This is a genomic window from Bdellovibrio bacteriovorus (assembly GCF_001592745.1).
GTDB classification, from domain to species: domain Bacteria; phylum Bdellovibrionota; class Bdellovibrionia; order Bdellovibrionales; family Bdellovibrionaceae; genus Bdellovibrio; species Bdellovibrio bacteriovorus_B.
Map to the genome: position 1 here is coordinate 1118601 of NZ_LUKD01000001.1, position 112954 is coordinate 1231554.

The following is a 112954-nucleotide window of genomic DNA, read 5'->3' on the forward strand; positions in this document are numbered from 1 at the left end:
CTGCGGTTGTCAAAGCCCCTTCGTGCATGCTGTTGGTTTCGCTCATATTGCGAGTGCGAGCGGGAACCACCATCTCGACTTGCGTGTCAGAAAGGCGAGAAATTCTTAAACCCATGCCGGCTGAAAAAGGTCTCACGATATCCAGCGCATAACTCAAAGCAGCATGCGAAGCCTTCGGGGAAACCTCTTCCAAAAGAGCGGCAAGGTCCGCCGCGCTCATACGAATGCCACGACTTTCCAACTGAGATTTCAATTCGTCTTTGGCAGTTTGCAACTGCTGACGCAGGTTCTGCTCCAGCTCAATCCCCTTTGACATTAAGATTGTCAGCCATTGTTGGTTCATGAGATATCCTCTCTGCACGGTTGTTGAAAAAAACGGAATATCATGCTCGGATAAGGATGTCAGTTTTATCACACTGAGTAAATGGAGAGAGGACTCTAGGAATGAAGAAAATTGTTAGCCTCATTGTTTTTCTTGTGGCGTTGGTTTGGACTTGGAATGTAATTCACACTTCTGAAGCTGTGGGTTTTGAGACGCACTCCGGCATCCAGTTGAAATTAGCTGAACTTATCGGCAACACGCTAACAACGAAGAAGCCTCAGGCTAAGGACCTTTCTATCATGCGCCTTTGGACAGAATCTTTGGGTGATAACAAAGTTCGCGCTGTGTTCGCTTACAAATTCATTGAGCCTTCTGAAGAGGGCGAAGAGCTTGAACAAATCATCGAAGGCGAAGCTGTTCTTCACCGTGAGCCTTCCGAAGACGCCAACACAGACAAATGGGTTCTTCAATCCGTAAAAACGACAAATGACATCGTGGTGTTCACTGAAGGCACGACTTTAACTCCAGGTGAAGCTCCAGAAACAGAAGAAGCAGCTCCAACGGCAACTCCAGCGGCGACAGCGGCTCCTCAAGAAGCGACACACTAGAAATGCCCATTCCTACACAATTCATCCAGATTGATGAAGAGGGTTTTGGACTCAGCCGAGACATTCGCATCCAAGACCCATTGGTAGGACAAGAACTTCTGCAAAATCTAAAAATTCATGAAGGTGGAACCCTGCTTTCCACCATCGGTGAAACTCCCGTCATCGTCGAAGCTTTCGACGAGCCTTACGTCGCATCACAAGTTCACTTGAAAGAAGGCGTTTGGGAAATCTCTCTTCCCTACGGCGTTCACTATTCATTTCAATTAGAATCTTTGTCGCTGGATGAGTGGGATCGTTTTCACGGTTATACTTCGAACAACATTCCTTTTGTTTTTTCTCGCAAAGCTCAAGCCAGTTTCTTTAATTTGCTCGATGAATACGGCGACGATTTCATCGAGTTCCAAGGTAAGACTTACGACATTCCAAACTATTGGCCCTCGAACGAAAATGTCGAAAAAGAAACTTATTGGAGCAGCATCTACAAAGAAGAAGCCAACCCCGGATGGAATTTGGGTGAGCCGGCAGAAGCTTTGAAAGACATGATTCCTCGACTGAAAATCGCGCGCTCCCGCGTTTTGGTTTTAGGTTGTGGAGAAGGTCACGACGCCGCTTTATTCGCGGCCGCAGGACACTTTGTGACGGCTGTCGATATTTCTCCCGAAGCTATTGAAAGAGCCAAGAAAAATTACGGCCATCTTTCGAACTTAACCTTCGTTGAAGCCGATCTATTTAAACTTCCTCGCGAATACGACCAAGCCTTTGACATCGTTTTCGAACACACGTGCTACTGCGCCATCAACCCGGCAAAACGCCAGGAACTCGTCAAAGTTTGGAATCGCGTTCTAGTCAGCGGAGGCCACCTGATGGGCGTCTTTTTCACTTTCGAAAAACGCCAAGGCCCACCCTACGGCGGAACCGAATGGGAACTGCGCCAACGCCTAAAATCCCACTATCAGCCCATCTTCTGGGGCCGCTGGCAAAAATCCATTCCCCGACGCCAAGGCAAAGAACTCTTCATCTACACCAAGAAAAACTAAAAGGTGCCTGCTTCTTTTTTGTACTTCACCGCAGCACAAAGTGATGCGTTGAAGTACAAAAAAGAACCTGGCACCTTTGGGTCGGAGGATCTCATGCACATAGAATTCACCCAAGCCGATGAAAGCCACATCGACCACCTTGTCGAACTCGTCAACTCCGCTTACCGCGGTGATAGCTCCAAAGAAGGTTGGACGACCGAAGCGGATCTTCTTGATGGCCAACGCGTTGATGCCGAAGGGATCCGTGAGCTGATCAACAAAGAGGATTCCATCATACTCATCGCCGAAGACGACGACACAGGCGACCTTTTGGGCTGTGTGCATTTAGAAAGACAAAATACGAAATGTTATTTGGGGATGTTAACCGTCGATCCGTCATTGCAAAGTAAGGGAATTGGCAAGATGTTGTTAGACGAATCAGAAGCACTTGCACAATTCTGGGATTGCACTAGCATCTATATGACGGTGATTACGGTACGTTCTGAATTGATTGCCTGGTACGTGAAGCATGGCTTCCGCGATACCAAGGAAAAAAAGCCGTTTCCTTACGGTGACGAACGCTTCGGGATCCCGAAAGTTCAAGGGCTGGAGTTCACAGTTCTTGAAAAGAAAATCTAAAAAAAGAAGCAGGGGCTTTTTTTGGGGGACATATGATGCAGGGATGGATCCTGGCATTGGCAGTGCTACTAGGCACTTCGGCATACGCATATGAAATTCCGAGCGACAGCGACGTGATGACTCACTTCGGGGATTGCAAGGCAGAGTTTCTTCCTTCTAACTTTTCTATCTTTGTTTGGAATATCAAAAAAGCGGAGTCCAAAGCTCGCTGGGCCATGGATTTTGAGCGATTCGCTCCCAAATCCGACGTCGTTCTTATTCAAGAAGCGATGCTCGATACCTTTGTGACGTCTATTGCTCTTCGCCAAAAAAACTTTTGCTGGGATTTCGCCACCAGCTTTATCGACAATGACCCAACAGGCGTTATGAACGGCTCTCCAATCACGGCATTGAAAACACATTTCTTGCGCAGCCCCGGGCGTGAACCGATCGCACGCACTCCTAAAATGACGTTGATTGCCGAATTCGCCATCGCCAACAGCCGTGAAACTTTGATGGTCGCAAATATTCACGCACTAAATTTCGTTCAGGACAAAAACAACCGCGCCCAGATTCAGGCTGTCGCGGACTTCTTGAAAAAACATAAAGGCCCCATCATTTTTGCTGGAGACTTCAATAGCTGGAACGGCAACCGCACCAGTGCCTTAAATGAGATTCTGTCTCCATTGGGACTTAAGAAAATTCCTTTAGATAACGATGATCGTGGTATGAAGCTGGATCACATCTTCGTTCGCGGGCTCTTAACTCACTCTTCCACTCTTCATCCTGATATCAAAAGCTCCGATCACGCCCCGATCACGGCCGCATTCCGCCTTAAATAGGGCTTTTGCGCCAGATCAGCCATCTTAAGACCAGCTCCCAGAGCGGGTAAGATTCATTTTTCGTATAATAACATATTGTCTATGTATTAAAATTTTTCTCGTTTTAGGCGCATAGTCTCCTTTGAAAAGGAGGCCACTATGTTTTCAAAACTAATCATGTCAGCACTTTTGGGATTGTGTGCTTCCGCGACGGCTTTGGCTGACCAAATGGGTCCTAACGGAGACAAATTCTATGAAGAGGCTGCTCATTTTGAGCACGCTTGCCGTACTGAACCCTGTGAAGGTCCTTACAGCCGCGTCCTCGTTTACGATCAAAAAGCAAAACTCACAAAAATTTCAGCTGAAACTCGCGAGACTTTGAAAAAGGTGGCCGTGGATCAGGCGCAAGTCTGGGGCGACACTATTCTCGAGGGAGATTATTACGCTTCCGGGCGTACTCGCTTGGATCAAGTCATGGCCTTCTATAAGGGTCAAGAGCTTATCGGCTACAAAATCCAGTACTCTGAAAAAGCCTGGTACACTGGAGATTGCGAATTCGACGGCTCACGCGCTTCGTTGAAAGGCTGCCAAGAAGGTCGCATCGTTGAGGGAAGCTATGTTTCCTCTGACGCTCAGACTTACTTCAGCGACGAAGAACGTTACGCTGAGTTTTCTTTTGTCCAAGACTAGTCTATAGTGTCGCCAACATGGCGATAGCAATCGAAACTGAAAATCTAAAACGCGTCTATCAAACTTATCAAAAGCCCGAAGGATTTCTAAATTCCCTTCGCGGCTTTGTGAATCGTAAGCACATTGATCGTGTAGCCCTTGATAGCACTTCTATTCAAATTGAATCTGGTCAAATTGTGGGTCTTGTAGGCGCTAATGGCGCTGGCAAAACAACTCTTTTAAAGATGCTCTCAGGGCTGGTAACGCCAACGAGTGGTGACGCTAAAGTTTTGGGTTTCCGACCGTGGGAACGTAAAAACGAGTTTCTTCGTCAGATCAGCATTCTTTTAGGTCAGAAAAATCAGTTGTGGTGGGATATTTCTCCCGCTGATTCCTATGCACTCCTGGCGCGCATTTATGATTTGGATTTAGTAAAAGCCCGCAAACGCGTTGAGCACCTGGCTGATATGCTTCAGTGTTCGCACGTTCTGCACACCCAATTACGCCGCTTAAGCTTAGGCGAGCGCATGAAAATGGAAATTATCGGTGCGCTTTTACATGAACCCCAAGTTCTATTTCTGGATGAGCCCACCATTGGCCTTGATATCGTCGCCCAAGAAACCATTCGCGAATTCTTGGATGAGTACGTTAAAGAAAAAAGCCCCACCGTCATTCTGACCAGCCACTATATGGATGACATTGCCAAGCTTGCCGACAAGCTTCTTCTGATTAGTAAAGGGCACATCGTCTATCAGGGAACTGTTCCTGATTTCGTGGCAAAATCAAATAGTGAATTAGCTGAAAATGAAGAGGTCGATTTTGAAGATGTCATCCGCCGTTTTTTGGAAACGGAATCTCGCGTTCGCTAAATTGGCGATCGTCACAAATCTTGAATATCGCCTGAACTATTTCGTCGATGCGATTTTGCAACCGACGATCACCACAGGCATCGAGATGCTTTTGTGGCACGCGGTCTTTGTCGGTGCTGGCACAGCCGAAGTTGCCGGATTCACCCGCGACTATTATCTTTCTTATGCTCTCTGGGGCGCTTTCTTTGCGCGCATTTGCACGAGCTGGATGTATGAATACCGAATGATTCAAGAAATCGACACGGGCACCATCAACAGCCTGCTGGTTCGACCCATGAGTTTCTACGAGTATTATTTTTCGCAGTTGATGGGATACAAATTCGTCACGACACTTGTCTCGATGCTGATCCCACTTAGTGTCGTTATGATTTTTAAATTACCGACACAGCTTTCAAGACTTCCCATGGCCTTTGCTTTAGAGTTTTACTATCTCATCCTGGTTCACTCGATCAGCTTTGTGGTTGCTTCCATCGCTTTTTATTTCAATAAGGTCTATTCCCTAACTGGAGCAAAGAATTTAGCTCTGTGGCTTTTCACCGGAGAACTTTTTCCTTTGGATCTGATGTCAGAACCATTCAGAACTTGGGCCATCGCTCTTCCATTCAGCGCCGGAGTCTATGTTCCTGTCGGATATATCACGGGTCGACTTGAAATAGCGACAGTATGGCAGTCATTTGTCTCCGTCACTATCGGCATTGTCGTCGTAAATTTAATTGGCATGGCGATGTGGCGTAAGGGAATCAAAACTTATGCGGGAACAGGTGCTTAATGAAGAACATTAAAAAGTATCTTCTTTTGTACTTCGCTCTTTTTAGGACCAGCTTCATTGCCGATCTTGAATATCGTGTGAACTTCCTGACTCGAATCATGACAGATATTTTCTGGTATGCGGCTCAGATTATAACATTTGAAGTTTTATTCCATCACACCCCCCGTATTGGTGACTGGAACTTAGAACAGATGCGTGTCTTTCTGGGAATTGTATTTGTGGTCGACGGACTTTATATGATCATCCTTTCGGAAAACTTAGATCAATTTTCCGAAAAAGTCCGCAAAGGTGATTTGGATCTGCTTTTAGCTAAGCCTGTGAACTCGCAGTTCATGCTGAGTCTGCAAAAAGCATCAACTGCAATGATTGGAAATCTGGGGCTGGGCCTGGCTTGGTTCATCTACAGTCTTTTGCAACTTTCTGAATTTAATTGGTTTCGACTGTTGTGGCTCTTAATTTTGATTCCTTGTGGACTGGTCGCTCTGTACGCCATGAGATTTTTTATGGCTTCAACCGCCGTGATCTTTGCACGCTCAGAAAATTTGCAGTTCATTTGGTATCAGATTTACAAGCTTGGGATGCGCCCCGATTCGATTTATGTTCCTTGGTTTAAATGGGTTCTATTAACCGCGCTTCCCGTCGGCGTGATCGCAAGTGTTCCTGCTCGCGCCCTCTTAGAACCACCGCAACTGGAACTGTTTGCTTGGGTCGTCGTTCTTGCGGGTCTTTTAATTTATCTTTCAAACAAATTTTGGAAATTTGCCTTGCGTTTTTATTCCAGCGCAAGCTCTTAAGGAGGGTTATCTATGATTAAAATTTACGGTTCTCCGATGTCTAGCGCGGGTCGCTGTTATTGGATGCTTGAAGAGTTGGGTGTTCCCTACGAGGTGATGCCTTTGAACATGAGTGAAAAAGAGCAAAAGTCTGAAGCTTTCCTTAAGATCAACCCGAATGGAAAGATTCCAGCGATCGTCGATGGGGACTTCACACTTTGGGAATCCATGGCTATCACCAACTATCTGGCAAAAAAATTCGAAAGCCCGTTAGCCGCGAAAAACTTGCAGGAAGAGTCTTTGATTCAACAGTGGAGCTTATGGGGTCTTGTCGATTTTCAGGAACCTGCTGTTAGCTGGATGATCCAGGAAATCTTTGTTCCCGCTGAACACCGCAATCATCAAATCATTGAGAATGCGAAGAAGGCCTTGCCAAGAGTTTTAGGTGTTCTAAACCGCGGCCTTGAAGGAAAAACGTATCTCGTAGGAAACCGCTTTACCGTTGCCGACGTCAATGTGGGCGCGGTCACGAATATCTTGTTAGGACTTAAGTATGACCTCACAGCTTATCCAAATGTGCAAAAGTGGATGAGCGAATTCCAGCAACGCCCTGCCTTCAAAAAAATTGCGGAAATGCGCCATTTCCCTAAGTAAAACCTCAAAAATACTCAATTACATCGGCGCATTGGCCGATGTAATTGGAGATGATTCTACTCGTCTTTATTCAAGCCCTTCTTTTGTCTAGCTTTTCGCACGCTCAAGAGTGTGATCGCGAAGCTGTGCGCGAGCAGATGAAATTCATCGTTCAGAATTACACTTACCGAGACGTCTCTCGTCTCGTTGATATGACGAAGAAAGATCTTCAAGCCTGCAATATCAACAACCGGAACATGGGTGTTTCAGATAACTTCCTAGAGTCACTTAAAACGACTTCCATTCGCGGTGAGATGTCGCGCATAAAAGATGACATCAAAAATTTCTCTGAAAACGGCCGCGTCGAAATGTTTGAAACCGAGTATCGCCTGTATGCAAAACGCGTCGGCCTGAGCCAAGCAGAAACGGACGCCTTTTTAAAACGGTACAAAGAAGAAGGTATTAAATCGGCGGCACGCGAACGAAAGACCTGCACGGGCGTCGACATGAGCAAAGAAATGGGACCTGTGCGAAATCAAGACTCTATTGGTTGGTGTTATGCATTTGCTGGCGCGGATCTAGTCTCATACAGACTTAAAAAGAAAATCTCTGCCGCAGATATGGCGGTCACCTATAACGACGGTATTATCAGTGATATTCAGAAAACTTTTGGATCAACGGCTGAAAAATTTCAGGGTGGTTTCACCGCTTCAGCCATCGATAACGCCGTCCAAAAAGGTTTTTGCTTAGAGAAGGACTTCCCCAGCGAAGACAACTCACGTTCGAACTTGAAGAACACGCTTAAAGAAATTGATTCTTTGGGAAGACAAAAGCTGGGCATCGCTGGAGCGGATTGCGTGCAACTTCACCAAGCTTCACGAGTTCTGTTCCCCAACGTAAAGATAGGTGACCTGCAAAAAGTTCTAAGTGAGAGTTCGTCGCGCAATTTCATTGATAACTTGGCCGACAAAACCTGCAATCCGCGCATCAAAGCAAATTTAGAGACTGAAAACAATATGTATCTCTTCGACAAGAAAGCGATGATTCGCGATCTTGATGAACAGCTGAATAAAAGTAATCCTGTGGCTTTAGGTTACGACGCTTCCAACCTTATGGATCGCCGGGACACTGAAAAAACGCAGATGCATGCCAGTGTGATCGTGGGTCGTCGCTTTAATGAAAAATCCGGACAATGCGAATATCTTCTTAGAAACTCATGGGGCCGAGGTTGCAGCTATGATCCTGCGTATGAGTGTAAAGAAGGCAACATCTGGATTCCTAAAAACGATATTATGCAAAGAGGAAAGTTCTTAGACTATGTTAAGTAGTATCTTATTTATTCTTATCAGTTCTTCTTTCGCACAGTCCGAGCTTCGGTGCGTGGATGGCAGTTTTCGTTCAACAACGAACGGCATCGTCTCAACAACCAAAGCTCACTACTGTTTTAACTCGGATAAAAATCAGCTTTATTCCAAAGAGTGTAAAGATCTAAAGTGCACCACCGCTTTCAATGATCGAAAATTTTTTAAGTTTTCTGAACTCCACGATGAAAACAGCAACCCGGCATTCAATCTCTGTCGCAAGCTTGACGGCAAGCCTGAGCTTCTGGAGTTCAAGGTCGGCAATGAATGGTTTGCGCTCGATCGCTGTCAATTCAAAGACGGAAGCTTTGTAAGCACTTCCGAGCTGTTGAAATTCTATCTTCAAAAGAAACGCTAGCTAAGCGCTAGCTTTTCAAATGCATTAACTTTGTTCTTTATTACATCAATGGATTTTTGCCAGAACTCGGGACGACGAATGTCTTCGCCTAAATGCTTCTGCACTAAATCTTCCGCTGTCATTCGGCCGGTATCGCGCAAAATCTCGACGTATTTTTTCATAAAGTCTTTACCCAGCTCTTTACGACGAGCATAGATGCTCATCGCAAATAAGTAACCAAACGTATACGGGTAGTTATAAAAACTAGTTCCGGCCATAGCGAAATGCAGTTTTGTCGCCCAGAACATCTTGTCATTCGAAGTCAATGTCGGTCCGTACCACTTCGTCCATGCTTCGTCCGTCAATTGCGAAAGCTCATCGGCGTTTAGTGAACGCTTCAAACGCTGTTCATAGAAGTTCTTTTCAAATTCAAAACGCGCTGGAATATTGATTAGGAAACTTGTCGCTCCCTCCACTTCTCCCCACGCGAATTCGATCTTTTCTTCTTTGCTTTGAGCTTCTTCAATCAGAACATCGTGCAAAACTGTTTCTGCAAAAATGCTGGCCGTTTCTGCTAACGTCATAGGGTAACCCGTTTGTGATCTTGGCAAATCACGCATGGCCCAAGAGTGGAAGGCATGGCCCAATTCGTGCGCTAATGTAGAAACATCGCTGTTTGATCCCATGTACGTCATAAATACACGCGGCTCGCGACGTTTTGCAAATCCTGTGCAGTAAGCTCCATTGCGTTTGTTCGGAAGAACTCGGCCCTCAATCCAACGATTGTCGGCCATCATCTTCACAAAATCCCCCATCTGCGGATCAATCTGCGCAAAGGAATCTTGAATCAGCTGCAAAGCCTCTTCGTAGGAACGCTCTTTCTTGCCACCAGAAACCGGACTTTGCGCTAAAAGATCCCAAGGATCTAAAGCTTTCTTCCCCATCATTTTTGCCATCATCAAAGGAGCTTTGCGAGTCTCGCTGAGATTGTTATGACAAGCGGTCATCAAAGCATCCAAAGTTTTTCTTTCGATACGATTGTTGTGCAATGACGTATCGAGGAAATGCACAGGTTTAGAATAAGATCTTTTCTTATTCACTTCATGACGCCAACCCGCCAATGAATTCAAAATGAAAGCCGCAGAATGCTTATGTTCGGCCCACCCGTTTTGGATACTTTGCCACGCTACCCTACGAGTATTTTCGTCGACGTTTCTAGTCAACGAACTGGCATGAGCCAAGCCCACTGTTTCCGTCTTATCGGCCCACTGAAGGTGACAGCGCATAGAACCGCTAAGCTTCGTGTAAAGCTCGCCCCAGGATCTTAAACCCGGGTTAGATACGGCTTCTAGCAATGCTTCTTCTGAGTCCGCTAAAAGCGTGTCTGCATTTTTTCTTTCATTTTTCCAGTAAAATTCTGCCGGCTTCAGTTCAGGATGCGCCAACACCTGACTTAAGAAATTTTCCGAACATCGTTTTAAGAAGTTATTCACCGGGATCGTAGATTGCCAGAAACGCGAATTCATAGACTGAAGCTCTGAATACTTCCCTTGAGCGACGTCATCCGCAGAGTTGACGGAGAGCGTGCAATTCAGATAAGTGCCCATGTTCATCGAAAGGACGATGGCAGCGTCTCGTTCCAAAAGAATTTTCTGAACCTGCTCACACGTTGATGAAGCAGGATCCGCGTTGGAGTCTAAGGCCTTTGTTAGTGCGTTTTGCACTGATTTGACAAGGTCCTCAAGCAAAGAAACTTTGTTAGCAAAGTTAGCAAACTCCGTTTGAAACTCCGGAGACGTGCACGACGGGTACTCTGATTCGATATTCCAAGCCATTTTTTCCATAGGAAGAAATAGTATCTCAAGGCGTTAAAAAAGAAAACGCCGAAGATATTTCTTCGGCGTCATGGTGATACTTTGAACTAACTCTAACGCTTCTCGATGTCGTCTTTGGCTCGAATCAATTTTGCGCCCACGTCATTCAACAGACGACTTAGTTCGGGAGAAAGCTTTTTGCCCATCATTGTTAACTGCAAAGCCTCCCCTTCGAAGAAAGGTCCGATCTTTTTATCATCCGACCAATCTTCTTCAAATTCGGATTCGAACTTGCGGATTTCTGCGGTGTCATAAATCTGAGCTCCAAATTCGCGGAAGCTTCCTTGCAATGTATCTGGATTCAGATTGGACGAACCAACCAAAAGAACTTTCCCATCAACCGAGGTGATTTTACGATGATTTTCCTGGTGGTACTCTTGTTTCGTGCCGTTAGGAAAGTGGGCCTCAATTCCCAGGGTACGACGTGCACGAACTTCGATACCATGATCCATCAGTTGACCTAGGAACAATGTATTCGGCAAGCCTCCCATCTTAAAGTTCCCATTGTGGTCGGCCACAATACGGATTTTTAAAGATGGCACTTGAGCTTTACGCTTCATCAAAGCGTCATTGATATATTTGTCATAGATGAATAGATGCTCCATATAAATGTGGCTTTGGGCGTTTGCGATCATGTCGATAAGCATGTTGCGCGTATCTTTGATTTTTCCGTCCACATTAGCTTCCGCCAAACGAACATATTGATTTCCCACTGCAGGAAACGCAGTTCGTTTTAGTTTAAACCAAGAAAGAATCTTTTCTCGTTGAGGCAGATAAGCCTCGTTCGAAAAGCCCTGTTCTTTAAAGAAGAACCATTTTCTTTCTTTAGGATCTAAGGTCAAAGCCGCTTCCACATCATCATAATATGCAGCTTGCACCATAGCGGCAGCGGGCCCCTTTACGTACAAGGCGTTGTCGAAGTAATATCCGCCACTGTGATCCGTCCAATTCTTTGAACCAAAGTAAGCCTGTGGCGCATCTGATTCCGCATCGATAACAATGACCTTGCTGTGATCAATTTTTGATTCATAGTAAGTGTTGCGTTTTTCCAAGGATTTGAATGTTTCTTCTGTTTTAGGAACAAAGTTTGTCAAACCAAAAGGTATTCCGGGCGGATGTCTTTGGATATTTGCTTGAAGCAAAATAACCGAACCTTTTAAAGCCGGCTCTTGCGCGCGATCTTTAATATACTTAAAGATCGGCATCATCTCATCCTTCATATTATAGTTCGTCGCATAGTCGTGCATGATCAGAACTTTGAAATTGGGATTGGCTTTTTTCTTTTCGATAGTTTGATCTAAAAGAAACTTGGAAAGTGTTCCTCCCATCGTCCCACCGAAAAGGAAAATATTAATAAAAACCGACTCTTTCGACGAGATGATCATGTCGCGAATCTTTGCAAACATCGGATCCTTGAATGAAGGATGCCCTTCATCCTCATTCGATAGAGGCATTTTCATATAAGGCTGGTTAAAATCCAGTTTTCCGCCGGCAAAGATAACCCGATCGTTGAACCATTGAATACGTTCAGGTGAGGTTTCATTATGACTGACGATTTCGACAACGTTTCCTGCAATAAGACCCGTTGATGAAAGGACATAGTCATCCATTTCGGGGAATATCTTGCGAAGATCCTCTGTCAACTCTGTGCTTTGTAAAGACAATGCCGTCTGACTTTTTGTCGCCAGCATTTCTAGCATGGTGCGTGCCTTCGCCTGCGCAGATTTATCCTTTTTAAGTGGATGCTCAGAATAATCACGCAGAAGCTGCATGCGGTACTGAAGCAATGACTGCAGAACACGGTTTTCATTGCTTAAATTCTTTTTAACAAATTTCCAATAAACCAAAGGCAGCAACAAGGATTCTGGAACTTGAGCCTCATAGGCCTTCACAAAAGCACGGGCATTTGTTTGTTCAGCCTTAGGAAGTTTTTGAATCTCCTTTAAAAGAGTTTCGGGTCGGCGACACGCTTCAGCCGAATAGAGAACATCGAAATTCTTCTTATAAAACTCGACAGCAGCCAAGCGTTCTTTCAAAGAGACATTTTGAGCCTGCGCTTGCCAGCCTAGAAGAAATGCTAAAGAGACGATGACAGTTTTTTTCATAGAGCACTTCCTTTAAGAACAGATTCAAGATTCAGGAATCGACTGAGCGGCTTTTCACATTTTTTAAGCAACTGGCGTTTTGCATTGGAAAGGGCCGCATCCTGACTCTGGGATGAAGAATCCTGGTTGTGAGAATTGTACTCGACAAGGTCCACAGAACTTTTAGAAAGATCGATTTCCTTCTTTTCCATATCGTAAACAATTTTTTTGAGCGTAAAGCTGACAAATTCAGAATACTTTTTCTTTGGCTCAATCATAAATGTCGCCGTTGGGATGGATTTTCCCGCAGCGTCTGACTTATCTGGCATCAGTTCGTAACGGCCCTCGCTGGAGGTCGCTAACAGCCCTGGATAAACCTCTAAATACTCATCCGTCGGAATGATATTTTTCAGGTTGAAGTTCTTATAAAGATCCACCGTATAGAAGACGGGAACGCCGTTCCCGCCCCCTTTGGCCGTCGCAATAAAGTTTTCGCATTGCACAGGCTTATTTAAAGCTTCATTCACTCGATAATAACGGCGATATCGCACATAACCCTTTACGCCCTTTTTCATCGGATTCGGGATTCCCGGTTTCATATCCAGAATCTCAATATAAAGAGTTACGATTCCGCCGATATAGTCAGCGTCTTTTTTAACAGGAATATACACCGAGTTGTTATACATTGATCCGGTGACAGAGGACTTTTCTAAAGTCTCCCACTTCCGACTCAAACTTCCGGTATCGCTTAAGCGAAAAGGCTGATTGCTTGAAAGCTCGGGACCGTAGTCGTCTTTACGATAGGGTTCAGGAACAAACGTAAGATCAATTTGCAGTCCCGTATTCACGATCTTATAAAACTTCATCGTCTTTACGAAGTTTTCGATCATCGACTCTTTCAGGTTCCCCACAACAATCTTAGCCAGCGCTTGCTCTGAAACATCCGCCGAAAGACTTTCGGTCAAGGCTTGTTCCAAAGCTTTTCTAGCCGTCTTAGATAAATAATTCTTATCGCCGTTTGTGTAAAAATCAATTTTCAGCGGATGACGATAAGCTTGTGTCGGCGAATCTCCACCGAAGATTTCTGCGGCCGCTGCAACCCCGGCGTCGGAAGTAAGAGATTTTGTCGCTGCTGGCTCCCGCTTCTCTTTATGAGTACATTGTAGACACAAGAAAGAGGCTCCCGCTAGAAGAGCCCATCGCAAATTATTTCTCATAAACGCATCCTATAGGTTCTGGAATTTTTCAAATTCAGCGTATGATTGATCCGTCGCCTTTAGTAACAAAGACAAAGAGAACGGAAGATCTTTGAAGTAACGTTTTCCGCCGTAGTACATGATAACCGGCTCAAAGACAGGGTTGTTGCCCACTGCGAGCTGGGCGACGTTGTCAGGACTGATCGTGTAGCGTCGAACCATCTCTTCCAATGGCCATTTCACGTCAGCATAAACGACATAGGCAATTTCCGAGCAGACAATACGTTCATGGGTCGCGACGTCGAAATTGAAATCATATTCTTTTCCGATTTGCGCCACCGCTTGCAGAATGGCTTTGCGGCGATAATCGTCTGACATTTTTCGTTTATCGCGAATCACCAAGAAATCATCAATGTTTAAGAAATGCTCCAGAGTGTTGATTTCAACCCCCGGACGTAAAGCTTCAACGATGCGATGACCAGAGCGAATCTTATTCTGAATATTCTTTGGAATTTGATCCCAGACCTGCAATTCACGAAGTTGTTGTTCCGTTCCCAGCCAAATCGCCACGTGACCATAATGTCCCGGAATCATCTTGTCAGTAAGTCGAAACGGGGTTTTTTCCATCAGAATGTCCAAAGGCTTCATCTCTGCCACTAAGGCCTCTTTTTCTGAGGATGGCATGTTGTAAAGATAACCTTTCCGCGTTTCCACTAAGCCAACCATATTGCCAAAACCCATGCTGACTCCGTAAGAGACGGCGCGCACGCCGCGCTTTCCACGAAGAGTCAGTCGGTTCCATAAATTCACAATCGAATCTTTGAAGCTGGAACTGGTTTGTCCGTTTTTAACCGCCAAGTACCAGATGCTTGATTGACTTAAACCGTATAAGAAACTTTCTTCCGAACTTGTTTCGATTCCTTTTGATCGGCGCCAAGCCATGACTTCGTCTACAAACTGAATGGCTTTTTCGACCTGCGTGCGACGTGTGGGAGAAGAATAAGAATCCGCAATCTGCTGAAGAGCGCGTCGCTCATTTGTATCATAGTTCAGAACGTAACGAAGAGCGGAGTTATCATTATAAGGCTGGATCGCAACCAGATAGTTATCTAACAAAAGCAAAGCCGCCGACAGCGCCATTTGAATGCGGAAGAACTGCTGTTCACCTAATTTGTCTGTGGGATCAATTTCAGTTACGGTATAAGTGACAGACTGTCCCTCGTGCGGTCCACGATAAGGACCAGGGCGAGTTTTTGTTTGTGACGAAGTGCCTTTGTATGCGTTTAGCTTCACGCGGTTTTCGCCTAAGAAGAGTTCACCTTCTTTGATCGCCAAATCCATGAGCTTCTTGCGGATCTCAAGATACTTACGACCTTTTTCTCGCAACCACTCGCCTTCTTCACGTGTCAGCGCAACATCAGATTTTTCATTGAGTTTTTTTGCTTCTGCAAATTTCAAAGCTTCTGCGCGAAAGTCCAAAGACTCTGCAACCAGAACTTGAAAATCATAATATTTAGGATCAACGAAGTATTGAGCCGAAGCTGGCGCTCTATTCGATGATTGAAATGAAGAGCACGAGGCCAGAATCAATGAGAATGCCGTAAGAGCAACGACCAATCGACGCATGAAATATTCCTCCATACGTCAAATTTAAATCTTTCTCGGATACATTCCGATGGGAACTTGTTACCCAACACTCTTTCTAGACGTGGGTCTCAGTGCGAAAAGTCACCGTTTTCCGCGTCCACTTAGTTGCTAGTGAAGGCCCAAAACACTTCTTCGGATTCGTTGAACTCTTTAACCAAAAATTTCGGGATTTTTTCTCCCTTAAAAGCAATATGAAAGATTTGAGTTTGAAGAATGTTTTCGGTGTTAACAAGTTGTAAATTTGGATTATGGCCACCGCGCACTTGAATCAAAATTTGTTTCGACGCCTTTGGAACCGTTTTGTAGTGCTTGATCGCCTGTGGTGACGGCGTGGCGCTGTCATCAGATCCTTGAAAGTATGTCACAGGCGACAACAAAGGATAGCGTTCTGCTTTGTAAGTGGACTTTGTCCCGGCACGAAGTTGACGACAGTGGGCTTGCGACTCCGTATCCACAACCGGCGTAAGAACTCCATTCTTATAAGCGTCGGCGGTGCTAGTGTTTGGCAGAGCCAATCCAAGTTCCTGACAGGCAATCATAAAATATGGAATATCATTAGAGATAAAAAGCACATGCGGAGTGTAATTGATAGGCTCAAACATCGAGACCATTTCTTTGATGAACTCTTGATATTTTTTTTCGTCGGTAAAACCCAAAAAACGTTCTTTGATTTTGTTCAACCCATCGTCATACATCATCTGAGTGCGTGCGTAATTTGAAAGCCAGATCGCGGGAACACCGTATTGCGTATGAACTTGATCTAATTTCTGAAGAATCTCCGCCGGTAAAGTTCCCAGCATACGTTGCAAAAGTTTGCGGCGATGAGGCGCATCCCACAATCCCGATTCGCCATCAAAGACGACACCTTCTAAAATAGTCGCGCGGGTCGCTTGCGGAAAAAGCGAAGAATAAATGGTTGCCGGAACTGTGCCATAAGAAATGCCGTAAACGGTCCACTTCGAAATTCCCAAGTGCTGGCGAATTCTTTCGGCATCGCGCGCGACATTTTCAGAAGAATAGAATTCAGGATTTAGATATTGCGCTAAAGTCGCAGGACGAGAACAGCCGATTCCTCGCTGTTCCATAATCAAAACATTGTATGGCATCGCTTGACGGAAAAGCCCCCAGTGAGCCGTTGAGCCCGGGCCACCTGTGAAATACAAAAGCGTTTCTTTGCTAGAGTCGTAAACTCCACCGACAAAATAAGAATAAATGTCAGTCGTACCTAAAGAAGGATTGGAATAATCAAAAGGAACGGTGACGTAGATTCCTTTTTCATGGGCTATCAAGTTAGCGTAAGTCTTTTGACAAAGAGTACGACCGGATTCGTAGTTCGCAGGAGTTGGCAGAGTCAAAGCCGCTTGCGCAGAAAAACCGAAAAATAAGAGCGCTAAAAGAATCGTTGTTTTCATGAAGAGCTTTTTAAGTGAAAAAGCCCTATTTCCCAAGGAAAGGCCCTGAAATTAGAAATTTTCTAAAATTTGGTGCCCCTAAGAAGGAAGGCGGGATCACGGTTTTGCTGTAAGCCGGATTCTGTCCCAATCACCAGGTCCCATAATTTGTCCCGATAATCGTAGATGATCATTCCTCTGGGAGTGCTATTACTAACACCCTCAAGCGATCTTACCCGAAAGCTACGGACTGGCCGTCCTACTAATGCTTCCCTATTTGATCTTGCTCCGCGCAGAGTTTGGCTGTTTTCACTCCAGCGACTCCCCAGAAGGCTCCCGTTCCCGCCTTTAGGATCATAGTCCTGGATATTCTTTCTGTTCCACTGTTCCTGACATTACTGTCGAGGGGCGTTACCCCTTGCGCTGCCATTTGGAGTCCGGACTTTCCTCTCTAATTTCAAGAATTTAGAGTATTATTAGAGCGATCATCCGCAAAACCGAAGGGGATTTCTAACACCCCCCAGCAAAAAGCGCAAGAGGGTTTTCATCGCCCCTATTTTATTTTAATTTCTAAGCATCGTTTACAAAAGGACTTTACCATGAAGATCGCTGTATCTCTATTCGCATTCGCTTTGACTCTAGCTCTTACATCTCCGTCTTTGGCGGAAGAAGGCCATGGTGGCGGCGGTCACGGTGGATTGGCTGAAAAAATGAATGCCTTGTTCCCACCAAAACAACCAGTTCCTGCGAAACGAGAAGTTCCAGCGACTCCACAAATCGCTTCACCTGCTTATTTCTCTGAAGTGAAAGCGGATAAAGCGGCTTTGCAATGGAAAGCTGTTGAAGGCGCTTCTGAATACCACGTGCAATTGGCCACAGATCCTAACTTTAAATGGTTGGTCGCTAACGAATACCACGTTAAAGGCACTTCTTTTGAAGCCACAGGTTTGGAAGCTGGTAAACACTACTACTGGAGAGTCGCGGCTGTTGCTGATGCAAACTGGTCTACATTCCGTAAGAGCTTCTTTGCGACTTCTATGTTTGCAACTCCAGCGAAATAGTTTTTTCTACAAAATCTAAAAAAATAAAAAGCCCTTTGTTTCGCAAAGGGCTTTTTTATTTTCACATACGAGCTTGAGTCCCTTCGCTTCTCCCCTGCATCGGCATTCGCACAGTCATACCCGCCATGCCCCGGCAGGATTCAGCACATCGACGACACACTTCCGCACAATTGGCGAAAACTTCGTCGTCCTCGTAGCGTTCACATTCAATGGCACAAGCATCACAAAGTTCAAAAGAAAGCTCGCACGCCTGATGATGAAATTCCGAGTCCGCGATCATCAACTTGGCTGAGATACTGCACGCGTCCGCGCAGAATTGAAGAAGGGCAATATGCTTGCCGGAAAAGGCCGTCCCCTTTTGTTGCAAACAATAATGAAGAGTTTCAGTACACACTCTAACACTGGCTAAGCAGTTATTAATACACTTGGCCGTGTCGCTATCTTGGATTTGATTCATAGCCATATCGACCTCCTTTTTTCTATTTTCCCTCTGATACGGAAACGAAGAAAGGAATCCGAAGGATTTTGTCAGTTTTCATTCACATCAAAAGTCCATTGTCATTCAGCATGTGTAAGGCCACAGATGAAATTTACGAAATCGCCAAGTGAAATTACAAAACTTTAATTCCCAGGCGATTTTGTAATTTTATTAAGCAGTGTCAAAGCCAGTAGACTTGTCACATGACCAATCAAGTCTATGACGCTTTACTAAATTCAAACGCGGTGATCGAGTTCGACGCTCACGGATTTATCCTTTGGGCAAATCGCAATTACTTGAACATCATGGGATACGAATTAGAAGAAATCGTAGGCCAACACCACTCTATGTTCTTGCCTGAAAACTCGCAGCACGAACTTTCTTATCAACAAATGTGGTATCAACTTGCTCAAGGGCAAACGCAGATCGGTGAATTCAAACGGGTCACAAAAACTAAAAAAGAGGTTTGGATCCAGGGCTCTTACACACCGGTTCGTCATCCTAACGGTCAAGTGATGAAGATCATCAAAATGGTGATCGACATCACCGAGAAAAAACGCCTGGCCGAAAACTTAGAGAAGAAAAATAAAGAACTCGCTTCAACGGCCGAAAAAGCCAAAGCGGCGACCTATGCTAAGTCCGTTTTTCTGGCGAACATGAGCCATGAGATTCGTACGCCATTAAACTCGATCATCGGGATCACAGATACTTTGGCCGAAACGAAGTTGGATAACCAACAAGCTTCCTTCGTTGAGATCCTTCAGCGCGCGAACAATCAGCTGATGACAATCATCAACGACGTTTTGGATCTTTCCAAAGTGGAAGCCGGTGAAATGGAACTAAAGATGCTGCCGTTCCATTTGCAGAAGCTTTTGGATGATCTCACTTCCGTCTTAGGATTCCGTGCAAAAGAAAAGGGCCTGAGGCTAAGCATTGAAGTCGATCCCGACGTGGATTCTTTCTACATTGGGGACGCGGACCGTCTTCGCCAGGTGCTTATGAATCTTTTAAATAACGCGATCAAGTTCACACACGGTGGAGAAATCTCGTTGCGGGTGACTCGCAACCGCACTTCTCGTCCCGGAAACGTTCTTTTCTGCGTAGCGGATACGGGCATTGGAATTTCGCGATCTAAATTCAAAGATATTTTCCAACCATTCACACAGGCCGACCCGACCACCACTCGTCGATACGGAGGGACCGGGCTAGGTCTTTCGATTACGAAAAACATTGTCGAAATGATGCAAGGACAAATCTGGCTTGAAAGTGAAGTGGGTATGGGAAGCGTGTTCTACTTCACCGCGACGCTAAAACCGACTTTGGAAAAGCTCAATAACTTTGCGCAGCTTCCGCAAAAAAGAAAAGAAGAAGATCTTAGAAATAGTTTAACTAAAGAACGCTTAAAAATTCTGATCGTCGATGATGTTGATGATAATCGTGCCTTGTTCGGGATCTATTTACAGAACACGATACATTCAATTTCTTATGCAGAAAGCGGCGTCGATGCGGTTCAGTTGGTTGAAAAAGAACATTTCGACATTATCTTTATGGACGTTCAGATGCCCGAAATGGACGGTTATGAAGCCACTCGCCGCATTCGCGCAATGGAAAGAGAGATGAATCGTCCCGTTACGAAAATCTTTGCTTGTACAGCGAATGCCTTCGCTGAAGACGTTCAAAAAAGTTTGCAAGCCGGATGCGATAAACATTTGTCCAAACCGATCCGCAAAGACACTTTGCTGAAAACAATTCTTGCGACTTTTACAGAGCAGGAAATGGCTTATTAAGGCTCATCTTATCCAAAATGGTCTCTCTGGATAATGAGCCTTTTTCTTCGACCGTATAATAAACCCGCAAGGACGCGGGGTCTTCACTCCAGTGATAAATCATTCCCGCACACATTTTACAGGGCTTATGAGTCGAATACAGAATGGCGTGTGCCGGGATTTTCGAAGCCCTTCTTCGATAAAAACCCTGTAACAGGTTCACTTCGGCATGCAGGGTTTTATTTTTCGAGTTTGCATTCACTCCAAAGCTTAAAAGGTGGCCTTCCGCATCGACGAGAACAGCGGCAATATCCCGGTCATAGTCGTGCAGGATTTCTCCGCGTGGTACCTGTGATGCCAAGGAAAGGGCGGTTTGCCTCAAGGTAATTAAGTTCTCATTCAATGCGCCTCCCGCAAACAGACTTTGAGATCGCGTAAACACCGGTTCTGGCAAGTGGGTCGAAGGCCATACGTTCACTTCGGCTGGACCGATTTCAGAAAACTGCGACTGGACATCCAGGTGGTGGTTGCGCGGGATGATTAAGTCGGTCGCCCTTTTAGCAACAACCTTAATTATTCCACGGCACATTTCCGTGAGCGGGGCCGTCGTAAAAATGCGGTTTCTAAGAATGAAGAAGCTATGATCGACAAAGCGATCGAAGAGGCCCTGAAGAAGCTTAACCACTGCCGATGAAGGCGTGACCGCGTCCTGACTGTAGTGCGCAAAATAAACATGACCATCGTGCTCGACAAAAGCGAGTTCGAAGCCCGGTTTTTTAAGTAAAAATGCTAGGTGTTCTGCCCGATTTTGCGCCAACATAAAGAATTGGTACCATAAAGACGTATTTTTGTCTAAAACCGCCGTACAGGAATCACGCCATGGATATGATCAAGAACCGTCTAGAAAAGAACTACAAAAAGCTGAAAAGCTGGGCCGATCGCAACAAAATCGAGGCTTTTCGTCTTTATGATCGTGATATTCCTGAGTACCCTTTTATCGTCGATATCTACAAAGACTTCTACGTGATCTATGACAAAAGCGATGCGGTTCGCGATAAAGACAAAAATCATCTTCCCCACGTCACAGAAGCCTTAAAGGCTCTTTTTAAAAGCGATGACGAGCATATGGTGATCAAAAAGCGCGAACGTCAGGAAGGCCTTAAGCAATACGAAAAGTTAAGTGAAAAAAGTCAGACTTTTATGGTGCAAGAAAGCCAAGCTGTTCTCAAAGTGAACCTTTATGACTATTTGGACACCGGGCTTTTCCTAGATCACCGCCCTATGCGCCAAAAGGTCTTTAAAACCGCTAAAGACAAAAAGTTTTTGAATCTGTTTTGTTATACAGGGTCGGTCAGTGTTTTTGCCGCCCTTGCGGGCGCCAGAACCACCAGTGTCGACATGTCGCAAACGTATCTGCGCTGGGCTCAAGAGAACTTTAGTTTGAATAAGCTCAATCCAGAAGATCACACGTTTGTGAATGCTGATGTTTTGGAATGGCTGCGCCTGAACCAAAACAACCCTATGTACGACATGATCTTCTTGGATCCGCCAACATTTTCAAACTCCAAAAAAATGGAAGACACTTTTGAGGTGGAGAGAGATCAAGATTTTCTGGTCAATGCCTGCATGAGCCTTCTTTTGCCAGGTGGAGTCCTTTATTTTTCCAACAACAAAAGAAAGTTTAAGCTGTCAGAGCAAATTCAGGCCAAATACACCGTGAAAGATTTGACCGAAGAATCCATACCCCAAGACTTCCACGATAAAAAAATCCACAACTGCTTCGAGATAAAACACAAATAAAACACAATTTTCCTGTCGAAAACCGCTCTGGGCGCAGTTCAGAGCGGACACTGCTTTAGAGCAGAATATCTAGGTTTGACCGCCGTAAATTCTCTGAAGAAAATTCTTGCATGGGGGGTCAAAAGGACCTAGAACCCCCCTTTTCCAAACAAAAATACCAAGTTTCCCTGGGAGGGCACGGAATTGAAAGCTTTAGGTCGCCATATTTTAGTTGAGTTCAGTGGTTGTAACGCCGAGGTTTTGAACGATGTATCGATCATCGAAAAAAGTATGATTGATGCCGCTCAAATTGCTGGAGCTACGGTTATTAATTCGACCTTTCACCATTTCTCTCCCTGGGGTGTGAGTGGTGTGGTGGTGATCCAAGAAAGTCATTTGGCCATCCACACATGGCCGGAATACAGATATGCCGCTGTCGATCTTTTCACATGCGGTGACTCTGTAGACCCTTGGGTTTCTTTTGAGCACTTGAAAAAAGCTTTCCAGGCAAATTACTCGGCGATTGAAATGAATCGTGGTTCTTTGCACGTGATCCAAAAATCAGATTTCCAACCGAAGCACTTGCGCACAGAGCCTTCCTTCGATTTGAAAAAAGGTTTCCAAATCGAACGCAACGTTTGGTTCACGGATAAAGATGAAAACCAGGCTTTGTCTTTGCGCTACACAGGGGATGTGCTATTCGACGAAACAAATCCGTTCCAACGCGTTCGCGTTTTGGATTCTTATTCTCATGGCAAATTCCTTGCTATCAACAACATGGTGATGTGCACAGAGCGTGACGAGTTCCACTATCACGAGATGATTTCTCACCCGGTGATGCAAGCTCACGGAAACGCGAAAAATATTCTAGTCATCGGCGGTGGTGACGGCGGAACGATCCGTGAACTTTTCAAATATGATCAAATTGAAAAAGTAACGATGGTCGAAATCGACGAAGCTGTTGTGCGTGCTTCTAAACAACATCTTCCAAAAATCGCGTCTGAATTCGGTAATCCGAAATTGAATCTTATTATCGGTGACGGCATTCAATTCGTGAAAGACGCGGCAGCAAACTCTTACGATGTGATCATCGTTGACGGTTCGGACCCCGTAGGTCCAGCAAAAGGTCTTTTCACGGCCGATTTCTATAACAACTGCAAAAACGCATTAAAAGAAGGCGGCATCATCATCACACAAGGTGAATCGCCCATGTTCCATGAAGGCACTTTCGTTGAATTGAATTCGTGCTTAAAAGGCATTTTTGGAAAATCCAGCGTCCACACGATGCTTTTCCACGCCACAACGTACCCATCAGGAATGTGGAGCTTGCAAGTCGGTGTAAAAGGAAACTATCACCCTGCGAAAGACTTCAACAAAGACAAAGCGCGCCAATTCTCTTCAGCCAAAGGTCTTAAATACTACAATGAAGAGCTGCACTCTGCTGCGTTCACTTTGCCAACCTTCGTCAGAACGATGCTTGGCGAAAATGCTTAATTAATAGACCGCCTCCTGTTTTCATTATACTTTCATTAGACAACAGGAGGCGTATTAATGTTCAAACTTCCAACACTTCCCTACGCAAAAACTGAATTAGCTCCTTTGTTCAATGAAGAACAAATGAACTATCACTACGACAAACATCACAAAGCTTATTTGGACAACTTGAATAAGATGATGGAAACCGATGCTTCGTTGAAAGGTAAATCTCTTGAAGAGATCGTACTTTCATCTTCTGGCGGCGTATTTAACAACGCAGCTCAGGGCTGGAACCACACATTCTATTGGTTCAACATGGCTCCGCAAGGCAAAGGCGGACAACCTTCTGCAGATCTTGATGCCGCAATCAAACGCGACTTCGGTTCTATGGATGAGTTGAAAGCAAAATTCGTTGATGGCGGTATGAAAACTTTCGGTTCAGGCTGGATCTGGCTCTGCACAGATGCTTCTGGCAAATTGAGCCTAGTATCAACTTCAAACGCACAAGTTCCATTCACAAACAACGGCCCAACTCCATTGATGGTTGCTGACGTTTGGGAACACGCGTACTACGTTGATTACCGCAATCTTCGTCAAAAATACCTTGAGACTTTCTGGAATCAAATCAACTGGAACTTCGTTTCAGAAAACTATGCTTCCAAAAAAGTTCGCGATTTGACGAAATCAATGACGTAGTTTTTTTGCAAAAAAGGAAACTAAAAAAGGCTGCCTAGCGCAGCCTTTTTTTTAGAAGTGCCTGCTTCTTTTTTGTCCTGCGAAGCACAATAAGTAAGACCGCTTCTCTTCCCTCAAGACAAAAATCCAAGCAATCTAGTTTTTCAGCCAGATCCGACGAGGATCCTTTTTGTCGACCGGCCAAGTTTCCCAATCCACACGATAATCGCAAGCCTTCACCAGATTCGAAAGAATAAGAAACGCATCTTCTTTCTGCCAGAAATCATCACGATGCGAAGACTTCGAACGAAGCGCCACCTCAGAAACCAAAGAATAAACCATCCCACTCATAGGCGGAATCAAAAGCCCCATAGTCGATAACACCCCTTGAAGACGAGAAAGCACCGACTTCCCACCCACCGAATGCATCAAAACAAAAACCGCACAAGGCTTCCCCATCAAAGAAGAAGTCCCCTCAAGCTCCGTCATCTCCTCAAGCAATTTCTGCAAAGGACTCCCCCAAGAATCCCAATAAGTCCCCGTAACAAAAACAAATCCATCGGCCGCAGAAATCTTCTTCTTCAAAGAAGCCCCATAAGAAGTCGTCTTTAAATGCACAACTTCCACAGAACAATCCACACCCAATTTCTTAAAACACCTCAAAATCCAAGAACCCCACCGAGCACAATTCCCACCATCCCCAGCCGGACTCCCATTTAAAACCAAAATCTTTTTCATACAAAAAGTATCCCGACTTTACGAACAAACATCAAAAACAAAAAACGCGGCAAAGCCGCCCCAAAAAAAAGCCGCCGTCTGTAGCCCTTCTTCTTTTTCCTATGTCGAAGGAAATTTCTTTTAGGCAGTGGGCTTGGTGCTGACCCGAAGGTCGGCCTTTGCCGGCGCCACGATGGCGCGAACCGAGGCGCAGCCTCGGCGGCAACCGAGCCCGGAAGGCGTGCCGACCGAAGCGCCAGCACCCAACTCTGCTTCCAAAAATAAATTTCCGTCTTCGATCAAAGAAAAAAAGAAGGGCGCCACAGAAAGGGCGCCCATTATGGAGGGATGGGAAAAGGACCGCAATTATGTTGTTTCTCTCATCATCAAGAAACCTCCTTCAGAGTTGCCTCAAAATCTGTTCCGGGGTTGTGGAACAGCGGTTGGTATTCATCAGTAGTAAGAGGAGCTCGGCGAGGTGGGTCTTTAATTTCGATGAAATTAATGACGTCCTTCACCCCGGAGAGCTCCCAAGCTGAGGCATCGGCCATCGCTTTCAGTCGAGGACGGAACACTTCGCCGTAAAGTTTTACGACTCCGTTCATCACATCGATTTCGATATGCTCTCCATCGATCTTGATCATTTCCATCAACTCGGACATCAGGATTTCCGTAATCTCGTCATCCGTCCTATGAAAATCTACTGGAACTACAATTCGATCTTCCACGGCCCAAACGCCTTCGGTGTCAGAGATCGCTTCCAGTGCCGCATTCTTTTTGTATGAGGTATCAACGCAGCCACTGACAATGACTACACCTCCACGGACGACGATATCGAGGTCAGCTTCACTTACTCTCTTATCCCATTTAATTCGTTCACGTAGTTTTTGAGCTAGTTCGCAATCTTCATGGTTTTTCTTAAGAAGAGTATTCATAAGCTGCTCCTTCTGTCTCAGTTCAAATTTCCATTAAGCCACACCGTCTTCCCATGATTCCGGCTGATAGTTCAAAGCCGGGTCACGACGACGGTGCTGAGATTTCAAAGAGGACTGTTTACTTAAGATTACTTTCAAAGCGTCTACGGTGTTAGCTACACATCGCTTAAAGTTCTCATCTGTTTTACGTACTTTGATGACGTTACGGATGTAAGAGGCTTTAAGGATGACCTCACAGATATAGCTGGGCTTACGAGTCTGCGATCGATGTCGATCTGTTTCCACTCGCACTGTGAGATGAGCACCACTATCGTATTTAAAGAAGTCTTCGACTGTACCTTCCACCTTTTCCAACAAATAAGCTTCTAGGTTTTCAGTCTTAGTGATGTCTCTGTAGTAGATGTCTGTTTGCATATCTACCTCCTTCTGCCTTTATTATCGCTAACAACCATGATTTCTTTAAATATATAATTTGGATGACTTAGTTAGTTTAAAACTATATATTTGCAGTACTGCAAAATGGATATTTGAGGGAGTTTCAACACTTACAGAGGCACGTCGTAAAACCAGTTCCAAAACGGCGCCAAGAAATCGTTGTCATCCGGGGGTCCAGTTTTATGTTCAACTACAACCATCTTTATTACTTTTATGTAACAGCTCGTCTGGGTGGCGTCAGTAACGCTGCTAAGTACTTACATATCAGTCAGCCTTCCCTGAGTTCTCAGTTAAAAGTGTTTGAATCTGCCATTGATCAAAAGTTATTCGAAAAAAAAGGTCGCAACTTACAGCTCACTCCTGAAGGAGAAAAAGCTTACGCTTATTCAAAAAAGATATTCGACATCGCCAACGAGTTTGCTGAAAGTCTGCGCTCGCCGACGGAAAAACAAAGTCAGAAAATTCGCATTGGTGTCACTGATCAGGTCGAGCGTCCATTTATCGCAGACCTATTAAGCCCTTTGATTCGAGAAAAAAGACGAAATATTGAGAAAACTTTTTTCGTCAGCTCAGCCCCCTCTGAAATTTTAGTGAATCAATTGCGCAGTGAAGAAATAGATTTGGTTTTAACAAATAAACCTATTTACGCTGAAGATGTGAAAGAACTTGCGTCCGCAAACATGCCCGTCAATTTAATGGTCTCAAGTAAAAATTTGAAAGACATGAAAATCCGCATTTCAAGAAACACTTCTGCGCTGGATTTTTTAAATGCCGTTCCCTGGGGACTGATTATTCCCTCTTACAAAATGAAACTACGCCACGAAACAGATCTTTACTTTCAAGAGATCAAAGGGCGAAAAAAAGTAGTTCTTGAAAGCGATATCATCTCTGTCGTTGGAAGAGCCATCGTGGATGGCGCCGGAGTAGGCTTCATGCCCGTGCCTTATCTCTTGGACGAAGTGAATAACGGGACAATCACTTTGCTAGGGCCCAAGGCAGGCTATTGGAAGCACAGCCTTTACCTTCTGGGTCGCAAAGACGATCATTATGATGATACTGTCGAAGAAGTGAAAAACAGCATTAAGCGGCTGGAAAAATATTAAAGGCACAAAGGAAAACCCTTGTGCCTTTAAGCCCTTTTCGATTTTTGAATAGTTTAGTAAGGTTGGCGAGCTTGGCTATTCGCCAAATCCATCGCCATCACCAAAGCAATTTTCGTATATACAGCTGAATGCTTAAAGTTGGAGGCAGGAGAAATCACATCCTTTGCCGTGTGGATGTTCTGGTTGCTATTTCTAAACGTCGCCTCAAATGGCATCAATGCTGGATACCCTTGACGATTCCAAGAAGCATGGTCACTGCAACCATATCCACACTTGTCGTCAACCACGCGCGCATGCAGATAAGTTTCGTTCATCGCCTTTAGATAATCGCGAAGCCAAGCACTTGTGAAATCCGTCATACTTCCAATTACAAGTTCACCCGAGCCTGGGAATAAGGTCATGTCCAGTTGAAGAACGGCCACGACGTCTTTCTTTTCAGCTTTATATTGTTTTGCAATCTCTGCTGATCCCAAAAGGCCAGACTCTTCGCCGGCATACCAGAAGATTTCGACGGTGCGCTTAGGCTGTTCTTTATTCATCAAAATACGTAAGGCTTCGATCAAATTCGCCGAACCAGAAGCATTGTCGTCAGCTCCAGGAGCGGCTTTATCTCCGCCCCACGATTGATTGATTGAATCAAGATGTCCACCAAGAACAACGATCTCGTTCGGTCTTTCAGAACCTGGCAAACGCACACGAATTGAATTTTGTTTTGTCGAAGTGTGACCGATGATGGAGATCTCATAAGGGATGGTCGCATTTCCTAGCATCGCTTCCAAACGCTGCTTCATTTCATCGACGTGGCGGTTCGGCTGAGGATCCCGATTATTTCTGTTCGGAAAAGAAGAAAGCCATGTCACATAACTGCGAAGGTTGCTTTCGCTGACTTCCGTCAATGCGGCTTCAATCCTTGCGTCTTTAGTCAGTGAAAGAATTTTGAAAGGAGCACGTTCGTAAAGCTCATTTTTTTCCTGAATGTCGGCCAAGCTTTGCAACATTTTATCAAAGCCTTTGGAATGCAACATCACATCCTGGCTAAGATCTTCAAAGCCACCGCACTTACCCACCTGGTGAGCACGCTCTTGAATTCTTTGCTGCATGAGAGGAGTAACAATCGCATAACCCACCTCAATACGCTCATCCTTGGCTAAAACCGGGATGTTCAAAGCTCTTAGGTCTTTCAGATCTGCGAGGATAGGCTTGGTTTCGAAGCTTTCAAGAGGCGCAACATGGGCCGAGGCCGTCGCTGCGACGAATAAAAGTGCCATCGTGGCAGTTTTCATAATTCAATCCTTTGAAAAATAAATTACCGTCACGTAATCGTATCGAATTTGTCCTCAGGTTGGCAAAGACAATTCGCTTATTTTTTCAACATGCAGTAAGGTGCGCCCTATGAATAAAGACATTTTGTTGGTTACACTGAACTCAAGTTACCCCCATAGTTCCTTTGGTTTGCGCTACTTGATGGCGAATCTGGGTGATCTGCAAGACCGTGCACAGATCATGGAGTTCACCATTCAAAAAGATCCACGCGATATCGCCGAGGCATTGCTGCGTCAAAATGCGAAGATCATCGGCCTTGGCGTTTATATCTGGAACGCCCAAGAATCTTTAGAGCTTGTCTCGTTGTTGAAACGAATCAGCCCCGACACCATCGTGGTTCTGGGTGGACCCGAAGTCAGTCACGAATCAGAATCTCAGAAAATCTGTCAGATTGCGGACTTCACCATCAAGGGTGAAGCGGACTTTCTTTTCTATGAGTTCTGCAAAAACGCTTTAGATAATGGAATTCTGCCAGAGACAAAATTCATCTCTGGTGCTCTTCCAGATATCAAAAAGATCAAATCCCCGTATGAACTCTACACTGACGAGGATATTCAGAACCGAGTGATCTATGTGGAAGTTTCACGCGGTTGTCCTTATCGGTGCGAATACTGCCTTTCTTCTCTCGACAAAGCCGTGCGCAGTTTTGAACTGACAGATTTTCTTTCGGAGATGCAAAAGCTTTTGGATCGTGGCGCTCGTCAATTTAAGTTCATTGACCGCACGTTCAATTTAAGCCCCACGACTTGTACGACGATTCTGCAATTCTTTTTGGATCGCATTGATTTAGGCTTGTTCTTGCACTTTGAAATGGTGCCAGATCGTCTGCCATTAGAAATCCGCGACCTTATTAAAAAATTTCCTCCAGGAGCACTTCAGTTTGAGATCGGTATTCAAACTTGGAATCCTGAAGTCGCCCGCTTAGTAAGCCGTCGCAATGACTATGAAAAAGTAAAAGACAATTTCCGCTTTCTGGCGGAAGAAACAGGCGTTCACACGCACGCGGATCTCATCGCGGGGCTACCTGGGGAAGACCTTGAAAGCTTCGCAAAAGGTTTTGATATTCTAGCCTCTTTAAGACCTCATGAAATTCAGGTAGGTATTTTAAAACGCTTAAAGGGAGCTCCGATTGCCCGTCACGATAAAGAGTGGCAAATGGTCTATGCGGACCACCCTCCCTTCCAAATCCTACGTACAAAAAGTATGAACTTCGATACTTTGCAGGTGATGAATCGTTTCGCCAAGTACTGGGATCTTTATGCTAACAGCGGAAGCTTTAAAAACTTCGTCAATGTCCTTCGCGAGAAAGCGCAGGCTCGAGAAGACAAATCCTTTTTCTGGCAGTTCTTTGAATTTAATACGTTTCTTACGCAACGATATGCGCAGTCTTTTGGTATTTCTCAGCTCAGTTTGTTTGAGTCCGCTTACGTCTATCTGAAAGATGAACTTCAATGGCCTGCAGAAGAAGCTAAAGCATTGATTATGGAGGACTATTCTTTAACTGGTAAGACAGATTTGCCGAAGTTCTTAAAGGAGAATGTGCTAAAAAAGACCGGAACTAAAGAGGCGACTTCTGCCATTCCGAAGAGACAACAAAGACACTTGGCTGGGAAGACAGAGACCGTTTCATAAAGAAGCTGGATGCCAGAAGCAGTCCAAAGCCTGAAACGAGTAAAGCGCAACGAATATACATAAACCTCAGCCACTGTGAACGCACCTCCACCCAATCCGACGGAGGTGCGAGCATCTGCCACGAATGAACCGCGCGGTTTAAAGGTAAATTCCCCGTCCAAGTCATCAATAACTCGTCAAGCACGCAAATCAGCGCAAACAAAACTAAAAGAAACTCTAAACACTTCCAGTCGTGACGAATCAAATACAGATTAGCAGCGATGATGAGGGTCACCAGAAAATAAAGAAATGGATTCCACGCCGTGAATGCGGGATCCAAATTTTGATGAAGCTCGATATACGCAGCTGCAGAGAGTTTCTCCATGGCGGGCCCCATTCCCAGCACAAAAGCAAAAGAGCTTCCCGCCATCAGGCCCACCAGCATAAGACTGGTATATCGCAAAAATCCCGAAACGTTCATGCGACACCTATAAACTTCGTGTCAAAGTGTCACAAGTTTCTTTTTTGAAATTAAGAAGTCTTTAATGCTCACGCATCTTCTTGGCGTATCCCGTGTAAGCGATAAGCGGGAGCTTTGTAAATTTGAAACGAAAATCTTTCGGGACAACACCCGTGCGAATAAGCTCAAGCATCGCTTTCTGCGCGAAGACGGGACGTATTCCGCGAATTTGCATAACTTCCAACCCGCTTTCATCTGCCCACTCCCTCATTTGTTCTGGGTCGATAAATAAAGAATACACGTGATAGTCCTTTGGTGTGTTCTTTACAAACCACTCCATGCCCTTAATAACCACCAGCCATGCCAAGGGATTCTTTGCGAACGTATTAAAAAAGAAGAGCCCCCCCGGACGCAGTACGCGGGTCGCTTCCGCGATCACTCGCTGCGGGTCCGACACGTGTTCAAGAAGGTCCATTGCACAGACGACATCGAAACTTTCCTTCGCAAAAGGCACCGAATACACGTCTCCTTGTTGGTAACGGACGGTGTGAGTGACGTCGCGGTCCGCCGCCACCTTCAGACTGGATGTCGAGAGATCAATGCCTTGCACGGAATGCCCTGCCAGAGCCAAGTCATTAGAAAGAAAGCCAGCTCCGCAACCCATATCCAAGATCTCGGCGCGATAACCGATGTTGCGACGAATTTCTTCCAATATCCAAGGCATTTCCACTTTGTGTTGGTTACGCAGTAAAGCGATGGGATCATCTTGCGCCTCATACCAGCGCTCCGCTAAATGATCATAGGCTTCGTTATTGACGATCTCTTTATCGAATTTTGCGAGATCCATGTCCATGCAAGCTCCTCTCGTTGCTTTCAAGCTATCAAAGGGCGCAACTTCCGGGGGAGTGTTGACGAAGTCCAGTGGTAAGAATCACAGGGTTGCCCCAGATTAAAATTCATATAAGATCACATATATGAGTGAATACTTTGAGATCGCCGTTCGATGGGCTTTTGCTATGCAGATGGTCTTTTGGGGACTGAACGGATTCTTTCACTGGATAAAAATTCCACCGGCAAGCCCGGTAATAGATCAGTTCGTCTTAGCCTGTATCGAAACAAAATTCATCATGCCCTCTGTAAAGCTCATTGAAATTATCTTTGGCATTTTCCTTATCATTAATTTTGCTGTTCCACTAAGTTTGGCCGCTTTTGCTCCATTGCTTTTCGTAATTACCGGTTTGCACTTGTTTCACAATACGAAACCCTGGGGCGTTCTTTTCTGTTATACGCTTCCGTATTGTATATTGGTGACGTTGCATAGCGGGTCATTATTACGACTTGTTCACTAAACCTTTCGTAACTTGAGAATGAGTCCACGGCGCGGTTAAACCCTTGCCCACTCATGATAAAACGCACACATCTTCTTTCATTCATTGGCATAACCGGCATGGTTTTGGGACTAGCGTGGTTTTTTTATCTTTCACCTCGTCCTTACAATGCGAATTTCATTCAACCCGACATGAAGCTATACAACAAAGCTCCTTCCACTTTGAATCATCGTGGAACTCCTGAAGGGCTTTACTGGCTCAGCTTTACGACCCCAGCAAGAACTATTGCCTTAGACAAACTCATTCTTCGAACACGCAACTGTGTTCATTCTTTAACGACAACAAAAGGTGATTGGACCCTACCCACGGAACTATCGAAAATCTGTGACAACAAAAAAGGTCTTCCCTTAACAAAGACGGCGACTTTTTTGTCCAGCAAAACGGAATGGCATATCGCGGGGAGCACGCGTGGCGACCTTCACGGCGTGATTTTAGATAAAGACTGGTCAGAACCTAAACTTGCCGGGGGATTGGCCTTTTTTATTTTGAGCTTGGGTGTTTTGCTTTACGCTCTTATTCCGGCAGACGATAGTTCTGAGCGCATGGCCGTCGTGTTCGCGCTGTGTGGAGCATTCATCCTTCGCTTCTGGTTTGTATTCATCACATATCCGCCCGAGCTCAGCCTTTTTTCTGATATGTCGGCCTATTTTCAGAGGGCCTGGGAGATTTCACGAAACTCATTTAATGCCGCCCAACTTTTTCAACCCATTGGCTTTACTTTATGGTCGCAATGGATTCGTGACTTAGGGGGCTTTGAACTTTTCAATTGGACTCAAGTGTTTCTGTCTTGGGGTATCGTTGTATTGATCTATCTCATGGTGCGCGAGCGCTTCGGAAGATTGGCGGGATTCATCAGTCTTTTCTTTGCGGCAATTCATATTCCCCAAGCAGCCATGGCCTCACTGCATCTTGCGGAAAATGCGTATGCGTTTCTGATCACGCTTTCCCTTTGGTTTATATTAAAAGCATTAAAGAATGAAAAAGAGAGCGGCTACTTTATCGTCGGCTTCCTTTTAATGACGGCTTTTTATTTTAAGGGCAATCACGCCTTCTTTTTACCAGCGTTTTCATTATGGTTGATCTTCCGTGATCGAAAGAATTTACGCCAAGGAATCTCTAAAGTTTTTGCGCTGGGGTTAGGGTGCCTGCTTATTGCCATTCCTCACCTAATTTGGACGAAAGCGCATTACGGTAAAGCGTATATGGGACCAACAGCAGGGGCATTAAATTTCGTCGAGGGAAAATGTCCTTCTAAAGACAATCAAGACTCTCAAGGCAGTCGTTGGATGTCGCCACTATTCACCGTGACCGGCGAAAGAACTTTCAAACAATGGCCTCGTCCGTTCACCGATCAGAAATACTTTTGGAATGAAGGTTTCAAATGTGTGCGCGAAAACCCAGCGGTCCTCGCGGAAAGTTTTCGCTTTGTTTACTATTTATTTGCAGGAAACATGTTATGGCCTGTGGGGGAAACGCCGATGCGTTCGCTTTTCCTTGATTGGGAGGAGTTCTTTCATTTCTTTCTTCTTCCTCTTACCGTGATAGGGGCCCTGGCTTATGCAAGAAAGAACGACGACTATTCAAAAATAGCCGCTCTTCTGATGTTGACGTTATTTTTCACGGTGTGGTTCTTCAAATCTGAAAACAGATTTCGGGTTCCTTTTGATGCCGTCCTGATCATATGGGCATCCGCGGGACTGTCTTGGGTTTTTGAGAAAGTCAAAGCCCTCTTCCCCGCACGCGGTCGCGAGCTTGGAGAAGTTTACGAAGGACGCGGAATTTGACGTTTGCTCGGGCGTTGTGTTTTGTTGCGCTTTAAATAACGGCCAAACTGCTTCATCACCCATAGGTGAAAGTAAGCTTGCGTCCAGCGATACACATACCAAGGCATGCGCGGCACAAAGTCATGAATAGCCGCGATCACAGCCTTGCCACCTAGAATCTCTCTGAACTCCAACCGTCCCCGTTCAGTTTTTGCAGCTAATAATCCCCCGCGCACATAAAAAAGCTGACGGTGAGACCAACTTCTTTCGGGCGCATACTCCAAAACTAAAAGCTTGGTATCTGGAAAGCGCCAGCGAAAATACACCCAACGACCTTCAACATCCACTTTTAGAAATGCGGGTAACGTCGGTAAAAAGTCTAAGTAAGCATGTGCGACCGCTTCTGCCGTTTTTCCTGGGGGCAACGGCAGGCGCTGAACAGAACGAACGACATGTTTGCCTACTTCTGTTCCTTTGAAAGCCAAAGGCTTTTTATGAGGGTCATAGTCAACCAGTGCTTCTTTTAAAGCCGTATCGACATCAGCAAACTGGTGATTTGGAATGTGCAGGGCTCGCTTCGGATCAATCAGTAAATCTATCCGAAGCCCCTTAACTAAAGGTGACACCAAGGACCAAGGAGCCTGAGTAATCAAGCACACCCACAATGTCGAAATTTGGGGAGTCAGCAATGGAAAACGAAACAGTGAACGCTTCAATCCCATTTGATCAGCAATTTTAGCCATCATATCGCGATAGCTGATGGCGGTCCCACCAATATCAAAAACTTTATTATAAGTATCACCATTTTCCGCACAATAAAGAATGCTTTGAACCACATCCTTAAGTGCGACTGGCTGACTTAAAGTATTCGTCCATGACGGACAGATCATCATCGGCAATCGAGACACTAGGCGCGCCATGATTTGAAAAGAAGATCCCTCGGGCCCAAGAATAATGGCTGCACGCAAGACCGTAGCCGGAATGGTGCTGTTTTTAAAAACCTCTTCCACCTCCCAACGGCTTCTTAAATGTCGCGACAAATCGGGTGCATTGTCGGGTCGCATGCCTCCAAGATAAATGATCTGTTTTACATGATTCTTTTCTGCGGCACGCACGAAGTTATCCGCGACAATCAAATCAAAATCATCAAATGTCCCTTGAGTCAGATGGGCGGAAGGACGCATGGAGTGAACTAAATAAACAGCGACGTCCACATCCTTTAAAGCTTTTTCCGCGTCTAATAAGCTAAAAAGATCACAAGCGCGCCATTCGACTTCGCTATCTGATTTTGCTTTTTTTGAAGAACGGCTCAGAGCAATAACTTCGTGATTTTTTTTAAGCTCCTTAATGAGAGCTTTCCCCACAAATCCACTGGCTCCAGCAACGGCGATTTTCATTTAAAAAAACTCCTTCTGACCTAAAGCCAGCACCTTGACAAATTTTTTTTCGAACACAGGGGCGCTAGGATTTTTATTTTAAGGACTTTCCTTGCCTTGACAAGAAAATCTCCAATCCCATGTTTGAAATGTAAGAACTCAAAGACTCTTAAAGGAGGTATTTATGAGAACACTCACACCCTATATGACAAATCGCAGACCTTTTGCCACAGATCTTTTTGACGAAGTGGAGCGCATGTTTGAAAGCTTTGCTGCTCCGGCAAACACGAATTCTGAGCGTCGTTTCACACCTGCGTTTGAAGTCTCTGAAACAGAAGATCATTACTTATTAGGTGTCGATTTGCCTGGAATTAAAAAAGAAGATCTTAAAATTGAGTTGAACGACAACGTTCTAAGTATCTCGGGCGAAAGAAAACGCGGCAATAGCGCGGAATCTTTCACAAAGAGATTCACTTTGCCAAAAACCGTAGACGTCGAAAAAATCGAGGCGAACTACGAAGATGGCGTACTCAATATGTATTTACCTAAAGCAGCTGCCGCGAAACCTCGCAGCATCGAAATTCAGTCTAAATCCGGTGGCTTTTTTGAAAAGCTGATCGGCTCTAAAAAAGTGGGTGAGGACACATCCTCCGCGAACTCAGCTCACTAATCCCTCTTCCCTAGGGCTCGGCTCCCCGCCGGGCCCTCCCTATTTTGACATCCCCTCCCCCTTCCCTTAGACTGAGATCATGAATTATCAAGCGATCATCGATTTTTGGTTCGAAGAAATTGATCCCAGTCTGTGGTTTATGAAAGACGATCTATTTGATCAGCAAATTCGCCGTCGCTTTTATGATGTGTTTGAAGATGCCGTCGCCGGAAAAACTCAAGCCTGGCGAGGCACCCCTGAAGGACGACTGGCAGAAATCATAGTCCTTGATCAATTTTCCAGAAATCTTTTTCGCGACTCTTCACGAGCATTTGCCCAAGATGAGCTGGCATTACACCTAGCAAAAGAGGCTGTAAGAGTGGGTGACGATCAACGCCTTCCGATCGTGCAACGACATTTCTTTTACATGCCCTACATGCACAGTGAAGACCTCAAGACTCACGAGGAAGCTGTAAAACTTTTTTCACAGAAAGGTTTAGAGAACGGTCTTAAGTTCGAATTGATGCATAAAAAAATCATTGAAACCTACGGCCGCTACCCGCACCGGAATAAGGCTCTTGGCCGCATTTCAACTCCGGAAGAGCTTGAGTTTCTCAAGCAGCCGGGCTCCTCATTCTAAAAGGCGGTTGCCCTGTTTGTGACAAACCGTCATACTGATCTACAAGGGGTCTGTTTTGGATAAAAAGAAATTGGTAGAAGCCATTCGTACACAGCTTGAAAACGATTTGTCCGTTGCCAAACAGGCCGCGCTGGCCACTTATGAAGCCGCCACTCACGAAGAAAGCAAGCCTGAAAATGAATACGACACTCGTGGTTTGGAAGCTTCTTATCTTGCAGGAGCTCAAGCAAAAAGAATCTCTGAGATTGAAGAGCTTTTAGTTATTCTTAAACATTTGGACGTCAAAACCTTCGGCGCCAATGATAAAATCAACTCTACCGCCCTGGTCGAAGTTGAATTCAATGGCAAACACAGTTTCTTCTTTATCGTCGTCAAGGGTGGTGGAGTGAATGTTCAGTTTGAAGGGCGCACAGTTCAGATTGTTACACCCAGCAGTCCGTTAGGAGAAGCACTTCAGGATCTTCGCAAAGGAGATATCGCCGTTGTCGAAAACGGCGATCAAGTGCGCGAATACGAGATCATCAATATTTGGTAGGCGCTGGAATTTTACTTAATTCCGCCATGACCGATTTTGCCTTTTTTATACGAACGGCTTTCCAGTCCTTTCCAGCCGTGCCCGCAGATAAGTCCGTCAGGAACGCCCACTCGGGGTGAACTTTCTCTGGATTTTCCATCTCTTGAAGCCACAGTTTCGCGAAAGCAGCGAAGTTTGTCTTTTTGCCTTGAATCCAAATTTCTCGAGACAGCTCTTGCGCCAGCGCACCGAAACGGAATTTTCCGTTCGTGATTTCCTGAAGAGCCTTTAGAACTTTAGCATCGCGATTTTTGTACAAGCCAAATAGCAACGGGGTCTTTCCGTCAATTTTTGCGGGAAACTTTTCAGCGATCATTTTATGGCCAATAATGGAAGGCCCCGGAACCTTTCCCGTTTTCAAATACTGGCGGACACGATCTAACACGACTCCCTTTCGATCCAGCTCATTTGTTTTTTGAACCTCGCCTTTTTTATACTCTGCATGGATGTTTAAAGGAAGACCATGCAAACGACAGAACTTCTTTATCTCTTGCATATTCAGATAGTTGAGGTCTGCCAAAAGTTCTTTTTGCTGCGTCTGTGTCAGATGAGAAATCAATGAGCCCAATGCCGATCCTTGCTGTTTTAAAAATCTTAGCATAGGATCCAGATCCATGGGAAATGCAATTCAAGACGTCGTTATCATCACTACCGGTGGAACTATCGAAAAAACTTACAACGAGTTCGATGGCTCACTTGAGAATCGCGGAACAAGTATCCGCAACCGTATTCTTTCGAAGATGCGTCTTCCCTACACGAACATCATGGTCTATCCACTTTTAAGCAAAGATTCTTTATATATGACGGACGCGGATCGCGCTTTGATCTCTGCGACGATAAAAGATCAAATGCAACGCGGATGTCCTATCGTTGTTCTGCATGGAACGGACACAATGAGTGTCACCGCCGAACATTGCTATCAAGTGCTAGGGACTCCCGCGGTGCCAGTAGTTTTCACCGGCGCGATGATTCCAATGGGTTTTGAAGATAGCGATGCCGCTCAAAATGTTACTGAAGCCTTGCTTACCGCTAAGCTCATGCAGCCTGGTTTTTATATTTCATTCCACAACCAGGTGTTCACGGTTCCTCATGTTCGTAAGAATAGAGAAAAAGGAACTTTCGAAAGTTTCTAGTCTTAAAATCTCATTTTGAGTCTCACGGTATCTAGGAAAACTCCGAGAAGAAGTCTTTAGACTTATCGAGGAGTGCAGCTTGAAATTCTTACCCTTAATTTTAGCAACCGGTCTTCTTCTTGCCTCGTGCACTCACTTTCAGACCAAAGTCCAGCCGCAAGTTTCCTACGACACCCTAGCGCCGTTACACCTTAGTGAAGAACGTATTCCGGCGGCGGAAGAAATGAACTGGTGGGCCGCCAATGCCTCCCAAGTTGAAAATGCCACTTGTCGCGCAAAGCTTCCGACGGCAACAAAAGACATTCTAAATTATTATGCAAAAAAGCCTATGGGCCCTGGATATGAAGGTGGCCACGTCTACATCGGTGGGATTCTTCTTGAGGATGAACGCCCCGAGCTTGTTCTCGCCTTAGCGAAGCTTTTATCTCCTGCCCGAGATCAATCCATCGAAGGAACTCCCAAAAACTTTCAGGAAGCTTTCAACGTCAACCCTGAATGTAAAAAAGCGATGTGCGCCGCTCAAAAAATCTTCGGCGCCGCCGTAGGTCCGCAAATGATGTATTTGATGGAGCAATTCGATGTGAATACATCTCGCTACTCTTTCAAAAATGCAGATGCCTTTAGCTCTACCGAGATTGCCGATGTCATTCGAGTTTTTGAATTGATTCGTCCCGAGCAAATACCGTTTCAGCCGAATAAACAGCTCATCAAATTCAAGCGCGGCTACACCCGAGCCGCTTACGGCAGTGACGGTGATACGGTATTAGCCAATGCCTCTATCGAACTCTTTGACAGTTGGTCACGTCAATCTTCTATCATGCGCCAGTACACACTTTATCACGAGGTCGCTCACAACTATTCGGACAACCACTTTTCGGATTACGACAGATCTAACGCCTGGTTGGCGCTCAGCAATTGGAAAGAAAATACGAATGGAGAGTTTGAAGCGCAAAAAAGAAAGGCACAACAAGGTCACCCCTTTGTTTCTCGCTACGGCGAAACAAATCCCTTTGAAGACTTTGCTGAAAGTGTGACGGCATATCGTTTTAATCCGGCACTTCTTAAAAAAGCATCACCAGATAAATACAACCTCATTAAGCTTTTGGTTTTTGACGGATTGGAATTTACTTCGAATGCTGCGTGCTCACAACCCACGTTGAAAACCCAGTACCAAAAACAAGTGGACGCCGGAGTTTCATTCTCTCACGAACAAAAAGAGGCCATTAAAAATTCATGTCGCCAAAGCTATTATCAAAGCATCGTAGGACGCTCTCCGGTCAGTTTCTTTGCCAATTGCGTAGACTACGAAGCCACCCAAGTTTGGCAGAAGCAAAACATCAATAAGTTTCCGGGTCTTGTGCCACAATCTCTTTACGACGAAAAACTACGTATCAGTAACTTGAAATTCAAGGGTCTAAAAAAAGAGCTCGTACAAGAATTAGCTCCAGAAGCGGCGGATTGGATTTTAGAAGTCGTGAAGATTTATACTTATCGCATGAAGCCCGAAATGACCAACAGCGAATACTGTGACGTCTGGGCCGAAATAAAAAACCGCGTTTATCCAAGCATCAACATCCAAAGTGAATGGCGTCGTAACAGCTATCTCATTGTCAGAGATTATTCCCCGAACGAAGGGGCCGCTCGCGGATTGTGTTTGGATTTAGTACAAGGTTTCACGCCGAGGTCTAAATCCACTGTGAGCAGCATCAAATCCTGGGTGAAAGAAAAGGCCCTGATCGAAAGCCAAGAGCCTTTGCAAGAGCGAGGGATCACTCGCGACACTTTACTTAAATATATTTTAGATCGAACGGATCTAAAATAAAAAAAGGCGTCTTATCAAGACGCCTTTTTTATTAGAACCAAGCTTCAAACTGATAACCGAAACTTGTTCCGGCCGTTTTATCTTTGAAAGCCGAATTAGATCCGCCGATGATTTCTTTATTCGAGCTCGACCACATAGAGTGGCTGACGAAAGCTCTCATCACCGGACGTCCCCAAATGGTTTTGCTAAAGGATAGCTGCGGAGCCAAAGACACTCGACTCAACTCGCGCACGCCTACAGGGTTTCCGCCTCCATCGACTTCTGATTCGTCTTTGAAACGAGAATAACCCGTTTCAAAAACCCATTGAAAGCGATCCGAGACAAAATATATCGGACGAATGCCGATCTCTTGCCATTCACGGTGATTGTTTTCATCTTTACCGTTGTCACCAATTTCCGCTGCAAAACCAAACATCACCGCCCAACGATCTGTCACGTCGTGATTCCAATCTTCCACTAAACGTAACGTCCAAGCTTTGTTCTGACTGTCGTCTGTTGAGGGCACAGCACTGCTTGCGTAGATATTTAAATCTTTCATCGCCCCTTTACCGTACAAGATAGTGGTGTTGTTATTTCCATCAAGCACAGAACCATTCAGGCGTGCTGCCAACGAATACCCGTTCGTGTCGATGTAAGACGTTGTTCCATCAGAACTTGCCTGGGCCCAAGCATAAACGCCCCACAAGTTTAAATTTTGTTCAGCGAACACTGGAATGGTTTTCCAACGAAGATCCACCGCTTGCAAAACGGGACGACCCGCCGTGGTTGCTGAAAGATCGTCATTGGCTTGAATCAAGTGAGCAATCGCGAACTTTCCGCCCGCGTCCACCGGGATATTATCGATCCCCGCGCCCACACCGCTCATGTCGGCGTAGTAGTACCAGTCAAAAATGTACAAATCGACATCACGATAGAAGCGCTTTCCGACCCAGAATTCTCCCGGAATATCGGTAAATCCACCCGCCGTGACGAAGGCTTCGATTTGACTCATGTCCCTATTTGCCGCAGCTTCCCACTGACGTGTTCCCTTGGAGTTGAACATCAAACGGACCTGCGTTCTAAAAAATACCGAGTCTTGTTCCTCAGGTTTTTTGTGGTGGAACACCATCGCAAGTTCAGAATAGAACCCGCACTCATTACCTAAGCGTAGGAAATTACCAGGGATTCCGGAATTGAAAAAACAATCTTGTTTTCCCCCTTCGAAATTCACTCCGGTTCCGCCGCGTAAGTAACCGATAAAATCCGCGTTCATGGCGAAACTCACGGACGAAGACAACATACAAATTAAGAACCACTTAATACTTTTCACCCTCACCTCTTGAAAAAGCTGAGGCTTACCCATAAAGTCTGCGCCTGACTACACATTACGCAGAGAGACTGAAGCTTTTACTTAAGGGGGATGCTTGCGCAAAAAGTCTTGGAGTTTTCTATGCTTAGTTTTCTTCTATTGCTTACCCGCAATTGCTGGCGATGCGCGCGCCAAGTGGATTGATGCAACTCAATTGAAGCTCAAACTTCCTCCAGGTTTTTATGTCAGTGCTAGCACTCAATTCTATTTTGTCGATGGCTCTTTGCCGTTAGTACAAAACACTCCCGTTCATCTTCCGGTTATTTCTGTTCAAGGGGCCTATGCTTGGCTGAGCACGGCACACATCAAAAAATCGGATATCGACAGCTTGATTAGAAAGCCGTTGAAAGTTGTGATCACCGCTAACAGTCGTACACTTCTAGATTCTACAAGCGTGCAGTATGCGGGTCTTTTGGATTCATCTTACTTTTACGAGGGCGACGATTTAGGAGCCAACTGCGAATCCAACTGTGACTTAAAGCTATGGGCACCCACCGCGCAAGACGTACGCCTTCACCTTTTCCGCTCTAGCGCGGATGAAACACCCGTTGCCATTTTCGATGGAACTCGCGTTGAACAAGGGGTGTGGCATTTTCCTCTTTCACGTAGTTACGAAAATTATTACTACCTTTACGAAGTCACCGCTTTTCAACCTTTAACAAATAAGATTGAAACCTTCCTGGTCACAGATCCATACAGCAAAAGTCTTTCAGTTAATGGCGAAAAATCACAGCTCGTAAGTCTGACTTCGTCAGACACAACTCCGAACGGATGGAATTCTTTGCAAAAGCCGGCGCTCAACTCACTGAACGACGCCGTCATTTATGAACTGCATCTGCGAGATTTCAGCGCGAATGAAACCAGCATTTCTCCGGATTATCGCGGAACGTATTTAGCATTTACTTTTGAACGCGCAGCCGGAGTTCAACATTTAAAAGAATTGTCGGATGCGGGTTTAACCCACGTTCACCTTCTGCCCTTCAATGATTTTGGCAGCGTGAATGAAAAAAAGGATGAGTGGGATAACTACCAAGGACCTAGTTCGAATCTGCAAGAGCCTCAAAGCCTTATTGGCGGGATGAGAACCTCAGACCCTTTCAACTGGGGCTATGATCCAGTTCACTATCTGACGCCCGAAGGAAGTTACGCCGTCGATGCCGATGGTGCTGCCCGTGTAAAAGAAGTTCGCGAAATGGTCGCGGCAATTAACAATCTGGGTTTGCGTGTAGTTCAAGACGTCGTTTTAAACCACACTTATCAAGGTGGCGCGGAAACTTATTCGGTCTTCGATAAAATCGTGCCTCTTTATTATTACCGTGTCGATGAAGAAGGCCGAACTTTTAAAAGCTCTTGTTGCAACGATACGGCCAGCGAACATCGTATGATGGAAAAGCTGATGATCGACAGCGTACTTCACTGGGCGCGCACTTATAAACTGGATGGCTTCCGCTTTGATTTAATGTCCTTTCATTCGCGCAGCACAATGGCTCGCATTCGCGATGCAGTTCGTAGTTTGACTTTGCAAAATGATGGTGTCGACGGATCTAAGATTCTTCTTTACGGTGAAGGCTGGAGCTTTGGCTCCTTCTTTGACTCGAACCCCAAAGAAGCAATGACAATTGAAAATTCCTACGGCACAGAGTACGGCTTCTTCAACGATCGCCTGCGTGACGCCGTTCGTGGCGGAACGACTTCGTCTGCGGAAAAATCCGATCAAGGTTTCGCTACCGGTCTTTATTTCGACTTTAACGAAGAACCTGCAAATCGAAATACGCCGATCTATCTTGAAGATCAAAGAGGCAAACTTCTTCACTTGGGTGACGTTATTAAAGTCGGCCTCGCAGGAAACATCGCCGAATTTGAATTCAAAGAACATTTAGGTCACATGATTCGCGCAAACGATCTAAGATTCCGTGGAGCTCCTGTTGCTTTTGCAAATGAGGCTTTAGAAACAATCAACTACGTGTCAGCCCATGACGGTTATGGATTGTGGGATGCCGTTCAAGCCAAGGCGCCTTTTAATAACTATAATCGCACTCCTTCTATCGCAAGCAGCGAAGAACGTCGTCGCATGCACCAGTTGGCGCTGTCTATTCCTATGCTAGGCCAGGGTTTGCCTTTCATTGAATCCGGCACCGAGTTGCTGCGCTCTAAAAATGGCGATCAAGACAGCTATGATTCCGGTGACTTTTTCAATCGCATAGACTGGAAAGGCACGACAAACTATTGGGGTGCGGGACTTCCTCCGGCATGGAAAAACCTCAACGACTGGGCTTTTTGGCAACCACGTTTGGTCGCGCCTGAAATGAAAGTTTCTGCGGCTCAGATTCAAAGAACAAAGGAATACTTCAAGGGTCTTTTGCGCGTTCGTCAAAGCAGCCCCTTATTTAAATTAAATACTTCTGAAGCCATCGCTCAGCACCTAAGTTTCATCGACAACGAAACATCGGCAGAGCCAGGCCTTATCGCGATGCTTTTGAGAAACGACCGTGAAGCTTTATTGGTTCTTTTCAATGCCTCTCGTGAAGCACGCACATTCTCGAACGCAAAACTTCGTTACAACTGGAAGCTTCATCCGCTGTTCGATGAGGCGGTCGATCCCCTTTTATCGCAAGTTGTTTTACAGCCTTCACAAAGACTGGTGCAAATTCCTGGTCGCACGACGGTGATTCTTCAACTCCTGAATAATGCTAATCGGAATTATTAATGAAGTTTGGTAAGTTCGCATTTCTTTGTCTTTTATTTTTATGCTCTTTCGCCGAGGCCGCAAAGCCAGTGCGTGTTCAGCTTTGGCATCAAATGATCTATGGCCACCGCGTGGTCTTGTCTGATGCCTTAAGAGAATTCGAAAAAGAAAACCCCGGTATCGTCGTTCAAGAAACCTATCGAGAGACTGAAGAGTTGCGTTCTAGCTATCAGGCAGCCGCGATGGGCGGCTCGGGTCCAGAACTTGTTTTCGGTCCTAGTGATCAGATCGGTCCATTTGCCACAATGAATATCATCCGTCCATTGGATGAAGTTCTTGAGCCCGATTACTTCAAACAGTTTGATCCTTTAGCCATCCCCCTTTACCGCGACAAACATTACATGATTGGTGGAGCCGTCGGTAATCATCTGATGCTCATCTACAACAAGAAATTAGTTTCTAAACCGCCGCAAAATTCGGATGAGTTGATTGCCATCGGCAAGGAACACACCAAGGATTTAAACGGCGACGGTAAAATCGATCGCTATGGTTTGGTGTTTAACTACACCGAGCCCTTTTTCTTTGCGCCGTTTATTCCCGCTTTCGGCGAAGCCTTCATGACGGACGATGCAAAACCGAACCTGAATACTCCGGCTTTGCGTAAGACATTTGAATTCATTCTACAACTTCGCGATAAACATAAAATCATTCCTAAGGAGTGTGATTACGAAACAGCGAACGCCTTATTTAAACAAGGCAAGGCCGCTATGCTTATTAACGGCGACTGGTCTTGGGGTGATTATAAAGATGCCGGAATGGATTTCGGTATCGCTCGCATCCCCATGATTTCAGAAACCAAGAAATGGCCAAGTCCGTTAGTGGGAACGGCAGGTTACTCTTTGAACGTGAATATGCAAACTCGCGAACACGAAGAGGCCGCGCTAAAGCTTCTTCGCTACCTAACTTCAGAGCGAGTGCAATTGATGTTCATGGAGCGTGTGGGAGTTCTTCCCTCCAACCTAAGTCTTCGTGACAATCCGGCCGTGAAAAATAATCCGCTTCTTGAAGTGTCTTCAGAGATCATGGAAGTCGGAACGCCGATGCCCGTGGTTCCCGAAATTCGTGGCGTGTGGGACAGTTTACGTATCCAGTACCAAAAACTTTTGGCGAACTCACTGACTCCGGATCAAGCTGCTGAAGGGGCACAAAAGCTTGCTGAAGCGCAGATCACGGATATGAACGAGATCTTGCAGCCCGATGCTTCTGCGTTTGTTATTAAAGCGATCATCGCTATTCTGGTTTTGGCTCTTGCTTGGATGTCGCGTAAGTCCTTTGTGGGATTCTTTCAAGGCTTTAAAGGCCCGCAAAGATTCGTTTACTACATGATGCTTCCGGCGTTCGTAGGAATTTTTGCCGTTATCATCTATCCGTTCTTCTATAACATCGCGATTTCTTTTTCGAACTTCAGTCTTCGCACCTTTCAAGATTGGTCGATCGTAGGAATCCAACACTACGTGAGTGCGTTGAGCGATCCCAAGTTCTATTCTCTCTTCTTAAAAACTATTATCTGGACCGTCGTGAATGTCTTCTTCCACGTCACGATTGGGGTTTTCTTAGCAGTTATTATCAATCAAGTGATGCCCGCAAAAGGTTTCTGGAGAACTTTGTTCATCATTCCTTGGGCGGTTCCTCAATACATCACAGCTCTCACGTGGCGCGGAATGTTTAATCAAGAGTACGGGCCGATCAATCAGTTTCTGCAACAGTTCTTGCATCTGTCTCCAGTCCAGTGGTTAAGCCAACCTTTCACGGCCTTCACCGCGTGTATCATCACAAATGTGTGGTTGGGATTCCCATTCATGATGATCGTCGCACTCGGAGGATTGCAGTCCATTCCACACTCTCTTTATGAAGCCGCATACTTAGATAAAGCCAATGCATGGCAAAGATTCCGCCACATCACTCTTCCGCTATTGATGCCTGTGATGGTGCCCGCGGCTTTATTGGGTTCTATCTGGACATTTAATAATTTGAATATAGTTTGGCTTGTCAGCAATGCGGGCGAACCCGGAGATCAAACTCATATCCTGGTCAGTTATGTTTATAAAGCGGCATTCAATCTGTATCGCTACGGATATGCGGCCGCTGTCTCGGTTCTTATTTTCTTAATTCTTGCTGTATGGAGCTTGGGCTCTTTAGTTGGGCAATACAGAAAGGAGACCAAGTGATTAAAAAAACGTTGGCTTGGTTTAGCATTCTTATTTTCGCGATGTTTTCAGTCTATCCGATTCTTTACGTGCTTTCAGTTTCTTTACGTGGCGATAACGCTTTCCAATCTCAGTCTTTGGAAATCATCACCTCGACCTCCACGTTGAAAAACTTTGTGGATCTTTTCACGAAAACTGATTTCCTACTGTGGATGCGCAATTCTTTGCTGGTTGCAACGATGACGACCCTTTTGGGTGTGGCCTTTGCTTCTACCAGCGCCTATGCGCTTTCGCGCTACCGCTTCCGCGGTCGCAACATGATGCTTTTTTCGTTGCTGGCAACCCAAATGTTCCCTGCAACAATGCTTATTCTTCCTTTCTATATCATTCTTTCAAAACTGCGTTTGATCGATAGTTTTTGGGGACTTTTCCTTATCTATTCCTCAACGGCTCTTCCTTTCTGCGTGTGGCAGATGAAGGCTTACTACGACACAGTTCCTAAAGAACTTGAAGAGGCGGCTTTGCTCGACGGCTGCTCGCGCTGGATGACTTTTTATAAAATCATTCTGCCCGTCTCTTCACCGGCTTTAGTGATCACAGCTCTATTTAGTTTTTTAAGCAGTTGGAGTGAATACGTGATTGCGGCCGTGGTCCTGCAAGATCCACATCTTTATACACTGCCATTGGGGCTTCGCTCTTTCCAAGCGAGCATGGCCACACAGTGGGGTCTTTATGCGGCAGGAGCTTTGATCGTCAGTGTTCCGGTTTTGATTTTGTTCATTAGTATCTCCCGTTATTTGGTTTCTGGTTTAACTATGGGTAGCGTGAAGGGTTGATTATGGCATCTATTGAATTTTCTAAAGCCTCTAAAAGCTTTGGTGCTTCACAAATTCTTAAAAACATTGATTTGGAAATCACCAGCGGTGAATTCTTGGTTCTTGTCGGGCCTTCCGGTTGCGGAAAGTCCACTTTGCTTAGAACGCTTGCGGGTCTTGAAAAGTTAGATGGCGGCGATATCAAAGTAAACGGCAAATCCATCGCAAAACACGAACCTCAGGATCGTGACATCGCCATGGTATTTCAGAACTACGCTCTTTATCCGCACATGAATGTCGCAGAAAACATGGGCTTTGCTTTGAAACTGCAAAAAAAATCCAAAGACGAAATCAGCAAGCGCGTGCACCAAATTGCAGAGCTTCTGCAAATCTCTCACTTACTGGAACGCAAACCTAAAGAGCTTTCTGGCGGTCAACGTCAGCGCGTGGCTTTGGGTCGTGCATTAGCTCGCCAAACATCCATTGTTCTTTTTGACGAGCCTCTTTCAAACTTGGATGCTCACTTGCGCAGTCAGATGCGCGTAGAAATCAAACGTCTTCACCAAAGTTTGAAATCAACCATGATTTACGTCACCCACGACCAGATGGAAGCAACAACCATGGGGGACCGTATCGCCGTTCTTAAAGACGGGATCGTGGAACAAGTTGGAACTCCTACCCAGATTTACCACCAACCGAAGAATCTTTTCATCGCCGGGTTTATTGGTTCTCCTGAGATGAACTTCATTCAGGGTTCATTGTTGAAAAAACTTCCTTGGAAAGAAGTCCAAGATGGCGACATTTTGGGTGTGCGCCCCGAAGCCTTTAAGATTTCCAACGGAAACTTGGAAAGCAATGAATTAGAGCTGGGAAGCTACCAAATCGAGCTTTCTGAAAATTTGGGAGGCCAACAGATGCTTCATGGCTCGTTAGAGGGCCAAAGTGTCAGAATTCTTGTGGATTCTTCTTATAATTTTTCTAAAGATGAAAAGGTTCGTTTAAAGATCGACCTGACAAAGTCCCACCTCTTTGATAAAAAAACGGGACTGAATAAGCGACTTTAAGGAGACTGCATGTCTTTGAGCCTTTGGGCACGCCTTCTTTGTTTTACCCTCTTTGTGACAGGCCTGCAGGTGCATGCAGCTCCGCGCACTGTCTTCATACAACTTTTTGAGTGGTCTTGGGCTGATGTCGCCAATGAGTGCGAAAATTACCTGGGACCCGCGGGTTTTTCTGCGGTTCAAGTTTCTCCCCCGCATGAACATATCATGTGGGAAAACACGCCTTGGTGGGAACGTTATCAGGTCGCAAGTTACAACTTAAATTCTCGAAGTGGCAATGAGGCTGAATTTGCAGACATGGTTCGCCGCTGCCAGTCCGTGGGCGTTGATGTTTACGCAGATGCGGTCATTAACCACACAACAGGCATTCCTGGTGGTGTTGGTTTCGGGGGAACAGCATTTACCCATTACGATTACCCAGGCCTTTATTCGCACAAAGACTTTCATCACTGTGGCCGTAACGGCAACGACAACATTGTGGATTATTCTGACCGTTACGAGATTCAAAATTGCGAACTTGTAGATCTCGCCGATCTTGCAACAGAAACAGAGTACGTGCGCAACCGCTTGGCCGCTTACCTGAATAAGCTTTTAGACTTGGGTGTTGCGGGTTTTCGCATTGACGCCGCAAAACACATTCCTGCGCAAGATTTAGCAGCCATTTATTCCCGCTTAAAACGTTCGGCTTATATTTACCATGAAGTTATTTACGATCCTCAAGGTCCTATCCAATACAGCGAATATCTTCCCTACGGCGACGTGATGGCTTATGACTATCCCCGCGTACTTGCCGGGGGATTGCGCTTTAAAGATGCGGAACGTTTGCATCGTATCGCCGAAGGTTTTCCTGACAGCAAAGACTCTATCGTCTTCACAACAAATCATGATCTTGAACGTCACGATGCAAGCTCGGTACTAAGCTACAACAGTGCTGAACAACGTCTTTACCGTTTGGGCCAAGTCTTCATGCTGGCGTGGCCGTATGGATACCCTCAGCTGTTTTCGGGATTTAAATTTGAAAACTTTGATCAAGGTCCTCCTCTGACTTCTGAAATGAAGTCTCATCCCGTCTTTGATCAAAATGGTCAATGTGTCGCCCCTTGGACGTGTGAACATCGTCTGCCTGAAGTTGCGGCGATGGTGGACTTCAGAAATCAAACGGACAAAGCCTTTTATATTTCCAATTGGTGGTCCAACGGCAAAGACCAGCTGTCCTTCAGCCGCGGCGGCTTTGGATTTGTCGCAATGAATTTTTCCGATGCAGAAATGCAACGTGATTTTGCCACGTCGCTGACTCCGGGTGCCTACTGCAACATCGTCAGCTCTGATTATAATCCTCGCACGAAGACCTGCACTGAATCATGGACCGTCACCAGTCGTGGTTACGTTCACGGAAAAATTCCAGCGATGTCAGCAGTCGTGCTTTTAAAAACTTCTCCATTTAAAACCAGAAAAAAGTAAATCCATGAAAAAGACTTACACTATCGGCTTTGATCTTGGTGGTACAAAATTAGCAGCGGCACTTTTAGATAATAACGGCACTATGCTGGACTTTATTAAAGTGCCGGTGGATATGAAACGCGAGAAATCCGCACTACAGACGCAAAAGCGGGTGATTGGCTTGATGGCAGATATTGCCATGGATTTCAAAAAACGTTTTCCAAAAGAAACAACGGGGAAACATTTTCTAGGTATCGGACTTGCTAGCGCCGGACCATTGAATGCCGAAGAGGGCAAGCTGATTCACCCGATGAATTATCCAGGCTGGAAGATTGTTCCGATTCGTGATCTTGTTGCAAAAGAAATCAATGCTCGTGGTTTTAAAACAAAAGTGCATTTCCAACATGACGGCACAGCTGCGGCGTTGGCAGAAGGTTGGGTTGGTGGCGGTAAAGGCATGCGTTCTTACGCGGTCGTTACGGTAGGAACTGGGGTGGGTTCGGGAGTGATCTTCAATGGATTTCCCGCACAAAGCCGCGGCATGGGCTCTGAATACGGGCATACAATTGTAGATTTTAAAAAACTTCAAGAGACTCCCGATAAACTTCATCACTGCACGGTAGAAGGAGTGGCTTCGGGCACGGGCCTTCTTCGTCGCGCAAAAGAGTTGGGTTTCAGCGGAAATTCCGTCGAAGAACTTGTAGAATCTAAAGACGCCAAGTACCAGACGCTTTTTAAAGAGATGGGTTGGGCTTTGGCCTGTCTGTGTTATGACCTTTCAATTGGCTATAACTTAGAAAGAATTTTCTTAAGTGGCGGACTTATCAAGATTAAGAATCTTTATTTCAACGATCTTAAATCTCACTATAAAAAAATGATTCACCAAATGAATCCTATGTTTGAGTGCAAGATTGAAATCGCGAAAACCAAAAACCACGCCGGAGTTCTAGGCGCTGGCTACCTTCCATATCTAGCTCTTAAGAAATAAGTCCCTAGGTCGTGATGTCATTTACGGCCTAGCCTTGCGATGGCCGTAAAACTCTCGCACACTTTGCTCAAGCACTCTTGCGGGAGGTGGTCGTGGATTTACATCCTCACACGGGCGAAGAATCCCAGATTCGCATTTTGTATCACAACCTTTTAAGTGCATGGAATAAGCGCAGTGCCGCCGACATGGCTCATCTGTTTTCTGAAGATGCGAACATGATCGGCTTTGATGGCAGTCACCTTATGGGACAAGAAGAAATCGGAAAGCATCTGGCAACGATTTTTTTTCATCATCCGACGGGGTCCTTTGTGAACATTGTACGCAATGTGCGTTTTATCGCTCCAGAAGTCGCTGTATTGAATGCAGTAGCAGGTATGATTCCACCTGGGAAGACGGACATCTTGCCAGAGCTGACGGCCATACAAACGCTTGTCAGCGTGAAAGATGATGATCACTGGCGAATATCGATATTTCAAAATACTCCGGCCGCCTTCCATGGTCGGCCTGAAGAAATTGACAAGTTAGCTTTAGAATTAAGACGCGAGATGCGTGAATCCTTTCGCGCCGAAAAAAGTGCTCAAGGATTTTAGAAAAAAATAAGGAGGCCCCACGACAGGGCCCCCATGCAGGGACTGGAAAAGGATTACACTGATTTCTATAAGCAGGATTGGTGCCAAACTTCTATTCTTACGTATTGAACGTGAAGGAAATCGCACTCCCTTTTCTCCTCATTTGCGGGTGATTTTGCCCCATGGATTCTTTGTCAATTTGCGGACTCGAGGAACTTTGGAAATTCCTGCACCAAAGTGTCCATCAACGCCCGCACTCGTCGAGACATATAGCGGTTCGATGGGGTCACGATGTAAGCGTCGTGTCCGCTTTCAAGCCGATCGTTGAGTACAACTTCCACAACGTCTTTTTTCCTCAACAAGTCTGCCACGTCCCAGTGAGATCGCACCGCAATCCCCGCCCCCAGTTTCATAAGTTCAGTTAGAAATAATCCATTGTTCGAATGAGTCGTTGGTTCTTTGCTAACCTCGCCTAAACTGAGTCCCGATTTTACAAACTTTCTTTGGCGATGAATGGAAAGAAAGAGCAGACGATGTTTCACAAGATCTTTCACCGTTTTGGGAGTCCCGTGTTTTTTTAAGTACGAGGGTGAGGCAATGATCTTTAAATAATTGGGGCCCAGACGACGGGCTATTAAAGAAGAATCTTCAAGCGTTGAAAAGCGAATCGCCAAATCAAAACCCGATTCCACAAGTTTTTCGAGTTTATCGCTGAAATGCACACTGACTTCCACTTTCGGGTGATTTTTGGAAAAATCCGCAAGGATTTTCGCAACCGGCCCTTGCGCCAAGGTTAAAGGCAGCGTCAGGCGCACGGGGCCTTTCAACTCATTCGTGTCGGCAAATTGTTCTTCAACTTCTTTAATATCCCCTAAAATTCTTTGTGCTTGTGGAACTAAAATTTTTCCTTCTTCCGTAAGATTCACCGCGCGCGTGCTTCGTTGAAAAAGACGCAAGCCTAATACTTCTTCTAATCTTGCGATTCGTTTACTAAGAACAGAGACAGGGACAGAAAGGGTTTTGGCCGCTTGAGAGAAACTTTTAAGCTCTGCCACCTGCAAAAAAGCAACGAGGTCTTCTAAATTCTGAATTTTCATATTTTCCATAATAGAAAAAATGTTTCTCTGATTCAATGTATTATCAGCGAATCAGAAATAGCGTAGATTTAGATAGAATTTAAATCGGAGACCTAATGAAGAAAAAACGTTTAGCTTTAATCACGGGTTCGACAGCCGGTATCGGTTTTGCCATTGCCGAAAAAATGCTTCAGCAAGGCTTTGATGTCATTATCAACGGTCGCAGCGAAGCTCGAGTCAACCACGCAATAAATCAGTTGATCGAAAACGGAGCGACTAAGAACGCTTTGCAAGGTGTCGCAGCCGACTTAACTACTATAGAGGGCATTAACACAGTCACCGACCTTTTTGCGGATGTGGATGTTCTTGTGAATAACTTCGGAATCTTTGAGCCCAAAGATTTTGTCGATATCACTGACGAGGACTGGAACAAAATGTGGAACGCCAACTTTCTTTCAGGGGCGCGTTTATCACGACATTACTTTCCTCGCATGTTGAAAAAGAATTATGGTCGCATCATCTTTATTTCCAGTGAGTCGGCACTGCAAATCCCTCTTGAGATGATTCACTATGGAGTTTCAAAGACGGCGCAGCTTTCTTTGGCTAGAGGTTTAGCAGAAGCCGCAGCTCAAACAAACGTCACGGTAAATTCGGTGCTGGTCGGCCCCACGAAATCTGAGGGCGTTGGTACTTTCCTTAAACAGCTTGCAGAAAAAGCGCAAATGTCAGAAGAAGAAATCGAAAAAGATTTCTTTAAAAATGCGCGTCCGACAAGTCTTTTAAAACGTTTTATTCGACCTGAAGAGATAGGATCTTTCGTGAGCTATTTGAGTAGCGAAGAAGCTTCTGCAATTACCGGGTCTGCGCTTCGCGTTGATGGTGGTTTGTTAAAAACAATCGTTTAAGAATATTTCGGACTCATCACCCGAGGAGAAATAATGATCTTTGACCTGACTGTTCCCCAATTTATAAAGATGCTTCGTAACTTAGATGGCTTCTTAGATAAAGCATCTCATTATGCTGATACTAAAAAGTTTTCTACCGATGTTTTAGTTCAATCTCGCTTGGCTCCGGATCAATTTCCCTTGGCTCGCCAGATCCAAATCGCCTGTGACACAGCAAAGCTTTGTGGATTTCGACTGACGGGCAAAACAGCCCCTTCGAACGAAGATACTGAAAAGACTTTTCCGGAATTGAAGGCCCGCATTGCAAGCACCATTGGTTATTTGGAAGGCTTGACTTTGAAAGACTATACGGAAGCTTCCGCAAAACAAGTGACTCAGCCCCGTTGGGAAGGAAAATGGATGAAAGGTGATGACTACGTCATTCATCACGCTATTCCGAATTTCTATTTCCATGTGACGACGGCTTACGCAATATTACGTCATAACGGAGTGGACGTAGGCAAGAACGACTACCTTGGAAAATTACCCTTTAATCACTGATTGAAATTAAAAACCCCTTAAGAGATTAAGGGGTTTCTTCTTTTGCGAGCTGAAATTTTTCGAAGCGATGAAGTTCTTCTTCTATACGCTCCTTATTTTTCTTAGATTTGTGTTTTCCTAACCAAGTCCACTTTTGCACCAAAAGTTCTTTGTTCGCCCGGTCTGTTTTTAGGTCCAAAGCCGCGACAATCTCATCGTCTAACAGAACCGGTAAAGCAAAGTATCCGAAGACGCGTTTTTCTTTAGGAATGTAGGCCTCGAAACGATGCTCATAATCAAAAATAGCTTGCAGCCTTTTTCTCTGAATAATCAATGGGTCAAATGGCGATAGAATATGCGTGATTGGCTGCAACTCAAGTTTCATATCTAGATCTTCCGGACGAATCCATAGCTGATATTTTGAAATACCATCTATTTCGATCTCTAGAAGTTCCTTTTTTCGGACCCTTTGATCTATCAAACGACGAATCTCTGGTTTGCGACTAGGGTACAGGTGGCAGACCGAATCTAATGTGACGAACGATTGCGAACGCAGTGCCCGATCCAAAAGATAGTTATACACTTCTTTTGTTGAAGCCGGTTTTGGCTTTTTCTTCCAACCAAAATGCCGATCCAAAAGTTCATATTTTTTTAGCATCCCCAATCGCTCGGACACCGTTAAAAGGCCTCCATTGAACGCCAGTTGCAGGGCTTTTTTGGAAGGTTTACGGCTAACCCAGGGATGATCTTTTTCAACTAAGACGTCATCTTCAATATCACGAATAGAAATGGCACCGTCTTTTTTAATCAACTTAAGGACTTTTTGCAGATCCTCTTTCTTAACGCTCTTGTACCAGTTCGAGGGCTCAAGCCGGCGCCTTTTCATGTCATTCATGAAATAGCGAAAGTCTTTCGTCGGCACGTAGGCCAGTGCATGGGTCCAATACTCAAATACAGACTTTTCTGTCGTCTGAGCTGTATGGAGATCCTGTCTTCGATATTTCGGAATGCGTGAATACAAAATATGGTGATGACAACGCTCGATCACGTGAATGGTATCGATTTGCACATAACCCAGATGATCAACAGCCGCACTTGTCGCTTTCGGGCCGGCTCCAAAAGGCGCCGAAACATCCAGTCTTTGTGCGTGAATCCACAAGCGGCGGGCTTGCGCTTTTGTTAACTTCATTTTGGCAAAAGCCTTTTTGATTCAAGTTGCACAGGAATGCCAGTGCCACTCCACTTTGTAGTTTGATAACGCCCTTGCAAGACCTTTTCTGACTGAATATCTACATCGATCAAACCGTTGAATTTAGCTTTGGCCGCCAAAAAAGCCAGCCTTAACAGAGTCTCTTCACGGTCCGGACAGTCTTTGACTTTGAAAGGTTTCTCTTTGCGCTTTAAAAGTCGAGTTTCTTTCGTCTGCGTCTTAAAGAAAACCGCCACGTTCTTCGCTTCTTCCATTGTTTCATTGTAGTCCACCAACTGTGGCGCCACGTGATTATCGTAACAAGCTCTGCAATAAGTGCTGTGAGACAACTCTTCTGGAAGATTCTGCAAAAAAGAGAAGGTTTCTTTCTCTAAAAACTGCGCACAGTTCTTACAGACGGCGCTTTTGCAGTGACCGCATTCAAGGGTGGCTTTCGGTTTTTGACAGGAACAGCAGACATTATTTTCCATATACTTAAGACATCTAACATAGATTTCTGACAAATACAGCCTCCCGACTTCGGTGCGCAAATGTTTCTTCAGAACCAGAAATCGGGCCCTGCAGAAGGCTTAAATCTCACGAATTGCATGTCAGGCGTCTTAAGACGGCCCTCCCGTGTTGTACCGGAGCAGTAACATTGAACTCGGAACTATCAACAACACAAACACAGGAGGTGTTTATGAAAACAGGGCTGAAGATAACAACCTTCGTTTTCTCACTACTTTTTGGCATAAATTTCCAAGCCAACGCACAAACTGCAGAAGACGAACGCATTCCCAACATGATTGAGGAACTCGACCCTTTCGATCCGAACATCGAAGAGACCTTAGAGTACTACGATAAAATTTATGAAGAAGAAACTGGTAAACCTGCGCATCTTCCCGATGCCTTTATTAACGACATTATTGGTTTAGATACCTGTCGAAGAGCAAACTGCGCCGTCTGGGCACAAGTTGTAAAAGATACTCAGAGAATGTACTTGTATGTAAATGGAAGCCTGAGAGGTTCTTGGGCTGTTTCTACTGGAGTTAGTGGACATGGAACACCCAATTTCGACAAACATCCAGATGGACGTATCTATGACAGATACACCTCTAGCAAATTCCCTGGAGGAGACTATAATGGGTTAGGTAATATGCCTTATGCCGTATTTATTCGAGGTGGTTTTGCCCTCCATGGGACTCCACGATCGAATTGGCCTAAGCTAGGAACCCGGGCATCGCACGGATGTATCCGCATGCATCCCGACAACGCATATACGTTCAATCGCCTGGTGCGAGCGAACGGAGTACGCAATGTATGGATTACCGTGCAGTGATCTAGGTTTTTTCAGTGGAATATCCCCGATAGTCTCGGGGATATTCTTTTTTTTTACTTCTGACAATATTGTTCTACAGAGAATTTAAATTCTTTCCCCGCCTTCTGACATTTCGGTTTCATATCACCTAGCTGTCTGGCATCTGCCATCGTAGAAAGCTTGTTAAAAGAATCCGCATCAGTTTCACGCACTAAGACCGTGATGTATTTTCCGTCGTCAGATAATTTTGCCGACTGCGGTTTCACATCACAGACTGATTCTGAATCCGCCACTTGCACTTTTTGCCAGTTCGGAGCTGCGGCTCCGCAGCTGACTTTGAGTTCCACGGCGTAAGGTCTTCCTAATTTTTCTTCTACGATGCGAGAAGAAACCAATGCCTGACCTTTTCCGTTCGGTAAAGTGACAGTTTTTTCACCGACAACATCGTTCGCTGCGAAGGCATTTGCTGAAAGGATGAATGTCGAAAGAGCTAATAAGTTCTTAAAGTTTTTCATAGTTACCCCGCACACAATGGGAATGAAAGATGGATATGGTCATTGTGAAGATCGTTACCGCCTAAAGCCGATCCTGGAATTCCAATGGACCCTGCGTATTCACGTTGACCTGGTCTGCACTTCGTAGGCATCGTGTCTTTCCAGCACTGACGGAAGGCATTGTAAAACGTCTTCGTTGTCCCTTTAAAGTCACGAACATGCGTGCTTACTGAAGTCACACCACCCGTTCTATCGTAAATAAGAAACTTCACAATGTCGATGGCGCGCGCATAAGCATGCATACTTAAACTCGAAGAGTTTCTGGCATTTCGATTCACATAAGTTCCCCAGTGACGAATGAAAACTCTTTCAGGTTGCGGATAGTTGGCTGCTAACGCCGCCGTTTCCACACAGCCAAAAAAATGTTTATTCAAATGAGTCGCATAGTTAGGATGAATAGTTCCGTTACCGCATTTTGTATCGCTGTCATAACCGCCGCGAACAATCGCTGCCGAATCACAACCATTCCAAGTTTTACCTGGACCATAAGCAAGCTGTGTCGTTCCTGGTTTAAAAGAAAAATACAATCCGTTGATTGGAGGTTCTGTCGGAGTTGTGACCGTGCCAGAGCCCGTATCACCACCATCTGGAATTGTTGGTGAGGTGCCTTGTGTGGTGTCGTCGGGCTCTCCTGATGCCCATTCACCATCTCCTGAAGCCTGCGCACATCCTAGACCTAGAAGTGCGGAAGAGATTAATAAAATTGAAAGACCGCCTTTAATTTTGTTTGTCAGTGTCTTGTGTTTTTGCATTGGTTAAGTCTTAAGTGACAGCCTTGTAACTTAAAACCCCAATGGCCTAGCTCTGGACCATATATAGACAAAGGACTCCCGGGAAACCCGCTGTAGGAGCTATTCTCACGTCACTATACGAGAATCCTCAGAATAAAATCACTTTGAAAACATGCGAGGGGATCGAGACGATCTGATTTTTTTGGGCTCTTTTTTCCATTGGAACTTTTTAAGATCGATCTTATTTTTCTCTGTGAAAATCACGCCTTCCTTTATTAGCAGTGATTTTTGTTTCTTGAAGAACGAAGAGTCCTCTGGAAAAGATATTCTTCCTTGCGAGTTGATCACCCTTTGCCAAGGAAGTTTATAAGTCTTTGAAGAAGAGTGCAGAATCCAAGCGACTCCTCGCGAACCTTGGGGCTTCCCCGCAAGTTTCGCGATTTGTCCATACGTAGCGACGTTCCCCTTGGGAATCTGCTGAATAAACTTAATAACATTTTTCGAAAATTCATTCAGCTCTTCCAAGGTAACTTCCTATCCAACGGCGTTTTCTAAAAGAATCAGAATGATTCCGATAATAGAGCCGCCCGCGATCACACCCGCCGCCAAAGTTTCTTGATTCTCTACAAAAGCGCGATAGCCAAAGCTTGTTTGATCTTTGTAGCGCTTTTTTGCAATCCAGAACAATAAAGTTCCTAAAGCCATCGACCAAGCGTCAACGAAGCGAAGAACGAAACCAAGGCCCAAACCGACACCCGAAAGAGGGAAACGGCCTTTGGTTTTCTTGTTCAGAATTTCGATCACAATACCTGCTACTGCACCGACACCCGCCGCCAATTGCGCCGTAGGATGAAGATTGCTAAGTCCTTTTGTCAAAACCTCCGCAACACCTTTCCAAATCGAAGCTCCTGGAAGCGGCAACGCTTCCGAAGTGAAAAGTGAAACGTCTCCATGGAATAAAGAATAAAAAACCGGAACAGCAACCAGGCCGCCTGCGAAAATTCCCAGTACGTGTCCAACGGCTTGATGGCGAGGTTTACCACCTAACATGTAAGCAGGTTTAATATCCATCAACAGGTTGCTGGCGTTTAAGGATACTTCGGATGTGATTCCCGCCGTCATCAAGTTGGTCGTCACATTTCCCGGTGCCGCCACACCGTAAGTGATCTGAGTCAACTTACCTAAAGCTCCCCCTGGAGTGATACCAGTTAAACCTGTTGAGGTGACTGCGATCAAAGTAAAGATAAAGACAAGGGGGATGGCCAATAGACCCAACCAATAATGAATTCCAAACCACACGTGACCGAGATAGATCGTGATCGCGCCGACGACAGGAATACCAACGGCGAAAATCCACATTGGAAGTTCAATTTTTTCAAGTGGATCTGCCTTTTTATCTTTCTTTTTAGCAAACCCCTTACGGAAAGTTTCAACCAAGATTTGTGGTTTAGAAAAGAAAGAATAAAGCGATGAGGTCGTCATAATCGCAGCACCACCCCATAAAGCCCACATCGTGATCGCCTTGAACTTCGCCTCTGGAATCACTCCATTGCTGATCATAATAGGTGCAAGAACGAAATAGTTTAAGAATCCACCCAGCAGAATAGACATCGCTGTCTTCATGCTCATCAAACCACCCGTTCCCATCATCACGATGGACGTATCAAACTGGATAGTGAGGTCTTTAAGAGGGCTTCCCAAGATTTTAGGTGTCGCAAACTTATAAACGAAGTCGTCCCAATAATGAGGAAGGGCTAAGAAAGGCATTTTGATTGCCGTCAGCACAGCGTCCGCGCGCAAGATTTCAATCAAAGCGGAAATCCCTGCACCACTCATCAGGAGCTTCGCCTTAAACATCCCCTGTTTGCCATCCTCCGAATGCAAGCTGTCTAAGACGACGCCAGCGGCGTAACCTTCAGGGAACGGCAGTTGTTCTTCATTGATGAAACGTTTTTTAAGCGGAAATGCAAACAAGACACCCAAAATAGCCAAAACAACAATCCACCAGAATGTCTGCCACATAGGAATTACTTCCCCGGTGACCATCATGTAGGCCGGAATGGATGCCATCATCGGTGCTGTCATGTAGCCCGCGCTCGTAGCGATACTTTGCATGGCATTGTTTTCTAAAATCGACATGTGCGTGCCAAGCTTTAACTTGTCCATCAATTTGAAGAATGCAAAAGAAAGTATCACGGAAGAGATTCCGACGCCCAAAGTCCAACCGGTTTTAATTCCGATGTAAAGGTTTGTCAGGCTTAGGACACCACCCAAAATCATCCCAGTTAAAGCCGAACGAAGTGTTAGTTGCGGCATGTCGCCTTTATAAACATTCTTAAGCCACCACTCGTCTTTCTGTTCCAAGGTCATCGAATGGATTTGTTCTTCGTTGAGTTCTTTAATCATGAATAGCCTCCGCAAAAAGTAGAAGACCAGATTTTGCGCCAGGACACAATCATTATCAGAGGGAAAAAAAGATGACCACTGAAGCGAAACTCTGAAACAATCAGATGAAAGAAGGTACTGCGATGTCGGACGTCATTAATATTTCAGAGCTGAATAAAGTGTATTCTTCAGGTCATAGCGCCTTAAAAAATATCCAACTGCAGATCCGCCGTGGAGAGATCTTTGCGCTTCTTGGGCCTAATGGTGCCGGAAAGACGACGTTGATCAATATTATTTGCGGCATCGTCAACCGCAGTTCGGGATCGATAATTGTTGATGGACTGGATATACAAAAAGACTATCGAAAAGTTCGAGGCAAGATCGGCTTGGTCCCTCAAGAGTTGACCGGCGATATGTTCGAGAAAGTGTGGGATTCAGTTGAATTTAGTCGCGGTGTCTTCGGAAAACCGCGAAACGCAAACCACTTGGAAAAGGTCCTAAAAGATCTGTCCTTGTGGGACAAGAAGGATTCTAAAATCATGACTCTTTCAGGTGGAATGAAAAGAAGAGTGATGATTGCCAAAGCTCTTTCCCACGAACCTGATATTCTATTTTTGGATGAACCTACGGCGGGAGTGGACGTGGAGCTTCGCCACGATATGTGGGCCATGGTCCGCAAGCTTCGCGAAAGCGGAGTCACAATCATTCTGACGACCCATTACATTGAAGAAGCTGAAGAGATGGCGGATCGAATCGGCGTCATTAACAAGGGCGAACTGATTCTTGTCGAGAATAAACACACGCTGATGAAAAAACTGGGTAAAAAGCAACTGACGCTGCAACTGCAAAGTCCCCTGGCCGAAATTCCCTCCGAATTCAAAGGCACGCATTTGGAACTTTCAGAAGACAAGAGCCAACTTATTTACACGTTTGATACTCAGGCAGAGCAGACCGGAATCTCAGAGCTACTAAGAAAACTCGGCACCTATGGGATCGACTTTAAAGATCTAAAGTCTTCCGAGAGCTCCCTTGAAGAAATCTTCGTCAAACTTATTGGAGGCAAAAAATGAATATTTATGCGATCCGCGCTATTTACTGGCACGAACTTGCAAGGTTCTTTCGCACGCTTTTTCAGAGTATCGCTTCTCCGGTTCTTTCAACGTCGCTTTACTTCATTGTTTTCGGTGCCGCCATTGGTTCACGCATGAACGACATGAATGGAGTTAGCTACGGAGCATTCATCGTTCCCGGATTGATTATGCTTTCAATTCTGACTGAAAGTATTTCGAACGCCTCTTTTGGCATTTACCTTCCACGCTACACCGGTACGATTTACGAAGTGCTGTCCGCTCCCATTTCGGCATTTGAGATCGTCATTGGTTATGTTGGGGCCGCCGCCACTAAGTCCATTATTCTAGGTACAATCATTTTGATCACTTCAAGAATCTTCGTTGACTACACGATCGCACACCCTTTCGTCATGATCGCATTTCTTATCCTAACTTCGGTCACCTTCAGTCTTTTCGGATTTATTATCGGTCTATGGGCCGACGGCTTTGAAAAGCTTCAAGTGATACCACTTATGATTATTACACCACTGACTTTCCTGGGTGGAAGTTTCTATTCCATCGACATGCTTCCCCAGTTTTGGCAAAAGGTGTCTTTGTTCAATCCAGTGGTATATCTGATCAGTGGTTTTCGTTGGAGTTTTTTTGAGAAGGCCGACGTCAGCATCGGAGCAAGTCTGGGACTGACGTTTTTATTTTTCGCAATATGCATGGCGATTGTCTGGTGGATCTTTAAAACGGGCTACAAAATCAAAGCATAAAAAAAGAGGCAGATAAATCTGCCTCTTTTCGTTTACGCGCGTGGGTTGCGTTTAAAAAGTGGAGCATACAAATGCCAGTAAGCGCTTGCCGCCAAGATATGAAGTACGATCATCGCTAAAGGCATAATGAAGTTCTGAAATCCCGGTGTTAAAAAACCGTGGAATAAAGCAATTTGCAATGTGATTGGCGCAAGGATCACCAAAGCCACTGGCGAGGCAAATCCCAAAAGCAACAAAGCACCACAGATAGTTTCTGTTCCCTTAAGAACAGGCATGAAGTAGGCCGTCGACATCACCCCTTCAAAAAACTTCATAACACTTTCCGGTTGTGTTGCCGGTGCTGGAATGAAATTAAAAAATCCATTCAGACCAAAAACAAAATAGATCAAACCAAGGATAATCTGTGCTCCTAGAGCGATTTTATTTTTCATAACGTGCTAAACCCTTTCTGTGGTTATTTTTTTGTTCTTAAAGATTTAATATAGTTTAAAGCTTGAGCGGCGGCATTTTCGAACATATCGGGATCCCTCTTCATTTTTGTAAGAAGCATCCCGCCTTGCATGATAGAAATACAGAAATCCGCTAAAGGCTCTGGCTTTGCGGATGAAACAAGCTCACCCGCCGCCTTCTTTTCGGCAAAAAAACGTGTTAGCTGCCCGCGACTCCACTCTAAAAATAGTCGGACATCCTGACGAAGAAGCTCTTGTTCGTTAGAGATATCAGCTCCGATAGTTCCAATTGGACAGGAACATTCAAACTTCACGCTTTTTTGGAAATCGATGTAAGTCTGGAACCAGTTTTCCAGATCTTTCCAGGTTTGGATGTTGTATCCCGTTGGGGTTTGACCCGACCGAATCACTTCGTGCAAAAACTGTAAAACTGCATGAATAAGGCCATCTTTATTGCGAAAGTAATGAGAAAACTGACTTTTTCCGGTTTCAGACTGGGCCAAGATTTGATCAATACTAGTGGCATTCACACCCTGACGGTGGAACAACTCTAAAGCAGCATTAATCATACGCAAACGGGTGTCAGATTTGACGGCCATGCTAGACCTCTATCATTCTGTTCTATATAGTACAAGATTTACATGAATTTGTGGCAAGAATTAGGATGAAAATGCCCCAAAACGAGGCTTATTCTATTCCAGACTTGAAGTGTACCAATTAGTACAGTAGAACTAAAAATGAACTGGAGGCTGTTATGGAAACACATTCAGAACCTATTATAGTCACTCGCTTATTTGATGCTTCCCGCGACGATGTTTGGAAAAGCTGGACCGTCCCTGAACGAATCAAACAATGGTGGGGGCCCCACACGTTTACGGCTCCCACAGCCAAATGTGATGTCCGAGTCGGTGGCGTTTACCTCTTTGCCATGCAAGATCCCGAAAAAAAAGTTTATTGGGGCACAGGAACCTATAAAGAAGTAGTTCCTCATACCAAACTCGTCTTTACGGATTCTTTCGCGGATGAAAACGGGAACATTGTTTCTTCCGAGTACTATGGAATGCCCGGAATTCCTAAAGAGTTGTTAGTCACCGTGACACTGGAAGAAGAAAACGGAAAAACCAAAATGACGTTGAAGCATGAAGGATTTCCTGCAGGCGAAATGGCCGATCAGTGCAAAGAAGGTTGGGAACAGTCTTTTGATAAATTCGAAAAAACACTTAATAAAGAAGAAGGGCGCAAGCAATGGCTAGACAAATCTATGTAAACTTACCAGTGAAAGATTTAAAAAAATCGATGAACTTTTTCTCTCAGCTTGGTTTTGAATTCAATATGGAATTTACTAATGACCAAGGGGCTTGCTTGATCATTGGTGAAAATATTTATGCCATGCTTTTAGCTGAAGACTTCTTTAAAACGTTCACTAATAAACCTCTTGTCGACGCAAAGAAAAGTACGGAAGTCTTAGTTTGCTTTTCGACCGACACGCGCAAACAAGTGGATGAGTTTGTGGCTAAAGCAAAGCAAGCCGGAGGAACTGCTCCCCGCGCTTCGCAAGATCACGGATTTATGTATCAACATGGTTTCGAAGATCTTGATGGACATATTTGGGAAGTCGTATCCTACGAACAAGCGAAATAAGGAGAGAACGTGAAAGTAAAGAAGCATCCTGTAAATCCGGAACTGGATTTAGTTTTAGAACGAGTCGTCGATGTTCCAAGACATCTTGTTTGGAAGGCGTGGACAACGCCTGAACTCATGAAACAATGGTTTGCGCCCCGCCCTTGGACGACGCCCCAAATTCGCTTGGATCTTTATCCCGGCGGCGCTTTTAATACCACGATGAAATCCCCCGAAGGACAAGAGTATCCAAGTCAGGGCTGTGTCTTAGAGGTTATCGAAAATGAACGTTTGGCCTTTACTTCCGCATTGAGTGAAGGTTTTCGCCCGACGGGTGAATCCTTCATGACAGCGATCATCACACTTGAAGATCATCCCCAAGGAACGAAGTACACGGCTCACGCTGTTCACAAAAATAAAGAGGATAGAAAAACTCACGAGGACATGGGGTTTATGACGGGTTGGGGTATCTGTCTTGATCAACTAGTCGAACTGGTCAAAAAAGGAATTTAAATAAAGAAGCCGCTTGCAGAAGCGGCTTCTTACTTAGGGGATTTCTAAGATCTTTGCTCCTAACGATTCATCCATCTTACGGTTCAACTTTTTATCCATAAGTTCCACCCGGATCTCCAAAGATCCCGTGTCGACCGTAGCTTCAAGAATGTGACCTGCTACCGCCTGAAAATTTTCCCCCGCTCCGACTCCATGTGCATGCAGCGAGGGCTTTCCCTCTTCCCAGGCGATACTTCCTTTCAAACTTGCCAGTTCGATTTTTTTAAACTCTTTAGGAACATACTCTTTCGTTTTAAAATCAAAGAATCCAAATTTTACGTTGGCAAAACCGATACCACTGAATGTGGCACTTTTAATATTTTCTTTCTTCGCTAATTCTTCTAGATGCTTAAATACTTGATCACCCTCTCGCAACACCATCAGGTAACCGCCACTGACCTTGATATATCGTTTCGTTGTATCCGCCTGAGCGATTTCAAACATAAACACCACCATCATTCCAAATAAGAAAAGCTTCATTGAACTTCCGCTGATTCAGCAGATCGCTCTTGGAGCGGCGGCAAACAAAGAGCCAAGTGTTGCGTAGAAAGAAAGAAAATTGAAAGACTGCAAAAAAGACGCACAGCCGCCTCCTTATGACAACTGCGCTAAAGAATAGTGTCAGTCAGAGGCGGCATCTAGAAACATGATTTTATTTTGTCGGAAAACAGCTTATTTCGTAGGAATCAGTATTTCGGTCACAAGCTGCTCTTCGGGGGTCGTTTTGGGATCATTCACATAATTTTCAATGAAGAAGTCATCGCGCATAGGGGCCGCCGACTTTTCAAAAGAGCTAAAGATCATCCCGCAAGCCTCAGGCAAATTGGCATACGATCCCGTCATCGTGTAACGAGAGTATTTACCGCCCTCAAATCGCATGTACTTAAAACCATCCGGCAGTTTTTCTGGCTTCTCTTGCACGGCGACTCCCGCACAGTAAAGCATTTGAGGCTGCACCTTATAAAGACTCATAAACCCCTTAAGCTTCATATCATTAGCAATTCCAGCCAAGCCGGCGTGCAATTCTTGCCACGCTTTGGGTGCTGTCTCTTGAAAAGGTCCGATTTTTTCGATGTAAACATAGTGCGTTGCAGGCCACTGAATGATTTCTGCTTTGTCTGTCACTTTCATAATTCCTCTTTTTAGTTTTTTGCTTCAACGAGTGTTTTCAAATTTTGAATACCTTGAACAAATTGATCGCCGACCATTTTTTCAACATCGATAAAAACATGGACGAGCTTTCCCATAAACCCGCCGTCACCTTCCATAGACCAGGTGAACCGAGTGGCATCCCCTTCAGACGTTAACGTGTAAGTGACTAGATTTTCCGCGTGCATAGGTTTTATCATCGTTAATTTAAGTTCCACCGTTTCCTGAGGAGTTAGTTTCACAATTTCAATTTTTCCGGAACCGGATTGATCATTTCCCTCAAAACTCATGGTTGCTCCGACGCCCGCCTCAGGCCCCGAAAAGGACTTTTTCATCGTAGGATCTGCTTTTTCATAAGGAGACCACTCGCCCCCCAACTTCAAATCACTGATATAGGGATAAATTTTATCCTTGGGAGCCTTAATCAAATCACTACGAACGTATTTGAATTTCCCCTCTCGTGTAGAAACATAGCCAAGAAATGCCACCAAAAGAACCAGAACCGCTAAACCTGCGACTTTCAACATATAGAACCTCATAAGTTAAATGTGAATTCAGCTTAACATACTAAATAGTATGTTGTAAATAGTATCGAACTTTGTTAGACTTTTCTTTATGAAAAAGAAGACCGCGGCCCCAAAAAAGACACGAAATCTTGAGAAATCTCGAAAAGAGATCCTGGAGGCCGCTTTTCCATTGGTTTTCGCCCGCGGGTTTCAGGGTGTCAGCATCGATGACATTGTTAACCAGACCTCACTAACCAAAGGTGCTTTTTATCATCAGTTTCCCACGAAGTTAGAACTGGGTTACGCACTGGTTGATGAGGTTATTAAGCCTATGATCATCGACAGATGGATTAAACCACTAGAAGGATTTGAAAATCCTCTAGAGGGAATTCTAAAACAAATGAAGACATTGATCGGCAAAGCTTCTCCTGAAGAACTGCGACTGGGCTGCCCTTTGAACAATTTGGTCCAAGAAATGGCGCCGATCGACACCGGCTTTCGAGACCGCTTAGAGGCTTCGCTCACTCTGTGGATTGACGAGATGGAAGTTCATATCAAAAGAGCTAAGAAGGAAGGCTATCTGAAAAATGACGTCAACACTCGTCACGTCGCTCATTTCGTGGTGATGACTCATGAAGGCTTTTACGGAATGCTCAAAGGCCTTCATGATCCGAAAGCCTTTGACGCCTTATTTGATTCCTTAAAAAGATACTTTCAAACTATTTCTAATTAAGCAGGGCCGCGCGATTTTCACTTAGAAACTGTCTTAAAAGAACAGGCTCTTTGTGCGCAAAATCTTTCACTGCTGTCGTCACGGATTGAAGACTTCCCTTTCTTGCGGAAGCATCAAAGGTCATAAAAACTTGCGCCCAAGCTTCTGGAAGTCCGGATTTGATAAGAGCTCCTGCAAATTCTGAATCTGAAAGATCTTGATAACGAATCGTTTTACCTAAGACCTCGCTCAAAAGTTTCACAAGATCCTCATAACTAACAGCTTCGGAACCTGTGATATCGATGATTTTATTTTCATAGATCTCTTCCGCCAATGCCCCCGCTGCGGCTTCGGCACAATCTGCACGACTGACGTAAGCGATTTTACCGGCGCCGGCAGAGCCGTATAAAGTACCCATCGCCACCGCACTTTTTAAAGACATTAGCAGGTTATCCATATACAGATTGTTGCGAAGGAACGTGTAGGTCAGTCCACTTTCTTTAATCGCTACTTCTGTCGCGTAATGATCTGGAGCTACCACGGAAGGACTGATTTCTGCCTGAGGAAGAGATGTATAAAGAATATGCTTCACACCGGCTTTCTTGGCTGCATTGACTGCATTTTTGTGAGCCTTGATGCGATCTCCAATACGATCTGTACTAATCAATAATAAGCGGGACCCGCCTTTAAAAGCCGACTCTAGCGAGTTCACATCATCAAAGTCTGCAAAACGCACATCCACCCCTTGTTGGACCAGATCCTTCAATTTATCAGGTGTTCGTGTAGTGACGATGATGCGATTTCCTGGCACCCGCTTTAAAAGAGCTTTTAAAGTTAATTGACCTAAATTTCCGGAAGCGCCTGTAAGAATAAGTTTTCCTGAGTTCATATTTATCTCCTTTTGACACCTTAAGTATGAACTATCTTCGCGGGCGCGATTAGACAGTAAAATCTGGAAATATTATGCGGATATCCGTATAATGAGGGAATGAACTTAGATGGAATAGACGTTTTTGTAAAAGTAGTTCAAGCAGGAAGCTTCACCGCAGCGGCGAAGTTATTAAATATGCCGACAACGACTGTCAGTGGAAAAGTAGCCCACTTAGAGCGGCGACTGGGAGTCACTTTACTTCAGCGCACCACCCGCAAACTCAATCTGACTCAGGCCGGTAGCAAGTTTTTCTCTAGATGCGTAAAAGCTTTGGAGGAAGTAGAAGCGGGCGAAAGTGAACTCACTGCGATTAAGGCGGAACCTCAAGGACTTTTAAAAATCACCACGGTCGCGGATCTTGGGCACTCATTGATGCCGGATCTTATTCGCGGTTATTTGAAAAAATATCCCCAAATGCAGGTGGAGCTTATTCTTACAACTCGCGTAGTGGATCTTATCGGCGAGGGAATAGACCTCGCAATCCGTACCGGCAGTTTGGAGGACTCTACTCTGATAGCGAAGAAGTTTTATAATGATGAATTGGGACTGTGGGCCTCTCCGGCTTATTTAAAAAAGAACGGCATACCAAAAGCCGTGAAAGATCTTAAGAAACACCAATTCATTAAGTTTTCTTCTAGCCCCCGGCTGTTCAAAGCTATGAGCGACAAAGACTCTGAAAAGCTCGTTATGCCCAGCCGAATTTTCGTCGACGACATGGAAACAATGAAGGCTTTTGTGTTGGGTGGAGATGGCATTGGTACTCTTCCAGGCACATTGGCGGATAAGGAAGAAAAGGCGGGTAAAATCGTGCGCGTCCTACCGGGATGGAGATGGGGTGCCGCGAACTTTTACTTCGTCTATCCTCCTCAACGCTTTGTTTCTTTAAAGGTCCAAACTTTCATTGAACACGCTTTGCAAACCCGTGCAGAGCGCAAAGATCTATGATAGGTTGCAAGAATGGAAAATCAAACTCACTGTCCTCAATGCAATTCTGAAAATATTTATGCCGATGGAAATCTTTGGATTTGTCCAGAGTGCGGTCACGAATGGAGTTCGTTTGCCGCCGCTGAAGGCACGGCGGAAAAAGTCGAAGACACAAGTATTCGCGATGCTAATGGCAACGTCCTTAACGATGGGGACTCCATCACTGTTATCAAGGATCTGAAAGTGAAGGGCTCTTCATTGGTTGTAAAAGTGGGTTCAAAGGCTAAAAATATCCGCCTCGTTGACAGTGCTGATGGACATAATATCGCTTGTAAGATTGATGGTATCGGCGCGATCAATTTGAAGTCCGAATTTGTAAAGAAGGCCTAAAAACCATTCTTTGATTCTTCACCAAATCTGCTTATTTATTTTCTCGGCCCGCCGTTGTCTATGATGATATCGGGCCATGAATCAGTCATCACAATACACGTCACAAGTCCCGGGTTCCTCTCGCATTCTTCAAGAAATTGAAAAGAACGCCGTACCTCTGAAGGATAATCGGGATTTAGAAAAACTCATTAAAAATATCGCCGATAAAAAGATCGTTATGCTGGGAGAATCCAGCCACGGCACAGAAGAATTCTACAAATGGCGGCGCCTTCTTTCTCAAGAGCTTATTCAACACCACGGATTCAGCTTTATCGCAGTCGAGGGGGATTGGCCTCCCAGCGCGGAGCTCAATCGCTTTGTCCAAGGCGGCACTCGCACGAAAGCCCCCGAAGATGCTTTGAAGAGTTTCCAAAGATGGCCGACCTGGATGTGGGCAAATACCGAGATCGTACGATTGGCTCACTGGCTTAAGGATTATAATAAGAAAGAAAAACAGAAAGTGGGATTCTTCGGACTGGATGTGTATTCACTATTTGAATCCATTGATGAAATTATTAAACAGCTCAACAGCATTGATCCTGATTTGGCTCACCATATCCAAACTCAGTACGCATGTTTCGATCCGTATCAAAGAGATGAAAGAACTTACGCCAGATCGCTGATTCAATTTCCGGAGGGCTGCGAGAAACAAGTCTTAAAAGCCTTAACCGATCTTCTTAATGTGCGACTGGATAAGATGACCCGTCATTCTGAAAAGTATTTCGACGCTCGTCAAAATGCGCGCATCGTGAAAAATGCCGAAAAATATTATCGTGCCATGATTCAAGGGGAAGAAGACTCCTGGAATGTCCGGGATCGTCACATGATTGAAACACTAGATATTCTTCTAAACCGTCATGGAGAAAACTCAAAAGCCATCGTTTGGGCGCATAACACTCACATCGGTGATTACCGCGCCACACCCATGCTGCAGGAAGGACAAGTGAATATCGGTGGACTGGCCCGCGAACAATGGGGTGCTGAAGAGGTCGCGCTTGTTGGATTCGGAACATATCAAGGCGAAGTCATCGCCTCTCATGCCTGGGATGGACCGATTGAAGTCATGAAAGTGCCGCCCGGAAGGGAACAGAGCTACGAAGCCTACTTTCATGAGGCCTCAAAACACCTTCGCGAAGATTCATTTTACATTTGCTTGAATAACAGTGAAATTTTATCTGAAACTTACGGTCACCGAGCGATTGGTGTCGTCTATGATCCCGAACATGAACGCTTCGGGAACTACGTGCCTTCTTCTTTGTCAAAGCGTTATGATGCCTTTGTTTTTATAGATAAAACGACGGCTCTCACCCCTCTTAAACAAGATTTTAAAAGGGACGAGATTCCAGAGACGTGGCCCCGTGGAACTTAAGCTTCTGCTAAAATCTGAGAGGGCGAACTTGATTTTTGCAAGACCGCAGAGCGACCGCGAACATCCATTTCAAGTTGAGTTATAATTTCATTTAATAGATGAACCTGTGCAAAGACCTCGTCAGAAGCATCAGACACTTCTTTCATGCTGTCTTTATTTTCGTTGGTGGCTTTTTCGAAAGCACTAATAAGCTTTGAAATATGGATCAAGCCGACAGCTTGTTCTTTTGTAGCTCCCGCAATTTCTGTATTTAGGGCGGTCACTTTTTGCACAGAAGAAACAATGTCGTGAAGAAGTTTTGCCGCCTGATCAGCCCGCGCCTGACTTGAATCGACTAAAGAGACATTCTCTTTAAGCAAAGAATTGATCTCTTTAGCCGAAGTCGCACTCTTCTGCGCCAAGGAACGAACGGCATCTGCGACAACAGCAAAACCTTTTCCTTGTTCACCGGCTCGGGCGGCTTCGACTGAAGCGTTCAAAGCTAAAAGATTTGTTTGAAATGCGATATCATCAATGACCGTGATTGTTTCAACGATCTTTTTAGAACTCATAGCGATATCTTTCATCGAATTAAGCACTGCCATAATCTCGGCCTGACCGTTAACGGCGGATGCGTTCGCGTTTGTGGCGACGGCCGCCGCTTGTTGCGAACTTTCTGTGCTGACCTTGAGCATGCCATTAATTTCTTCGATGGACGCGGCGGTCTCTTCAATTGTGGCGGCTTGTTCGGTCACCTTTTGATGAACGCTCTGAGAAGCATTCTGCAATACGGCGCTGACTTCTTGAGATGTGTCGGCGGACTGTTTTAATCGTGTGATCGATTTCAAAATCGAGGTCAGGCTTTGGCCAATTGTGTTTCCAATATAAATGGAAATCAGAATCGTCACTAATAGCGCAAGGCCTGAATAAATCAAAGACTTTGCTCGCCCGTCTTGCAATGTCTGGATTCTGACTTTCAAAAGTACTTCCAGTTCGGCATTTGCAACGGTCCATGAGGCGAAGCTTTGATCAATGGCCTTCATCCCACTTTGAAATAGAGCGGTTCTTTCAACGCTTTCGCCTCGCGAGAGCGCTCTTAATTTTTCAATCACGTCCTTAACACTGTTTGACAGTATAGAGACTTCAGCCGGTATTCTTTCTTGTAAAGACGAAGAAGTTCCATAAAAGTTCGGGTCTTCATTGATTGCCGTTTGGCTGTCGGCAATGATGCGGTTTAGATCCGATTCCTCTAGCTGTGTGGCGTAGAGAGCCGCTTGAATACGACGATCAACATCGCTTCCGTTGACATAAAGGGCATCTAAGTTTCCGGTGATACTAGCAAGACGATCCTGCATTTGCGGTAGTGCCAATAAAGAAATATCCATCATGTAGTAACTGTCTAAATCGGGATCCAGGATTAAGTTGGAAGTGTCACCCAAATGTGTGATCGCTGTTTTCACAGAAGAAATAGCCTCACTCCATTTTTTCTCTTTAATCAAAGATGAAAGCTCTTGAAAGCTCGCGATTTCACGTTTTCTTTTTGCAAGCTCTGCATCTGAAAACTGTAAGAGCTCTTCGCGAAGATGATATTGCGCTTCTAACCTTTGCAATGAATCCTCCGGAGACTTGTCCGTAGTTCCCAGCTGCAGATGAACGAGCTCTTGCCACAAAGCCTCGTAAGACTTCTGCAATTCGTTCCCCTCATATTCTTTCAAAGAAAAGTCGACGTTGACACTTTCAGATCTGTACATCAAGACCGTCAACACAACTATGGGAAGTGTGAAGATAAAAATATTAATTATTAAGCGCCACTTTAAAGGGATCTTTTCCACAAAAACGTACCTATCTATTCTATGAGAACCGTCTCATGTTTTTATTGTGGAAATAAACAAAGGAGGCCGTCAACGAAGGAACAGACGCAAGGGCTTTGGGCCAGTGTTTTGGCCCGTACAGGGGGCGCTGATCCATAGAATTCTTGAATCAGCGCCATCAAAACGCCTAAAGAGCGGCTTCGATAGCCTGAATAATAATGGGATCTTCTGGAGTGATATCCGGAGAGAAGCGAGCAATCACTTCTCCATCACGGCCAATAAGGAATTTTTCGAAATTCCAAAGGATATCTTCTTTCTTTTCGCGGACGATGCCGTACTCTTTAAGCTGCTGTTCAAAGTTCACGCCTTCTTTCAAAGTAGCCACAGGCTTCTTTTCAATCAGAAAGCGATAAAGAGGATGTTGACCATCACCTTTCACCACGATTTTTTCAAACATGGGAAATTTAATACCAAATTTGCTTAGGGAGAAGTTTTGAATTTCGGCGTTACTACCGGGCTCTTGCGCGCCAAACTCATTTGCGGGGAATCCTAAAACTGCGAATCCCTTCTCTTGATACTTTTCATAAATCTTTTCCAAACCTTCATACTGCGGCGTCAGGCCGCACTCAGAGGCCACGTTCACCACCAACGCCACTTTTCCTTTGAAGTTTTCCAAAGGTGTGTTTTCACCACGGATGTTTTTCATCGTAAACGTATAAAAACTGGTACTCATAGCGAACTCCCTCGTAACTGAAAGTACTTCAAATTCTTGTCGACCTTCGACAGGATTTATTACGGCGATCAGACTCTCACTCCGATCATAAAGGTGCAAATAAGAATTTATTTTTAAACGCAGCATCCACCCAGGGTGCATTCCGCCCAGTTAATTTTTTTTGTTTGCAGCATTTTGAAATTCCTCCCGAACTATTCGCCAACCACCGCCACAACACGAACAGTGGCAACAACTCCACGGAGATGGGGAAATGAAAAACACCAGTCTGAGTTTTAAAATGTACTTCGTTATGGGAATCTTGATTGCGGGATCTATTGTGATCGCCGCCATCGGCCTGAGCCGTATGAGAAAAATCAACGACACTCTTCATTCCATTGTGAATGAAAAGTCTGCGCGAGTCTCTATCGTCAAAGATATTCGCTCCACTTTTTATCTCCAACTGATGAATGAAAGAAACTACATTCTAGAAACCGACCCGGAAAAAATGAAAAAGATCGATGCTCTCATGGAAACTCGCCATGACGAGATCTTAAAGCGTGTCGACGATCTGCACGCTGTATCTACGGAGATTGGCAAGGAAGAGGCTGCCAAGTTTAAAGCCGCTTATCAGGAATGGTGGAAAAACACGCAAGAGGTCAAAGCCTTCGTAGCCTCCGGCGATAAGACCAAGGCTTTACATCAAAGCCAGTCCGTGGGTCACGAAATTCGTCAAACAAGCGAGTCGATCATTAATGGCAACGTACAAAGAAATGAAGAGCGGATGTCTAAGGAAGCCATACAGGCAGAAAAAGATTATGAATCAGCCAAAGTTTTGATGCTGACCGCAAGTATCGGGACAATCCTTCTTGGTCTATCTATTGGTGGATTAATTTTGCGTTCGCTATCAAAATCGATTAACCAAATCATCGGAAATCTTTCTGCTTCGTCGAATCACGTATCAGCAGCGTCCCAACAAATTGCCTCCGCCTCTGTCGAACTTTCGGAAGCTACCACAGAACAGGCTTCTTCCCTGGAAGAAACCGTCGCGACCATTGAAGAGCTTTCATCAATGGTCAAGGTCAACGCTGAAAATGCCGGCCAAGCGTCTTTGCTTTCGAGTCAAGCCAGCAATATCGTTTCTCGAGGCGAAAAAGAAATGGGTTCATTAATCTCTTCCATGGGAGAGATTTCCCAAGATTCTAAAAAGATCTCGGACATTATCAATGTGATCGACGACATAGCCTTCCAAACAAATCTTTTGGCCTTAAATGCGGCCGTAGAGGCGGCACGCGCCGGAGAACAAGGCAAAGGTTTTGCGGTGGTCGCCGAGGCTGTTCGAACCCTCGCCCAGCGCAGTTCGATTGCCGCTAAAGACATCGCGGAACTCATTAAGTCTAGCGTGGGCCGCATCGAACATGGCAGTGAGCAAGTAGAGAAAAGCAGCGCTGTCCTAACTGAGATATTGAGTGCGATCACGAAAGTGGCCCAACTCAATCAAGAGATTTCCGCTGCCAGCACTGAACAATCCAATGGAATTGCCCAGATCAGCAAAGCCATGAATCAGTTAGATCAAGTGACGCAAGTTAATGCCGCATCGTCTGAAGAGGCCGCTGCCTCCGCAGAAGAACTTTCAGCACAAGCAGACAGCTTAAAGAATGTGATTTCAACACTTGTCCAAGTTGTTAAAGGCAAATCCGAAACCCCAGAGGAAATGCCTGTCAGCAAGTTGCCGTCGAAAGTGCCGGTGAAAATGGGATCCACTAGACCACCGACTTCACACAGTGAAGATTTGCTTCCGCTAAATTCTGCGGGCTAATCGCTCTGGGAATTAACAGCAAGGTGTAGTTTCGCGTTGCCTCTTCTTTTTGCTCTGTAAAATCGGATTCCTATTTCAGAATTTACAGAGCAGGGAGGCTTTTTCATGAAAGACACAAATCCACGATATCGTCATTTCACATCTGATAGCGTCGACTATGGATTAAGAACAAATGCCATTCATAATCCTTCTTCAGGTTACAGCTATTCCGAGGCTGAATCTTACGAGTGGGATCGTTCTATGAACCCCAATGTTCGTTACATTCCCGGAGAGAGCAATCGGGACCTTGCCCGTCGCGAACGAGACTATTCTGGAGTGGGTCCTAAAAATTACCGCCGCACCGATGAACGTATCTATGAAGATGTGTGTGAAGTTTTGTCCCGACATCCCGATATTGATGCGAGCGAAATTGAAGTGTCTGTGCGCGACGGAATTGTTTTTTTAGATGGGACCGTTGAAACTCGTCGAGTTCGCCGACTTGCTCAAGAAATCATAGACGGACTGCCTGGAGTTGAAGACGTTGAAAACTATCTAGATGTTCCCGAAAGAGATCGCGACCGCCGTCGCATCGCACGCAGTTTAAGCTAAAACAAAAGGGGATACTCTCCCCTTTTTACTATTTAACAGAAACGATGGTTTTAAATCCCCCGTACGCCATTTTATGCATTTCAAACGGGCTGTCTTTGGGGTCGAAAGATGTCATAAAAGGATCCGCCATTACTTTTTTATTAACGGCATTGCGATGAGCTTTTGATTTATAAACAATCCAAGAAAACACTACGGTTTCGCCGGATTTTGTTTTTGCAAGTTTCGTAAATGGCATCACTCCTTTTACTTTCAAATCATCACCCACGGTTTCAATATATTCTAGAGCACCGTATTTCATCCATACTTTGGAAGCTTTCTTAGACATCTGCTGGTACTTTTTAAGCTTCGATTTTTTAATCGCAATCACAAAGCCATCTACGTAAGCCATGAGAACTCCTTTATGAAATTTGGTTTAGTTCATGATGGATTTTCTGGACTAAAAAGCCAAAGAAATTAAAAAACTTCCTCATTTTTGGACCAAACTATTGCTTTTTTCGTATATGTAAATAATATGTAAATCAATGGCTCTTCCCGACTGGAACTTATTAAAATCGAAGCTTTCTGTTTTAGCTGATGCCGCGAAGTACGATGCGTCCTGTTCAAGCAGCGGATCGCAACGCAAAAGAGATCCCAAAGGGATGGGAAATGTTGAAGGCATGGGAATTTGTCATAGTTATGCTCCGGATGGCCGATGTATCAGCCTTTTAAAAATTCTGATGACGAACTTTTGCATCTTCGACTGCAAATATTGCGTCAACCGCGTATCAAGCGACGTTAAAAGAGCCAAGTTCAGTCCCGAAGAAATCGTCACTCTGACACTTGAGTTCTATCGTCGTAATTACATTGAAGGACTTTTCCTCAGTTCAGGTATTGTTGAAAGCTCAGACTCGACAATGGAAAAATTAATTTTAGTGGCAAAAACTTTGCGACAAGTTCATCGCTTTCAAGGATACATCCACTTAAAAGTTGTCGCTGGTGCTTCACAAGAGCTTATTGAAGAAGCCGGCTTATGGGCTGATAGAGTCAGTGCAAATATTGAAATGCCCGCGCAGCCGGATTTGGATCTTTTAGCTCCTGCTAAAACAATTGAATCCGCTACGACTTCCATGGATCAGATCGCAGAAAAAGTGAAAGAGACAAAAGAGGAGCAAAAGAAAACTTTCCGTGCTCCTCGTTTTGCTCCGGCGGGACAGACAACGCAGATGATAGTGGGAGCAACTCCCAGTTCGGATTCGTTAATTCTGCAGTCTTCGCAAAATTTGTATAAGAAATATTCCTTACGACGGGTCTATTACTCTGCTTATAGTCCGATTCCTCACGCCGATGTTCTGCTTCCGACAGAGCAGCCGCCACTAATACGCGAAAATAGACTTTACCAAGCCGACTGGCTTTTAAGGTTTTATAAATTCGACGCTTCAGAATTAACAAGTGCTGAGGATCCAAATCTTGCTTTGGACATGGACCCTAAAACAGCCTGGGCTCTGAAACATCGAGAGTATTTTCCGGTGAACGTGAACACGGCTTCTCGAGAACAGCTCTTGCGAGTTCCGGGATTTGGTGTACGCAACGTCGAAAGAATTCTTCAGATGCGGCCCTTTCGAAAGATCACTTTGATGGATCTCGCCAAACTGCGCGTTCCTTTAAAAAGAGCTCGTTATTTTGTTATCACCTCAGATCACAACCCCGATGTGATGTTGCTAGACTCACAACACTTGAAAGAGTCCGTGGCACCGAGTTCGAACCAGCTTTCACTTTTTGACTTAGCCGTGACAGCAAAAACGGGCGAGCTATGAGCTTAACTTTTGAATCGTGGCGATTAAAAGCCCGTGATCTTTTGATAAAAGGTGTTCCACCGAATCAAACTTACTGGGATGAATCCCCTTCTCTTTTTAGTTTTGAAGAAACGGCTTTATTTGCTCCGGTCCCTCATCCAAAAGTTCCTAAGGAGTTTATGGAACTCGCCGAGGCTGTGGCCTGCGCGCGCGATCCTGAAAGATGGGCCTTGCTGTATCGACTGCTCTTCCGATTGAATCATGAAAATCAGAATCTTCTAAACATTGTTGTGGATGAGGATGTGCATAAAGCAAAACTACTTGCGAAATCGGTTCGCCACGATATTCACAAAATGCACGCCTTTGTTCGATTTAAAAAAGCAGACATTGACGGCGTCGAAACTTACGTTGCTTGGCATAAACCCGAGCACTTGATTCTTCCCTTGGCTACTCCGTTTTTTGTTCGACGCTTCGGAGATAAGCCTTGGTCTATTTTTACACCTGACGGATCCGCTCACTGGAATTTACAAAACTTGTCTTTTTCTGAAGGCATGCCGCAAAACGAGTTTGACCATGAAGACCCCTTCGACGAAGTTTGGAAAACTTATTACCGGTCTATTTTTAATCCCGCTCGCTTAAAAATTAAAATGATGAAGGCCGAAATGTCGCCAAAGTATTGGTCCAGCCTTCCAGAGACCGAAATTATTCACGAGTTGATACGCAACACACCTAAACGATTGCAAGACATGGCCGAGGCTCCGCGCTTTAAAGCGGAAGTACCAAAGACAAGTTCTTGGGAAGAACTTCGTACAGCCGCTCTTTCTTGCAAAGCTTGTCCTATTGCTCAACACGCCAATCACACTGTATTCGGTGAAGGACCGTTACAGGCTGATCTGATGATCGTGGGTGAGCAGCCGGGTGATGAAGAGGATCTTGCTGGTAAAGTCTTCATCGGCCCAGCGGGACAGATTTTATCACAAGCACTGGCATTAGCAGGTATCGACCGAGAATCCATCTATGTGACAAACGCCGTAAAACATTTTAAATGGACACAAGGAACAGAAAGCAAAGCGCGTATTCATAAAAAAGCCTCCGGAGCTGAAATGCACGCCTGCAAACCATGGCTTGAGTCTGAAATCGCTTTGGTTAAACCCAAAGTTATTCTAGCCTTAGGAGTGACGGCGGGTACGGCTCTTTACGGCCGCCTTGTGCAAATTCAATCTGAAAGAAATAAAGTAAATACCTCTAGTGCCTTTGCAAAAAGCCTTACGATCTCATGGCATCCATCTGCGATTCTTCGCGCATTCAATGACGACGACCGCGAGCAAAAAATGAAGGACCTTGTAGAAGACTTAAAAAAGGCACATCACTTAAGCCAAACTTAAATCTCATAAGAATTTCCCTTCAAAAAATCTTCGTTCACAAGCTCAAACACCGCTCCGGCTCCCGCCATGGAGCCACTTGCTGCGGCTTGAAGTACGGACTGCATCATCGTCATATTATCTCCCGCTGCAAAAACACCTGGGACCGAAGTCTGTTTCATTTCGTTGACTTGATAAAGTCCCATGTCGTTTTTTTCGCATCCCAGAGATTGACCAATATCTGACTTCATTTGAAACGGAAGAAGTGGAGTCGCAAATAAAGCGTCTCGCTCTTTCACCGTACCGTCTTCAAACTCAAGGCCTTGCAGACGCGTTCCCTCAAAAAGCAACTTCTTGATCTTCTTTTCAACGATCTCGATGCTGTTCTTCTTCATCTGAAGCTTCAGTTCTTCTGGAAAATCGGCAGGACCGTTTGTGAATACCACCACATCCTTAGAAAGCGCTGAAAACATCGGTATACCATGCGCAAGAAATTTGCCATTTCCCACGAGTCCCAACTTATGATTTCGCACTTCAAAGCCATGACAATAAGGGCAATGAAAAACAGCTTTTCCCCATAATTCTTTTAACCCGGGAATTGCAGGGAGGCGATCTTGAATACCATAGGCAAGAATCACTTTTCGGAAATCCGTCACCTCTCCGGAAGAAAGTCGGGCGCGAAAAAAGTTCGTGTGTTTTTCGACCGAAGCGACCGAGCCTGAAAAAAATTGGATAGTTTTATATTTTTCGAGATCGCGTCGGGCTTCTTTTCTCCACGTCGCCGGATGAATCCCGTCTTGTGTTGGAAAGTTATTAAGATGTTCTGAGGCCTCATTGCGAGGTCGCGCATCGTCACATACCAAAGCTGTCCGCCCGATTCTTCCTAAAGACATCGCCGCACTTAAACCCGCGGGTCCACCACCAATTATAAGCACATCCATAAGTTTATTCATGCGTCCTCCATACCATTTCATCCTAATAGATTCAGTGTGAAACGATAATTGCTAATGCGGTTGAATTATTGATACTTTTTTGGTATCAATAGGTAATGGATCTATCTAAGCTTAAGGCCTTTGTCGTAGTTGCCGAAGAACTGAATTTTCGTAAGAGCGCTGAAATACTGGGAATGTCCCAACCTCCGCTCACCCGCCTTATTGCTTCATTTGAAGATGAATTAGGGACAGCTTTGTTTGAAAGGACCACACGCCAAGTGAAGCTCACGGGGGCCGGTGTCTTTCTTTTGAAAGAAGGAAAGGAAATCCTTTCGCGTGCGCAAGGGCTGGAATCCGAGATTAGAGCTTTAGGGAAAATGAAAACCGGAAAAATCAGCATCGCCTTTTCCTCCACGGGATTTTTGGCAAATCTTCCTAAAATTATCCGCGAGTTTCAGGATAGATTCCCGAAAATTAAAATTGAGCTTCAACAAGAAACCCGCGCTGCGATTGTTAAAGGTCTTAAAAGCGGCCGATTTGATGTCGGATTTTTAGAGGGCAGCCTGAGGGATGAAAACTTCCAGTTTCATTCAGTCCAGGATGAAAACCTGGGGGTTCTGCTTCCGAAGAATCACCCATTGAGCAAAAGAAAAGAAATCGAACTTAAAGAGCTCAGCGATGAAACAATCATTCTTCATCCGAAAAAGGACAACAAAGATTTTTACGAAACGATCTCTTACTTGTTTGTTCAAGCTGGCATTAAACCGCTAACTTATGTAAAGAAAGATCACGAAATCTGCCCGTTGCTTGTCGCTACGGGAAAGGGCGTATCTTTGACGATCGCCGCGACTCAAAATTTTGCTCCTGCAGAAACTCGATTCGTACCGATTAAAAAACTTTATCTGCCGGTCAGCGTGTTTTGGGAAAATGAAAATACGAATGCATCCTTAAAGACATTCTTAAGCTTCGTCGTTGAAAATCATGCGCTTTCTAACGGGAAACCAGAATGTCTTATGGACGTGATGAGACTTTAGTGAGATGTAAATTCAGAGTTAAACGCGTGAATACGACGACCAATCGCCGTTAAGCTTTGCTCCAAGGAATCTGCACCTTGTTCGAGTGTTTTCAATCTAGAAACTTGTGCCTCTTTTTTTAAAGTTCGAGCTTCATCAATAAGTGGCTCAAGCTGTAATTGGAACGCCGCTAGGCGCATGGCAACTTTACTTTGCTCTTCATCAGAAACCTTTTCGCCCTCGGGACGTTTCAAGTCATTCAACGACAAAGTCAGCTCACGAACCTTTTCGCCGAGCGCACGAAATTGTTCCATCTTTTGTTGGTGTTGATTTTGACGAGCCTCCAACATTTCAGCCTTTGCAGCGACCAATGCAGCCGCTTTTTCCGCCTCGGCACGAGCCTCATTGAGAGATGTGGAAAGATGAACAACTTCATCAGAAACACCCAAACCACATTCAGTGAAACGATTCATCAATCGCTGAACTTGTTCAAAGTCGAAATCTGATTTTAATTCCATCTCGTCGATCTTCGCACCTAAGCGAACAATCTCAGAAAGATAGTTATCAAGTTTTAAAGCGGCTTCTACCAATGCAGAGGGATTTTTGATTTTGTTTGTCATGCCCGGGGTTATGTCACAGGCCGATTTTAAAGCCAAATTTTTCGGACGCAGTTTCCGTTACAAGTTCGCCATAATAGCAGGGGTCTGCAGAAGACCCCTGCTTTATTTTCTTATAAGCTAGGCTCGGCTAGCATATTAATATGAGCCCGCACATCTTCAGGCCACTTCGAGATCAGTTTTTTAAACTTCTCTGCATCTTTCGCATAAAGAGCTCTAAGCGCTTCTTCATAGTCTGGAAGATCCCCGGCCATCACAGTCATAAATTTATAGGTGGCATCTTGAGATTGGCGGATCAAATCCTTTGCAGCGTTTTTCTTTTTCGCCTCATCTACAAGTCTTCGCAACGTCACCGAAGCTCCGCCCGGTTGTTTTGCCAACCAGTCCCAGTGTTGCGGTAAAAGTGTGACTTCTTTTGAAGTGACACCCAACTTAGGACGGCCCGGACCGCCTTTGGCCGGCTCTTCTTCTTTGATCAAGCCTGATTTTTCAAGACGCTTAAGAACGGCATCGACCGTTCCCCGCAAGTCCAATTCCACTTGCTGACTTGTTTGATTATCAAAGATCAGAATGGCTGCTTGGGGATGATCTTCTAAATGCTCTTTCACTTTTAGAGCGACATCTTTTATGCTACCGCTCGCGATTCTTTGTGAACTGCTGAATGCTGTGCAGGTTTGCAAATTACTTTGCTGCATAAACGTTTCCTTTCAATGACTTCGCAATAAGCCACATCATAAATAAAGTTATAAGGGAGCTTGCAATCACGACGTAACCAACAACATCATAATGTTCTAAAACCCCTTGAGGTCCTTCAACAACGATGAGTCCGGCTACCACAGAAGCACATCCTCCCGCCACTTGCTGAATGGAAGATCCCACCGACATGAATGCTCCACGATTGGATACGGAAGGAATGCCTGACATCAAAGTCTGTGAAGGAATCATGCGCGAGAAAACTCCAACGAACATCAAGACGTTGACCAAAATCACAAGGCCCAAAGGCGTAATTCCAAGATGAGTATAAATCGCCACCATAATGATTCCTAAAATCGTTCCAAACAGAAAGACCTTGAAGTTTCCAAACGTGTCACACGCTCTTCCAACCAGGGGTCCAATGAGGATCGAGGCAAAACCAGAAATCAGATAAATCATCGGAAGCTGATTTTGAGAAATTCCTAAATTGTTCACGGTGAACGCGGTACCAAAAGGCATCAGCATAAAGCCACCGATCGAAAGAAGTGCTGTCGCGCCAAAGGCCATAAGGTATTTAGGCGTGGCGACGGTAGATACTAAATGCGCGACGGGGCTATGCTCTGTTTGAACTTTTAAGTGTTCATCAATGGGCTTAAGATAAGCGAAAATGCCGATGCCCGCGATCGTACTCACAACAACTAGCATGATAAACGGGGCTTTCCATCCCCAAAGATTTGAGAAATAAAGTCCCGCTGGCAAACCCAGGATTTGGCTAGCAGCAAAAGCTGTTTGCACAAAACCCATTACGCGACCGCGTTTTTCCATCGGAAATAAATCGGTGATGATCGCAAAGACGATCGACCCAATCACTCCCCCAAAGATTCCCGTGATCAGTCTGGCGGCAACAAGCCACTCAAAAGTATTCACAAGACCACACATCAAGGTTCCTAAAACGAAGCCCGTGTAAAAAAATAAAAGCAATTTCTTACGATCGAAACGATCCGCAAAACCCGCCGCTAGAAATCCGGAAACTCCGGCACTAAAGGCATACCCTGAGACCACGATCCCAAATTGTGCGGGTGTGATCTTCAGCGCCGGCATTAAGACCGCACCTAAAGGAGAAACAATCATAAAGTCTAAAATGATTGTGAATTGAAGAAAGGCCAATAGGGCCACAACAAATTTTTGGTAGCCCGTGAAAGGCTCGATTCGTTTTTCCATGAAATCAATTATACCCGGATAAAATAAAAATGCAATATTATCCGGGTAATATTATACGTTTAATAAAAATCTAGCTATTTCAACAGCTTACACCAACAATAGATATATCACAGGTTGTTTCTACGTCGAATTTCTTGAATCTGCGCCTTCTGATAAGACCCAAATACATCATTGAACAGACATCGAATCAGGGGGTCCTCAACGATGTCGGCATATTGAATTTCTTCTTCTATTTTTGCTGTAAAACGAAAGTCATTAATACGAACATACATAGATGTCAGTGACTCGCCCAACTCAAGGGCGGCATACACTTTAAATAAAGGAACTTCTGTCACCCAAGCGACTGGAATCTGAGAAGATTCCTCAAGGATTTCTGCCGTTGAGTCTTTTAACAAATAATGAAAATCAAAAGCCTTACCATCGTGATCAAAAAGGGTCAGTCGCCAGCGGCGAGCTTTTAGAAAATAATCATCCTGAGGCGGATCCATAGATTCAAATTTCTCTATGAGACCTTTTCGACAATACTCTAACACCACCCGCTTTTCGGTATCTGAAAGTTTCGGAAATTTTCGTGCAATCTCTGCTGTCGGTGGCGGGATTAGAGAAGGATCAAATTTATAATCGACATTCTGTTCACCGATCGGCTTGATCCATCGCAAGGGTTCAGAGTGTTTTATGCCACTCTTACAAAGTTCAATCGAAACGCCAGGATTTAAACGAACAGTCTCTGTGTCTTGCAAAACATCGGAAATTTCTTTTTGAAACTGCTTATAAGTAATGGGAAAGAAAGCCTGATTATACCAAGACCAGGGCTCAAGCTGGAACTGGCAAGAGCTTGGTACAATGTACTTTGGATTAAGCTCTTTAATCTGTTCGATCCACTCTGGAGGAAGACTTCGTGAAACTTCGGGCGCACGAGAAGGCGCAATCACATCCAGTTCCCGCATTGTTTGAAAAGGCCAAAGCACCATGTCCCAAGAGCCCTCTTTTTTTAAAAGGTCCAAGGTGGAATAATCGATCCACGAATCAACAACATTTAGAATGTTGAAACCCTGATGCTTGATTTGAAAAAGAGAATCGACGTCCTGATCCAAAGCGCGACGGGGAATGATTTCGATATCGCCGATTTGTACACTTTCATTGAGGCTTAAAGAAAAGACGTTTCTAAATCCCAGCTCACGAATCAAAGAAAACATCTCTTCATGAACGCAAAACATGTAAAGCGGCGTCTCTTTATCTAAAAGATTCAGACTTTCCATTGAACAATGATCATCATGGTAGTGGGAAATAAAAATAGCCGAAAGTTTTAGCTTAGAAACTTCTTTTAAATCGAATTCAATAGAAGGATACGCGTGACAGTTACGACTGAAAGGATTTTCAAAAATAGGATCAAACGCGATTTTAGCTGCGCCCGTTTCAAAAATATAACCTGCATGCAAAATTCGAGAGATTTTTAAAGACACGGGCGCATCATATTTTATTTTGCAGACTCTACCAAGCTTTTAAAATTCTGAAGTCCTTTATCAAATATGGGGCTCATCATAAAATCCATCATGATCCCAAGGTAGCGTTTAAAGTAGGGAAGGTTTTGTTCATAGGACCACGTCAGCGTCGTTGTGGTCTCGCCGGAAGCGGCAACAATCCAGTGAGCCATAGCCTCACCCGGCATAGGCTTGTAAAAATCCATGCGCAGGTCCACTGACTTATCCGGAACGGCATTCACAATGGTCATCTTGCCTTCACCTGATTTTTCACCTGAATAGGTCATCGTAGAGCCAACACCCGTTCCGACCACTTCTGTTTTTGAAGTGGGATCACTTTCACTGAAAGGATTCCATTTCACAAATTCATTCAGGTCAGTGAGGCGTGGGTAAACCGCATTAAGGGGGGCGTTGATTTCGATGCTTCGAGCTAATTGGTATTGGGCGGGCATCAACACAGGCGCGATCAGTAGCACAATGACCAAGGCGACAAGAAAATACATGGCTGTTTTCATAAAACTCCTCTCATTTTCCTAACACAAAGTCTGTCTACGCGAGACAAAACTGTCACGCGCAAAAGTGAGTCGTTCTGTGATCAAGACTAGGAAGCATCCAAAGACCATGTCAAAATAGATGTCTATGTTAAAATCATTCTTTCCCGACCGCGATCACAAAGCCCTTTTATTTGATTTCGATGGCACTGTTGCTGACACCATGGGTGCGCACTTAAAGGCATGGAATATTGGCCTAGCTTCTTACAATCTCACTTTAAGTAAAGAACAACACCAGGCGTGGGCGGGCCGCCCGACAAGAAAAATTGTCGAGATGCTTAATGAAATGCACAAAGTGCAGATCCCGGCAGACGTCTTCTTGAAAGAAAAAGAAGTTCACTACTTTTCAGCAATCAACGAAATTAAAGAAATCAAGGCTGTCATGGATGTGATCAAGCACTATCATCGCAGACTCCCGATGGCGATCGTAACCGGCAGCCGTCGACATCCCGTTGAAACAACATTAAAGCATTTAGGGATTACTCAATACTTCGAGCATTTGATTTGCGCTGAAGATTACCAAAACGGAAAACCGGCACCAGACTGCTTTCTTTTAGGCGCGGAAAAGCTGGGGATTGATCCTGCCGAATGCCTAGTTTTTGAGGATGCGCACTTAGGAATCGAAGCCGCTCGTAATGCGCAGATGGATTGTTTGAAAGTGGACGAGTTTCAAAATCTCGTCCTAGTTAAATACTAATCTGGCTTGTAGCTGCTGATATTTTCAAAAAGCTTCGAGATTTTATGATAAAGCTCTGAGATATTTTTCTCAGGGCTTTTTCCAGATAAGTTTGAGGCATCTTCAATTTTTTCAATACAGCGCAAATCTTGGCAGATGTAGTAAGAGCTACTGACATCTGAGCTCATGTTCACCGTTAGCATTCCAATATCTTCGGAGGTGCCGTAGGCATGGCACCAACTGCAAAGCCCTCCCACCGGATCACCCGTCGCAGCAGTCTTTTTGAAAGCGACTCCACGTGGAAGATCCCAGTTAGGCATTTTAAATACAAGATAAGTGTAAACGCCCGAGGGCTCTCTCCACGTAAAGTAGGAACTCACATTTAGCGGATACTTAAGACTTTCAGGAAGAACGAGTTTTTTCTGATCGCGTTTACGAAAGGCCTGAAGCAGCTCCTCTTCAGAAGCGATAGAAAACACATGTTCTTTTTGGAAGTTATTAATTTGCGATAGCACCTTACTCACCTCTTCTTGCTAATTTTAGGTCAGATGTTACGAAAACAAAAGACTCAATTTCTAGGTCGGGCTTCTTTTCAGAGAGTGACTCAAATAAAGCTTTCAAACCAGTGATGTTTACCAAAGATGTGTCAAAGGCGTCACCGTCTGTATCTAGGTGATCTAAAATAGAATCGTGCCCTTTAAGGGCGAAAGGATGACTTTATGAAAGCAAAATTTACTTCCCCCGAATCCGATCGAAGAACCCACCGTCCCCATCTGGAATGGGAAAAAACTGAAATCATCTCTATTGATCCGGAGGCCTCTCTCACTGAAGCAGCTGAACTCATGAAAGAATATCAAATCGGTGATGTTTTAGTTATGCATGAAGATGGACATGGCTCACTTCTTGGAATTCTGACCGACCGGGATATAGCTATGTGCATCGCCGATGGTGCCAATCCGGATCGTGTGCGCGTAAGTCGTGTGATGTCGCGCTCGCCAGTCACGGCTAGATCCGAAGACGATGTTTTTACGATGATATCTTTAATGAAACGTTCGGGCGTGACTCGCTTGCCTCTTTTAGACCGCCGAGGCCGCCTTACGGGAGTCATCACCGCGAAGAACATGATTGAAATTTTAACGGGCGCTCTTTTCGATCTGACTCAGATCGGAGAAACGCAGCACGATAATGAGTGGCAGAAACATTAGGAGGTTTTTATGAATGCTCCGAACAAAGAAGAGATATTGAATCTAGAAAATCAGTATTGGGATGCAATGAAGACGAAGGACGTCGAGGCGGCTGTGTCTTTAACAAAGTTTCCCTGTATCGTCACAGGCCCAGAGGGCGTGCGTAGTATCGACGAAGAACAGTATCGCCAAATGATGAATGCGATGACTTCCACTGATCGCTTTAAAGATATCGAAATTAACGAGCCCCAATTAACTATACTTAACGAGGATGCGGCTTTGCTTACTTACAATATTGAAGTGAGCGGAATGAAGATGCTCGATGTATCAACTTGGGTGCGCGAAAATGGCAAATGGGTCTGCGCCTATCACTCTGAAAACCCTGTGCACTAATTTTCACCGGAGTCGCCCACGGCGACTCCGACTATTTTAAAAAGTCTGCCACGTTGGGATGAAGTCCCTTTTCTTCTGCATCCATGTAAGACCAGACATCCGGTTGTGTTCCATTGATGTCGCGAACTCCATATTCTTTGGCAAGCTGTCCTGAATTGACGGAACGCTGATTCCAGCGTGAGCGCTCTGAATCTGCGGCCACCGCCGCAATACATCTTCCAACAAATCTTGGCGATTCAGATAAAAGAAATCCTGGAGGCGCCTTCGCGTCTTTCCAGTTCGCTTCAGTCACGCCGAAATGCTCAAGCATCATTTCAGATCGTAACCAACCTGGTGATACCGTCATTGCGGTGGCGCCAAACTGCTTAAGCTCATGACCTTGAGAAAACCCCAAGCGATTGATCGAAACTTTCGCCAAATCGTAAAAAACAGAGATGCGGTAATTCTTAAGGTTGTATTCTAAAGTCCCGTCCGTAACTTCCACAAGAAGTCCACCGGGCTTGCGTAAAAGCGGCGACAGAAAAAAAGATGTGATCAAGTGAGTATCTACGGCTAAACGCAACATGCGAAGACCTTGATTAAGATCAAGCTCCCACAGAGGTTTATTCCAGGTATCCGGGGAACCAACCATGGCTTCGCCACCCCAAATATCATTCACCAGAATATCAAGGCCACCAAAGTCTTTAGAGATGCGGTCGGCAAGATTTTTTACTTCATCTTGATTCAAATGATCAGTGGGAATGGCAATTCCGTTACCACCTAAACTTGTTACAAGCTCTGCGGTTTCTTCGATAGTTTCTGATCTTTTATAATCAGAACGCGCCGAGCCTTCAGCCCGAGTTGTTCGGCCTGTGCAGATCACAGTCGCGCCCGCCTCGCCCAAAGCCGTTGCAATTCCGCGACCCGCGCCACGAGTCGCACCAGCGACAACGGCAATTTTATTCCTAAGAGGTTTTGATGTGTTCATTGATAACCGGCCCTATTGAAAACTAAGTGCTAAAACCTGCGCCTTGCACACCATATTCCAAGATATCTTCATCAATCTTGTCAACGAGTCGGTTGTAGGGGCTAAAAATACTTTAGTTTGATGTCCAATGTTTTTGTTTCCGAGGATTTAAAGGCAGCGCGTTTAAAACTGGGGGCTCCAAAATAGACTCGGGGGTTCATAGAAAATCCAAAACCTTCTTGCGGCAGTCCGACAAAATTTGTCTTAAATTTTTTATCTTCGTCTTCATCGTGCATGACCGCAACGGCATATGTGTCATCGTCAAGATCATCGACATCAATGCTCAATTCTTTTTTACCTTCGAGCTTGAGATAAAATGTTTTAGTCGCCTGTTCTGCTTTGCCTGGAAAACTTTCCTTCTGCTTTTCTGAAAAAATGCTGACGGCCAGATATCCATTTCCGTTTCGCAAGTTTGAAAAATTTAATGTCAGTGACCACGCAGGCAAAGAAAGTAAAATGATGACATAGGCACATAAAAATTTAAGCTTCGACATAATCTCTCTCCTGCCAAGTTACTTTTTTCTTTCTCAGTGTCTCTAAAACTCCGGCCATGGATATCACAGCAAAAAGAATTAGGCTCAATGGCGCTAAAAGAACTCCCCACCAAGAAAATCGCCCGTGTTGACGTTGAATGAAACCAAGAAACAAAAGTCCGACGATAGTAATCCAAGTGAACTGAAAAAAGAGGCAGTAGACTAGAGTAATTTCAAGAAAGGCTGCAAAAGAAACCTTCTTCATTCCGAGCCTTAGAAGACGTATCCATCCACGCCAAAACTCTTTAGCAGTATCGTACATCTGAACTTCATAAAGGGAGGTCTTGGGAAAAATGCGGTACTTTAATCCTTTTTCTAAGACTCCTTTTGCCATATCAATGTCTTCGGTAAGTGAAGAACGAAGTGCTTCATGACCGCCTATAGAGTTATAAGCCGCCTTTGAAATTAAAAGATACTGCCCGATGGCGTAGATGCGCGAGGTGCCTTTGCTTTGCGGAAAACCAGCCGCGATTAAAGGAAGAAGATGAAATAAACCTAAACCCTGCTCCCACCAGTTCAAGCAACGGTGGTGCGGAGGTGCTGAAATGAGGTCCGCTTTTTCCTGCAAAAGAAAACCTAAAGCTTGGGATAAGGAATCGGGCCTGTGACGAGTGTCTGCATCAGTAAAAAGGAAGTAATCACCTTGCGCTAACTGCGCGCCATAAGCACAAGCCCATGACTTTCCTACCCAGCCCTCGGGTTTGGGCGGAGCTTTTAAAACTCGCACGTTCTCCCTTGCCGCCACTTCGAAAGTTTTATCCGTAGAGCTGTCATCGACAACTAAGATCTCTGCTTGCACCCCCGACAATCTTTGCAAACTCTGAAGCAAAGGCCCGATGTTGTGCTCTTCATTTCGGCAGGGAACGATAATTGAAACCAGCGGCAATTTTTTAACATTCAAGTTAGTTGCGTGCCGACGCCATGATCTCGTGCGGATAATTAAAACAAAAAGCCCCGCCGTAGATAAAAGCAGATTAAGAATCACTTTAAAACCGCCAGAGTCTCTTTCACTCCAGGATAACCTTCAACAAACCAAGTCCACCAGGCTGTGATCATTATCAAATGACCGACAAGGATAAAAAAGTGACTCCACATCTCTACTCGATCTGATTTCTGAGTAAAATAGCGATGCCAGTGCATACCTTCGTCAACCAGGCTGTAAACGATGCTTAGGAATATCAGCACCAAGGCTGGAATTTTCATAAAGCTAGGATTTTCATAAGCCAAGCACAGCGCCAGCACACTTGAAATACCGGCCGCAATTGTGATGTGATGAACTAAGGCTTCTCCACGTTGAAGCGCCTCTTTATAGACGGTGCGGTGGCCAATCGTATCAAAGGCGATTGCGGCAGTGAAAATAAATGTGCCTACCGGAATATTCCAAGCATAGCCCGGGTATTCAATTCCGTTGATATAACCCACGCTGAAAAAAGCGGCGATGACTGAAAAAAGACCTAGCATCATGCCAACCCACACCGTGTAAACCAGCCAGTCTTTTAAATCAAACTGACGAATACGCATGACGTAAACAATGGAATCTTCAAGAAATGTAGTTTGCTCAGGCTTTTGCATTGGACCTCCATAAAACTATACGCCCGGTTAACGAAGACATCACCCAGAATATTCCAAGACCAACGAGCCAGATCTTGTGCGGGAAAGAAACATATATACGCGAATCCAAAGACGTGGGGCCCAGGCGTAAGATTTTAGATCCGATCTGTGAATACACGGCAGCCGCAATCGCGACAGCCAAAGCAGAGCGTAGCGGAAGGTATTTTAGTCCTTCGCGACCCTCGCGATATAATCCATCTGCCTTTTTTAATAGCCTCTGAACCACGGTGTACACTTGCTCTCTCTGTTCGATAGCAAGAAGGCGCTCGGTGTTCACACCGGCCTCATCCAACCAAGATTGAGGCAGATAGATACGGCCTTTTTCAAAGTCTTCTTTCACGTCGCGCGCGATGTTCGTCAGTTGCATCGCATTTCCCATACTAATGGCAGCTTGTTGTGCTAATGCCAGATTGGCTTTCATCAGGTAACACATCATAACGCCGACAACACCTGCAACCTGATAGGCATACACATCCAGCTCGGCCTCGTTTTTGATACGAACGGCTTGAGTGTCTTTTTGAAATCCTGCAAGAAGCTCAAAAGGATGCTCTGCTGGGATCGAGTGCTTTCGACACACTTTTCCTAAAGAAGAAAAAATTGCGTGCGTGTTTTCGCCACGCAGACCTTTGAGGGTGTTGGTTTGCAATTCTTCAAGCTCACGAAGATTTCCGCCATTGTCGATCACATCATCGCAATGCCGACACCAACGATACAACACCCAACAGTCATGCTTAGTTTCTTGAGAGAAAAAGAGACTTGCAAGATAAAAACTCTTTGAGCCTTTTTCTATCGCCTGTTCAGCGTCTTGGATCATAATCTCCCCATGTCTTCCTGAATAACACTGACTGTGGCCTTAGCTGAGGAAATGACTCCAGGTACTCCTGCCCCCGGATGAGTTCCCGCTCCTACAAAGTACAAACCCTTCACCGAAGCATCACGATTGTGAGTTCTGAAGTAAGCACTTTGGTGCAGAACCGGCTCTAAAGAAAAGGCCGAGCCGACGTGGGCATTCAAGTCTTTTTTAAAATCATCCGGAGTTACAATTTTTTGTACGACCAGATTTTCCTTAAGGCCCGGAAGATATTTCTCTTCCAAATAGTTCATAATCTTTTCGGCGTATTTAGGACCTTCCACGGACCAATCAACTTTGAGATTTCCTAAATGCGCGACGGGAGACAACACATAGAAGCACTCATGCCCTGCCGGAGCCAAAGAAGCATCAGTGCGCGTGGGTGCGTGCAAATAAAGAGAGAAGTCATCCGGAAGTTTTCCGCGCTTAAAGATGTCATCAAGAAGACCGCGGTAACGAGGTCCAAATATCACGTTATGATGAGCCAGTTCGGGATAAGTTTTCTTCGTTCCAAAGTAGATCAAGAATAACGCCATACTGTGGCGCATGCTTTCAACCCGGCGAGCGGTTTCTTTCGTCGCCTTTTCAGAGCGCAAAAGGTGCTTGTACGTATGGACAACGTCACCATTACTTACAACCAAGTCGAACTTTTGTGTGCGACCATCTTTTAACTTTAAACCTGTGACCTTTTGCCCGGTAGTGAGAATTTCATCCACCTCGCAAGAAAGCTCAATCTTTCCACCCAATTCTTTAAAGAGTTTTACCAATGCTTGCACTAAGGCACCCGTTCCTCCGCGAGGAAAATAGACGCCGCCTTTTCTTTCAAGGTAGTGAATCAAAGTATAGATACTTGACGTAGAAAAAGGATTTCCACCTACAAGCAAGCTATGAAAGCTAAAGGCCTGGCGAAGATGTTCATTTTTAATGTAGCGACCAACAGTATCATAAACACTGCGGTCGGCGCGAAGTCGCATCAGCTGAGGCGCGGTTTTTACCATGCTCCATACATTTAAAAAAGGTTTTGCCGCTAATTTTTCATAACCTTCGTGGTATACGTCCTTCGAGTAAGAAAGAAACTTACGATACCCTTCTGCATCCGACGGAGAAATTTTCTTGATCTGGCCAATAGTGTCTTCGACATCACCACCATAATCAAATTGCACACCGTCGTGCCAGAACAGCTTATAAAAAGGCTCCACTTTCATAAGTTCGACGTAGTCTTCAATTTTGCGACCACTGATCGAGAATAATTCCGTTAATGTTTCTGGAGCCGTGATGACCGTAGGGCCTGCATCGAAAGTAAATCCGTTTTCTTTAAAGACGTAAGCTCTTCCGCCTGGCAAATCGCGTTTTTCAAATATCGTGACATCAAAACCTGCCGTTTGCAGTCGTATTGCCGATGCCAGTCCACCAAATCCACTGCCAATAACCGCAGCCTTTTTTCTATTCATAAGCTTTCATCAGTTTGTGCTGAAGCCCTTCTATTGTACTTTTTTGTTCTGATGTTAAAAGGACGGCGCTCTCAAGATCATTGAGGGCCGACTGAAGATAAGAATTTGCCCGAGCCTTGGCCGTAGCCACAACCCCGGCGTGAATAAGAAACTCGCGCACTTTTTTAAAATTCTGGTCCGAATCATTCGCAAGCTCTTTTAGCTCTGCATAGTTATCTGTTGAAAGAATTTCGGCCGCCGTCGCGATAACAAAGGTCAATCGTTTCAGACGTGTGTCTTCGATCCACTTTTTTTCATTGTTCGACGAACAAACATTTCCGATATCGTCGAACATCTGCAAAGCAATTCCGAATTTTTTGCCAAATGCCCCCAAACTTTGAATGAGAGCTGACTCAACTTCACAGGCGACGGGCCCGAATTTGCTCGCTAATTCAGATAGCGCTCCTGTTTTTAGCTCCATGGAGGCCATCGAGATTTCGGGTATTCTTCCCTGGGGCAAAGCACTCCACTCAGTGCCTACGTCAATCGCTTGACCATAGTGAGCTCTTAATAAAACATTTTGCAATTCTTCGGACAATCCTTGTCTAGCTTTATCCGAAACGGGCATACCGCTGATAATTTTAAAAGGAAGGAAGTACATCCAGTTCCCGGCATTCAAAGCCACGGGAAGCCCATAAAGAATATGGACTGCCGGAGCCCCCCGTCTTTCCGTGCTTCCATCTTGAATATCATCAATCACCAAAGAACCCGTATGCAGAATTTCTAAGACAGCACGAGCTTCTTTAGCAATTGAGTGCAGCTGCTCATCAGAAATTTTTCCCTGATTTTTAGCGATCGAAATTCCCAGGTCCACAAGAGTGGACCGCAAATTCTTGCGCGGTCGCGATAGCAAGTTCTTGAGGGGCGCTGTAAGAGCTCCCTCGAGCAAATCGTCGACAGTAGCATTGTTACTGAGCTGAAGAAGACTCCTCAGGCGGGCCCCTTGCGGAAACTCGATATCAGATTCAGATGAAAGATTCATAAAGCCTCTTTTACCTTTCTAGAGAACACCGCACGCAATGCAGGTCCTATATTCACCGGAGGTCTTCCGCTTAAAATTCTAATTCTGTCTAAATACGTCGTATTGCCCGCATAGAAGCGCTCAATCACGGATTGAGGCATGCGATAGAAGTGCTCAAAAACTTTTCTTCTTTCTAAATCCGGTGCCGCTAAGAACAACATACGGTTCAGTAGAAAATAAAACTGTCTGCGCTTCATCTGCTCTGATCGATAGGCTTCAATTGTCGCTAGCAAAGTCTTTCGATTTAGTTGAGATAAAGCAGAAATACGATCAGCCAATCGGACACTGTCGGGTAAAGAGTAACCCGTCACCGGATGAAAAAAACCGGCCGCCATTCCCGTCTTAAAACAATTAGAGGTCGGAGTTTCCGCGTCTAGCGGAATGGGAAGAACTCCGCTTTCGGTTTTTAGGATACGCTCGATCTTCCAGCCACGTCTTTCAATATAGGAGCTGATCTCCCGGGTGAGATCTTCCTGATTCAGGTGCGAATTGCGCGAATACCGAGTGTCTTCAATCAAAAATTCGGTTTCAGAAAAGGGTAGAATATAAAAGAACCGGTAACCATCAAGCTGTGGGACTGTCGCATCCATCAGGAGGGGGACTTGCAGACCATGAGGTTTGCTCAGTCGAACACACTGTCCTAGAAATTTCTGATACCCCAATCTAGCAGAAGAGGAAGTAAATCCTCTTCCGTCCACAACAGCTTCGAAAAACAGAGTTCTCCCGTCACTGAGCGCGACATGATCGTGCGCTACAGTTTGCACAGGTGAAAGAAATTGTAGGTCGACACCCGCATTTAGAAGTTCTCGCTGAAGTTTTTCAGGGGTGATAGTGGCATACGTCGAATCGTAACGCTTTTTATACAAGGGAAAGGAAACTTCGTAACCGTTCCAACTATGAGCAATCAGCTCTTGCAGCACTGCGAAGTTGGCTTCACCTACGTCCGTTTTATGAAAGGACCATGTTCGGCCCTCATCGATGCGAGATTTAGACTCATAAATTACTATATTGAGATCAGGATGCCGCTTACGCAGAAACCAGGCCAAAATACCGTTCCCCAGGCCCGCGCCAACTAAACAAAGAGTGCTTTCTTGCGTCGTCATGGTCCAGAATGTCTAATATTTGTATAGGTTCCGTCAAGTATGCTTATAATATATGCAAGACCATTGTATTTATACAATACTTAGACAATGATTTGACTACTGGCATACCTTGAACTATGTCTGTCATTTGGAGTGACTATGGAAGTATTTAGCATCGGCATCGTCGCAAAGATGACCGGCCTTACCGAGTTTACTCTTCGCGCTTGGGAAAGACGTTACGGCGTCCCTCTTCCAAATCGAAGTGATACCGGACGGCGCGTGTATGCACTTCGCGAAATCGAGAAGCTTAAGATATTAAAGCTCCTAACAGAGAGCGGTCACTCTATTGGTGAGATCGCCCATCTTGAGCTGCCAAAACTCAATGCTTTAGTGAAGCAAAGCGTGGAAAATTCGGCCACAACTCAAACAGTTCTGAAATTAGTGGCCGCAACCTCAGAGTGCGATCTTCCCCGGCTCTCCGCCCTATTAAAATCAGCTCAATTGGAAAATGACACCCGAACACTGTTAGTGGAAGTTATCAGCCCCACCCTAGCCGAAATCGGTCGAAGAGTTTTCGACGGCGAGCTTGATGTCTATCACGAGCATGCGGCCTCCTCGGTGATTCGAAATCTTCTTTCGGGGATTCTCTATTCTATAGAACAACTGCCGGATAAGAACGAAACAAAAACCATTATTCTAGCAACTCCAGAAGGCGAGCATCACGAATTCGGAGTTCTTATTTCTGCCATTCTAGCAGCGCTTCGAGGAAATAAGGTTTTATACCTCGGCCCCAATATGCCCGCTATTTCTTTTGCCCGCGCCATTAAAAACGCCAACGCCGCAGTGGCGGTTGTTGGGTGCTCAGCTCCCCAAGAAGCTTTATCAACGTCTCGGTACAAAGACTTTGTGAATCAGCTTTCAGCGGAGGTGGATAACTCGGTTCCCTTCTGGTTTGGGGGCTTTCGAAATGAGGATATTGAAAAGCTCTCCTGTCTGACCAAAAGAGATGTTGTTTTCATGAACCGCTACCAGGATCTGGAGCGAGCCTTAAGAGAACTTTCTAAATAGCTTAAAACTTTAAGGCCCCAGAAATGGGGCCTTTCCATTTATTAAATAATTTATACGGACCTGGTTTTTCGTTTACAAATTACGTAACTAGTTACATATATCTCATCATGAAGATATTTGAACAGCTCGGCCGTGTTGCCTTAGGAACTCGTGTGCGCTTTTTCGGCGAAAGATTCGCCGATGATGCCACAAAGATTTATGGTCTTTATGACATTGATATGAACCCCAAGTGGTTCCCGGTGTTTTACGTACTTTCTCAGGACGAGGAAAGAACGATCACCTCTATTGCAGAAGAGATCGGACACTCCCACGCCTCCGTCAGCAAGATCGTCAAAGAGATGATTAATGCCCGGCTAATTCTAGAAAAAACGAGCAGTGCAGATAAACGTCGCACGCTGGTCAGTCTTTCGAAAAGCGGTAAGGACATGGCACGCAAGATTGAAGCCCAGTATCTGGATGTCAAAGCCGCTGTCGAAGAACTTTCCGCCCAGTCGAAAAATGATCTTTGGAAAGCATTGGAAGAGTGGGAATATCTTTTCGCGCAGAAGTCCTTATTTGCCCGGGTTGCTGAACAAAAAAAGAAGCGCGAATCAGCGCATGTTGAGATCGTTCCCTACTCACGAAAATACCGTTCAGCCTTTTTAGAGCTGAATGAAGAGTGGATTCGCACTTACTTTAAAATAGAACAAGCGGATCGAGACGCCTTAGGGGACCCAGAAGGTTATATTCTAAAGCGCGGCGGTCATATCTTCGTCGCACTTTTAAATAATAAACCCGTTGGCGTGTGTGCTTTGATTAAACGCGATGACCCAACTTATCCCTATGAGTTAGCAAAGATGGCCGTGGCGCCTGAAGCCCGAGGAAAAAACATCGGTTGGCTTTTGGGAAATGCCATTGTGGATAAGGCCAAAGAACTAAAGGCAAAAAAATTGTTTTTAGAAAGCAATACCATTTTAAAGCCTGCCATCTCTCTGTATGAAAAATTGGGGTTTAAAAAAGTCGTGGGTCCTCCTACACCCTATGAAAGATGCAATATTCAGATGGAACTGAAGTTAAAATAAGCTCCATAAGATTTATCTTGCGCGAAAACAGCCGTTCTTAATTTGACTGGTTTATTTTCCGAAATAGAATCGAAGTCACGACGGAGAACTCTATGCGCAAGATTATTGGCGGTGTCTTTCAATCTCTCGATGGTGTTATTCAAGCTCCCGGAGGCCCCGAAGAAGACCCCACGGGCAGCTTCAAGTACGGTGGTTGGTCCACTTCATTTTGGGATGAACGCATGAACGCTGCTATGGGAGCGGTCTTTGATCAACCCTTTGATCTTTTGCTGGGCCGACGGACTTATGACATATTCGCGGCGCATTGGGGTTATCTTGGCGACAGCGATCCCATCGCCGCTTCTTTTACGAAGTGCGCGAAGTATGTTCTGACCCACGGTGATCAATCTTTAGATTGGAAAAACTCGCATCGCGTTTCCAGCATGGAAGAACTAAAAAAAATCAAAAGTGCGGAAGGACCTGATCTTTTGATACAGGGAAGTTCGACACTTTACCCGGCGCTTTTTGCTGAAAGCTTAATTGATCGTCTTTTCGTCATGACCTTTCCGGTGGTCCTTGGAAAAGGCAAACGCTTGTTCGGTGAAGGAACTCCCGGTGGCAGACTGAAGATGGTGCAAAGTGATATTTCTTCCACGGGAGTTATCATTGCGACTTACGAACCTGACGGCAAAGTTCCCATAGGAGATTTTGGTCTTTCAAAACCAAGCCCCGCAGAACTTCAGCGCAGAGAAAAAATTAAAAAGGGTCAGTGGTAAGAATCCGTCTTTATTCTTGATCCTAACTTTCAACAGTGGTCTGCTTGGTGAGTAGAGTTTTTACTACCGAGGGGACGAATGAGTACAGATGTTCAGGCCGCAGACAATCGACTGTTGAATAGAATTCTTTTAAAAGTTGAAAAAGCCGGAAACGCCTTGCCACAACCGGCGCTGATGTTTTTACTTTTGGCGTTCATCGTCGTCATTGTTTCAGCTATTTTGGCTGCGATGGGAATTGAAGCGACAAATCCCGTCACTAAAGCCGTCATCAAACCAGTGAATCTTCTCTCTGTGAGCGGACTGCATATCATTCTTACGGACATGGTAAAAAACTTCACAAGCTTTGCGCCATTGGGAACTGTGTTAGTGGCCATGCTGGGTTTTAGTTTGGCAGAGAAAAGTGGACTTTTAAGTGCGATTCTTCGCTTGGTCGTGACTAAATCTCCGCGAGCTCTTTTAATTCCCGCTATTTTACTTGCAGGTATTCTTTCGCATACGGCAGGTGATATCGGGTATGTTCTTTTAATTCCCCTTGCTGCGATGGTATTTCACAGTGTGGGTATGCATCCTTTGGCGGGACTCGCTATTTGTTTTGCCGGAGTCTCTGGTGGATTTGCGGCAAATTTTATCATTAGCTCTATTGATCCTTTGTTAGCCGGTCTTTCTCAAGAAGCTGCGCGCGTGATGGATCCGAACTATGTTGTGACTCCGGTTGTAAACTGGTACTTCATGTCGGCTTCTTCGCTTTTGATTATTGTCGTGGGTACCATCATTGGAAAGAAAATCACCATTCCGTATCTAGGAAAATATCAAGGAGATGCTCCGCATGCGGGACCAACAGAACTTAATGCCTATGAGCGCCGCGGTCTTTTATGGTCCGGAGTTGTTTTTGCGATTTTATTAGTTATGCTTCTTCTGGGAACAGTTCCCTCAAATGGTTTTTTAAGAAACCCAGAAAATGGTTCGGTGCTTGATTCTCCCTTCTTAAAAGGCACAATCGCGATCATTTTCATTTTCGGTATCTTAACGGGCCTTGCTTACGGCTTTGGCGCAAAAACATTTAAAAGCCAAACCGATATCACCAATGCCCTTCAAGATTCGATGGCAACTATGGCGCCTTATCTTGTCATGGTGTTCTTCGCCTCCCAGTTTATCGCCTTGTTTGCGGCTTCCAATGTCGGTCTTATTTTAGCGGTGAATGGTTCCGATTTGCTTAAATCAATGGGACTTTCGGCGATTCCGTTGATGATTGGTTTTATTATTCTGATCTGTGTTTTAGATATTTTTATCGGGAGTGCTTCCGCAAAGTGGGCTTTAACTGCCCCCGTTTTTGTTCCCATGTTCATGCTTTTGGGTCTTTCACCAGAGCTGACACAAGCATCTTACCGTGTGGCGGATTCCGTGGTGAATATTATTTCTCCGCTGATGCCTTACTTCCCTTTGATTCTAGCATTTGCGAATAAGTATGATCCTAAAGCTCGCGTCGGTACTTTGATCGCGCTGATGATTCCTTACTCAATTGCATTCTTAATCACTTGGTCCATTATGCTCTTTGTTTGGATCGGCTTTGATTTGCCGCTAGGACCAGGAGCCCACTTAAAATATATTATTCCTGGACAATAGGAATAAAACGAAAGGTCCCATCGCTTCTGCCATGGGACCTTTTTTTTATTTACGCTCGAGGCAGATCGTAACGGTCCAGATTCATCACCTTGTGCCACGCCGACACGAAATCACGAACGAATTTTTCTTTAGCATCGTCCGCTGCATAAACTTCAGACAGGGCCCGGAGCTGAGAATGCGCACCGAATACTAAGTCTACCGCCGTCGCGGTCCACTTGGTTTTTCCTGACTTGTCTTTTCCTTCATAGATGCCGGCTTTTGAAGGCTCACTCCACTCGATATTCATATCAAGAAGATTTGTGAAAAAATCATTGCTTAAGGTACCTGGGCGGTCGGTCAGAACACCGTGGCGGCTGCCCTTGTGATTGATGTCTAAAGCTCGAAGGCCTCCTAAAAGGACTGTCATCTCCGGAGCTGTGAGGTTTAATAGATTCGCTCGATCCAACAACAAGGTCTCTGGTGAAAGCTTAGAACCATCGCGAACGTAATTTCTAAATCCGTCTGCTTTGGGTTCTAACACTGCGAATGAATGCTCATCCGTTTGGTCTTGAGAGGCATCCATACGCCCCGGCAAAAACGGCACGGTCGTGTTATGACCCGCTTTCCGTGCGGCATCTTCAATGGCGGCGCATCCACCTAAGACTATAAGATCTGCCATAGAGATCTTTTTTCCGCTCGATTGGGAACTATTAAAACTAGTCTGGATCTTTTCTAGCGTCTGCAGAGCTTTGCTTAATTCAGCTGGCTCATTCACTTCCCAAGTTTTCTGAGGCGATAAACGAACACGGCCTCCATTCGCTCCACCCCGTTTATCAGTTCCACGGAAGGACGAAGCTGCCGCCCACGCGGTTGCGATCAAGCGAGAATTGCTCAGGCCCGATGAAAGAATTTTTTCTTTCAAGGATTTGATATCTGATTCATCAACGAGTTTGTGATCCACATCAGGAATCGGATCTTGCCACAACTGTGGGGGCGGAACCCAGGGTCCCCAATAACGCGAACGCGGACCCATATCACGATGAAGAAGCTTAAACCATGCTTTCGCAAATGCGTCTGCGAACTCCGCCGGATTTTGATGATAGCGTTTTGAAATCTTATCGTAGTCTGGATCCATCTTAAGGGCTAAGTCGCTTGTTAGCATTGTCGGTGAATGACGTACTTTGGGATCATGCGGATCAGGCACTGTGTCTTTGGCTTCTTTATTTTTAGGCTTCCACTGATGCGCCCCTGCCGGGCTCTTAGTTAATTCCCAATCATAATTATAAAGATGATTAAAGAAATCATGAGACCACTTCGTGGGTTGGGTCGTCCACATGCCTTCAAGGCCGCTTGTGATTGCGTGCGGGCCTTTACCGGTTTTATAGGAATTCTTCCACCCTAAACCTTGCGCATGGAAAGGGCATCCCTCTGGTTCTGGCCCGACATGATCGGGTTTCGCGGCTCCGTGAGTTTTTCCGAAAGTGTGCCCACCTGCAATCAGAGCCACCGTCTCTTCATCATTCATCGCCATACGCGCGAAGGTTTCTCTGATATCGCGTGCCGAGGATTTGGGATCGGGTTTTCCATTAGGTCCTTCGGGATTCACGTAAATTAATCCCATTTGGACAGCCCCAAAAGGTGCGGCTAACTCGCGATCTCCGCTATAACGTTCATCCCCAAGCCAGCTGTCTTCAGGTCCCCAGAAAACTTCAACTGGTTCCCACACGTCTTCGCGACCAAAAGCAAAGCCGAAGGTTTTAAAACCCATCGATTCTAAAGCGCAGTTCCCCGCAAAAACCAAAAGATCAGCCCAGGAAACCTTGCGACCGTATTTTTTCTTAATCGGCCATAGCAGACGACGGGCTTTATCTAAGTTCGCATTGTCAGGCCAACTATTCAATGGAGCAAAACGTTGGGCTCCATCGCCACCACCACCACGACCATCTTCGATACGGTAAGTTCCCGCTGCGTGCCAGCTCATGCGGATGAATAAAGGGCCATAGTGCCCAAAGTCCGCAGGCCACCACTCTTGAGAGTTCGTCATCAGTTGAATGACGTCTTGTTTTAATGCATCCACATCTAACTTTTTAAACTCTTCAGAATACTTGAAAGTATTTTCCATCGGATTAGCACGCGGCGAATGCTGATGAAGAACGGAAAGATCTAATTGATTCGGCCACCAATCACGATTGTTTCTAGGACGAGCCGTCTTCTTTGGCTGCGGTGGAGATATGGCGGGATTTTCACTTTCACTGCGTGGTTCAGACATGAGCGACTCCTTTGAATGTCCTCCACGTTTTCAAAAGTTTTTTAAATTGGAAAGGCTTTAGTATCAGAAGCCTGCGAACATTGTGTTTACACATGTCCGCAAGTAAATGATCATGTTTTTACCAGTATTGTTCCGCAGGACGAATTTCAATCGCTCCACCAAGACGAGCCGCGGGAATTCTAGAAGCTACGGCTACTGCGGCTTCGATATTATCCGCCTCTAAAATACAGTATCCACCGACGCCTTCAGGCATGTATGTTCCAGTTTTTATTTCTAGCTTGCCGTTGCGAACTTGCACCGTTTTCGCAACATTCGGAAGCCCCAGCGGGAGACCCGATACAAGGCCGGCAGTTTTATTAAACTCGGCATAGTCGGCGTAAATGGCCTTTTGCTCTTCATTAGATAAGGCATTCCATTCCTTTGTCCCTGGGAGTGGCGAATATCCCTGGTAAATTAATAATACGAACTTCATAAATAGCCTCCTTTTATTCGTGATTCCAATGGGTTAGGATATAGCAAAAATAATTGCAGTATCCTGTCACATTCTGTAGTGCCCATTCGTCATCCTTGTGACGAATGAAAGTTCACCGATGTGACAAAAAAAAATAAAATGTTGGCGGAGCATGGATAAAAAAGACGGGCTTACAAAAAATTTCGAAGACACGCGCACTCACTTAAAAGCCGTGGCTTATAAAATGTTAGGTTCTGCCGGCGAAGCGGAAGACGCCGTTCAAGAGGCGTGGATTCGATTGAATCATTCTGAATCCGAAAAAATTGAAAATCTAAATGGTTGGTTAACAACCGTTGTCGCCCGAGTTTGCCTAGATATGCTTCGCTCGCGCAAATCGCGCCGAGAAGAGGCTTTGGATCAAGACGACTCAAAAATGCAGATTCAGGATCCGGAAAACTTAGAAGCGAAATTTCTTATCGCGGATTCGGTCGGACCAGCTCTGCTAGTCGTACTAGATCATCTAACACCGAGTGAAAGAATTGCTTTTGTACTTCATGATCTTTTTGAAGTTCCTTTTGAAGACATCGCTCCTATTATTGACCGCACAGAAGAAGCCACAAGACAGCTTGCCAGCCGAGCACGTCGGCGCATCCGCGGCGTCAGTCATTCGCAACAGGATATCGAACGCCAACAAGAAGTTGTGGCGGCGTTTTTAGCGGCATCGCGCGAAGGAAACTTTGAAGCCCTTCTTCGCGTTCTTCATCCAGATGCTGTTCTTCGTGCGGATGAAACAGCGATTAAAGTCGCTGAGATGAATAAAGCTAGGGGCGCACCGCAATTCAAAAAAGAGATCAAAGGTGCTGCCGGTGTGGCAAACACTCTTAAAGGAAAAGCATCAGAGGCAAGATTGGCGTTAATTAACGGCGTTCCGGGACTGACTTGGGTTCCTGGTGGAAAACCCGTCGTGGCGTTTTGTTTCTCTGTCGAGGACGAAAAAATTTCCGCCATCGATATTGTTATGGATAAAGATAAGCTTACAAATATTGAAATTGAAATCATCGAAGCAGGAGAATAAGCATGAGCATTTTTTTATGGGTCCTTCAGTTTGCACTCGCATTTCATACGATCATCGGTGCAGTTTGGAAGTTTTCAAACACCGCAGAAGCCACGATGCCGACCTTAGCTTCCATTCCTCAAGGGGCCTGGATGGCCCTGGCGGTTGTGGAGATCATCGCGGGACTTTGTTTGATCCTGCCTCTGTTTAAAAGAAATCTTGCGAAAGTCGCACCTATGGCGGCAGGCCTTATTGCCGTAGAGATGTTAGCGTTCTGCGCTCTTCATTTATTTTCGGGCAGTTCAGAATATGGTCCGATGATTTATTGGTTGATCGTTGCAGCACTCTGCGGATTCATCATTTATGGTCGCTTAGTACTAAGACCTATCAAGTAAATTTGTCATTCATCGGCGACGAATTTGTGTATAAGCAATGAGGTCGCGAATATGTCCTCCTTTGGTTGAGCTTTTCTAGAGTCAAAAATAAAATGACTCAAAACAATCAAGGAGGAACAAATGCGTTTAGCAATTCTTGTGACTACGGCCATTTTAGGACTTTCTCTTCCTGCACTTGCCGAAAAAGTTTCTGAAGGAAAAATGAAAGAGAATTTAACCAAGCTCGTGCCTGAATCTAAAGTTGTAAAGCAAGACGGAGATGAATTCGAAGTCTCTACAGCGAAACAAACTATCGTTGAAGTGGAATTCAACCGTGATGGAACGGTGGAAGAGGCTTCCGGAGACGCCGCCGTGGCGGGTGACGTTTTCACTCCCGGAAACAATATGATCACTTTGCAACAAGCCGTCGATTCATTGAAAAAAGCCGGTAAAACTCCAAAAGGTGATTGGTCCTATAAGAAGTCCTTCACGAATGGATGGGTTTATGAATTTGAAGGCGTTGAAAACGGCAAAGACATGGAATACGCCGTGAGCGCTAAGGACGGTAAGATCGTCAAAGACAACCGTGATCTGCTTTAATATTTACTAAGCAAAGTCTTTTCATCTTCGCGTGAGAAGACTTTGCTTTTTGTCTATTCAGATCAATCTGCTTTAGACCCTTCAAACATTGTATTTCCGTTTGCCGTTTCCGCAGGAACAGGTTGAACGACATCAAAGTGCTCAACGATCTTTCCATTTTCGACTCTGAAAATATCCACGATGGCTCGGCCTAAATCTTTTTCATCCTTCTTTGAATGAAGATGAAGCGCCACCAAATCACCGTCAGCAAGGGCGCGATAGATTTTTACATGAGACTTAGGATTTTCTTTAAAGTAGCCCTCGAAGTAATTGTAAAAGGCGGCCGCTCCATTGGGAACTTGCGGATTGTGTTGGATGTATTTATCACCGATGTATTTCTTTGCGGCCTCAGTGGGCTTGTGTTTGTTGAACGCAAGTTCGTAGAATTCCGTGACTAACTTTTTATTAGCCTCTTCAGTTTTTTGGGCATTTTGAGTTTTAGCCCCAAGTGCCGTGACGGAAAAGAACAATACGGAGAAGATGCATAGGACTTTTTTGATATTCATTTCAATGCTCCTGTTAAAATTTTTGTTTCGATTTATTTCACCATAGGGAATTTCAAGTGACTAGCCCCTGCGGTCTTCAGTTTGTATATGAACATCAATTAGGACCTATACCGCTGCTTATGCCCCGCTGGAAAAGCAACAGGTGGATTAAGTTAACCAAGCTTCGAAGGTTGGAAGGTTGGATTACTAAATATTCTTAATATAGAGATGTATAATAGATTAATACTCAATTCTCGTAAGACATCTTGCGGAATTCGAGTATGAGGTCAAAATATGCCGCTATCTGGACAAAATTCATCATTTCCAGTATGATCACTATATTATGACGACAAAAACAGTTCGCTTAACAGACAAACAGTTTGAGCAAATCGGGAAGGCCCTAGCGGAGCCTCGTCGTTATATGATCTTAAAGCAGATTGGCTCTTGTAAGAACGACGGCGCGATGTCTTGTAGCGCCCTCCAGGAAGTGCATGAAATTTCCGCCGCCACTCTTTCCCATCACATCAAGGAACTTGAAACGGCAGGTCTTATTGAGATCACTCGCGAAGGCAAGTTCATGCGTATGTCCATTCAACGTGAAGTTTTACATGCCTATTTAGATAAGCTCGCAAAGATTTAATTCGCACCCCATTGCATTTTTAAACATCCCTTCAATTTCTAAGACATTTATATCTATTTGATTTAACTGAGCTTTATAGAACATTTCGATAATTATCTAATCGTCGTATTGACAAAATAAATTTCATTTCGATATTTGTCTAAGTGTCGAACAATAAACCCGGTTTCATCCGGACCAATCAATGGAGTTCTTAAATGAAGAAGTTAAACGGAAAAGTTGCAGTAGTAACTGGAGCCTCTAAAGGCATTGGCGCGGCGATCGCAAAAGAATACGCCGCCCACGGCGCTTCGGTGGTGGTGAATTACTCATCCAGTAAAGAAGACGCGGATCGCGTGGTTAAAGAAATCATCGCTAATGATGGCAAAGCTATCGCCGTTCAAGGTAGCGTTGCCAACGAGAGCGACGTTAAAAGAATTTTTGAACAGACCAAGCAGGCTTTCGGAAAATTAGACATTCTAGTTAATAATGCCGGCGTTTATAAATTTGGCTCCATCGAAGAAGTTACCGAAGAAGAATTCCACCGCCAGTTCAACATCAATGTTTTGGGAATCCTTCTATCTACCCGCGAAGCTGTGAAATATTTTACCAAAGAAGGCGGAAGTATCATCAATGTCAGCTCCGTCGTGAGCACCAGCCCGATTCCAGGCACAGTGATTTATGCTGCCACCAAAGGCGCCGTTGATACGATGACCATCGGACTTGCTCGTGAGCTTGCTCCACGCAAGATTCGCGTCAACAACATTGCTCCGGGTGGCGTCGAAACTGAAGGTTCCATCACACTAGGTATGATCGGTTCCGACTTAGAAAAACAGATCGTTGCTCAAACACCACTCGGACGTATCGGCCAACCACAAGATATTGCAAAAATCGCGTTATTCTTAGCTTCCGACGAAGCTGGTTGGGTTACTGGTGAGCGCATTCATGGCTCCGGTGGCGCCCGTTAATTAATTTTTTTTTCGGACTCGAAGAGGTGCAGGTTGGAACATTTCAGTAGCGAAAACTTAATAGTGATTTTGTTAGCGGGATTTTCCTTCTTGGACCTCTTCAAGCGCAGTGTGGTGCGGATACTTTCTTTTTATAGGAAAAACAATGTCCCTTGAATTCGACGTCGCACATTTATCAACAATCGGGGAATACCGCTCGAAAGAAGAATCAAAAGATTGAATTTTTAGAATAGCGTCAATGAAATCAACTCATCTCAAATAAGCCGAGTTGTGGTTTTTAATTCAGGATTATGGTGAAACGCCTTTACGATGCTAGTTAACGCCACCGTACGCTGAAAAGCGTACGGATCCGGATTTATAACAATAAGTTCTTTGCTACGTGTTGAATAAGTTGCAATCAAGGCGCTAATATCTGCATCATAATCTCCAAGCGAATAGCCCCAAACTATAAGACGCTTTGCGCTGCCTATCCATTCGGATGCTTTCACGTGAGCTTCAATCAATGGATGCATAGATCCATATCTATAAGTACGTTTAACCAACTTTTGGAATTTTTCAGAGGTGCCCTTAAGATCTTCGACAAAAGGTCCTAAATCGAATGCTGTATCCTCGATTACCAACTCAGTGGGAAATACTAAGCTATCGGAAAAATCACATCGGCCATGCAGATGTACAACGTTTTTAAACCTGTTGGAGTTCCAAAGTGTATTATCCCAGTTTGTTGTAATGAATCTCGCGTTTGTTCCTATTAAACTATTTATTACTTTAGATTCTCTCAAAGCCAATTTAGCTTGGTCTTTTTTATACTCATTTGCAATAGCATCTCTTAAGGTAAGAAATCCCTGGATTTGGCTAGCAAGCCCCTCTTTTTCAGTGTCAGCAATACTCATTCCATTTTTTGAACCATTTTTAGATCGAGTCCACTGGGCAAAATGGTATCCTCGGTGAATTTTATATTTATATGATAATATTGATAACTGATGAAATGCCTCTGAGTTTCTTCGTCTAAGATTTTGAACGATATCAGGGATATTTTTATCAGCGACAATCCATTTATCTAATACGTTTCTGAGTGGCCCCCAACCGTTCTCAACTGCACCATTGCCTAACAAAACTACTGTCTCTGAAGATTTATTGTCCGTACGAATTAGCTGATCCGAATTTATTTTCTTCGACACGATATAACCCTATTTGCATATTTCCTTTAGTGCACGCTTCGAAACACAAAGATTTTCCGAAAAGAACATCACCTCTTTTCCCTTACCTACTTTTGCAGCACTATAATTTAGATAATATGTGGCTTTCCTGTACTTCTTATATAGTGTCTTAATTGGCTTTACATCATCATAAGTTACTATCCAGCGAGGTTTTTTTAACTTATCGATTTCTTCAACAATCATTTGATGATCGTCACTTTCATAGAAGTTCAAATAAAGATCTTTGCCTTTGACGTAATATGGAGGATCAAAATATATCAAAGTTTTTTCAGGAAGCGTTGGCCTGAGGAATCTTATTAACTCAACGGCATCAAGATTATAAATTTCAATGCGATCTTTATATTCACCTATTTTTTGAATTCTCTTCATTAAGGTTTCTTTGTAATAACGAGCATCCATCTTCCATTTGCCATTTTGAGCAACACCACCAATTACGCCCGCATCCAATATTCCAGACCTATTGGTTCTATTTAGAAAAAATGTGGCAAAGCCAACTTTTAATAGACCATATTTTTTTCCTGCCCTGTAGATCTCCAATTGTTTTCGCCATGACTTCATATTCACCGGCGTCGTTTCTATTAACTTGCAGAATGCCTTAGGTCTGTTAACTACAGAGTGCCAGAACGCATAGATACGATAATCGATGTCGTTGATTACGATTTTTTGTACATAGTCATTAAACAATAGTGAAAGTGCAACAGATGCCCCCCCAGCATAGGGTTCAACATAGGTTCCACCATAAAGGAGATTATCCTTTATAACACCCTTGAAATAATCAGCCATTTTTCCCTTACCGCCCGGATACCTTAAAGGAGAATAGTGTTCCATTACTTAATGTTCTCCCAAAGAATTTCCATGAGTTTTTGAACATTGTCCCAGGCTGTAATCAGATCTTTAGGCTTCGGAGCATAACGATTACTATGAATATACGCATGTAAAGTTTCAATACCCAAAAATCCGCTATAGTCCTTCATAGCATCTCGCATACCCTTTGAAATAACTTTATCAATTTTTCCCGTATTCGTTAAATGATCAATTACTCCTAATACTTTCTTCTGAAGTGAAGCTGAGTCGCCTCCAGACGAAGATGCTTTAGATAACTTGTGTTCATCTCTATAGCAATCTGCACTCAATTCAATGAAGACCCTTAGCAGAACGGCGCAAGCGTTTACATATTCATCCACTTTTATCTTCTGAAGCTCTTTGTAAATTGCGTTTACCTTGGGGTTGGTAATATGCAGATTGCAGTTTTTTGGAATTAAATTGTTGCGCTCAGTAAAAGTAGATTTTTTACTTGCGCCTACCTTAACACTCGGCTGAGTACGATTTCCAGATTCGCCAGGACGCCATGCTTTTTTTGCTACGATAGATTTATCTGGAATACTGCTCTTAGGAAAATCAGAAATATAGTCTTTACGATCATCTTTGAAGTATATTTTATTTACATTGAAGTCTGGCTTTAATAAATCTTTTGCAACTTGAACTAAGCCCTTCATAACTTCTTTTTTCTCAATATTAGACTCAAGTTGACCATCATGAAGAGTAATACCAAGAAATTCCCTGACATATGGATCTGAAATCAGCCTGTCTAAATTGGTCAGAGGAATATCCCCCAACTTATTTTTAACACTGGCAGGAGTTTCTTTAGAAGCGTTAAGCATTTTAATGACTTGAAGCGCGGTAGAGGTTTTCCCTTCCACTTTTTCATTAAATCGTTCGATTTGTTGTCTATTCCAGTCAACGGTGCCTATTCCATTGTTCTCACCTGTGTGTTTAAGCTTAATCCACTTATTCGCATCTTCTGGATTCTCGTAAACTACACAGTTTACCTCTGTTATGGGATCTTGCTTAAATTGTTCATTAAGCTTTTTGAACTTTTTCTTTAAAGGTTCATGAGCTTGATTATCGATAAGATTGGGGTTCGCGAGTAGCTTGAGAGAGATCGTTCTTCTATTTCCCTCAAGGACATTATACATCCCTTTATCATGTGCTGATGGTGAAACAATCATAACTGCTGATGGATCCATTCCATTTTCAGCAATATGAGATCCTAGATGAAAAAGCTTTTCATTCAAGGCATCCAACATTTTATCAATTGCTTCTTTTTGCCCTGATAGAGGTTCAAAGCGGAAGTTTTCTGTATTTACCAACAGATCATTAACTTTAATTGATTTTACTTTTACCATTAGCATCCATACGAAGATTGTTTGTGTATGCTAAAAGTATATATATTCGCAATTGTTTATGTAAACTTATTTGAGTGTTTCAGCCGTCATGCCTTAGAGACAAGACAATCGTCTTGCTTATTTGAAGTTTAGAAAACAAAAACACAATTTATCTTTAGAACCCATTCCGGATTTCATGGATGGTCATCTAGTCACTACTGGCTCTGTTGCATAAAAGAATTGAAGTGAGCCTCCACTTCAATTCCCGTAAGCTCGTCCTTCTTATACAACTCTTCAGCTAAGAACTTTATCAGTGGTCCTAAAGGGGCTAGTGCTTTAGCGCACTCTGGTATCATGTGATGGATGTATGCCCGAACTTGCAAATTCTGAATCTCGTCCAATGGACCTGGTTCTGGAACTGGCAGAACATCCATCCAACTTCTGTACTCTTCAACTTGCAGAAGACTCTCTGCCCATCTGGCTGCAGTTGCTAGGTCATCACCACCAGGAGTGCATACTTCAAAAAACAAAATCTCGCTGGCATAACCTCCCAAAGAGATCATAATCTTGCGACTGGCATCATTAACGGTGAACTCAGCTTTCTGTTCAGTTGGTTCAAGCGTCATAAATCCAAGATACCTCTCGGTTCCACCAGGTGAGTCCATTTCTTTGAGCGAGACTTTCTGAACGCCTTGGCCACGGAACAATGCCATGACCGCATGGCCTATTTCATGTACCGCGATTTTCAATCTTCTCTGATCCACACTTTAATCTCTTCTGATTGGTTCAACTTCAAGCTAACGTGGTAACGATATGAAGAAGTGTCAAGGAACCCCAAGAACCTTGGAACCTGGGCTCTTTCCCCAGGAGGGGCAGTATCTAATCATTTCAATTATTTAGAACCATTTCCAGGTTCCGAAATTGGTGGAGGCGGGAACACGATTGTCGAACCCACGTGTCCGCATCCGTGTGATGAAAACATCGCTCTTAACTTTATCTATCTTAGATCAAGATGGCATATTTTGTAAACATCAGATACTCCGCCCGTAGCTGGATCAAAAACATGAAGGATTCGGGCTCGTTTCCAGCCAGAATGCGTATGGTGCCATCCAACACCCTTATCATTCCAAATTTTCATCTGGGTGTCGCGCATCAATGTAGCCGTTGCAACCCTTGAGTCCAAAGGTTTGAGATCTATACCCGCTCTGACTGTCAGCTCGTCCCCTTGGTTGTATCGTCGGCGGAGACTCCAGATCGCCTTCCACTCATTGCCAAATTGGCCCAGAGGGGCCCAATATATTGCAACGCCCGCCAAAAGACCTACGGCAGTTCCAATTCCCAACCAGATAATTTCATTCCATCCTATCGTCATTTGAGCTCCTGATTTTGATTATTTTTCTTTACAGGTCGCAAGAATATACTCAAATCACCACTATTCTCCATTCCCTCAATGACCTTTGCGATATTTTGGGAGTATTCTTCGTCACTCATTAAATCAATTTTTTCCGAGGCACCCTCTACGCCAGAAAATATATCCTTGAGATGATTTTTTAAAGTCTTTTTGGAGACGCCCTGACGAACTCGCCGCGCCGGTAACCACTCTCTAGTCACATGTGGAAGCAAGGGCCTTGCGAGATACCTGACTTTAAATGAGCAATAGCCGTAATCGCTAAACTTTTTATCCTCAATCAGGCAAACACTATCGCCATAGGCTAGTGCAAGGTCACCAACTTCAATTTCGGGGTTGGAAATTGATCTGAATAATTCTTCACTTGTTTTCTCACCCGCCATGGATTGTTCAAACAGTAACGCATCACCTGTAGGTTGAACATCGCAAAGCTTATGGGCCACCGAGACTATATGCATGGCAATAAGGCTTCCACGAATAAATTCCTGTTCAATTCTGGCAGATGTTATTTGATTTGAAATGCCTCCAACACTTAGGTGAATGGATCTACTAGGGGATGAGTAACCCGAATCATAGCTCACGCCTAAAGCAAGCTTTTGTTGATCGTTAGCAAGGTTTAAAGCCTTTTTGTAAAGGGCCCTCGCGCTCGCCAAGGCAACTTTCTTTTTATTAAGATCAACATCCGCAAAAAGCCAGAATTTGTCTGAATCTGCAGTCTTTAAGAGATTTTCAAGCTCTTTCAGACAGTCATCAATGGAGTGCTGAGTGTTTTCATTTTCTATCGAATAAAATTCTTTAAAGTCACTTTGAACTCTTAGATATTGATCTAGATATATACCTAGAAGATATAACTGATAAAAATTTTTATCGTTTGTCGAAGTAAAAAGAATTAAATGAGAAAGAAGCTCATTGAATTTTCTTGCCCACATCTGCTGTTCATCTGCAACCGACTCCATAGTTGCACGATAAATTACCTTTGCCGCTTCAAGATCTGATTTATCGATCTCGTCCTCATTCCCACCCAAGAACTCATTCCATCTAATACAGGCCGTAGTAAACTTAGTCACTTCATCAAGGCACGCATATATGAAATATGCCTTTGGATCTGCCTGTGCAAAGCCAATTACGCTATTATAGTTAAGTTCGTCGATATTCAAGGAAGCCCTAAGAGAGTGGGCAGCTCTCAATGGCGTCGTTATAAATATACTTCTTCGTTCTTTTCCCGCCTGTATTTCTGCACTCACTTTTTGTCCTTTTTTAAAATGAAAAAAAACACTTTTAGGAACGTAAGCTTATCGACCAATCTATCCCACATCTATTTCAAATCTTTCAGCAATGCTCCAAACTGATTTAGACCGTATGCACCCAATTTATGTATGGTTTTGATCGCCGTTTCCCGAGCATCAGTCTTTAAAAGCTTCGGTAAAAGAATTTTAGCTTTTTCCAACCAGCCATAAAATCCATGGTCTGCGACTCGGCAATCGACCATAAGGCGAAATACCTCTGCAACTTTTTGTGGATACTTATCAGCCAAATCCAATAATCGCTCCATCACCATGTAGTCGGGAGTGATGTAGTTACAAAGATTTAAAACGACTATTGCTTGGTCCAATGACCATTCATCATCAAATTGCGCAGATTTGAACCACCAACCAAATTCGGCCAATTCAATTCTATCCTTTGGCTCTTTTATCTTTTTGCATTCTTCGACTCTAAAGTCCCAAAAGCTAACAGATCGTTTCACAATATCCGGATCAGGAGCGTGTTTTTCACTTGCGAGTCCTCTGCCAATCATGTCCAACGCTCTTTTCTTAAGATTTGAATCAAGCTTGGAGTACAATTTAGCCATAATTTCAGAGTCGAGCGCAAATTCACCGTACAGATAAAGGGCGATAAGGTGGTCAACCAATCTCTCATCTATCTTTTCTAGTTTCTCATCCTCGCTTAGCTCAAAACGATCTATTGCCAGAGAATAGTGATCTTTAAGTTCTTTAAAGACATTTGTATATGGTTGATT

The 112954-nt window shown here is 44.7% G+C and carries 119 protein-coding genes and 1 other RNA gene (2 of these 120 only partly in view); 61 read left to right on the top strand and 59 right to left on the bottom strand.

Annotation, left to right across the window (positions count from 1 at the left end; translation table 11 throughout):
* Positions 1-343 carry the 5' portion of a DUF4442 domain-containing protein gene (locus AZI87_RS05285; protein ID WP_063205344.1) on the bottom strand. 290 nt of this gene lie to the left of the window's left edge, so 343 of the gene's 633 nt are visible here — the first part of the coding sequence; the start codon lies at positions 341-343; the stop codon falls past the left edge of the window.
* A gap of 101 nt (positions 344-444) precedes the next feature.
* Between AZI87_RS05285 and AZI87_RS05290 the strand changes: the two genes are divergently transcribed.
* The 11 genes from AZI87_RS05290 (at position 445) to AZI87_RS05340 (ending at position 8817) form a co-directional block, all read left to right on the top strand.
* Entirely contained in the window at positions 445-930 is a 486-nt protein-coding gene (locus tag AZI87_RS05290) for a hypothetical protein (protein ID WP_063205345.1), read from the top strand.
* A gap of 2 nt (positions 931-932) precedes the next feature.
* Positions 933-1967: a class I SAM-dependent methyltransferase gene (locus AZI87_RS05295; protein WP_063205346.1), complete on the top strand. Its 1035-nt coding sequence runs from the start codon at positions 933-935 to the stop codon at positions 1965-1967.
* A gap of 93 nt (positions 1968-2060) precedes the next feature.
* Positions 2061-2585: a GNAT family N-acetyltransferase gene (locus AZI87_RS05300; protein WP_063206586.1), complete on the top strand. Its 525-nt coding sequence runs from the start codon at positions 2061-2063 to the stop codon at positions 2583-2585.
* Positions 2586-2617: 32 nt separating this feature from the next.
* The gene (locus AZI87_RS05305; RefSeq protein WP_063205347.1) at positions 2618-3406 is read left to right on the top strand and encodes an endonuclease/exonuclease/phosphatase family protein; all 789 of its coding nucleotides are present in this window, start codon (positions 2618-2620) and stop codon (positions 3404-3406) included.
* Between the two features lie 138 nt (positions 3407-3544).
* Positions 3545-4075 (top strand): hypothetical protein, encoded by a 531-nt coding sequence (locus tag AZI87_RS05310; RefSeq protein WP_063205348.1) that lies wholly within the window; start codon positions 3545-3547, stop codon positions 4073-4075.
* Positions 4076-4092: 17 nt separating this feature from the next.
* Positions 4093-4923: an ABC transporter ATP-binding protein gene (locus AZI87_RS05315; protein ID WP_063205349.1), complete on the top strand. Its 831-nt coding sequence runs from the start codon at positions 4093-4095 to the stop codon at positions 4921-4923.
* Positions 4880-5692 (top strand): ABC transporter permease, encoded by an 813-nt coding sequence (locus tag AZI87_RS05320; RefSeq protein WP_063205350.1) that lies wholly within the window; start codon positions 4880-4882, stop codon positions 5690-5692. The genes AZI87_RS05315 and AZI87_RS05320 overlap by 44 nt, the downstream gene beginning before the upstream one ends.
* The gene (locus AZI87_RS05325) at positions 5692-6486 is read left to right on the top strand and encodes an ABC transporter permease (protein ID WP_063205351.1); all 795 of its coding nucleotides are present in this window, start codon (positions 5692-5694) and stop codon (positions 6484-6486) included. Before AZI87_RS05320 ends, AZI87_RS05325 begins: the two co-directional genes overlap by 1 nt.
* A gap of 12 nt (positions 6487-6498) precedes the next feature.
* Positions 6499-7119, top strand: coding sequence for a glutathione S-transferase family protein (locus AZI87_RS05330; protein ID WP_063205352.1), 621 nt, complete (start codon positions 6499-6501; stop codon positions 7117-7119).
* Positions 7120-7169: 50 nt separating this feature from the next.
* On the top strand, positions 7170-8426 hold the full coding sequence (locus tag AZI87_RS05335; protein ID WP_063205353.1) for a C1 family peptidase: 1257 nt from the start codon (positions 7170-7172) through the stop codon (positions 8424-8426).
* Positions 8416-8817, top strand: a complete 402-nt coding sequence (locus tag AZI87_RS05340; protein ID WP_063205354.1) for a hypothetical protein — start codon at positions 8416-8418, stop codon at positions 8815-8817. The genes AZI87_RS05335 and AZI87_RS05340 overlap by 11 nt, the downstream gene beginning before the upstream one ends.
* Here AZI87_RS05340 and AZI87_RS05345 read toward each other — a convergent pair.
* From AZI87_RS05345 to rnpB, 6 genes are all read right to left on the bottom strand, one after another.
* Positions 8814-10640, bottom strand: coding sequence for a M3 family oligoendopeptidase (locus AZI87_RS05345; RefSeq protein ID WP_063205355.1), 1827 nt, complete (start codon positions 10638-10640; stop codon positions 8814-8816). The genes AZI87_RS05340 and AZI87_RS05345 overlap by 4 nt on opposite strands.
* A gap of 83 nt (positions 10641-10723) precedes the next feature.
* Positions 10724-12775 carry a phospholipase D-like domain-containing protein gene (locus tag AZI87_RS05350; protein ID WP_063205356.1) on the bottom strand — a complete coding sequence of 684 codons (2052 nt, stop codon included), beginning with the start codon at positions 12773-12775 and terminating at the stop codon, positions 10724-10726.
* Entirely contained in the window at positions 12772-13971 is a 1200-nt protein-coding gene (locus AZI87_RS05355; protein ID WP_063205357.1) for a hypothetical protein, read from the bottom strand. The genes AZI87_RS05350 and AZI87_RS05355 overlap by 4 nt, the downstream gene beginning before the upstream one ends.
* Positions 13972-13980: 9 nt before the next feature.
* Positions 13981-15576: a YiiX/YebB-like N1pC/P60 family cysteine hydrolase gene (locus AZI87_RS05360; protein WP_081112135.1), complete on the bottom strand. Its 1596-nt coding sequence runs from the start codon at positions 15574-15576 to the stop codon at positions 13981-13983.
* A gap of 122 nt (positions 15577-15698) precedes the next feature.
* Entirely contained in the window at positions 15699-17009 is a 1311-nt protein-coding gene (locus tag AZI87_RS05365) for an alpha/beta fold hydrolase (RefSeq protein WP_063205359.1), read from the bottom strand.
* Positions 17010-17103: 94 nt separating this feature from the next.
* An RNA gene (gene rnpB / locus AZI87_RS05370) (RNase P RNA component class A) lies at positions 17104-17489 on the bottom strand.
* 98 nt (positions 17490-17587) lie between these two features.
* Here rnpB and AZI87_RS05375 point away from each other — a divergent pair.
* Positions 17588-18049, top strand: a complete 462-nt coding sequence (locus tag AZI87_RS05375; RefSeq protein WP_063205360.1) for a fibronectin type III domain-containing protein — start codon at positions 17588-17590, stop codon at positions 18047-18049.
* Positions 18050-18110: 61 nt separating this feature from the next.
* On the opposite strand, the gene AZI87_RS05380 is transcribed toward AZI87_RS05375, so the two are convergent.
* Positions 18111-18512 (bottom strand): four-helix bundle copper-binding protein, encoded by a 402-nt coding sequence (locus AZI87_RS05380; RefSeq protein ID WP_063205361.1) that lies wholly within the window; start codon positions 18510-18512, stop codon positions 18111-18113.
* A gap of 218 nt (positions 18513-18730) precedes the next feature.
* Between AZI87_RS05380 and AZI87_RS05385 the strand changes: the two genes are divergently transcribed.
* On the top strand, positions 18731-20314 hold the full coding sequence (locus AZI87_RS05385) for a PAS domain-containing hybrid sensor histidine kinase/response regulator (protein ID WP_063205362.1): 1584 nt from the start codon (positions 18731-18733) through the stop codon (positions 20312-20314).
* On the opposite strand, the gene AZI87_RS05390 is transcribed toward AZI87_RS05385, so the two are convergent.
* The gene (locus tag AZI87_RS05390; RefSeq protein WP_063205363.1) at positions 20289-21113 is read right to left on the bottom strand and encodes a Bd3614 family nucleic acid deaminase; all 825 of its coding nucleotides are present in this window, start codon (positions 21111-21113) and stop codon (positions 20289-20291) included. The two genes, AZI87_RS05385 and AZI87_RS05390, sit on opposite strands and share 26 nt — an antisense overlap.
* 59 nt (positions 21114-21172) lie before the next feature.
* Here AZI87_RS05390 and AZI87_RS05395 point away from each other — a divergent pair, with 59 nt between their 5' ends.
* From AZI87_RS05395 to AZI87_RS05405, 3 genes are all read left to right on the top strand, one after another.
* Positions 21173-22093 (top strand): class I SAM-dependent methyltransferase, encoded by a 921-nt coding sequence (locus AZI87_RS05395; RefSeq protein WP_063205364.1) that lies wholly within the window; start codon positions 21173-21175, stop codon positions 22091-22093.
* A 183-nt stretch (positions 22094-22276) separates the two neighbouring features.
* Positions 22277-23566 (top strand): polyamine aminopropyltransferase, encoded by a 1290-nt coding sequence (gene speE, locus AZI87_RS05400; protein WP_063205365.1) that lies wholly within the window; start codon positions 22277-22279, stop codon positions 23564-23566.
* 57 nt (positions 23567-23623) lie between these two features.
* Positions 23624-24244, top strand: a complete 621-nt coding sequence (locus AZI87_RS05405) for a superoxide dismutase (RefSeq protein ID WP_063205366.1) — start codon at positions 23624-23626, stop codon at positions 24242-24244.
* 135 nt (positions 24245-24379) lie between these two features.
* Here the strand turns inward: AZI87_RS05405 and AZI87_RS05410 are convergent, their stop codons facing one another.
* From AZI87_RS05410 to AZI87_RS05425, 3 genes are all read right to left on the bottom strand, one after another.
* On the bottom strand, positions 24380-24961 hold the full coding sequence (locus AZI87_RS05410; RefSeq protein WP_063205367.1) for a flavodoxin family protein: 582 nt from the start codon (positions 24959-24961) through the stop codon (positions 24380-24382).
* Between the two features lie 365 nt (positions 24962-25326).
* Entirely contained in the window at positions 25327-25875 is a 549-nt protein-coding gene (locus tag AZI87_RS05420) for a BON domain-containing protein (RefSeq protein WP_063205369.1), read from the bottom strand.
* Between the two features lie 33 nt (positions 25876-25908).
* The gene (locus tag AZI87_RS05425; protein WP_063205370.1) at positions 25909-26289 is read right to left on the bottom strand and encodes an HPF/RaiA family ribosome-associated protein; all 381 of its coding nucleotides are present in this window, start codon (positions 26287-26289) and stop codon (positions 25909-25911) included.
* Positions 26290-26492: 203 nt separating this feature from the next.
* Here AZI87_RS05425 and AZI87_RS05430 point away from each other — a divergent pair, with 203 nt between their 5' ends.
* A complete protein-coding gene (locus tag AZI87_RS05430; RefSeq protein WP_063205371.1) occupies positions 26493-27413 on the top strand; it encodes a LysR family transcriptional regulator in 921 nt (306 codons plus the stop codon).
* 53 nt (positions 27414-27466) lie between these two features.
* On the opposite strand, the gene AZI87_RS05435 is transcribed toward AZI87_RS05430, so the two are convergent.
* Positions 27467-28696 carry a M20/M25/M40 family metallo-hydrolase gene (locus tag AZI87_RS05435; protein WP_081112136.1) on the bottom strand — a complete coding sequence of 410 codons (1230 nt, stop codon included), beginning with the start codon at positions 28694-28696 and terminating at the stop codon, positions 27467-27469.
* 109 nt (positions 28697-28805) lie between these two features.
* Between AZI87_RS05435 and AZI87_RS05440 the strand changes: the two genes are divergently transcribed.
* A complete protein-coding gene (locus AZI87_RS05440) occupies positions 28806-30368 on the top strand; it encodes a B12-binding domain-containing radical SAM protein (RefSeq protein ID WP_063205373.1) in 1563 nt (520 codons plus the stop codon).
* Here AZI87_RS05440 and AZI87_RS17970 read toward each other — a convergent pair.
* Complete coding sequence (locus AZI87_RS17970) at positions 30295-30828, bottom strand: DUF1772 domain-containing protein (protein ID WP_081112137.1); 534 nt, start codon at positions 30826-30828, stop codon at positions 30295-30297. The genes AZI87_RS05440 and AZI87_RS17970 overlap by 74 nt on opposite strands.
* A gap of 61 nt (positions 30829-30889) precedes the next feature.
* Entirely contained in the window at positions 30890-31660 is a 771-nt protein-coding gene (ubiG, locus tag AZI87_RS05445; RefSeq protein ID WP_253696494.1) for a bifunctional 2-polyprenyl-6-hydroxyphenol methylase/3-demethylubiquinol 3-O-methyltransferase UbiG, read from the bottom strand.
* Positions 31661-31781: 121 nt separating this feature from the next.
* Between ubiG and AZI87_RS05450 the strand changes: the two genes are divergently transcribed.
* Both AZI87_RS05450 and AZI87_RS05455 read left to right on the top strand, forming a co-directional pair.
* Complete coding sequence (locus AZI87_RS05450; RefSeq protein ID WP_063205374.1) at positions 31782-32156, top strand: hypothetical protein; 375 nt, start codon at positions 31782-31784, stop codon at positions 32154-32156.
* Between the two features lie 53 nt (positions 32157-32209).
* On the top strand, positions 32210-33979 hold the full coding sequence (locus AZI87_RS05455; RefSeq protein ID WP_063205375.1) for a glycosyltransferase family 39 protein: 1770 nt from the start codon (positions 32210-32212) through the stop codon (positions 33977-33979).
* Here AZI87_RS05455 and AZI87_RS05460 read toward each other — a convergent pair.
* Positions 33958-35355 carry an NAD(P)H-binding protein gene (locus AZI87_RS05460; RefSeq protein WP_063205376.1) on the bottom strand — a complete coding sequence of 466 codons (1398 nt, stop codon included), beginning with the start codon at positions 35353-35355 and terminating at the stop codon, positions 33958-33960. The genes AZI87_RS05455 and AZI87_RS05460 overlap by 22 nt on opposite strands.
* Positions 35356-35518: 163 nt before the next feature.
* Between AZI87_RS05460 and AZI87_RS05465 the strand changes: the two genes are divergently transcribed.
* From AZI87_RS05465 to AZI87_RS05475, 3 genes are all read left to right on the top strand, one after another.
* Entirely contained in the window at positions 35519-36004 is a 486-nt protein-coding gene (locus AZI87_RS05465; RefSeq protein WP_063205377.1) for an Hsp20/alpha crystallin family protein, read from the top strand.
* 79 nt (positions 36005-36083) lie between these two features.
* Positions 36084-36623, top strand: a complete 540-nt coding sequence (locus AZI87_RS05470) for a DUF924 family protein (protein ID WP_063205378.1) — start codon at positions 36084-36086, stop codon at positions 36621-36623.
* A 55-nt stretch (positions 36624-36678) separates the two neighbouring features.
* A complete protein-coding gene (locus tag AZI87_RS05475; protein ID WP_063205379.1) occupies positions 36679-37158 on the top strand; it encodes a GreA/GreB family elongation factor in 480 nt (159 codons plus the stop codon).
* Here AZI87_RS05475 and AZI87_RS05480 read toward each other — a convergent pair.
* The gene (locus tag AZI87_RS05480) at positions 37145-37813 is read right to left on the bottom strand and encodes a hypothetical protein (RefSeq protein ID WP_063205380.1); all 669 of its coding nucleotides are present in this window, start codon (positions 37811-37813) and stop codon (positions 37145-37147) included. The two genes, AZI87_RS05475 and AZI87_RS05480, sit on opposite strands and share 14 nt — an antisense overlap.
* On the opposite strand from AZI87_RS05480, the gene AZI87_RS05485 reads away from it, so the two are divergent.
* Together AZI87_RS05485 and AZI87_RS05490 are read left to right on the top strand one after the other, a co-directional pair.
* Positions 37812-38330 carry an asparaginase domain-containing protein gene (locus tag AZI87_RS05485; RefSeq protein WP_063205381.1) on the top strand — a complete coding sequence of 173 codons (519 nt, stop codon included), beginning with the start codon at positions 37812-37814 and terminating at the stop codon, positions 38328-38330. The genes AZI87_RS05480 and AZI87_RS05485 overlap by 2 nt on opposite strands.
* Positions 38331-38409: 79 nt before the next feature.
* Positions 38410-40152, top strand: coding sequence for a hypothetical protein (locus AZI87_RS05490; protein WP_063205382.1), 1743 nt, complete (start codon positions 38410-38412; stop codon positions 40150-40152).
* Between the two features lie 31 nt (positions 40153-40183).
* Here AZI87_RS05490 and AZI87_RS05495 read toward each other — a convergent pair whose 3' ends face one another.
* Positions 40184-41461 carry a carbohydrate porin gene (locus AZI87_RS05495; protein WP_253696497.1) on the bottom strand — a complete coding sequence of 426 codons (1278 nt, stop codon included), beginning with the start codon at positions 41459-41461 and terminating at the stop codon, positions 40184-40186.
* Between the two features lie 94 nt (positions 41462-41555).
* Between AZI87_RS05495 and AZI87_RS05500 the strand changes: the two genes are divergently transcribed.
* From AZI87_RS05500 to AZI87_RS05530, 7 genes are all read left to right on the top strand, one after another.
* A complete protein-coding gene (locus AZI87_RS05500; RefSeq protein WP_081112138.1) occupies positions 41556-44207 on the top strand; it encodes an alpha-1,6-glucosidase domain-containing protein in 2652 nt (883 codons plus the stop codon).
* Complete coding sequence (locus AZI87_RS05505; RefSeq protein ID WP_063205383.1) at positions 44207-46414, top strand: extracellular solute-binding protein; 2208 nt, start codon at positions 44207-44209, stop codon at positions 46412-46414. Before AZI87_RS05500 ends, AZI87_RS05505 begins: the two co-directional genes overlap by 1 nt.
* On the top strand, positions 46411-47229 hold the full coding sequence (locus AZI87_RS05510; protein ID WP_063205384.1) for a sugar ABC transporter permease: 819 nt from the start codon (positions 46411-46413) through the stop codon (positions 47227-47229). Before AZI87_RS05505 ends, AZI87_RS05510 begins: the two co-directional genes overlap by 4 nt.
* 2 nt (positions 47230-47231) lie before the next feature.
* Positions 47232-48272, top strand: a complete 1041-nt coding sequence (locus tag AZI87_RS05515) for an ABC transporter ATP-binding protein (RefSeq protein WP_063205385.1) — start codon at positions 47232-47234, stop codon at positions 48270-48272.
* Positions 48273-48281: 9 nt separating this feature from the next.
* Positions 48282-49730 carry an alpha-amylase gene (locus AZI87_RS05520; RefSeq protein WP_063205386.1) on the top strand — a complete coding sequence of 483 codons (1449 nt, stop codon included), beginning with the start codon at positions 48282-48284 and terminating at the stop codon, positions 49728-49730.
* A 4-nt stretch (positions 49731-49734) separates the two neighbouring features.
* The gene (locus AZI87_RS05525; RefSeq protein ID WP_063205387.1) at positions 49735-50697 is read left to right on the top strand and encodes an ROK family protein; all 963 of its coding nucleotides are present in this window, start codon (positions 49735-49737) and stop codon (positions 50695-50697) included.
* 92 nt (positions 50698-50789) lie between these two features.
* Positions 50790-51287, top strand: coding sequence for an SgcJ/EcaC family oxidoreductase (locus AZI87_RS05530; RefSeq protein ID WP_081112139.1), 498 nt, complete (start codon positions 50790-50792; stop codon positions 51285-51287).
* Between the two features lie 173 nt (positions 51288-51460).
* On the opposite strand, the gene AZI87_RS05535 is transcribed toward AZI87_RS05530, so the two are convergent.
* Positions 51461-52363 carry a LysR family transcriptional regulator gene (locus AZI87_RS05535; RefSeq protein WP_172795503.1) on the bottom strand — a complete coding sequence of 301 codons (903 nt, stop codon included), beginning with the start codon at positions 52361-52363 and terminating at the stop codon, positions 51461-51463.
* Positions 52364-52458: 95 nt separating this feature from the next.
* Here AZI87_RS05535 and AZI87_RS05540 point away from each other — a divergent pair, with 95 nt between their 5' ends.
* Positions 52459-53247 (top strand): SDR family NAD(P)-dependent oxidoreductase, encoded by a 789-nt coding sequence (locus tag AZI87_RS05540; RefSeq protein WP_063205390.1) that lies wholly within the window; start codon positions 52459-52461, stop codon positions 53245-53247.
* 33 nt (positions 53248-53280) lie between these two features.
* Positions 53281-53787 (top strand): DUF1993 domain-containing protein, encoded by a 507-nt coding sequence (locus AZI87_RS05545; protein WP_063205391.1) that lies wholly within the window; start codon positions 53281-53283, stop codon positions 53785-53787.
* Between the two features lie 25 nt (positions 53788-53812).
* Here AZI87_RS05545 and AZI87_RS05550 read toward each other — a convergent pair whose 3' ends face one another.
* Both AZI87_RS05550 and AZI87_RS05555 read right to left on the bottom strand, forming a co-directional pair.
* Positions 53813-54955, bottom strand: coding sequence for a winged helix-turn-helix domain-containing protein (locus AZI87_RS05550; protein WP_063205392.1), 1143 nt, complete (start codon positions 54953-54955; stop codon positions 53813-53815).
* Positions 54952-55446: a hypothetical protein gene (locus tag AZI87_RS05555; protein WP_063205393.1), complete on the bottom strand. Its 495-nt coding sequence runs from the start codon at positions 55444-55446 to the stop codon at positions 54952-54954. The genes AZI87_RS05550 and AZI87_RS05555 overlap by 4 nt, the downstream gene beginning before the upstream one ends.
* Before the next feature lie 209 nt (positions 55447-55655).
* Here AZI87_RS05555 and AZI87_RS05560 point away from each other — a divergent pair, with 209 nt between their 5' ends.
* Positions 55656-56294 (top strand): L,D-transpeptidase, encoded by a 639-nt coding sequence (locus AZI87_RS05560; RefSeq protein ID WP_063205394.1) that lies wholly within the window; start codon positions 55656-55658, stop codon positions 56292-56294.
* A gap of 53 nt (positions 56295-56347) precedes the next feature.
* On the opposite strand, the gene AZI87_RS05565 is transcribed toward AZI87_RS05560, so the two are convergent.
* From AZI87_RS05565 to AZI87_RS05580, 4 genes are all read right to left on the bottom strand, one after another.
* Positions 56348-56788 carry a hypothetical protein gene (locus tag AZI87_RS05565; protein WP_063205395.1) on the bottom strand — a complete coding sequence of 147 codons (441 nt, stop codon included), beginning with the start codon at positions 56786-56788 and terminating at the stop codon, positions 56348-56350.
* Between the two features lie 2 nt (positions 56789-56790).
* Entirely contained in the window at positions 56791-57579 is a 789-nt protein-coding gene (locus AZI87_RS05570) for a hypothetical protein (RefSeq protein WP_063205396.1), read from the bottom strand.
* Positions 57580-57717: 138 nt separating this feature from the next.
* Complete coding sequence (locus AZI87_RS05575) at positions 57718-58083, bottom strand: MGMT family protein (protein ID WP_253696499.1); 366 nt, start codon at positions 58081-58083, stop codon at positions 57718-57720.
* A 9-nt stretch (positions 58084-58092) separates the two neighbouring features.
* Positions 58093-59964, bottom strand: coding sequence for an OPT family oligopeptide transporter (locus tag AZI87_RS05580; protein WP_081112140.1), 1872 nt, complete (start codon positions 59962-59964; stop codon positions 58093-58095).
* Between the two features lie 122 nt (positions 59965-60086).
* Between AZI87_RS05580 and AZI87_RS05585 the strand changes: the two genes are divergently transcribed.
* Positions 60087-61013, top strand: a complete 927-nt coding sequence (locus AZI87_RS05585) for an ABC transporter ATP-binding protein (RefSeq protein ID WP_063205397.1) — start codon at positions 60087-60089, stop codon at positions 61011-61013.
* Entirely contained in the window at positions 61010-61771 is a 762-nt protein-coding gene (locus AZI87_RS05590; protein ID WP_063205398.1) for an ABC transporter permease, read from the top strand. The genes AZI87_RS05585 and AZI87_RS05590 overlap by 4 nt, the downstream gene beginning before the upstream one ends.
* Before the next feature lie 32 nt (positions 61772-61803).
* On the opposite strand, the gene AZI87_RS05595 is transcribed toward AZI87_RS05590, so the two are convergent.
* Both AZI87_RS05595 and AZI87_RS05600 read right to left on the bottom strand, forming a co-directional pair.
* Positions 61804-62202, bottom strand: coding sequence for a DoxX family membrane protein (locus tag AZI87_RS05595; protein ID WP_063205399.1), 399 nt, complete (start codon positions 62200-62202; stop codon positions 61804-61806).
* A gap of 23 nt (positions 62203-62225) precedes the next feature.
* A complete protein-coding gene (locus tag AZI87_RS05600; protein WP_063205400.1) occupies positions 62226-62819 on the bottom strand; it encodes a TetR/AcrR family transcriptional regulator in 594 nt (197 codons plus the stop codon).
* A gap of 155 nt (positions 62820-62974) precedes the next feature.
* Here AZI87_RS05600 and AZI87_RS05605 point away from each other — a divergent pair, with 155 nt between their 5' ends.
* The 3 genes from AZI87_RS05605 to AZI87_RS05615 are packed head-to-tail and all read left to right on the top strand — an operon-like array spanning position 62975 to position 64353.
* Entirely contained in the window at positions 62975-63487 is a 513-nt protein-coding gene (locus AZI87_RS05605; RefSeq protein WP_063205401.1) for an SRPBCC family protein, read from the top strand.
* Positions 63466-63861, top strand: coding sequence for a VOC family protein (locus AZI87_RS05610; protein ID WP_063206590.1), 396 nt, complete (start codon positions 63466-63468; stop codon positions 63859-63861). Before AZI87_RS05605 ends, AZI87_RS05610 begins: the two co-directional genes overlap by 22 nt.
* Before the next feature lie 9 nt (positions 63862-63870).
* Positions 63871-64353 (top strand): SRPBCC family protein, encoded by a 483-nt coding sequence (locus tag AZI87_RS05615; RefSeq protein ID WP_063205402.1) that lies wholly within the window; start codon positions 63871-63873, stop codon positions 64351-64353.
* Positions 64354-64386: 33 nt separating this feature from the next.
* On the opposite strand, the gene AZI87_RS05620 is transcribed toward AZI87_RS05615, so the two are convergent.
* The 3 genes from AZI87_RS05620 to AZI87_RS05630 form a co-directional block, all read right to left on the bottom strand.
* A complete protein-coding gene (locus AZI87_RS05620) occupies positions 64387-64872 on the bottom strand; it encodes a PPC domain-containing DNA-binding protein (protein ID WP_216635248.1) in 486 nt (161 codons plus the stop codon).
* Positions 64873-65064: 192 nt separating this feature from the next.
* Positions 65065-65523, bottom strand: a complete 459-nt coding sequence (locus tag AZI87_RS05625) for a GyrI-like domain-containing protein (RefSeq protein WP_063205403.1) — start codon at positions 65521-65523, stop codon at positions 65065-65067.
* Positions 65524-65534: 11 nt separating this feature from the next.
* Positions 65535-66068 carry an SRPBCC family protein gene (locus AZI87_RS05630; protein WP_063205404.1) on the bottom strand — a complete coding sequence of 178 codons (534 nt, stop codon included), beginning with the start codon at positions 66066-66068 and terminating at the stop codon, positions 65535-65537.
* A gap of 88 nt (positions 66069-66156) precedes the next feature.
* Here AZI87_RS05630 and AZI87_RS05635 point away from each other — a divergent pair, with 88 nt between their 5' ends.
* Positions 66157-66780 carry a TetR/AcrR family transcriptional regulator gene (locus tag AZI87_RS05635; RefSeq protein ID WP_063205405.1) on the top strand — a complete coding sequence of 208 codons (624 nt, stop codon included), beginning with the start codon at positions 66157-66159 and terminating at the stop codon, positions 66778-66780.
* On the opposite strand, the gene AZI87_RS05640 is transcribed toward AZI87_RS05635, so the two are convergent.
* Positions 66773-67648, bottom strand: a complete 876-nt coding sequence (locus AZI87_RS05640) for an SDR family oxidoreductase (RefSeq protein WP_063205406.1) — start codon at positions 67646-67648, stop codon at positions 66773-66775. The two genes, AZI87_RS05635 and AZI87_RS05640, sit on opposite strands and share 8 nt — an antisense overlap.
* 99 nt (positions 67649-67747) lie before the next feature.
* Between AZI87_RS05640 and AZI87_RS05645 the strand changes: the two genes are divergently transcribed.
* From AZI87_RS05645 to AZI87_RS05655, 3 genes are all read left to right on the top strand, one after another.
* On the top strand, positions 67748-68635 hold the full coding sequence (locus AZI87_RS05645; RefSeq protein ID WP_063205407.1) for a LysR family transcriptional regulator: 888 nt from the start codon (positions 67748-67750) through the stop codon (positions 68633-68635).
* 12 nt (positions 68636-68647) lie between these two features.
* Positions 68648-69004, top strand: coding sequence for a zinc ribbon domain-containing protein YjdM (locus tag AZI87_RS05650; RefSeq protein ID WP_063205408.1), 357 nt, complete (start codon positions 68648-68650; stop codon positions 69002-69004).
* Between the two features lie 76 nt (positions 69005-69080).
* The gene (locus AZI87_RS05655; protein WP_063205409.1) at positions 69081-70412 is read left to right on the top strand and encodes an erythromycin esterase family protein; all 1332 of its coding nucleotides are present in this window, start codon (positions 69081-69083) and stop codon (positions 70410-70412) included.
* On the opposite strand, the gene AZI87_RS05660 is transcribed toward AZI87_RS05655, so the two are convergent.
* Together AZI87_RS05660 and AZI87_RS05665 are read right to left on the bottom strand one after the other, a co-directional pair.
* Positions 70409-72142: a methyl-accepting chemotaxis protein gene (locus AZI87_RS05660; protein ID WP_155722497.1), complete on the bottom strand. Its 1734-nt coding sequence runs from the start codon at positions 72140-72142 to the stop codon at positions 70409-70411. The genes AZI87_RS05655 and AZI87_RS05660 overlap by 4 nt on opposite strands.
* Before the next feature lie 247 nt (positions 72143-72389).
* Positions 72390-72935 carry a glutathione peroxidase gene (locus AZI87_RS05665; protein WP_063205411.1) on the bottom strand — a complete coding sequence of 182 codons (546 nt, stop codon included), beginning with the start codon at positions 72933-72935 and terminating at the stop codon, positions 72390-72392.
* 250 nt (positions 72936-73185) lie between these two features.
* Between AZI87_RS05665 and AZI87_RS05670 the strand changes: the two genes are divergently transcribed.
* Together AZI87_RS05670 and AZI87_RS05675 are read left to right on the top strand one after the other, a co-directional pair.
* A complete protein-coding gene (locus AZI87_RS05670) occupies positions 73186-74730 on the top strand; it encodes a methyl-accepting chemotaxis protein (protein WP_063205412.1) in 1545 nt (514 codons plus the stop codon).
* A 105-nt stretch (positions 74731-74835) separates the two neighbouring features.
* A complete protein-coding gene (locus AZI87_RS05675; RefSeq protein ID WP_063205413.1) occupies positions 74836-75318 on the top strand; it encodes a BON domain-containing protein in 483 nt (160 codons plus the stop codon).
* A 28-nt stretch (positions 75319-75346) separates the two neighbouring features.
* Here the strand turns inward: AZI87_RS05675 and AZI87_RS05680 are convergent, their stop codons facing one another.
* On the bottom strand, positions 75347-75706 hold the full coding sequence (locus tag AZI87_RS05680; RefSeq protein ID WP_063205414.1) for a DUF1428 domain-containing protein: 360 nt from the start codon (positions 75704-75706) through the stop codon (positions 75347-75349).
* Between the two features lie 133 nt (positions 75707-75839).
* Here AZI87_RS05680 and AZI87_RS05685 point away from each other — a divergent pair, with 133 nt between their 5' ends.
* Both AZI87_RS05685 and AZI87_RS05690 read left to right on the top strand, forming a co-directional pair.
* Positions 75840-77111: a putative DNA modification/repair radical SAM protein gene (locus tag AZI87_RS05685; RefSeq protein ID WP_063205415.1), complete on the top strand. Its 1272-nt coding sequence runs from the start codon at positions 75840-75842 to the stop codon at positions 77109-77111.
* A complete protein-coding gene (locus AZI87_RS05690) occupies positions 77108-78475 on the top strand; it encodes a UdgX family uracil-DNA binding protein (RefSeq protein ID WP_063205416.1) in 1368 nt (455 codons plus the stop codon). Before AZI87_RS05685 ends, AZI87_RS05690 begins: the two co-directional genes overlap by 4 nt.
* Here the strand turns inward: AZI87_RS05690 and AZI87_RS05695 are convergent.
* The gene (locus AZI87_RS05695) at positions 78472-79404 is read right to left on the bottom strand and encodes an NAD(P)/FAD-dependent oxidoreductase (RefSeq protein WP_063205417.1); all 933 of its coding nucleotides are present in this window, start codon (positions 79402-79404) and stop codon (positions 78472-78474) included. The two genes, AZI87_RS05690 and AZI87_RS05695, sit on opposite strands and share 4 nt — an antisense overlap.
* A gap of 95 nt (positions 79405-79499) precedes the next feature.
* Here AZI87_RS05695 and AZI87_RS05700 point away from each other — a divergent pair, with 95 nt between their 5' ends.
* Positions 79500-80417 (top strand): LysR family transcriptional regulator, encoded by a 918-nt coding sequence (locus tag AZI87_RS05700; RefSeq protein WP_063205418.1) that lies wholly within the window; start codon positions 79500-79502, stop codon positions 80415-80417.
* On the opposite strand, the gene AZI87_RS05705 is transcribed toward AZI87_RS05700, so the two are convergent.
* The 5 genes from AZI87_RS05705 to AZI87_RS05725 form a co-directional block, all read right to left on the bottom strand.
* The gene (locus AZI87_RS05705; RefSeq protein ID WP_063205419.1) at positions 80414-81016 is read right to left on the bottom strand and encodes a hypothetical protein; all 603 of its coding nucleotides are present in this window, start codon (positions 81014-81016) and stop codon (positions 80414-80416) included. The two genes, AZI87_RS05700 and AZI87_RS05705, sit on opposite strands and share 4 nt — an antisense overlap.
* Before the next feature lie 110 nt (positions 81017-81126).
* Positions 81127-81708, bottom strand: a complete 582-nt coding sequence (locus AZI87_RS05710) for a DUF2239 family protein (protein WP_063205420.1) — start codon at positions 81706-81708, stop codon at positions 81127-81129.
* Positions 81695-82927: an MFS transporter gene (locus tag AZI87_RS05715; protein ID WP_063205421.1), complete on the bottom strand. Its 1233-nt coding sequence runs from the start codon at positions 82925-82927 to the stop codon at positions 81695-81697. Before AZI87_RS05715 ends, AZI87_RS05710 begins: the two co-directional genes overlap by 14 nt.
* Positions 82928-83034: 107 nt before the next feature.
* Positions 83035-84390 (bottom strand): MBL fold metallo-hydrolase, encoded by a 1356-nt coding sequence (locus AZI87_RS05720; RefSeq protein WP_063205422.1) that lies wholly within the window; start codon positions 84388-84390, stop codon positions 83035-83037.
* A gap of 14 nt (positions 84391-84404) precedes the next feature.
* Positions 84405-84923 carry an SRPBCC family protein gene (locus tag AZI87_RS05725; protein WP_063205423.1) on the bottom strand — a complete coding sequence of 173 codons (519 nt, stop codon included), beginning with the start codon at positions 84921-84923 and terminating at the stop codon, positions 84405-84407.
* Between the two features lie 124 nt (positions 84924-85047).
* On the opposite strand from AZI87_RS05725, the gene AZI87_RS05730 reads away from it, so the two are divergent.
* Positions 85048-85656 carry an HAD family hydrolase gene (locus AZI87_RS05730; RefSeq protein ID WP_063205424.1) on the top strand — a complete coding sequence of 203 codons (609 nt, stop codon included), beginning with the start codon at positions 85048-85050 and terminating at the stop codon, positions 85654-85656.
* Here AZI87_RS05730 and AZI87_RS05735 read toward each other — a convergent pair.
* Complete coding sequence (locus AZI87_RS05735) at positions 85653-86159, bottom strand: FBP domain-containing protein (protein ID WP_063205425.1); 507 nt, start codon at positions 86157-86159, stop codon at positions 85653-85655. The genes AZI87_RS05730 and AZI87_RS05735 overlap by 4 nt on opposite strands.
* Before the next feature lie 195 nt (positions 86160-86354).
* On the opposite strand from AZI87_RS05735, the gene AZI87_RS05740 reads away from it, so the two are divergent.
* Both AZI87_RS05740 and AZI87_RS05745 read left to right on the top strand, forming a co-directional pair.
* Positions 86355-86840 carry a CBS domain-containing protein gene (locus AZI87_RS05740; RefSeq protein WP_063205426.1) on the top strand — a complete coding sequence of 162 codons (486 nt, stop codon included), beginning with the start codon at positions 86355-86357 and terminating at the stop codon, positions 86838-86840.
* 9 nt (positions 86841-86849) lie between these two features.
* Positions 86850-87212 carry a nuclear transport factor 2 family protein gene (locus AZI87_RS05745; RefSeq protein WP_063205427.1) on the top strand — a complete coding sequence of 121 codons (363 nt, stop codon included), beginning with the start codon at positions 86850-86852 and terminating at the stop codon, positions 87210-87212.
* Positions 87213-87243: 31 nt separating this feature from the next.
* On the opposite strand, the gene AZI87_RS05750 is transcribed toward AZI87_RS05745, so the two are convergent.
* The 8 genes from AZI87_RS05750 to crtY form a co-directional block, all read right to left on the bottom strand.
* Positions 87244-88179 (bottom strand): SDR family oxidoreductase, encoded by a 936-nt coding sequence (locus AZI87_RS05750; protein WP_063205428.1) that lies wholly within the window; start codon positions 88177-88179, stop codon positions 87244-87246.
* 101 nt (positions 88180-88280) lie between these two features.
* Positions 88281-88712, bottom strand: a complete 432-nt coding sequence (locus AZI87_RS05755; RefSeq protein WP_063205429.1) for a DUF2141 domain-containing protein — start codon at positions 88710-88712, stop codon at positions 88281-88283.
* A complete protein-coding gene (locus tag AZI87_RS05760; RefSeq protein ID WP_063205430.1) occupies positions 88699-89736 on the bottom strand; it encodes a glycosyltransferase in 1038 nt (345 codons plus the stop codon). Before AZI87_RS05760 ends, AZI87_RS05755 begins: the two co-directional genes overlap by 14 nt.
* The gene (locus tag AZI87_RS05765) at positions 89733-90323 is read right to left on the bottom strand and encodes a hypothetical protein (RefSeq protein ID WP_063205431.1); all 591 of its coding nucleotides are present in this window, start codon (positions 90321-90323) and stop codon (positions 89733-89735) included. The genes AZI87_RS05760 and AZI87_RS05765 overlap by 4 nt, the downstream gene beginning before the upstream one ends.
* Complete coding sequence (locus tag AZI87_RS05770; protein WP_063205432.1) at positions 90310-91176, bottom strand: phytoene/squalene synthase family protein; 867 nt, start codon at positions 91174-91176, stop codon at positions 90310-90312. The genes AZI87_RS05765 and AZI87_RS05770 overlap by 14 nt, the downstream gene beginning before the upstream one ends.
* Positions 91173-92663, bottom strand: a complete 1491-nt coding sequence (locus tag AZI87_RS05775) for a phytoene desaturase (RefSeq protein WP_063205433.1) — start codon at positions 92661-92663, stop codon at positions 91173-91175. The genes AZI87_RS05770 and AZI87_RS05775 overlap by 4 nt, the downstream gene beginning before the upstream one ends.
* On the bottom strand, positions 92656-93684 hold the full coding sequence (locus AZI87_RS05780) for a polyprenyl synthetase family protein (protein ID WP_063205434.1): 1029 nt from the start codon (positions 93682-93684) through the stop codon (positions 92656-92658). The genes AZI87_RS05775 and AZI87_RS05780 overlap by 8 nt, the downstream gene beginning before the upstream one ends.
* Entirely contained in the window at positions 93681-94826 is a 1146-nt protein-coding gene (gene crtY, locus AZI87_RS05785) for a lycopene beta-cyclase CrtY (protein WP_063205435.1), read from the bottom strand. Before crtY ends, AZI87_RS05780 begins: the two co-directional genes overlap by 4 nt.
* A 138-nt stretch (positions 94827-94964) precedes the next feature.
* Here crtY and AZI87_RS05790 point away from each other — a divergent pair, with 138 nt between their 5' ends.
* The 4 genes from AZI87_RS05790 to AZI87_RS05805 all read left to right on the top strand — a co-directional run bounded on the left by AZI87_RS05790 (position 94965) and on the right by AZI87_RS05805 (position 99312).
* A complete protein-coding gene (locus tag AZI87_RS05790; RefSeq protein WP_063205436.1) occupies positions 94965-95873 on the top strand; it encodes a MerR family transcriptional regulator in 909 nt (302 codons plus the stop codon).
* Positions 95874-95980: 107 nt separating this feature from the next.
* On the top strand, positions 95981-96934 hold the full coding sequence (locus AZI87_RS05795; protein WP_063205437.1) for a bifunctional helix-turn-helix transcriptional regulator/GNAT family N-acetyltransferase: 954 nt from the start codon (positions 95981-95983) through the stop codon (positions 96932-96934).
* Positions 96935-97026: 92 nt separating this feature from the next.
* Positions 97027-97689: a dihydrofolate reductase family protein gene (locus tag AZI87_RS05800; protein WP_063205438.1), complete on the top strand. Its 663-nt coding sequence runs from the start codon at positions 97027-97029 to the stop codon at positions 97687-97689.
* Positions 97690-97767: 78 nt separating this feature from the next.
* Positions 97768-99312, top strand: coding sequence for an AbgT family transporter (locus tag AZI87_RS05805; RefSeq protein ID WP_063205439.1), 1545 nt, complete (start codon positions 97768-97770; stop codon positions 99310-99312).
* Positions 99313-99361: 49 nt separating this feature from the next.
* Here AZI87_RS05805 and katG read toward each other — a convergent pair whose 3' ends face one another.
* Positions 99362-101560: a catalase/peroxidase HPI gene (gene katG, locus AZI87_RS05810; protein ID WP_063205440.1), complete on the bottom strand. Its 2199-nt coding sequence runs from the start codon at positions 101558-101560 to the stop codon at positions 99362-99364.
* Between the two features lie 118 nt (positions 101561-101678).
* A complete protein-coding gene (locus AZI87_RS05815; RefSeq protein WP_063205441.1) occupies positions 101679-102032 on the bottom strand; it encodes a YciI family protein in 354 nt (117 codons plus the stop codon).
* Positions 102033-102183: 151 nt separating this feature from the next.
* On the opposite strand from AZI87_RS05815, the gene AZI87_RS05820 reads away from it, so the two are divergent.
* The 3 genes from AZI87_RS05820 to AZI87_RS05830 all read left to right on the top strand — a co-directional run bounded on the left by AZI87_RS05820 (position 102184) and on the right by AZI87_RS05830 (position 104039).
* A complete protein-coding gene (locus tag AZI87_RS05820) occupies positions 102184-103086 on the top strand; it encodes a sigma-70 family RNA polymerase sigma factor (RefSeq protein WP_063205442.1) in 903 nt (300 codons plus the stop codon).
* 2 nt (positions 103087-103088) lie between these two features.
* A complete protein-coding gene (locus AZI87_RS05825) occupies positions 103089-103460 on the top strand; it encodes a DoxX family protein (RefSeq protein WP_063205443.1) in 372 nt (123 codons plus the stop codon).
* Positions 103461-103580: 120 nt separating this feature from the next.
* The gene (locus tag AZI87_RS05830; RefSeq protein WP_063205444.1) at positions 103581-104039 is read left to right on the top strand and encodes a PepSY domain-containing protein; all 459 of its coding nucleotides are present in this window, start codon (positions 103581-103583) and stop codon (positions 104037-104039) included.
* A gap of 62 nt (positions 104040-104101) precedes the next feature.
* Here the strand turns inward: AZI87_RS05830 and AZI87_RS05835 are convergent, their stop codons facing one another.
* On the bottom strand, positions 104102-104584 hold the full coding sequence (locus AZI87_RS05835; RefSeq protein ID WP_063205445.1) for a nuclear transport factor 2 family protein: 483 nt from the start codon (positions 104582-104584) through the stop codon (positions 104102-104104).
* Between the two features lie 322 nt (positions 104585-104906).
* Between AZI87_RS05835 and AZI87_RS05840 the strand changes: the two genes are divergently transcribed.
* Both AZI87_RS05840 and AZI87_RS05845 read left to right on the top strand, forming a co-directional pair.
* Positions 104907-105203, top strand: coding sequence for an ArsR/SmtB family transcription factor (locus tag AZI87_RS05840; RefSeq protein ID WP_063205446.1), 297 nt, complete (start codon positions 104907-104909; stop codon positions 105201-105203).
* A gap of 194 nt (positions 105204-105397) precedes the next feature.
* Positions 105398-106147, top strand: a complete 750-nt coding sequence (locus AZI87_RS05845; protein ID WP_063205447.1) for an SDR family NAD(P)-dependent oxidoreductase — start codon at positions 105398-105400, stop codon at positions 106145-106147.
* A 254-nt stretch (positions 106148-106401) separates the two neighbouring features.
* Here AZI87_RS05845 and AZI87_RS05850 read toward each other — a convergent pair whose 3' ends face one another.
* The 7 genes from AZI87_RS05850 to AZI87_RS05880 all read right to left on the bottom strand — a co-directional run.
* Entirely contained in the window at positions 106402-107325 is a 924-nt protein-coding gene (locus AZI87_RS05850; RefSeq protein ID WP_063205448.1) for a hypothetical protein, read from the bottom strand.
* A 9-nt stretch (positions 107326-107334) separates the two neighbouring features.
* A complete protein-coding gene (locus tag AZI87_RS05855) occupies positions 107335-108192 on the bottom strand; it encodes a DNA adenine methylase (RefSeq protein ID WP_063205449.1) in 858 nt (285 codons plus the stop codon).
* Complete coding sequence (locus tag AZI87_RS05860) at positions 108192-109550, bottom strand: hypothetical protein (protein WP_063205450.1); 1359 nt, start codon at positions 109548-109550, stop codon at positions 108192-108194. The genes AZI87_RS05855 and AZI87_RS05860 overlap by 1 nt, the downstream gene beginning before the upstream one ends.
* A 194-nt stretch (positions 109551-109744) precedes the next feature.
* On the bottom strand, positions 109745-110293 hold the full coding sequence (locus AZI87_RS05865; RefSeq protein ID WP_063205451.1) for a hypothetical protein: 549 nt from the start codon (positions 110291-110293) through the stop codon (positions 109745-109747).
* Between the two features lie 233 nt (positions 110294-110526).
* Positions 110527-110901 carry a hypothetical protein gene (locus tag AZI87_RS05870; RefSeq protein WP_063205452.1) on the bottom strand — a complete coding sequence of 125 codons (375 nt, stop codon included), beginning with the start codon at positions 110899-110901 and terminating at the stop codon, positions 110527-110529.
* Complete coding sequence (locus AZI87_RS05875; RefSeq protein WP_063205453.1) at positions 110898-112181, bottom strand: hypothetical protein; 1284 nt, start codon at positions 112179-112181, stop codon at positions 110898-110900. Before AZI87_RS05875 ends, AZI87_RS05870 begins: the two co-directional genes overlap by 4 nt.
* A gap of 71 nt (positions 112182-112252) precedes the next feature.
* Positions 112253-112954, bottom strand: the end of a protein-coding gene (locus AZI87_RS05880; RefSeq protein ID WP_063205454.1) for a hypothetical protein. It continues 2097 nt past the right edge of the window; only the last 702 of its 2799 coding nucleotides appear in the window; the start codon falls outside the window, past its right edge — the gene reads right to left on this strand; the stop codon is at positions 112253-112255.

Excerpts from the sequence above, each read along its gene's own strand:
- AZI87_RS05645 (WP_063205407.1), top strand. The coding sequence starts at position 67,748 with ATGAACTTAGATGGAATAGACGTTTTTGTAAAAGTAGTTCAAGCAGGA.
- AZI87_RS05520 (WP_063205386.1), top strand. The coding sequence starts at position 48,282 with ATGTCTTTGAGCCTTTGGGCACGCCTTCTTTGTTTTACCCTCTTTGTG.
- AZI87_RS05730 (WP_063205424.1), top strand. The coding sequence starts at position 85,048 with ATGTTAAAATCATTCTTTCCCGACCGCGATCACAAAGCCCTTTTATTT.
- AZI87_RS05585 (WP_063205397.1), top strand. The coding sequence starts at position 60,087 with ATGTCGGACGTCATTAATATTTCAGAGCTGAATAAAGTGTATTCTTCA.
- AZI87_RS05655 (WP_063205409.1), top strand. The coding sequence starts at position 69,081 with ATGAATCAGTCATCACAATACACGTCACAAGTCCCGGGTTCCTCTCGC.
- AZI87_RS05705 (WP_063205419.1), bottom strand. The coding sequence starts at position 81,016 with ATGACAAACAAAATCAAAAATCCCTCTGCATTGGTAGAAGCCGCTTTA.
- AZI87_RS05580 (WP_081112140.1), bottom strand. The coding sequence starts at position 59,964 with ATGATTAAAGAACTCAACGAAGAACAAATCCATTCGATGACCTTGGAA.
- AZI87_RS05750 (WP_063205428.1), bottom strand. The coding sequence starts at position 88,179 with ATGAACACATCAAAACCTCTTAGGAATAAAATTGCCGTTGTCGCTGGT.
- AZI87_RS05775 (WP_063205433.1), bottom strand. The coding sequence starts at position 92,663 with ATGAATAGAAAAAAGGCTGCGGTTATTGGCAGTGGATTTGGTGGACTG.
- AZI87_RS05685 (WP_063205415.1), top strand. The coding sequence starts at position 75,840 with ATGGCTCTTCCCGACTGGAACTTATTAAAATCGAAGCTTTCTGTTTTA.
- AZI87_RS05860 (WP_063205450.1), bottom strand. The coding sequence starts at position 109,550 with ATGGTAAAAGTAAAATCAATTAAAGTTAATGATCTGTTGGTAAATACA.
- AZI87_RS05665 (WP_063205411.1), bottom strand. The coding sequence starts at position 72,935 with ATGAGTACCAGTTTTTATACGTTTACGATGAAAAACATCCGTGGTGAA.
- AZI87_RS05755 (WP_063205429.1), bottom strand. The coding sequence starts at position 88,712 with ATGTCGAAGCTTAAATTTTTATGTGCCTATGTCATCATTTTACTTTCT.
- AZI87_RS05480 (WP_063205380.1), bottom strand. The coding sequence starts at position 37,813 with ATGGATCTGGATCCTATGCTAAGATTTTTAAAACAGCAAGGATCGGCA.
- AZI87_RS05315 (WP_063205349.1), top strand. The coding sequence starts at position 4,093 with ATGGCGATAGCAATCGAAACTGAAAATCTAAAACGCGTCTATCAAACT.
- AZI87_RS05375 (WP_063205360.1), top strand. The coding sequence starts at position 17,588 with ATGAAGATCGCTGTATCTCTATTCGCATTCGCTTTGACTCTAGCTCTT.
- AZI87_RS05630 (WP_063205404.1), bottom strand. The coding sequence starts at position 66,068 with ATGTTGAAAGTCGCAGGTTTAGCGGTTCTGGTTCTTTTGGTGGCATTT.
- AZI87_RS05505 (WP_063205383.1), top strand. The coding sequence starts at position 44,207 with ATGAAGTTTGGTAAGTTCGCATTTCTTTGTCTTTTATTTTTATGCTCT.
- AZI87_RS05460 (WP_063205376.1), bottom strand. The coding sequence starts at position 35,355 with ATGAAAATCGCCGTTGCTGGAGCCAGTGGATTTGTGGGGAAAGCTCTC.
- AZI87_RS05290 (WP_063205345.1), top strand. The coding sequence starts at position 445 with ATGAAGAAAATTGTTAGCCTCATTGTTTTTCTTGTGGCGTTGGTTTGG.
- AZI87_RS05325 (WP_063205351.1), top strand. The coding sequence starts at position 5,692 with ATGAAGAACATTAAAAAGTATCTTCTTTTGTACTTCGCTCTTTTTAGG.
- AZI87_RS05790 (WP_063205436.1), top strand. The coding sequence starts at position 94,965 with ATGGAAGTATTTAGCATCGGCATCGTCGCAAAGATGACCGGCCTTACC.
- AZI87_RS05305 (WP_063205347.1), top strand. The coding sequence starts at position 2,618 with ATGATGCAGGGATGGATCCTGGCATTGGCAGTGCTACTAGGCACTTCG.
- katG (WP_063205440.1), bottom strand. The coding sequence starts at position 101,560 with ATGTCTGAACCACGCAGTGAAAGTGAAAATCCCGCCATATCTCCACCG.
- AZI87_RS05420 (WP_063205369.1), bottom strand. The coding sequence starts at position 25,875 with ATGAATACTCTTCTTAAGAAAAACCATGAAGATTGCGAACTAGCTCAA.
- AZI87_RS05355 (WP_063205357.1), bottom strand. The coding sequence starts at position 13,971 with ATGAGAAATAATTTGCGATGGGCTCTTCTAGCGGGAGCCTCTTTCTTG.
- AZI87_RS05335 (WP_063205353.1), top strand. The coding sequence starts at position 7,170 with ATGATTCTACTCGTCTTTATTCAAGCCCTTCTTTTGTCTAGCTTTTCG.
- AZI87_RS05440 (WP_063205373.1), top strand. The coding sequence starts at position 28,806 with ATGAATAAAGACATTTTGTTGGTTACACTGAACTCAAGTTACCCCCAT.
- AZI87_RS05820 (WP_063205442.1), top strand. The coding sequence starts at position 102,184 with ATGGATAAAAAAGACGGGCTTACAAAAAATTTCGAAGACACGCGCACT.
- AZI87_RS05390 (WP_063205363.1), bottom strand. The coding sequence starts at position 21,113 with ATGTTGGCGCAAAATCGGGCAGAACACCTAGCATTTTTACTTAAAAAA.
- AZI87_RS05395 (WP_063205364.1), top strand. The coding sequence starts at position 21,173 with ATGGATATGATCAAGAACCGTCTAGAAAAGAACTACAAAAAGCTGAAA.
- AZI87_RS05700 (WP_063205418.1), top strand. The coding sequence starts at position 79,500 with ATGGATCTATCTAAGCTTAAGGCCTTTGTCGTAGTTGCCGAAGAACTG.
- AZI87_RS05845 (WP_063205447.1), top strand. The coding sequence starts at position 105,398 with ATGAAGAAGTTAAACGGAAAAGTTGCAGTAGTAACTGGAGCCTCTAAA.
- AZI87_RS05555 (WP_063205393.1), bottom strand. The coding sequence starts at position 55,446 with ATGGAAAATAATGTCTGCTGTTCCTGTCAAAAACCGAAAGCCACCCTT.
- AZI87_RS05590 (WP_063205398.1), top strand. The coding sequence starts at position 61,010 with ATGAATATTTATGCGATCCGCGCTATTTACTGGCACGAACTTGCAAGG.
- AZI87_RS05450 (WP_063205374.1), top strand. The coding sequence starts at position 31,782 with ATGAGTGAATACTTTGAGATCGCCGTTCGATGGGCTTTTGCTATGCAG.
- AZI87_RS05795 (WP_063205437.1), top strand. The coding sequence starts at position 95,981 with ATGAAGATATTTGAACAGCTCGGCCGTGTTGCCTTAGGAACTCGTGTG.
- AZI87_RS05535 (WP_172795503.1), bottom strand. The coding sequence starts at position 52,363 with ATGAAAATTCAGAATTTAGAAGACCTCGTTGCTTTTTTGCAGGTGGCA.
- AZI87_RS05780 (WP_063205434.1), bottom strand. The coding sequence starts at position 93,684 with ATGAATCTTTCATCTGAATCTGATATCGAGTTTCCGCAAGGGGCCCGC.
- AZI87_RS05570 (WP_063205396.1), bottom strand. The coding sequence starts at position 57,579 with ATGCAAAAACACAAGACACTGACAAACAAAATTAAAGGCGGTCTTTCA.
- AZI87_RS05660 (WP_155722497.1), bottom strand. The coding sequence starts at position 72,142 with ATGTACAGATCTGAAAGTGTCAACGTCGACTTTTCTTTGAAAGAATAT.
- AZI87_RS05825 (WP_063205443.1), top strand. The coding sequence starts at position 103,089 with ATGAGCATTTTTTTATGGGTCCTTCAGTTTGCACTCGCATTTCATACG.
- AZI87_RS05350 (WP_063205356.1), bottom strand. The coding sequence starts at position 12,775 with ATGAAAAAAACTGTCATCGTCTCTTTAGCATTTCTTCTAGGCTGGCAA.
- AZI87_RS05525 (WP_063205387.1), top strand. The coding sequence starts at position 49,735 with ATGAAAAAGACTTACACTATCGGCTTTGATCTTGGTGGTACAAAATTA.
- AZI87_RS05675 (WP_063205413.1), top strand. The coding sequence starts at position 74,836 with ATGAAAGACACAAATCCACGATATCGTCATTTCACATCTGATAGCGTC.
- AZI87_RS05470 (WP_063205378.1), top strand. The coding sequence starts at position 36,084 with ATGAATTATCAAGCGATCATCGATTTTTGGTTCGAAGAAATTGATCCC.
- AZI87_RS05485 (WP_063205381.1), top strand. The coding sequence starts at position 37,812 with ATGGGAAATGCAATTCAAGACGTCGTTATCATCACTACCGGTGGAACT.
- AZI87_RS05695 (WP_063205417.1), bottom strand. The coding sequence starts at position 79,404 with ATGAATAAACTTATGGATGTGCTTATAATTGGTGGTGGACCCGCGGGT.
- AZI87_RS05855 (WP_063205449.1), bottom strand. The coding sequence starts at position 108,192 with ATGGAACACTATTCTCCTTTAAGGTATCCGGGCGGTAAGGGAAAAATG.
- AZI87_RS05425 (WP_063205370.1), bottom strand. The coding sequence starts at position 26,289 with ATGCAAACAGACATCTACTACAGAGACATCACTAAGACTGAAAACCTA.
- AZI87_RS05360 (WP_081112135.1), bottom strand. The coding sequence starts at position 15,576 with ATGCGTCGATTGGTCGTTGCTCTTACGGCATTCTCATTGATTCTGGCC.
- AZI87_RS05545 (WP_063205391.1), top strand. The coding sequence starts at position 53,281 with ATGATCTTTGACCTGACTGTTCCCCAATTTATAAAGATGCTTCGTAAC.
- AZI87_RS05800 (WP_063205438.1), top strand. The coding sequence starts at position 97,027 with ATGCGCAAGATTATTGGCGGTGTCTTTCAATCTCTCGATGGTGTTATT.
- AZI87_RS05345 (WP_063205355.1), bottom strand. The coding sequence starts at position 10,640 with ATGGAAAAAATGGCTTGGAATATCGAATCAGAGTACCCGTCGTGCACG.
- AZI87_RS05680 (WP_063205414.1), bottom strand. The coding sequence starts at position 75,706 with ATGGCTTACGTAGATGGCTTTGTGATTGCGATTAAAAAATCGAAGCTT.
- AZI87_RS05610 (WP_063206590.1), top strand. The coding sequence starts at position 63,466 with ATGGCTAGACAAATCTATGTAAACTTACCAGTGAAAGATTTAAAAAAA.
- AZI87_RS05330 (WP_063205352.1), top strand. The coding sequence starts at position 6,499 with ATGATTAAAATTTACGGTTCTCCGATGTCTAGCGCGGGTCGCTGTTAT.
- AZI87_RS05365 (WP_063205359.1), bottom strand. The coding sequence starts at position 17,009 with ATGAAAACAACGATTCTTTTAGCGCTCTTATTTTTCGGTTTTTCTGCG.
- ubiG (WP_253696494.1), bottom strand. The coding sequence starts at position 31,660 with ATGGACATGGATCTCGCAAAATTCGATAAAGAGATCGTCAATAACGAA.
- AZI87_RS05710 (WP_063205420.1), bottom strand. The coding sequence starts at position 81,708 with ATGCAGCAAAGTAATTTGCAAACCTGCACAGCATTCAGCAGTTCACAA.
- AZI87_RS05635 (WP_063205405.1), top strand. The coding sequence starts at position 66,157 with ATGAAAAAGAAGACCGCGGCCCCAAAAAAGACACGAAATCTTGAGAAA.
- AZI87_RS05690 (WP_063205416.1), top strand. The coding sequence starts at position 77,108 with ATGAGCTTAACTTTTGAATCGTGGCGATTAAAAGCCCGTGATCTTTTG.
- crtY (WP_063205435.1), bottom strand. The coding sequence starts at position 94,826 with ATGACGACGCAAGAAAGCACTCTTTGTTTAGTTGGCGCGGGCCTGGGG.
- AZI87_RS05405 (WP_063205366.1), top strand. The coding sequence starts at position 23,624 with ATGTTCAAACTTCCAACACTTCCCTACGCAAAAACTGAATTAGCTCCT.
- AZI87_RS17970 (WP_081112137.1), bottom strand. The coding sequence starts at position 30,828 with ATGAACGTTTCGGGATTTTTGCGATATACCAGTCTTATGCTGGTGGGC.
- AZI87_RS05385 (WP_063205362.1), top strand. The coding sequence starts at position 18,731 with ATGACCAATCAAGTCTATGACGCTTTACTAAATTCAAACGCGGTGATC.
- AZI87_RS05320 (WP_063205350.1), top strand. The coding sequence starts at position 4,880 with ATGTCATCCGCCGTTTTTTGGAAACGGAATCTCGCGTTCGCTAAATTG.
- AZI87_RS05670 (WP_063205412.1), top strand. The coding sequence starts at position 73,186 with ATGAAAAACACCAGTCTGAGTTTTAAAATGTACTTCGTTATGGGAATC.
- AZI87_RS05715 (WP_063205421.1), bottom strand. The coding sequence starts at position 82,927 with ATGGAAAAACGAATCGAGCCTTTCACGGGCTACCAAAAATTTGTTGTG.
- AZI87_RS05455 (WP_063205375.1), top strand. The coding sequence starts at position 32,210 with ATGATAAAACGCACACATCTTCTTTCATTCATTGGCATAACCGGCATG.
- AZI87_RS05295 (WP_063205346.1), top strand. The coding sequence starts at position 933 with ATGCCCATTCCTACACAATTCATCCAGATTGATGAAGAGGGTTTTGGA.
- AZI87_RS05650 (WP_063205408.1), top strand. The coding sequence starts at position 68,648 with ATGGAAAATCAAACTCACTGTCCTCAATGCAATTCTGAAAATATTTAT.
- AZI87_RS05840 (WP_063205446.1), top strand. The coding sequence starts at position 104,907 with ATGACGACAAAAACAGTTCGCTTAACAGACAAACAGTTTGAGCAAATC.
- AZI87_RS05765 (WP_063205431.1), bottom strand. The coding sequence starts at position 90,323 with ATGCAAAAGCCTGAGCAAACTACATTTCTTGAAGATTCCATTGTTTAC.
- AZI87_RS05540 (WP_063205390.1), top strand. The coding sequence starts at position 52,459 with ATGAAGAAAAAACGTTTAGCTTTAATCACGGGTTCGACAGCCGGTATC.
- AZI87_RS05430 (WP_063205371.1), top strand. The coding sequence starts at position 26,493 with ATGTTCAACTACAACCATCTTTATTACTTTTATGTAACAGCTCGTCTG.
- AZI87_RS05770 (WP_063205432.1), bottom strand. The coding sequence starts at position 91,176 with ATGATCCAAGACGCTGAACAGGCGATAGAAAAAGGCTCAAAGAGTTTT.
- AZI87_RS05830 (WP_063205444.1), top strand. The coding sequence starts at position 103,581 with ATGCGTTTAGCAATTCTTGTGACTACGGCCATTTTAGGACTTTCTCTT.
- AZI87_RS05625 (WP_063205403.1), bottom strand. The coding sequence starts at position 65,523 with ATGAAAGTGACAGACAAAGCAGAAATCATTCAGTGGCCTGCAACGCAC.
- AZI87_RS05835 (WP_063205445.1), bottom strand. The coding sequence starts at position 104,584 with ATGAATATCAAAAAAGTCCTATGCATCTTCTCCGTATTGTTCTTTTCC.
- AZI87_RS05550 (WP_063205392.1), bottom strand. The coding sequence starts at position 54,955 with ATGAAGTTAACAAAAGCGCAAGCCCGCCGCTTGTGGATTCACGCACAA.
- AZI87_RS05465 (WP_063205377.1), top strand. The coding sequence starts at position 35,519 with ATGAGAACACTCACACCCTATATGACAAATCGCAGACCTTTTGCCACA.
- AZI87_RS05620 (WP_216635248.1), bottom strand. The coding sequence starts at position 64,872 with ATGAAGCTTTTCTTATTTGGAATGATGGTGGTGTTTATGTTTGAAATC.
- AZI87_RS05515 (WP_063205385.1), top strand. The coding sequence starts at position 47,232 with ATGGCATCTATTGAATTTTCTAAAGCCTCTAAAAGCTTTGGTGCTTCA.
- AZI87_RS05565 (WP_063205395.1), bottom strand. The coding sequence starts at position 56,788 with ATGAAAAACTTTAAGAACTTATTAGCTCTTTCGACATTCATCCTTTCA.
- AZI87_RS05640 (WP_063205406.1), bottom strand. The coding sequence starts at position 67,648 with ATGAACTCAGGAAAACTTATTCTTACAGGCGCTTCCGGAAATTTAGGT.
- AZI87_RS05605 (WP_063205401.1), top strand. The coding sequence starts at position 62,975 with ATGGAAACACATTCAGAACCTATTATAGTCACTCGCTTATTTGATGCT.
- AZI87_RS05435 (WP_081112136.1), bottom strand. The coding sequence starts at position 28,696 with ATGAAAACTGCCACGATGGCACTTTTATTCGTCGCAGCGACGGCCTCG.
- AZI87_RS05870 (WP_063205452.1), bottom strand. The coding sequence starts at position 110,901 with ATGACGATAGGATGGAATGAAATTATCTGGTTGGGAATTGGAACTGCC.
- AZI87_RS05560 (WP_063205394.1), top strand. The coding sequence starts at position 55,656 with ATGAAAACAGGGCTGAAGATAACAACCTTCGTTTTCTCACTACTTTTT.
- AZI87_RS05600 (WP_063205400.1), bottom strand. The coding sequence starts at position 62,819 with ATGGCCGTCAAATCTGACACCCGTTTGCGTATGATTAATGCTGCTTTA.
- AZI87_RS05725 (WP_063205423.1), bottom strand. The coding sequence starts at position 84,923 with ATGAAAACAGCCATGTATTTTCTTGTCGCCTTGGTCATTGTGCTACTG.
- AZI87_RS05595 (WP_063205399.1), bottom strand. The coding sequence starts at position 62,202 with ATGAAAAATAAAATCGCTCTAGGAGCACAGATTATCCTTGGTTTGATC.
- AZI87_RS05340 (WP_063205354.1), top strand. The coding sequence starts at position 8,416 with ATGTTAAGTAGTATCTTATTTATTCTTATCAGTTCTTCTTTCGCACAG.
- AZI87_RS05410 (WP_063205367.1), bottom strand. The coding sequence starts at position 24,961 with ATGAAAAAGATTTTGGTTTTAAATGGGAGTCCGGCTGGGGATGGTGGG.
- AZI87_RS05815 (WP_063205441.1), bottom strand. The coding sequence starts at position 102,032 with ATGAAGTTCGTATTATTAATTTACCAGGGATATTCGCCACTCCCAGGG.
- AZI87_RS05300 (WP_063206586.1), top strand. The coding sequence starts at position 2,061 with ATGCACATAGAATTCACCCAAGCCGATGAAAGCCACATCGACCACCTT.
- AZI87_RS05380 (WP_063205361.1), bottom strand. The coding sequence starts at position 18,512 with ATGGCTATGAATCAAATCCAAGATAGCGACACGGCCAAGTGTATTAAT.
- AZI87_RS05805 (WP_063205439.1), top strand. The coding sequence starts at position 97,768 with ATGAGTACAGATGTTCAGGCCGCAGACAATCGACTGTTGAATAGAATT.
- AZI87_RS05310 (WP_063205348.1), top strand. The coding sequence starts at position 3,545 with ATGTTTTCAAAACTAATCATGTCAGCACTTTTGGGATTGTGTGCTTCC.
- AZI87_RS05740 (WP_063205426.1), top strand. The coding sequence starts at position 86,355 with ATGAAAGCAAAATTTACTTCCCCCGAATCCGATCGAAGAACCCACCGT.
- AZI87_RS05745 (WP_063205427.1), top strand. The coding sequence starts at position 86,850 with ATGAATGCTCCGAACAAAGAAGAGATATTGAATCTAGAAAATCAGTAT.